At 63.1% G+C, this 113,068-nt stretch carries 105 protein-coding genes, 2 tRNA genes and 5 pseudogenes (2 of these 112 running past the window's edge); 44 read left to right on the top strand and 68 right to left on the bottom strand.

What is annotated here, in order from left to right; all coding sequences use genetic code 11:
- Window positions 1-513, bottom strand: partial view of an exopolysaccharide transport family protein gene (locus IVB41_RS22980; protein ID WP_247435232.1) — the 5' end (the start) only. It extends 1,752 nt beyond the left edge of the window; 513 of the gene's 2,265 nt are visible here — the first part of the coding sequence; it begins with the start codon at window positions 511-513; its stop codon lies beyond the left edge, outside the window.
- A 203-nt stretch (window positions 514-716) separates the two neighbouring features.
- On the opposite strand from IVB41_RS22980, the gene IVB41_RS22975 reads away from it, so the two are divergent.
- The 3 genes from IVB41_RS22975 (at window position 717) to IVB41_RS22965 (ending at window position 4,863) form a co-directional block, all read left to right on the top strand.
- Window positions 717-1,850 (top strand): glycosyltransferase family 4 protein, encoded by a 1,134-nt coding sequence (locus IVB41_RS22975; RefSeq protein WP_247289422.1) that lies wholly within the window; start codon window positions 717-719, stop codon window positions 1,848-1,850.
- Between the two features lie 120 nt (window positions 1,851-1,970).
- Window positions 1,971-3,521 (top strand): undecaprenyl-phosphate glucose phosphotransferase, encoded by a 1,551-nt coding sequence (locus IVB41_RS22970; RefSeq protein WP_247435228.1) that lies wholly within the window; start codon window positions 1,971-1,973, stop codon window positions 3,519-3,521.
- Window positions 3,522-3,606: 85 nt separating this feature from the next.
- On the top strand, window positions 3,607-4,863 hold the full coding sequence (locus IVB41_RS22965) for an O-antigen ligase (RefSeq protein WP_247435225.1): 1,257 nt from the start codon (window positions 3,607-3,609) through the stop codon (window positions 4,861-4,863).
- Here IVB41_RS22965 and IVB41_RS22960 read toward each other — a convergent pair.
- Window positions 4,832-5,308, bottom strand: a complete 477-nt coding sequence (locus tag IVB41_RS22960) for a MarR family transcriptional regulator (protein ID WP_051448502.1) — start codon at window positions 5,306-5,308, stop codon at window positions 4,832-4,834. The two genes, IVB41_RS22965 and IVB41_RS22960, sit on opposite strands and share 32 nt — an antisense overlap.
- A gap of 146 nt (window positions 5,309-5,454) precedes the next feature.
- Between IVB41_RS22960 and IVB41_RS22955 the strand changes: the two genes are divergently transcribed.
- A complete protein-coding gene (locus IVB41_RS22955; protein WP_247435220.1) occupies window positions 5,455-6,651 on the top strand; it encodes an FAD-dependent monooxygenase in 1,197 nt (398 codons plus the stop codon).
- Between the two features lie 159 nt (window positions 6,652-6,810).
- Here the strand turns inward: IVB41_RS22955 and IVB41_RS22950 are convergent, their stop codons facing one another.
- Genes IVB41_RS22950 through IVB41_RS22940 form a run of 3 tightly spaced genes read right to left on the bottom strand, consistent with a single transcriptional unit; the run spans window position 6,811 to window position 9,593 of the window.
- Complete coding sequence (locus tag IVB41_RS22950; protein ID WP_247435217.1) at window positions 6,811-7,989, bottom strand: trans-acting enoyl reductase family protein; 1,179 nt, start codon at window positions 7,987-7,989, stop codon at window positions 6,811-6,813.
- Window positions 7,990-8,003: 14 nt separating this feature from the next.
- Entirely contained in the window at window positions 8,004-8,786 is a 783-nt protein-coding gene (locus IVB41_RS22945; protein WP_027567242.1) for a DUF169 domain-containing protein, read from the bottom strand.
- A gap of 57 nt (window positions 8,787-8,843) precedes the next feature.
- A complete protein-coding gene (locus IVB41_RS22940; protein WP_247435214.1) occupies window positions 8,844-9,593 on the bottom strand; it encodes a YdcF family protein in 750 nt (249 codons plus the stop codon).
- Window positions 9,594-9,776: 183 nt separating this feature from the next.
- Here IVB41_RS22940 and IVB41_RS22935 point away from each other — a divergent pair, with 183 nt between their 5' ends.
- From IVB41_RS22935 to IVB41_RS22925, 3 genes are all read left to right on the top strand, one after another.
- Window positions 9,777-10,718 carry an acetamidase/formamidase family protein gene (locus IVB41_RS22935; RefSeq protein ID WP_247435209.1) on the top strand — a complete coding sequence of 314 codons (942 nt, stop codon included), beginning with the start codon at window positions 9,777-9,779 and terminating at the stop codon, window positions 10,716-10,718.
- 200 nt (window positions 10,719-10,918) lie between these two features.
- Complete coding sequence (locus tag IVB41_RS22930) at window positions 10,919-11,116, top strand: hypothetical protein (protein ID WP_007603456.1); 198 nt, start codon at window positions 10,919-10,921, stop codon at window positions 11,114-11,116.
- A 72-nt stretch (window positions 11,117-11,188) separates the two neighbouring features.
- Window positions 11,189-11,668, top strand: a complete 480-nt coding sequence (locus tag IVB41_RS22925; protein WP_027567245.1) for a GcrA family cell cycle regulator — start codon at window positions 11,189-11,191, stop codon at window positions 11,666-11,668.
- Window positions 11,669-12,011: 343 nt separating this feature from the next.
- Here IVB41_RS22925 and IVB41_RS22920 read toward each other — a convergent pair whose 3' ends face one another.
- Window positions 12,012-13,568 (bottom strand): porin, encoded by a 1,557-nt coding sequence (locus IVB41_RS22920; protein ID WP_247289410.1) that lies wholly within the window; start codon window positions 13,566-13,568, stop codon window positions 12,012-12,014.
- Window positions 13,569-13,969: 401 nt separating this feature from the next.
- Between IVB41_RS22920 and IVB41_RS22915 the strand changes: the two genes are divergently transcribed.
- Window positions 13,970-14,476, top strand: coding sequence for a MarR family winged helix-turn-helix transcriptional regulator (locus IVB41_RS22915; protein WP_027567247.1), 507 nt, complete (start codon window positions 13,970-13,972; stop codon window positions 14,474-14,476).
- A 10-nt stretch (window positions 14,477-14,486) separates the two neighbouring features.
- Here the strand turns inward: IVB41_RS22915 and IVB41_RS22910 are convergent, their stop codons facing one another.
- The 3 genes from IVB41_RS22910 to IVB41_RS22900 form a co-directional block, all read right to left on the bottom strand.
- Window positions 14,487-15,599 carry a S9 family peptidase gene (locus IVB41_RS22910; protein WP_247435206.1) on the bottom strand — a complete coding sequence of 371 codons (1,113 nt, stop codon included), beginning with the start codon at window positions 15,597-15,599 and terminating at the stop codon, window positions 14,487-14,489.
- Window positions 15,600-15,863: 264 nt separating this feature from the next.
- Entirely contained in the window at window positions 15,864-16,835 is a 972-nt protein-coding gene (locus IVB41_RS22905; protein WP_247435202.1) for an SDR family oxidoreductase, read from the bottom strand.
- 143 nt (window positions 16,836-16,978) lie between these two features.
- Window positions 16,979-17,887 (bottom strand): dihydrodipicolinate synthase family protein, encoded by a 909-nt coding sequence (locus tag IVB41_RS22900; protein ID WP_247435199.1) that lies wholly within the window; start codon window positions 17,885-17,887, stop codon window positions 16,979-16,981.
- Between the two features lie 331 nt (window positions 17,888-18,218).
- Between IVB41_RS22900 and IVB41_RS22895 the strand changes: the two genes are divergently transcribed.
- Both IVB41_RS22895 and IVB41_RS22890 read left to right on the top strand, forming a co-directional pair.
- A complete protein-coding gene (locus IVB41_RS22895; protein WP_007611067.1) occupies window positions 18,219-18,458 on the top strand; it encodes a hypothetical protein in 240 nt (79 codons plus the stop codon).
- Between the two features lie 330 nt (window positions 18,459-18,788).
- A complete protein-coding gene (locus IVB41_RS22890; RefSeq protein ID WP_249802757.1) occupies window positions 18,789-19,589 on the top strand; it encodes a tetratricopeptide repeat protein in 801 nt (266 codons plus the stop codon).
- 6 nt (window positions 19,590-19,595) lie between these two features.
- On the opposite strand, the gene IVB41_RS22885 is transcribed toward IVB41_RS22890, so the two are convergent.
- On the bottom strand, window positions 19,596-20,288 hold the full coding sequence (locus tag IVB41_RS22885) for a hypothetical protein (protein ID WP_027567252.1): 693 nt from the start codon (window positions 20,286-20,288) through the stop codon (window positions 19,596-19,598).
- Between the two features lie 122 nt (window positions 20,289-20,410).
- A tRNA-Leu gene (locus IVB41_RS22880) sits at window positions 20,411-20,514 on the bottom strand.
- 1,721 nt (window positions 20,515-22,235) lie between these two features.
- Here IVB41_RS22880 and IVB41_RS35815 point away from each other — a divergent pair.
- Complete coding sequence (locus tag IVB41_RS35815; RefSeq protein WP_346015281.1) at window positions 22,236-22,367, top strand: hypothetical protein; 132 nt, start codon at window positions 22,236-22,238, stop codon at window positions 22,365-22,367.
- Between the two features lie 948 nt (window positions 22,368-23,315).
- On the opposite strand, the gene IVB41_RS22870 is transcribed toward IVB41_RS35815, so the two are convergent.
- Window positions 23,316-23,486 (bottom strand): SANT/Myb-like DNA-binding domain-containing protein, encoded by a 171-nt coding sequence (locus IVB41_RS22870; protein ID WP_247435193.1) that lies wholly within the window; start codon window positions 23,484-23,486, stop codon window positions 23,316-23,318.
- A gap of 125 nt (window positions 23,487-23,611) precedes the next feature.
- Between IVB41_RS22870 and IVB41_RS22865 the strand changes: the two genes are divergently transcribed.
- Entirely contained in the window at window positions 23,612-23,863 is a 252-nt protein-coding gene (locus tag IVB41_RS22865) for a hypothetical protein (RefSeq protein WP_247397300.1), read from the top strand.
- A 354-nt stretch (window positions 23,864-24,217) separates the two neighbouring features.
- On the opposite strand, the pseudogene IVB41_RS22860 reads toward IVB41_RS22865, so the two are convergent.
- The 6 genes and pseudogenes from IVB41_RS22860 to IVB41_RS22835 all read right to left on the bottom strand — a co-directional run.
- A pseudogene (locus IVB41_RS22860) lies at window positions 24,218-25,465 on the bottom strand (caspase family protein); the annotation flags it as partial.
- A 501-nt stretch (window positions 25,466-25,966) separates the two neighbouring features.
- The gene (locus IVB41_RS22855) at window positions 25,967-29,110 is read right to left on the bottom strand and encodes an efflux RND transporter permease subunit (protein WP_247435189.1); all 3,144 of its coding nucleotides are present in this window, start codon (window positions 29,108-29,110) and stop codon (window positions 25,967-25,969) included.
- 1 nt (window position 29,111) lies between these two features.
- Window positions 29,112-30,434, bottom strand: a complete 1,323-nt coding sequence (locus tag IVB41_RS22850; protein ID WP_407062498.1) for an efflux RND transporter periplasmic adaptor subunit — start codon at window positions 30,432-30,434, stop codon at window positions 29,112-29,114.
- A 756-nt stretch (window positions 30,435-31,190) separates the two neighbouring features.
- On the bottom strand, window positions 31,191-31,556 hold the full coding sequence (locus tag IVB41_RS22845; protein WP_247356218.1) for a hypothetical protein: 366 nt from the start codon (window positions 31,554-31,556) through the stop codon (window positions 31,191-31,193).
- Between the two features lie 219 nt (window positions 31,557-31,775).
- Window positions 31,776-32,015 carry a hypothetical protein gene (locus tag IVB41_RS22840; RefSeq protein WP_247398136.1) on the bottom strand — a complete coding sequence of 80 codons (240 nt, stop codon included), beginning with the start codon at window positions 32,013-32,015 and terminating at the stop codon, window positions 31,776-31,778.
- 618 nt (window positions 32,016-32,633) lie between these two features.
- Window positions 32,634-33,887, bottom strand: coding sequence for a sodium:proton antiporter (locus tag IVB41_RS22835; protein ID WP_247435186.1), 1,254 nt, complete (start codon window positions 33,885-33,887; stop codon window positions 32,634-32,636).
- A 1,218-nt stretch (window positions 33,888-35,105) separates the two neighbouring features.
- Between IVB41_RS22835 and IVB41_RS22830 the strand changes: the two are divergent.
- Window positions 35,106-35,528 (top strand): annotated as a pseudogene (locus IVB41_RS22830) (DNA ligase D); the annotation flags it as partial.
- 136 nt (window positions 35,529-35,664) lie between these two features.
- Here IVB41_RS22830 and IVB41_RS22825 read toward each other — a convergent pair.
- From IVB41_RS22825 to IVB41_RS22780, 10 genes are all read right to left on the bottom strand, one after another.
- A complete protein-coding gene (locus IVB41_RS22825; RefSeq protein WP_247435183.1) occupies window positions 35,665-37,842 on the bottom strand; it encodes an adenylate/guanylate cyclase domain-containing protein in 2,178 nt (725 codons plus the stop codon).
- Between the two features lie 345 nt (window positions 37,843-38,187).
- Window positions 38,188-38,823, bottom strand: coding sequence for a response regulator transcription factor (locus IVB41_RS22820; RefSeq protein WP_247356206.1), 636 nt, complete (start codon window positions 38,821-38,823; stop codon window positions 38,188-38,190).
- Between the two features lie 153 nt (window positions 38,824-38,976).
- Entirely contained in the window at window positions 38,977-39,594 is a 618-nt protein-coding gene (locus tag IVB41_RS22815) for a response regulator transcription factor (protein ID WP_247435179.1), read from the bottom strand.
- 109 nt (window positions 39,595-39,703) lie between these two features.
- A complete protein-coding gene (locus IVB41_RS22810) occupies window positions 39,704-40,849 on the bottom strand; it encodes a sensor histidine kinase (RefSeq protein WP_247435177.1) in 1,146 nt (381 codons plus the stop codon).
- Between the two features lie 661 nt (window positions 40,850-41,510).
- Complete coding sequence (locus IVB41_RS22805; RefSeq protein WP_247435174.1) at window positions 41,511-42,323, bottom strand: outer membrane beta-barrel protein; 813 nt, start codon at window positions 42,321-42,323, stop codon at window positions 41,511-41,513.
- A 212-nt stretch (window positions 42,324-42,535) separates the two neighbouring features.
- Window positions 42,536-43,102, bottom strand: a complete 567-nt coding sequence (locus tag IVB41_RS22800; RefSeq protein ID WP_247435168.1) for a hypothetical protein — start codon at window positions 43,100-43,102, stop codon at window positions 42,536-42,538.
- 95 nt (window positions 43,103-43,197) lie between these two features.
- The gene (gene arcA, locus IVB41_RS22795) at window positions 43,198-44,445 is read right to left on the bottom strand and encodes an arginine deiminase (RefSeq protein ID WP_247435166.1); all 1,248 of its coding nucleotides are present in this window, start codon (window positions 44,443-44,445) and stop codon (window positions 43,198-43,200) included.
- A 23-nt stretch (window positions 44,446-44,468) separates the two neighbouring features.
- Complete coding sequence (locus IVB41_RS22790; RefSeq protein ID WP_247356200.1) at window positions 44,469-45,902, bottom strand: basic amino acid/polyamine antiporter; 1,434 nt, start codon at window positions 45,900-45,902, stop codon at window positions 44,469-44,471.
- A gap of 167 nt (window positions 45,903-46,069) precedes the next feature.
- Entirely contained in the window at window positions 46,070-49,183 is a 3,114-nt protein-coding gene (locus IVB41_RS22785; protein WP_247435163.1) for an efflux RND transporter permease subunit, read from the bottom strand.
- On the bottom strand, window positions 49,180-50,289 hold the full coding sequence (locus tag IVB41_RS22780; RefSeq protein WP_247435160.1) for an efflux RND transporter periplasmic adaptor subunit: 1,110 nt from the start codon (window positions 50,287-50,289) through the stop codon (window positions 49,180-49,182). Before IVB41_RS22780 ends, IVB41_RS22785 begins: the two co-directional genes overlap by 4 nt.
- A 334-nt stretch (window positions 50,290-50,623) precedes the next feature.
- Here IVB41_RS22780 and IVB41_RS22775 point away from each other — a divergent pair, with 334 nt between their 5' ends.
- From IVB41_RS22775 to IVB41_RS22740, 8 genes are all read left to right on the top strand, one after another.
- Window positions 50,624-50,869, top strand: a complete 246-nt coding sequence (locus tag IVB41_RS22775) for a DUF3551 domain-containing protein (RefSeq protein ID WP_346015280.1) — start codon at window positions 50,624-50,626, stop codon at window positions 50,867-50,869.
- 134 nt (window positions 50,870-51,003) lie between these two features.
- On the top strand, window positions 51,004-51,657 hold the full coding sequence (locus IVB41_RS22770; protein ID WP_247435156.1) for a Na+/H+ antiporter subunit E: 654 nt from the start codon (window positions 51,004-51,006) through the stop codon (window positions 51,655-51,657).
- Complete coding sequence (locus IVB41_RS22765; RefSeq protein ID WP_247356195.1) at window positions 51,650-51,940, top strand: monovalent cation/H+ antiporter complex subunit F; 291 nt, start codon at window positions 51,650-51,652, stop codon at window positions 51,938-51,940. Before IVB41_RS22770 ends, IVB41_RS22765 begins: the two co-directional genes overlap by 8 nt.
- On the top strand, window positions 51,937-52,227 hold the full coding sequence (locus IVB41_RS22760; RefSeq protein ID WP_247397259.1) for a monovalent cation/H(+) antiporter subunit G: 291 nt from the start codon (window positions 51,937-51,939) through the stop codon (window positions 52,225-52,227). Before IVB41_RS22765 ends, IVB41_RS22760 begins: the two co-directional genes overlap by 4 nt.
- Window positions 52,224-53,165 carry a hydrogenase subunit MbhD domain-containing protein gene (locus IVB41_RS22755; protein WP_247435152.1) on the top strand — a complete coding sequence of 314 codons (942 nt, stop codon included), beginning with the start codon at window positions 52,224-52,226 and terminating at the stop codon, window positions 53,163-53,165. The genes IVB41_RS22760 and IVB41_RS22755 overlap by 4 nt, the downstream gene beginning before the upstream one ends.
- On the top strand, window positions 53,162-53,506 hold the full coding sequence (locus tag IVB41_RS22750; protein WP_407062497.1) for an NADH-quinone oxidoreductase subunit K: 345 nt from the start codon (window positions 53,162-53,164) through the stop codon (window positions 53,504-53,506). The genes IVB41_RS22755 and IVB41_RS22750 overlap by 4 nt, the downstream gene beginning before the upstream one ends.
- Window positions 53,506-55,278 carry a complex I subunit 5 family protein gene (locus IVB41_RS22745; RefSeq protein ID WP_247435150.1) on the top strand — a complete coding sequence of 591 codons (1,773 nt, stop codon included), beginning with the start codon at window positions 53,506-53,508 and terminating at the stop codon, window positions 55,276-55,278. Before IVB41_RS22750 ends, IVB41_RS22745 begins: the two co-directional genes overlap by 1 nt.
- 193 nt (window positions 55,279-55,471) lie before the next feature.
- Entirely contained in the window at window positions 55,472-55,975 is a 504-nt protein-coding gene (locus tag IVB41_RS22740; RefSeq protein WP_247435147.1) for a DUF1269 domain-containing protein, read from the top strand.
- 5 nt (window positions 55,976-55,980) lie between these two features.
- Here IVB41_RS22740 and IVB41_RS22735 read toward each other — a convergent pair whose 3' ends face one another.
- A complete protein-coding gene (locus IVB41_RS22735) occupies window positions 55,981-56,691 on the bottom strand; it encodes a Bax inhibitor-1/YccA family protein (RefSeq protein WP_247435144.1) in 711 nt (236 codons plus the stop codon).
- Here IVB41_RS22735 and IVB41_RS35945 point away from each other — a divergent pair.
- The 10 genes and pseudogenes from IVB41_RS35945 to IVB41_RS22695 all read left to right on the top strand — a co-directional run bounded on the left by IVB41_RS35945 (window position 56,690) and on the right by IVB41_RS22695 (window position 64,285).
- Entirely contained in the window at window positions 56,690-57,124 is a 435-nt protein-coding gene (locus tag IVB41_RS35945) for a DUF6894 family protein (RefSeq protein ID WP_407062496.1), read from the top strand. The genes IVB41_RS22735 and IVB41_RS35945 overlap by 2 nt on opposite strands.
- Window positions 57,125-57,294: 170 nt before the next feature.
- Window positions 57,295-58,734, top strand: coding sequence for a basic amino acid/polyamine antiporter (locus IVB41_RS22730; RefSeq protein WP_247435140.1), 1,440 nt, complete (start codon window positions 57,295-57,297; stop codon window positions 58,732-58,734).
- A gap of 304 nt (window positions 58,735-59,038) precedes the next feature.
- Window positions 59,039-60,175, top strand: coding sequence for an AI-2E family transporter (locus IVB41_RS22725; protein WP_247435136.1), 1,137 nt, complete (start codon window positions 59,039-59,041; stop codon window positions 60,173-60,175).
- The gene (locus IVB41_RS22720) at window positions 60,162-60,764 is read left to right on the top strand and encodes a hypothetical protein (RefSeq protein WP_247435133.1); all 603 of its coding nucleotides are present in this window, start codon (window positions 60,162-60,164) and stop codon (window positions 60,762-60,764) included. Before IVB41_RS22725 ends, IVB41_RS22720 begins: the two co-directional genes overlap by 14 nt.
- Window positions 60,765-61,250: a DUF992 domain-containing protein gene (locus IVB41_RS22715; protein ID WP_346770865.1), complete on the top strand. Its 486-nt coding sequence runs from the start codon at window positions 60,765-60,767 to the stop codon at window positions 61,248-61,250.
- Window positions 61,251-61,308: 58 nt separating this feature from the next.
- Window positions 61,309-61,800 (top strand): hypothetical protein, encoded by a 492-nt coding sequence (locus IVB41_RS22710; RefSeq protein WP_247435127.1) that lies wholly within the window; start codon window positions 61,309-61,311, stop codon window positions 61,798-61,800.
- Between the two features lie 1,029 nt (window positions 61,801-62,829).
- A complete protein-coding gene (locus IVB41_RS22705; protein WP_256464250.1) occupies window positions 62,830-63,402 on the top strand; it encodes an HdeD family acid-resistance protein in 573 nt (190 codons plus the stop codon).
- Between the two features lie 15 nt (window positions 63,403-63,417).
- Window positions 63,418-63,513, top strand: a pseudogene (locus IVB41_RS35940) (twin-arginine translocation signal domain-containing protein); the annotation flags it as partial.
- Window positions 63,514-63,532: 19 nt separating this feature from the next.
- Window positions 63,533-64,015, top strand: coding sequence for a hypothetical protein (locus IVB41_RS22700; RefSeq protein WP_247435120.1), 483 nt, complete (start codon window positions 63,533-63,535; stop codon window positions 64,013-64,015).
- A 51-nt stretch (window positions 64,016-64,066) separates the two neighbouring features.
- Complete coding sequence (locus IVB41_RS22695; protein WP_247435119.1) at window positions 64,067-64,285, top strand: hypothetical protein; 219 nt, start codon at window positions 64,067-64,069, stop codon at window positions 64,283-64,285.
- On the opposite strand, the gene IVB41_RS22690 is transcribed toward IVB41_RS22695, so the two are convergent.
- Window positions 64,282-64,440, bottom strand: a complete 159-nt coding sequence (locus tag IVB41_RS22690; protein WP_247435116.1) for a hypothetical protein — start codon at window positions 64,438-64,440, stop codon at window positions 64,282-64,284. The genes IVB41_RS22695 and IVB41_RS22690 overlap by 4 nt on opposite strands.
- Here IVB41_RS22690 and IVB41_RS35935 point away from each other — a divergent pair.
- Window positions 64,411-64,515 (top strand): annotated as a pseudogene (locus IVB41_RS35935) (efflux RND transporter permease subunit); the annotation flags it as partial. The gene IVB41_RS22690 and the pseudogene IVB41_RS35935 overlap by 30 nt on opposite strands.
- Window positions 64,516-64,611: 96 nt before the next feature.
- Complete coding sequence (locus IVB41_RS22685) at window positions 64,612-65,976, top strand: amidohydrolase family protein (RefSeq protein WP_247435113.1); 1,365 nt, start codon at window positions 64,612-64,614, stop codon at window positions 65,974-65,976.
- A 328-nt stretch (window positions 65,977-66,304) separates the two neighbouring features.
- On the opposite strand, the pseudogene IVB41_RS35930 reads toward IVB41_RS22685, so the two are convergent.
- The 8 genes and pseudogenes from IVB41_RS35930 to IVB41_RS22645 all read right to left on the bottom strand — a co-directional run.
- A pseudogene (locus IVB41_RS35930) lies at window positions 66,305-66,505 on the bottom strand (DUF6932 family protein); the annotation flags it as partial.
- Between the two features lie 305 nt (window positions 66,506-66,810).
- A tRNA-Pro gene (locus IVB41_RS22675) sits at window positions 66,811-66,888 on the bottom strand.
- Window positions 66,889-67,006: 118 nt separating this feature from the next.
- Window positions 67,007-67,585, bottom strand: a complete 579-nt coding sequence (locus tag IVB41_RS22670; RefSeq protein ID WP_007611070.1) for a MerR family transcriptional regulator — start codon at window positions 67,583-67,585, stop codon at window positions 67,007-67,009.
- 27 nt (window positions 67,586-67,612) lie between these two features.
- Complete coding sequence (locus IVB41_RS22665) at window positions 67,613-67,954, bottom strand: integration host factor subunit alpha (protein WP_018456841.1); 342 nt, start codon at window positions 67,952-67,954, stop codon at window positions 67,613-67,615.
- Between the two features lie 133 nt (window positions 67,955-68,087).
- Window positions 68,088-69,068 (bottom strand): beta-ketoacyl-ACP synthase III, encoded by a 981-nt coding sequence (locus tag IVB41_RS22660; RefSeq protein ID WP_247435110.1) that lies wholly within the window; start codon window positions 69,066-69,068, stop codon window positions 68,088-68,090.
- Window positions 69,065-70,126 carry a phosphate acyltransferase PlsX gene (plsX, locus tag IVB41_RS22655; protein ID WP_247397223.1) on the bottom strand — a complete coding sequence of 354 codons (1,062 nt, stop codon included), beginning with the start codon at window positions 70,124-70,126 and terminating at the stop codon, window positions 69,065-69,067. The genes IVB41_RS22660 and plsX overlap by 4 nt, the downstream gene beginning before the upstream one ends.
- A 298-nt stretch (window positions 70,127-70,424) precedes the next feature.
- Window positions 70,425-70,988 (bottom strand): DUF177 domain-containing protein, encoded by a 564-nt coding sequence (locus tag IVB41_RS22650; protein WP_247435108.1) that lies wholly within the window; start codon window positions 70,986-70,988, stop codon window positions 70,425-70,427.
- Window positions 70,985-71,536 (bottom strand): ubiquinol-cytochrome C chaperone family protein, encoded by a 552-nt coding sequence (locus IVB41_RS22645; RefSeq protein ID WP_247289363.1) that lies wholly within the window; start codon window positions 71,534-71,536, stop codon window positions 70,985-70,987. The genes IVB41_RS22650 and IVB41_RS22645 overlap by 4 nt, the downstream gene beginning before the upstream one ends.
- 98 nt (window positions 71,537-71,634) lie before the next feature.
- On the opposite strand from IVB41_RS22645, the gene IVB41_RS22640 reads away from it, so the two are divergent.
- Together IVB41_RS22640 and IVB41_RS22635 are read left to right on the top strand one after the other, a co-directional pair.
- On the top strand, window positions 71,635-72,120 hold the full coding sequence (locus tag IVB41_RS22640; protein WP_247435105.1) for an outer membrane protein assembly factor BamE: 486 nt from the start codon (window positions 71,635-71,637) through the stop codon (window positions 72,118-72,120).
- Between the two features lie 86 nt (window positions 72,121-72,206).
- Window positions 72,207-73,208, top strand: coding sequence for a tripartite tricarboxylate transporter substrate binding protein (locus tag IVB41_RS22635; RefSeq protein ID WP_027567257.1), 1,002 nt, complete (start codon window positions 72,207-72,209; stop codon window positions 73,206-73,208).
- Between the two features lie 270 nt (window positions 73,209-73,478).
- Here IVB41_RS22635 and IVB41_RS22630 read toward each other — a convergent pair whose 3' ends face one another.
- From IVB41_RS22630 to IVB41_RS22575, 12 genes are all read right to left on the bottom strand, one after another.
- Complete coding sequence (locus IVB41_RS22630) at window positions 73,479-75,599, bottom strand: sodium-translocating pyrophosphatase (protein ID WP_027567258.1); 2,121 nt, start codon at window positions 75,597-75,599, stop codon at window positions 73,479-73,481.
- Window positions 75,600-75,834: 235 nt separating this feature from the next.
- The gene (gene thiL / locus IVB41_RS22625; protein ID WP_247435101.1) at window positions 75,835-76,833 is read right to left on the bottom strand and encodes a thiamine-phosphate kinase; all 999 of its coding nucleotides are present in this window, start codon (window positions 76,831-76,833) and stop codon (window positions 75,835-75,837) included.
- A gap of 117 nt (window positions 76,834-76,950) precedes the next feature.
- The gene (gene nusB / locus IVB41_RS22620; RefSeq protein ID WP_247435098.1) at window positions 76,951-77,448 is read right to left on the bottom strand and encodes a transcription antitermination factor NusB; all 498 of its coding nucleotides are present in this window, start codon (window positions 77,446-77,448) and stop codon (window positions 76,951-76,953) included.
- Between the two features lie 2 nt (window positions 77,449-77,450).
- Window positions 77,451-77,942, bottom strand: coding sequence for a 6,7-dimethyl-8-ribityllumazine synthase (gene ribH / locus IVB41_RS22615; protein WP_007611095.1), 492 nt, complete (start codon window positions 77,940-77,942; stop codon window positions 77,451-77,453).
- A gap of 72 nt (window positions 77,943-78,014) precedes the next feature.
- Entirely contained in the window at window positions 78,015-78,638 is a 624-nt protein-coding gene (locus IVB41_RS22610) for a riboflavin synthase (protein ID WP_247435095.1), read from the bottom strand.
- Complete coding sequence (gene ribD, locus IVB41_RS22605; protein WP_247435092.1) at window positions 78,638-79,786, bottom strand: bifunctional diaminohydroxyphosphoribosylaminopyrimidine deaminase/5-amino-6-(5-phosphoribosylamino)uracil reductase RibD; 1,149 nt, start codon at window positions 79,784-79,786, stop codon at window positions 78,638-78,640. Before ribD ends, IVB41_RS22610 begins: the two co-directional genes overlap by 1 nt.
- Window positions 79,783-80,265, bottom strand: coding sequence for a transcriptional regulator NrdR (gene nrdR, locus IVB41_RS22600; RefSeq protein WP_007603426.1), 483 nt, complete (start codon window positions 80,263-80,265; stop codon window positions 79,783-79,785). The genes ribD and nrdR overlap by 4 nt, the downstream gene beginning before the upstream one ends.
- A gap of 29 nt (window positions 80,266-80,294) precedes the next feature.
- Entirely contained in the window at window positions 80,295-81,593 is a 1,299-nt protein-coding gene (glyA, locus tag IVB41_RS22595) for a serine hydroxymethyltransferase (RefSeq protein WP_247289354.1), read from the bottom strand.
- Between the two features lie 243 nt (window positions 81,594-81,836).
- Entirely contained in the window at window positions 81,837-82,058 is a 222-nt protein-coding gene (locus IVB41_RS22590) for a hypothetical protein (RefSeq protein ID WP_007603423.1), read from the bottom strand.
- Window positions 82,059-82,095: 37 nt separating this feature from the next.
- Window positions 82,096-82,332, bottom strand: a complete 237-nt coding sequence (locus IVB41_RS22585; RefSeq protein WP_247435088.1) for a hypothetical protein — start codon at window positions 82,330-82,332, stop codon at window positions 82,096-82,098.
- Window positions 82,333-82,533: 201 nt separating this feature from the next.
- On the bottom strand, window positions 82,534-83,052 hold the full coding sequence (gene ldtR / locus IVB41_RS22580; RefSeq protein WP_007603420.1) for a transcriptional regulator LdtR: 519 nt from the start codon (window positions 83,050-83,052) through the stop codon (window positions 82,534-82,536).
- A gap of 406 nt (window positions 83,053-83,458) precedes the next feature.
- Window positions 83,459-83,956: a DUF6163 family protein gene (locus IVB41_RS22575; protein WP_247435085.1), complete on the bottom strand. Its 498-nt coding sequence runs from the start codon at window positions 83,954-83,956 to the stop codon at window positions 83,459-83,461.
- Between the two features lie 122 nt (window positions 83,957-84,078).
- On the opposite strand from IVB41_RS22575, the gene hemB reads away from it, so the two are divergent.
- The 3 genes from hemB (at window position 84,079) to IVB41_RS22560 (ending at window position 86,941) form a co-directional block, all read left to right on the top strand.
- Complete coding sequence (gene hemB / locus IVB41_RS22570) at window positions 84,079-85,140, top strand: porphobilinogen synthase (protein ID WP_247289350.1); 1,062 nt, start codon at window positions 84,079-84,081, stop codon at window positions 85,138-85,140.
- Between the two features lie 321 nt (window positions 85,141-85,461).
- Window positions 85,462-86,001, top strand: a complete 540-nt coding sequence (locus IVB41_RS22565) for an RDD family protein (protein WP_247435082.1) — start codon at window positions 85,462-85,464, stop codon at window positions 85,999-86,001.
- A 163-nt stretch (window positions 86,002-86,164) separates the two neighbouring features.
- Window positions 86,165-86,941 (top strand): arginyltransferase, encoded by a 777-nt coding sequence (locus tag IVB41_RS22560; protein WP_018458387.1) that lies wholly within the window; start codon window positions 86,165-86,167, stop codon window positions 86,939-86,941.
- 419 nt (window positions 86,942-87,360) lie between these two features.
- Here the strand turns inward: IVB41_RS22560 and IVB41_RS22555 are convergent, their stop codons facing one another.
- Window positions 87,361-88,713 carry an Nramp family divalent metal transporter gene (locus tag IVB41_RS22555; RefSeq protein ID WP_247435079.1) on the bottom strand — a complete coding sequence of 451 codons (1,353 nt, stop codon included), beginning with the start codon at window positions 88,711-88,713 and terminating at the stop codon, window positions 87,361-87,363.
- A gap of 165 nt (window positions 88,714-88,878) precedes the next feature.
- On the opposite strand from IVB41_RS22555, the gene IVB41_RS22550 reads away from it, so the two are divergent.
- Window positions 88,879-90,123, top strand: coding sequence for an MFS transporter (locus IVB41_RS22550; RefSeq protein WP_247435076.1), 1,245 nt, complete (start codon window positions 88,879-88,881; stop codon window positions 90,121-90,123).
- A 114-nt stretch (window positions 90,124-90,237) separates the two neighbouring features.
- On the opposite strand, the gene IVB41_RS22545 is transcribed toward IVB41_RS22550, so the two are convergent.
- Window positions 90,238-91,497 (bottom strand): adenylate/guanylate cyclase domain-containing protein, encoded by a 1,260-nt coding sequence (locus IVB41_RS22545; protein ID WP_027567270.1) that lies wholly within the window; start codon window positions 91,495-91,497, stop codon window positions 90,238-90,240.
- Between the two features lie 184 nt (window positions 91,498-91,681).
- On the opposite strand from IVB41_RS22545, the gene IVB41_RS22540 reads away from it, so the two are divergent.
- Together IVB41_RS22540 and IVB41_RS22535 are read left to right on the top strand one after the other, a co-directional pair.
- Window positions 91,682-92,839 (top strand): MFS transporter, encoded by a 1,158-nt coding sequence (locus IVB41_RS22540; protein ID WP_027567271.1) that lies wholly within the window; start codon window positions 91,682-91,684, stop codon window positions 92,837-92,839.
- 31 nt (window positions 92,840-92,870) lie between these two features.
- Window positions 92,871-93,062: a hypothetical protein gene (locus tag IVB41_RS22535; protein WP_027567272.1), complete on the top strand. Its 192-nt coding sequence runs from the start codon at window positions 92,871-92,873 to the stop codon at window positions 93,060-93,062.
- On the opposite strand, the gene IVB41_RS22530 is transcribed toward IVB41_RS22535, so the two are convergent.
- The 3 genes from IVB41_RS22530 to dmeF all read right to left on the bottom strand — a co-directional run bounded on the left by IVB41_RS22530 (window position 93,059) and on the right by dmeF (window position 95,880).
- Complete coding sequence (locus tag IVB41_RS22530; RefSeq protein WP_247435073.1) at window positions 93,059-93,937, bottom strand: DMT family transporter; 879 nt, start codon at window positions 93,935-93,937, stop codon at window positions 93,059-93,061. The genes IVB41_RS22535 and IVB41_RS22530 overlap by 4 nt on opposite strands.
- A gap of 83 nt (window positions 93,938-94,020) precedes the next feature.
- Window positions 94,021-94,851: an N-acyl homoserine lactonase family protein gene (locus IVB41_RS22525; protein ID WP_247361559.1), complete on the bottom strand. Its 831-nt coding sequence runs from the start codon at window positions 94,849-94,851 to the stop codon at window positions 94,021-94,023.
- A 78-nt stretch (window positions 94,852-94,929) separates the two neighbouring features.
- Window positions 94,930-95,880, bottom strand: coding sequence for a CDF family Co(II)/Ni(II) efflux transporter DmeF (dmeF, locus tag IVB41_RS22520; protein ID WP_247361561.1), 951 nt, complete (start codon window positions 95,878-95,880; stop codon window positions 94,930-94,932).
- A gap of 195 nt (window positions 95,881-96,075) precedes the next feature.
- On the opposite strand from dmeF, the gene IVB41_RS22515 reads away from it, so the two are divergent.
- Both IVB41_RS22515 and chrA read left to right on the top strand, forming a co-directional pair.
- Window positions 96,076-96,894 (top strand): chromate resistance protein ChrB domain-containing protein, encoded by an 819-nt coding sequence (locus IVB41_RS22515; protein WP_027567276.1) that lies wholly within the window; start codon window positions 96,076-96,078, stop codon window positions 96,892-96,894.
- Window positions 96,894-98,279, top strand: coding sequence for a chromate efflux transporter (chrA, locus tag IVB41_RS22510; protein WP_247361563.1), 1,386 nt, complete (start codon window positions 96,894-96,896; stop codon window positions 98,277-98,279). The genes IVB41_RS22515 and chrA overlap by 1 nt, the downstream gene beginning before the upstream one ends.
- 194 nt (window positions 98,280-98,473) lie before the next feature.
- Here the strand turns inward: chrA and IVB41_RS22505 are convergent, their stop codons facing one another.
- Window positions 98,474-98,662, bottom strand: a complete 189-nt coding sequence (locus IVB41_RS22505; RefSeq protein WP_081747822.1) for a hypothetical protein — start codon at window positions 98,660-98,662, stop codon at window positions 98,474-98,476.
- Between the two features lie 817 nt (window positions 98,663-99,479).
- On the opposite strand from IVB41_RS22505, the gene IVB41_RS22500 reads away from it, so the two are divergent.
- Entirely contained in the window at window positions 99,480-100,694 is a 1,215-nt protein-coding gene (locus IVB41_RS22500) for a YeeE/YedE family protein (protein ID WP_247435069.1), read from the top strand.
- Between the two features lie 35 nt (window positions 100,695-100,729).
- On the opposite strand, the gene IVB41_RS22495 is transcribed toward IVB41_RS22500, so the two are convergent.
- The 12 genes from IVB41_RS22495 to IVB41_RS22440 all read right to left on the bottom strand — a co-directional run.
- Complete coding sequence (locus IVB41_RS22495) at window positions 100,730-102,274, bottom strand: GMC family oxidoreductase (protein ID WP_247435066.1); 1,545 nt, start codon at window positions 102,272-102,274, stop codon at window positions 100,730-100,732.
- Window positions 102,275-102,278: 4 nt separating this feature from the next.
- Window positions 102,279-103,829 carry an ABC transporter substrate-binding protein gene (locus IVB41_RS22490; RefSeq protein ID WP_247435063.1) on the bottom strand — a complete coding sequence of 517 codons (1,551 nt, stop codon included), beginning with the start codon at window positions 103,827-103,829 and terminating at the stop codon, window positions 102,279-102,281.
- 256 nt (window positions 103,830-104,085) lie between these two features.
- Window positions 104,086-106,344 (bottom strand): DNA topoisomerase IV subunit A, encoded by a 2,259-nt coding sequence (gene parC / locus IVB41_RS22485; protein WP_247289325.1) that lies wholly within the window; start codon window positions 106,342-106,344, stop codon window positions 104,086-104,088.
- Window positions 106,345-106,405: 61 nt separating this feature from the next.
- Window positions 106,406-106,690, bottom strand: coding sequence for a hypothetical protein (locus tag IVB41_RS22480; RefSeq protein WP_247435060.1), 285 nt, complete (start codon window positions 106,688-106,690; stop codon window positions 106,406-106,408).
- A 100-nt stretch (window positions 106,691-106,790) separates the two neighbouring features.
- Complete coding sequence (gene recO / locus IVB41_RS22475) at window positions 106,791-107,543, bottom strand: DNA repair protein RecO (protein WP_247289321.1); 753 nt, start codon at window positions 107,541-107,543, stop codon at window positions 106,791-106,793.
- A gap of 78 nt (window positions 107,544-107,621) precedes the next feature.
- Window positions 107,622-108,002: a hypothetical protein gene (locus IVB41_RS22470; RefSeq protein WP_027567284.1), complete on the bottom strand. Its 381-nt coding sequence runs from the start codon at window positions 108,000-108,002 to the stop codon at window positions 107,622-107,624.
- A gap of 22 nt (window positions 108,003-108,024) precedes the next feature.
- On the bottom strand, window positions 108,025-108,951 hold the full coding sequence (gene era, locus IVB41_RS22465; RefSeq protein ID WP_007611165.1) for a GTPase Era: 927 nt from the start codon (window positions 108,949-108,951) through the stop codon (window positions 108,025-108,027).
- Window positions 108,941-109,807, bottom strand: coding sequence for a ribonuclease III (rnc, locus tag IVB41_RS22460; RefSeq protein WP_247289319.1), 867 nt, complete (start codon window positions 109,805-109,807; stop codon window positions 108,941-108,943). Before rnc ends, era begins: the two co-directional genes overlap by 11 nt.
- Window positions 109,804-110,568, bottom strand: coding sequence for a signal peptidase I (gene lepB, locus IVB41_RS22455; RefSeq protein ID WP_007603395.1), 765 nt, complete (start codon window positions 110,566-110,568; stop codon window positions 109,804-109,806). Before lepB ends, rnc begins: the two co-directional genes overlap by 4 nt.
- 246 nt (window positions 110,569-110,814) lie before the next feature.
- Window positions 110,815-111,234, bottom strand: coding sequence for a holo-ACP synthase (gene acpS, locus IVB41_RS22450; RefSeq protein WP_007611179.1), 420 nt, complete (start codon window positions 111,232-111,234; stop codon window positions 110,815-110,817).
- Window positions 111,231-111,983 (bottom strand): pyridoxine 5'-phosphate synthase, encoded by a 753-nt coding sequence (locus tag IVB41_RS22445; protein WP_247289317.1) that lies wholly within the window; start codon window positions 111,981-111,983, stop codon window positions 111,231-111,233. Before IVB41_RS22445 ends, acpS begins: the two co-directional genes overlap by 4 nt.
- Window positions 111,984-112,028: 45 nt before the next feature.
- Window positions 112,029-113,068, bottom strand: partial view of a bifunctional (p)ppGpp synthetase/guanosine-3',5'-bis(diphosphate) 3'-pyrophosphohydrolase gene (locus IVB41_RS22440; RefSeq protein ID WP_027567287.1) — the 3' portion only. 1,246 nt of this gene lie beyond the right edge of the window; only the last 1,040 of its 2,286 coding nucleotides appear in the window; its start codon lies off the right edge, out of view — the gene reads right to left on this strand; the stop codon is at window positions 112,029-112,031.

The raw sequence follows: 113,068 nt of genomic DNA, 5'->3' as shown, positions 1-113,068 counted from the left end.
GATGCCGATCAGCGCCGCAAGCGACTTCAGCGGTGAAATGCCTTGCAGCACCGGATCGAACTCGGGCCGTTCCGCAAGCTTGTTCTTCTTGATGATCTCGCGCGCGAGATCGCGCGACAGCACGAGCTGCACCTGGCTGGTGACGGCCTCGGCGTCGAGCGCCTGCCGTTCCTCGGCGCGATCACTGTTGGGGCGCAGAAACACGTTCTCGCGGCCGTCGATCAGGATGCGGGATTCGGACTTGTAGCGCGGCGTGATGAGATTGACGATCGCGACTGATGCGACCAGCGCCAGCACCGTCGGCACGATGATCCAGCCGCGCTTGCGCGCCAATGCCGCACCGAGCGCGTGCAGGTCGATGTCGCCGGATTCGACTGGCGCCGGCCGCGGAGCAACGGACGCAGGCTTCGCTTCAATGCTGGGCTCGAGTTCGGCCCGCTTGGCTGCGACCTTCGAGACAGCCCGCTCGACCACCGCCTTGTCCTTGCCGGCACGCCAGAACGCTAAACGCATCGAACACTCCCGCAGGCGCAACGCCACGAACCTACCTCAACCGGGGCGATTACACTCCATTAAGGTTGCCGCTGGGTTAATCGTGGCGTGCGGCAGCTCGCGCGTGCACGTCCGTCACCGTTTGTTAACCACGGGGCCTCTTAATCCGTCTCGATATTTCGTGAGATTGTTCGAGCATTCGCCGTCGAGCGCTGGTTTTGATCATGCCCCCCTCTCCCGACCAGCCGCTTCGCATCCTGCACGCCGTGCGCGCTCCGGTCGGCGGCATCTTCCGCCACATCCTCGACGTCGCCAACGGCCAGGTCGATCGTGGCCATCATGTCGGCATCCTCGCCGACAGCCTCACCGGCGGTGAGCGCGCCGACAAGGCCCTTGCCGAGCTAGCGCCGCGGCTGAAGCTTGGCGTGCACCGGATGGCGATCCGCCGCGAACCCTCGCCCGACGATGTCCTGGTCTGGTTCCGCTTGCGGCGCCTGATCGCCACGCTCAAGCCCGACGTGATGCACGGCCACGGCGCCAAGGCCGGCGCTTTCATCCGCATGCGGCGGCGATCCGACGACACCATCCGCATCTACACCCCGCATGGCGGCTCGTTGCATTATCCCCTCAACACCCTCAAGGGCGAATTTTACGCGCGGCTCGAGCGTGCGCTGATGGACGCGACCGACCTGTTCCTGTTCGAAAGCGCGTTTGCCCGCGACACCTATCAGCGCATCGTCGGCAAGCCGAAGGGCGTGGTGCATTGCGTCTTCAACGGCGTGACGCCGGAGGAATTCGAACCTGTCGTCATGGCCGACGACGCCACCGACCTCGCTTATGTTGGTGAGTTCAGGCACATCAAGGGCGCCGATCTGCTGGTCGACGCGGTGGCGCGCCTGCACGAGGGCGGCAAGAAGGTCACACTGACGCTCGGCGGCGACGGCGAGGAGACCGCCGCGCTGAAGGCGCAAGTCGAGAGGCTTGGCCTCTCCGGTGCCATCCGCTTCATCGGTCACGTCAAGGCACGCTACGGCTTCTCCAAGGGGCGGCTGCTGGTCGTCCCGTCGCGTGGCGATTCCATGCCCTATGTCGTGATCGAGGCCGGCGCCGCCGGCATTCCGATGATCGCGTCCAAGATCGGCGGCATCCCCGAGATTTTCGGCGCGGAGAACCCGGCGCTGTTTGCGCCGAGCAACGCGGAGGCCATGGCGGAAGCGATTGCGGCCGCGCTCGACAATCCGCAGGGAACAGCGCAGCGCGCCTCGTCTCTTCGCGAGCGCATCTCCGCGCATTTCTCCCAGCAGGCGATGGTCGACGGCGTGCTCGCGGGCTATCGCAACGCATTTGCCAATCATTAACCATCCTTAAGACCGCTTTAGAGAATCTTCCGATTTGTCCGATAATCCAAGCGCCAGGGGATGCTCGCCCGGGGCGCAAGGACGCGGCCCCGCGGGTTTTTGGAATGGACGTGGACGCCCGTGGAACCGCTCAACGCACGCTCGATGCTCGATGCCGCGACCAGCGCCGCGGCGAAGCCGGCTGACCGGCCCTTTGTGGAGCGGCGTCAACGGCTCTCGCCCGCCGCGCTCGACGTCGTCAACCAGAAAGTCGCCCGCGCCTATTCACCGATCGTGATCACCGGCTTCGTACGCCTCGTCGATTTCGCGCTGCTGAGCCTCGTCGGCATCGTCCTCTATCTCGGCTATGTCATGCCGCACGCCGGCTCCTTCAGCTGGATCTATCCCGCGCAGGTCATCGCCGTCGCGGTTTCAGCCGTGGTCTGCTTCCAGGCCGCCGACATCTATCAGGTGCAGCTGTTCCGCGGTCAGCTCCGGCAGATGACGCGGATGATCTCGTCCTGGTCGTTCGTCTTCCTGCTGTTCATCGGCATCTCCTTCTTCGCCAAGTTCGGCAGCGAAATATCGCGGTTGTGGCTTGCCGCCTTTTACGTCCTCGGGCTCGCCGCGCTCCTCTGCGAGCGTCTGGTGCTGCGCTCGCTGGTGCGCGCTTGGGGGCGCGAGGGCCGGCTCGACCGCCGCACCATCATCGTCGGCTCCGACCGCAACGGCGAACAATTGGTCGAGGCGCTGAAAGCGCAGGAGGATTCCGACATCCACGTGCTCGGCGTGTTCGACGACCGCAACGACAGCCGCGCGCTCGAAACCTGTGCCGGCGCGCGCAAGCTCGGCAAGGTCGACGACATCGTCGAGTTCGCCCGCCGCACCCGCGTCGATCTCGTGCTGTTTGCTCTGCCGATCTCCGCCGAGACGCGCATCCTGGAGATGCTGAAGAAGCTTTGGGTGCTGCCGGTGGACATCCGCCTCTCCGCGCACACCAACAAGCTGCGCTTCCGTCCGCGCTCCTATTCCTATATCGGCGAGGTGCCGACGCTGGACGTGTTCGAGGCGCCGATCACCGACTGGGATCTGGTGATGAAATGGCTGTTCGACCGCGTCGTCGGCACCCTCGCGCTGCTCGTGGCCTTGCCGGTGATGGGATTGGTGGCGCTGGCAGTTAAGCTCGACAGCCCCGGCCCCGTGCTATTCCGCCAAAAGCGCTTCGGCTTCAACAACGAGCGCATCGACGTCTACAAGTTCCGCTCGATGTACCATCATCAGGCGGATCCGACGGCCTCGAAGGTCGTGACCAAGAACGACTCGCGCGTCACCCGGGTCGGCCGCTTCATCCGCAAGACCAGCCTCGACGAGCTGCCGCAGCTCTTCAACGTGGTCTTCTCCGGCGATCTCTCTTTGGTCGGCCCGCGTCCGCATGCGGTGCAGGGCAAGCTGCAGAGCCGCCTGTTCGACGAAGCCGTCGACGGCTATTTCGCCCGCCACCGGGTCAAGCCCGGCATCACCGGCTGGGCCCAGATCAACGGCTGGCGCGGCGAGATCGACAACGAAGAGAAGATCCAGAAACGCGTCGAGTTTGACCTCTATTACATCGAGAACTGGTCGGTGCTGTTCGATCTCGTGATTCTGCTGAAGACGCCGATCTCGCTGCTGACCAAGAACGAGAATGCGTATTGAGTTGTGGTCTTCCGTCGTGCACCGCGAAGGCGGGCACCTAGCGGTGTTTGTCGGCGTATGAGTTGCGTAAACGTATGAGCGTGTGATGGCGTATGCGGCAACAGCCGGGGAGATGAATGCAGCGGTTCGCGCTGCGCCCGGCGTGCTGGCTCTTCAGCGGGCGCTGATATGGCTGGTCGGCGCCTCCGGCGCGATCGTCTTCATCGAGCCGAGCCCCTACGAGATCGTGACGCTGCTGGCCACCGTCACTTTCTTCGCCACCGGCCTGCGTCTGCGGCTCGCTTTGATGCCGCTGGTGCTGATGCTGGTCCTGCTCAATATCGGCTACACGATCAGCGCGATCCCGCTGTTCGAGCAGTCCGAGGTGGTCAGCTGGATTGCGACCTCCTGGTACATGGCGGTGACAGTCGTGTTCTTCGCCATGGTCACGTCGGAGGACACCGCGGCCCGGCTCGACATGCTCCGCCGCGGGCTCGTGGTCGGCGCGATGGTCGCCTCGCTATTGGCGGTCGCCGGCTACTTCCACCTGGTTCCCGGCGGCGACGACCTCCTCACACTGTACGGACGCGCGCGCGGCACCTTCAAGGACCCGAACGTGCTCGGCGCCTTCCTGATCCTGCCGGCACTGTTCTCCCTGCAGAGCGTCGTCTCCGACAAGTTCGGCAAGGCGTTTCGCAACGTCATCGCCTTCGGCATCATGTCGCTGGCGATCCTGCTGGCGTTCTCCCGCGCCGCCTGGGGCGGGCTGGTGCTGACATCCGCCTTCATGCTGGCGCTGATGGTGCTGACCAGCCGCACCAACGCGCAACGCTCGCGTATCATCGTCATGGCGATCCTGGCCGCGGTGCTGGGCCTTGCGCTGATCGCGGTGTTGATGTCGTTCGATTCCACCGCCGAGATGTTCAAGCAGCGCGCGAGCTTCGACCAGAGCTATGACGAAGGCAGGTTCGGCCGGTTCGGCCGGCACATCTTGGGAGCGGAGATGGCGCTCGACCTGCCGTTCGGCATCGGCCCTCTACAATTCCACCGCTTCTTCCCCGAGGACACCCACAACTCCTATCTCAACGCCTTCATGTCCGGCGGCTGGCTGTCCGGCATCTGCTATCCCGCGCTGGTCTTCACGACCGTCATCATGGGTATCAGGCACATCTTCGTGCCCGTGCCCTGGCAGCGCGCTTATCTGGCGGTGTTCTCCGCCTTCGTCGGCACCGTCGGCGAAAGCTTCGTGATCGACACCGACCACTGGCGGCACTTCTGGATGATGCTGGGCGCGATGTGGGGCATGATCGCGGCTGCGCAGATCTACAAGGCTAGGGCTGGCGACGAAGCTTCTTCAGCTTGAGATCGGGGCGTTTCTCCGGCGGCGTGTCGAGCAGGCCCTTCAGCGCCGCGGTCGCCGCGAGCACGCCCTTGTAGCCCTCATTGGCGAAGCGCAGCAGCAGGCGCAATTCCTGGTCGGAATAGCTGCCAAAAACCTTCTCCATCGCCTGCTGCATCGGCACGTAGAACTGGCCTAGCCGTTCTATCGCCTCCGGCACGACGGCAATGAAGACCTTGCGACGATCGGCATCGTCGCGCTCACGACGCACCAGGCCCGCCTTTTCGAGCCGGTCGACCACGCCCGTGATGGCGCCGGTCGTGAGCCCCGTGACTTCGGCGAGCCGGCCGGCGGTGACACGGCCTTCGAGATACAGGATGTCCATGCATTCGAGGTCGGAATTGGCAATTCCGGCAACGTTCGCAACGGTCTGGCCATAAAGCACGCCCTGCGCGGACGACCTGCGCATCGCCTCCTCGAGTTCCTGCAGCAGCGCGGCGCGCGCCTTCGTCCTTGACAAGGCAGACCTCGTATCTTAGTTGGTATATATCTTACTGACTAAGAGATTTAGCAACCGTAATTCTCTTAGCACCACCGAAACGTCGGGAGCAAGCCATGTCCTATCGTCCTCGAAAGGCCCTCATCATCGGCGCCGGCATCGCCGGCCCCGTGACGGCGATCCTGCTGCGCCGCGCCGGCATCGAGTCCGCGATCTACGAGGCCTGGCCCTATTCGAAAGGCATCGGCGGCGGCCTTCAGATCGCACCGAACGGCATGCAGGTCATGGACGAGATCGGCCTTTCGAACGAGCTGATCAGCCGCGGCTCGGTCGCGGAATCGTTCGACTTCTATTCGCAAGGCGGGAAGAGGCTCGGCTCGATCAATCGCGACATGGCGCGGCGCTTCGGCCAGCCAGCGGTCAATGTCTGCCGCGCCACGCTGAACGAGGTGCTGATCGACAAGGCCTGGTGCGCGTGCGTTTCACTCTTTTTCGAGAAGCGCCTGATCAAGATCGAGGATCGCGGCGACCAGCCGATCATCGCCTACTTCGCCGACGGCACCACGGCCGAAGGCGATTTCCTGATTGGCGCCGACGGCGTGCACTCGGTGACGCGGCGCCAGGTGGTGCCGGACGGGCCGCAACCGTTCGACACCGGACTGATCGGCTTCGGCGGCTTCGTGCCGCACGCCGTCCTCGACGGCCGGCCGAACGGCCGCCACGTCGAGACCACGTTCGGGCAAAGCGGCTTCTTCGGCTACGGCTATTGCAGTCCCGATCCGAACGACGGCGTGATGTGGTGGAGCACGCAGCCGGCGCACGGCATGGACGCGGCGATGTTTCGCGCGCTCGACCGTGCAACGCTGAAGCAGCACCTGCGCGGCTTCCACCGCGGCTGGCACGATCCGATCTCTGGCATCATCGAGGCAGCCGAGAACATCGTGGTCACCGACACGCTCGACGTCGCCACCCTGCCGACCTGGTCGCGCAAGCGCTCGCTGCTGATCGGCGATGCCGCCCATGCGACCAGCCCCCATGCCGGCCAGGGCGCCTCGCTCGCGCTGGAGGATGCGATGCGCCTCGCCCGGTTGATGCAGCAAGGCCAGGAGCTCGGCGCCACCTTCCAGGCCTTCGAGGCCGAACGGCGCCCGCGCACGGAAAAGATCGTCGCCATGGCCCGCCGCAACGGCAACAGCAAGCGCGAGTTCAGCGCCACCGGCGCGTGGATACGCAATCAGATGATGAAATGGCTGTTGCCGCTGGGCGCAAAGGGCATGGATTTCATGTACGCTTATGATGCGCGGGCGGTGTAACGGCACGAAGGCTGTCATGCCCCGCCTTGTGCGCACTTGCGCACTGGGGCGGGCATTCAGTACGCCGCGGCCTCTCGAGTCAATCAGTGCCGTCTCTGGAATACTGGATCGTCCGGTCAAGCAGGACGATGACACCGTGATTGTAGCAAGTGACCGCTTCTACTTCTCCACCTCGAACGTCAGCCCAGCGTTCTCGACCAGCCGCTTGATCAGCTTGTGCTGCATCGCCGCGCCCGGGGTCCAGAAGCCGGCTGCGACGTCGGTCGTGTCGCGCAGCATGCAGATCGCGCATTCGGAGATCATCTTCGAGGTCGAGCCGTAGCCGGGATCGCGGTCGCCGGTGACGCCGGCGCGGACCATGCGGCCATCAGGTGCGATCGCGACATAGAGCAGATCGAACAGGCCGTTTTCGCGCTCTTCCTTCGACGGCCCCTCGCCCGGCTTCGGTGCGTCGGGGCCGGTCTTGCCCGCATTGGCAGCCATCACGAGCTTGGCGTTGGCTTCGCCCTTCTCGCCGGGACCGGTCAGGACCATCTCGTCATAGACGAAGTCCTGGCCGTAGGGGAATCCCATCAGCATGTTGGAGCGGTGAACGTTGCGCGTGTTGATCAGCGCCATCATGAACGGCGCCGCCCAGGATTGCAGGTCCTCCTCGAAGGCGGCCCTGTTGCCTTTCGGCTGCTTCGGGCCCGTGAAGCCGGGCGTCAGCGCAAAGTGATCGTTGAGAATGGCGACAAGGCTGAGATCCTTGGCCACCGCATCGAAGGTCGCCTTCGCGCTCGCGGCGGTGCCGCCCGAGAGCGTGCCCCGCATGTCGCGCACACGCCCTTTCACCCGCGGGGCCGGCGCGCCGAAGACACGTTTGGCCTCTTCCTGGACGAAGAGCGTACCGAGCTCGAACGGCACGGAATCGTAGCCGCACGAAAACACGATCCGCGCGCCGCTCTCTTTCGCAGCCGCCTCGTACTTGTCGATCATCTGGCGCATCCAGATCGGCTCGCCGCAGAGATCGAAATAATCCGTGCCGGTGGCGACGCAGGCGGCGAGCAGTTCCTCACCATAGAGCTGATACGGGCCGACGGTGGTGATCACCGACATCGTCCGTTCCGCCATCGCCTTCAGCGAGGCCGGGTCCGACGCATCCGCGACAATAAGCTCCGTATTCCCGGGTGCGCCGATCGCATCGCGCACCGATTTCAGCTTGCCGAGGCTGCGGCCCGCCATCGCCCATTTGAGCGAATGGTCGCTCTTGTAATGCTGGGTCAGATATTCGGCGACGAGCTGGCCGGTAAAGCCGGTCGCGCCATAGACGACGATGTCGAATTTCGCAGAGCTCATGGTCGGCCTTTACTTTACTTCTTCGCGTAGCTCACGCCCATGCCGGCACGGACATCGCTTTGAATACCATAGGGCGGGATCGGATAACGCAGGCCGTTCTTCGCCAGCGCCTTCATGCCCACAACCGCCTTGGCGAGATGTTCCGGCTTCAGGGCCATCAGCATCTCCTCGTCCGGTACGCCGCCATAGCGCCGTTCGGCATAGCATGGCAAGGACAGGCTGGGCTCACCGCTCTTGAGCGCCCTGCCCCAGGAATCGGCGCAAGCGGTCTCGCCGACCACGCCCCATTCGAACTTCTTGTAGCCGGTATATTGCAGCCCGTTGATCAGGATGATCATCTGCCCCGGCGTCGCATAGACGAGACAGATGTCCGGCGGATCGAGCCGGCCGCTCGACAGCGGGCTGACTGCGAGCGCCTGATATTGCCCGAACGGAACCACATCCAGCGCCTCCTGGCGCTTGCGTGCGTCCTCGGCCGTGCCGTGCCAGACCCCGACATAGTTTTCGCCGGCGAGCCATTTCTCGTCCTGCGGTGCAAGGCCGATCACCGCGCGGCACTGTGCGCCGACGAGATCGTCGGCGGTGATGCCGACGGTCCAGCCCAGACGCGCCGCCATGCTGACGATCTGGTCGGTGGTGTGGACCGCGTTCGGCCGCCGGATTTTCGGGATTGCCTCCATGTCCGCGGTCCGCGCGAACAATTTCATGCCGATCACCGTGGTCTTCAGCCGCAGCAGACTGTTGAGATCGGCGACGAGGCCGGCAAGATCGATGCTGTCTGCACTCTGCTGTTGCATGGCGTCCTCCCGGCCGGGCGTTCGCACACCGGCGCTGTTATTGCTTCTTGAACGGTTCTAGTCCTTCGCCGGTCCCGGGAGCAACTCGCCAGTCCGGCCCATCAGGCGGTAGGCGACGAGCCCGATCCATTCGCGCACGGCGACCTCGGTTCGGCCGAGCCCGTCCGTGCCGACATTGGTGAAAGAGAAGAGATCGTCACGGCCGCCCATTCGCCAGTCCACGGGATAGGCTTCGACGTCAAATCCCGCCTTGCGAAAGATCCCCATCGAACGCGGCATGTGAAAGGCCGACGTGACCAGGAGCCAGCGCTCGCCCGGCTTGGGCGCCACCAATTGTTTGGTGAAGATGGCATTCTCGTAGGTGTTGCGAGAGTCCCGCTCCAGGATCAGGCGCTGCTTCGCGATGCCCAGATTCTCCAGGATCGGCGCGAAGTAGTCGGCCTCCCGGGCGTCCGTCGAAACCAGGTTCGCGGTGCCCCCGGTGAAAATAACGCGCGTGTTCGGATAGCGGCGCGCGAGCTCGGCCGGCGCAAACAGGCGATCGGCCGCGTGCGCGACGACCGGCGTGCGGTGCGCCGCCGACAGTCCGGTGTCGACCGAGCCGCCGAGCACGATGATGCCGTCGGGCGCGCCGCGCGACGGATCCCACGGCGGGAAACGCGACTCCAGCGGATAGAGCAAAAGGTTGCCGAGCGGCGAAAACGCGGCGAGCGCCAGCAGGATCAGCGTGGCCGCGGCGAGCTTGCGGCCGAATGCGGCAAAGCGCGTCGCCATTAGCACGACCGAGACGATCCCAAGCTCGATCATGAAGTTGATCGGCAGCACCGCGGCGCCGAGGGTCTTGGACAGGACAAAAAGCAGGGGGAGCCTCGCTGGAATGATCGTGCCTGGTGCTCGCGGGCTTGACCCGCCCGTTGATCTTCAGAAAGCTTCTTGGAAGAGGATCGATTGCCTGGTCAAGCCCGGGCCTGTGAAATGGACGGATACCACATGACGCATCACCACCTGCATTCCAGCCCCGAGACCTGTCATTGGGGCTTCTTCGAAGCCACGCTCAAGCCCGTCCTCACCATCGCGAGCGGCGACGAGGTCACGGTCGACACCATCAGCGGCGGTCCGGACATGCTGCCCGACCCCAGCAAGTTTCACATTCCGCCCGAGATGCACAAGGTTCACGCCGAAAACGAGCGCATGCTGCCTGGCCACATCCTCACCGGCCCGATCGCGGTCGAGGGGGCCGAGCCCGGCGACGTGCTCGCGGTCGAGATCCTCGACGTCCAGCTCCGGCAGGATTGGGGCTGGAACATGATCAAGCCGCTGTCCGGCACCCTGCCCGACGATTTCCACGAGACGCGCATCCTGAACATCCCGCTCGACCGGTCGCGGATGGTCGCCCGCATGCCGTGGGGGCTCGACCTGCCGCTCAAGCCGTTCTTCGGCGTGATGGGCGTTTCGCCGCCTCCGGCCTGGGGCCGCATCTCCTCGCTCGTTCCTCGCGCCATGGGCGGCAATCTCGACAACAAGGAGCTTGGCGCCGGTGCGACGCTGTACCTGCCCGTGTTCGTCCCGGGCGCGCTGTTCTCCTGCGGTGACGGCCACGGCGTGCAGGGCGACGGCGAGGTCTGCGTCACCGCGATCGAGACCGCACTCCAGGGCCGCTTCCGTCTGACGCTGCGCAAGGATCTCAGGCTCGACTATCCCCGCGGCGAGACGGAGACGCATTACATGACCATGGCGATGGACCCCGACCTCGACCAGTGCGTGGTGCGGGCGCTGCGCGACATGATCGTACTGCTGGGCGAGAGGCGCAATTTGTCGCGCGAGGACGCCTATACGCTGTGCAGCTTAGCGGCGGATCTGCGGGTGACCCAGACCGTGAACGGCTCAAAAGGCATCCATTGCATGATCGAAAAGGCGATCGTGCACGGCTGAGCCGACCCGCCCTCTCCTGACCTCTCGAGGCCACGCCGCCGCCTGCCTTCTCGCGCGGCGTGTCCTGCCATGCCTGATTTCCCTCGCGATTCCAACGAGCTAACCGAGCGTCGCAGCCTGCATTTGACTTCCGCTGCCAAACCTAAATAGAGTCTTAATCGTAACTTTTATGTACCCGCGTATGAGGCTAGCGTTTAGGCATGGCCACCGAAAAAGCCGAGACTGACCGCATTCCCGTAACCTTGGCGCTCTCGACCATCACCTATCTGGAGAAGCTGGTGAGACAGGGCACCCACGGCACCAGCGTTCCCGGCGTCGCACGTACCTTGATCGAGGAAGGCATCCGTCTCGCCATCAAGGACGGGCTTTTGTCGATTCGCGACAATGGCAGAACGTGAGCGCGCGCCGAACGTGAGGCGGACGGATCTCGAGAGGCGGATGGCCGACATCTGCAACCTGGGACCGCACCAATGCCTGTTCTCTCACCCACCTGGACCGACGAACGAATTGAACTTTTGAAGCAGCATTTCGAGGCTGGCCTCTCCTGCCGCGAGATCGCCGCCGACATCGGCGTCAGTCGCAATGCCGTGATCGGCAAGCTGTCCCGCCTCAATCTGACGCGCGGCCGGACCGTCGACGATCGCAAGGTTCACGACAGGGGCCTGGCACCGGCGCGCGCGCCGCGGACCGTCCCGCGGCTGCAATACGAGATGCTCGCCACGATCTATGGGGAAACCGGTGTGCCGATGGTCGCCGGTCCGATCGACGACGCCAATCGCTGCTCGCTGCTGGAGCTTGCCGAGAACCGCTGCCGCTGGCCGATCTCGACGCCCGGCGCCGACGATTTCTGCTTCTGCGGCAACTCCGCACCCGACGGCCAGTCCTATTGCGCCGGCCACAGCCGCCTCGCCTACCGGCCGAATTCCCGCGCGCGCGTCATGCGCGGCTAGAGCCGAATTTTAGAGCCAAGTCCTGGAGCCAAGTCCTGGAGCCATGGACCAAAACGAAAAACCTCCGGCAGGGCATTGCCGGAGGTTTCTGGAGGTTTAGCATCAAGTCAGAGCCGCAACTTTCGTCATCGGCTGAGAACTATATAGCTTAGTAACTCAGGTAAGTAAATAAATTTGTGCCGACCGAGTCGCATGGCTCGTCTTCGTCGCCCGCACGGGCCGCCGGATTTTCCGAAAGCCCATCTCGCAAAAGGCCGCGCTCGTAAAAAGCCCCGGCGGTGTCCCGCCGGGGCTGCGTCATATCCGAAGACCCAGTCCGAAGACCAAGTCCGAAGATCAAGGCTTACCAGTTGCGCTGGGCGCGAACGAGCAGGCTGTAGGTGTCCTGGTCCTTCAGCTCATAGGTTGCGGCAGGCTTGGCAACGCTCGTGAGCGCCGGCGTCGTGATCACGCCCGAGTACTTCTGGTCAAGGTGGCTGTAGGTGAAGTCAGCCGAGAAGGTCAGGTTCTTGACCGGGGTCCAGCGGGTGATGACACCGATCTGGCCGATGTTGAAGTCCGGGTTGCAGGTGCCGGTCAGGGTCGCGAACGCGGCGCTGCCGCAGATCATGCCCTTGGCCGTGCCGCTGTAATTAACGGCAGCCCACGCACCATAGAGCGCCGAGTTCCAGTACGGGCTCCAGTTGTGGGTGTAGGCACCACGGAAGCCGTAGGTCTTGGTCAGCTCGAGGCCGCTGCCGGGTGCGAACACCGCGTCAGACACGCCGGCGAAGCCGATGCTCTGATACGCGCCGCCCGACCCGCCGAACATTGAGTAGTTCGTCGCCGCCAGCTCCTGGAAGTTGTACCGGCTTGCGCCGTCGGTGTAGACGCCCGAGATGTTGATCAGGTCGCCGGCACCGGTCGGGATGTTCTTGATTGACAGAGCCAGCTGGACCGCCCAGCCCCACTTGTCTTCAGGATGACCGGTAGTTTCGCTGGCGCCGTAATAGCCGACGTGGTTGTCGTGCGCGGCGACCGAGGCCTGGAACAGGCCCCAGGCCTGGTCAACGCGGAGCGTGCCGACGAGATCGGGGGCGCGGGTGCCGCCGAGATCGTTGGAGCCGTAGGCACCGCCGAGGACGCCGGTGGTGGACATGCCGGCCGTATTCCAGAGCGCGGTCTGGAACACCTGCGTCTGGTCCTGGGCCGAGACGATCGCCGTCACGCCTTGGCCGAGATCGGCGGTGTATGTGAACTGGGCAACACCGTTGGTGGTGCCGCTGCCGCCCACGAGCTGGTCGAAGTTGTTGCCGGGATAATTGATCCAGGGCGCGTCGAACTGCGACACGGCCTTACCCATGGTGAAGCCAGCGAACTGGATGAATGCGTAGTAGACGCCGAGCGCGCCGCCCGAAATGCCGCCGTCGGTGCCGTTGATGGCGCCGCCGCTGGACCCGATCAGGCCAGTGCCCGCGGCATTGAGGCCGAGCGTGCTGCTGTACTGGGTGGCACCCGTTCCTGAGCCGGCACCGACATAATTGCCGGTCGTCCAGGTGAAGACCGCATCGAAATAGGTGCGGACAACGCCGTACTCGGTCGCGGTGCGCGTGTCGATGTTGAGATCTTCACGAGCGCGCATCGAATAATAGTTCGTCAGGCGGTTGTTGGCCGCGAAAACGTTGTTGTACTGCGCGCTGTAATTGCCGCCGGCATTGAGCGCCACTTCGGCACGCAGATAGCCGCCCAGCTTGATGCAGGTGTCGCTGCCCGGGATGTAGTAGAAACCCGCGCCGTAGAGCGAGCAGACCTTCACGTACTCGACCGCCTTGGCCTTGACCGGAAGATCAGCCGCCTGAGCTCCACCGACGGCGATCAGACCCGCCGCAGTGCCGAGCAAAAGGCTCTTCACCACTTTCATATTAAAACCTCCAAGTTGCTCATGTTACGAAGACCGGACCGTGAGGCCCCCCAGATCCCCGTCTTTCAAATCCGCTCGGCCGCTTTGCGCTTTCGGACACACCCTCCACGCGAGGGCCGTGAGCAAACCACCTGCAACGGGACGATCGAGTACCCCCCACCGTCACGGCGCAATATGCCTGCGCCGTTCACTAATCAAAATACCTTATTTGATAAGCTTTGTGCTTTCGCTAAACCTGTACCTTGTGCGCAACACCCCGGCGAAGCGATTCCGTGAGCTGATCATCTTTGTAGTTTTAGTGACAAAATAACCCTGCTCTGCACTTGCGTCAGAGCAGGCTTGCGTGGACTATGGCTTGCACGACACCGGCCGCATACAAATCAGATCACGGGAGTGACGCTGTGTCAGCGACGAGGAAAGAAGGGGCGCGCCTCCGCTCCATCGGCAATCTGGATATCATCAGGCGCTTCACCTGGGAGATATCGTCGATCAACATGTATCTGGAGGAGCTGCGTCAGTTCTGGGCGAGAACGCTCGGCATCAGCGGCCCGCAATGGCTGATCCTGATGGCGATCTCCGACCTCGACAAGGACGACGGCATTCCGGTCAACGTCGTCTCGAAACTCCTCCACGTCGATCCGTCGTTCGTCACCACCCAGTCCAAGCTGCTCGAGAAGAAGGCCCTGTTGCGCCGTCGCCCGTCGCCGACCGACGCAAGGGTGGTCCGGCTGTCCCTGACCGAGAAGACGCAGAAGCACCTGGCGAGCCTCAACGAGCAGTACAAGACGATCAAGGAATTCGTATTCCAGGAGTTCGACGAGAAAGAGCTGACGGAATTCACCACCAAGCTCGCGATGCTGAAGACCCGTCTCGAAAAGGCCTGCGTCCGCCTGACCCTCGACTTCTGAGGCGACCTCCTTAAATGCGCCCCGCGGCGCCGAGCCGGGATTCGAGCCAGTCGAAGATGTATTCATTGGCAAGGCTCGGATTGTCCGCATGGGCCTGCGCCGCGCCGGTTTCGGCCGCGGTGAATACCTTCAACATGACATCCGAACTGCCGAGCCGGGACGTCTGGACGATCTGACGCGCCCGATCGGCCTTGAGCCAGCCGTCCTCGCCGAGCGTGATCAGCACCGGACAGTCGGCGCTGGAGGCCATCAGCGGCGCATGCGGCACCGGAACGATGCTGACGTCGCTCATCGCGAATCGGCTGGCAAAGAAGGCCCGCTCGTGCAGGTCCCACAGGCCGCCATCGCAGACGGCGGCGGCAAGCCGCGGCTCCTGCAGCACCGCGCGCGCCACAAAGGAAGAGCCCCAGCCATCGGCGACGATCGCGACACGTGCGAAATCGACCTCGCTGCACGTCTCCAGATAGTCCATCACGCACGGAATCGCGCTCTCGAGATCGCGGCGCCGCAACAGCGCGTCGAGATGATCGTCGCGCTGGTCGCCGAACAGGTCCAGCGCCAGCAGCGAGAAGCGGCGCTCGCGCGCATGGGGCGCGAGCTTGAACAGAAATTCCTCCTTGCGGTGGCCGGGCTCGCCGATGCAGATCACGGTCGGAGCTCGCACGCGCCCCGACGGCGCCGGCAGGAAATAGCCCTGCAACGAATGTCCGTCGAGCCAGGGTATCGTCATGACTTCCCCGGCCGGATCGCGCGCGGCGAGGAAGCGGCGGGCGCAATCCTGCATCGCGAGGACCGCGACCCAGCGGCGCTCGTCCGCCTGATCGAGCGGCATCGCGGCCGCGCTGTAGTAATTCATGGCGCGGAGCCAGTTGCGCTGCGCGGTCGCCCTGTGACCTTCCGCGAACGCGGCCTCGGCACGAAACCGATTGGCCTGCGCCAGATTCTTCCACTCGCGATGCCAGGACTGGTCTTCGCCCCGCTTCAGCTGCCGCGCGATCATCAGGCATTCGGCGATCGTGGCGCCGCCCTCCTGGGCCGCGGTGAGGAGCCGCGTGAACTCAGCGGAGATGTCCTCTCGCTCCGGGCAAAGGGTCCAGTCGTCGGAGAGGCATGCGGGTATCATCGGGAGCTACGCTCTGGTCATCGCCTTACACATGACTGACTAAACTATTTTGGTTCCCTGACCAAGCTGCCGTGCGCCGAATGAGAGCCGTTGGAGATCACCATCGCTTGAACGCAGGGACGTGTCGCATGCGTGACATTCCTGTTCGTCATGAGTGACCGAACACCCTCAAGAAGACTGGCAAGAGGTGGCACGCGAAATTGCCTGCGCGCCTCTTGCCATGATGAGCATCATACCTATATTCGCGCGCGCTCGGCGCCCGCTTCAGCCGAGCCGCCAACCGACCTCCTGCGTAAAACTTTCGTAGAAGGCGCGGTCGTAGGCCTGCTCCGGTGTGGCGCGCACGCGCTCGTCAAGGCGCCTTGCATCCTCGCCCACGAGAATGCGCCATTGCTCCGCCTTGACCCCGTCGAGGATGATCCTGGCGGCCTGCGCCGCCGTCGTCGGCGCATCCTCGAGGAAGCTGCGGGCGCGCTCGGTGAACACCGCCTGGATGTCCTCATCCGACATCTTGTCGGCATCCGGCACACCGGCCGCGACCATGCGCTTGCGGGTCAGCGCGACCTCGTCTGCATTGAGCCGCTCCGAACCGTCGGCGCTCTGCACCTTGCGTGAATTGGAGACGATCGATGTGCCGATATGGCCGGGCATCACCACCGAGCATTTGACATGCGGCGCGTGCAGGCGGAGGTCGTTGATCAGCGCTTCGGTAAACCCCTTCACGGCGAACTTCGCCGAGCTGTAGGCGGTGTGCGACTGGTTCATGCCGATCGAGGCCCAGAAGCCGTTGACGCTCGCGGTGTTGACGATGTGGGCCTCGTCCGCTGCGACCAGCATCGGCAGGAAGGTGCGGACGCCGAGATAGACCCCGCCCCAGCAGATGTTGAAGGTGCGCTCCCACTGCTGGCGGGTGTTGGTGAACAGGCTGCCGCCGCCACCGATGCCGGCGTTGTTGAACAGAAGATGGATCCGGTCGGTCTTCTGCTGCTCGGCGAGCTCGTCGCGGAATCGCTTGAGATGATCCTCGATCGAGACGTCGGCGACATGGGTCGTGACGCGCAGGCCCTGCGGCAGCTTCTCGATTTCGCACAGCCGCTTGGTCTCGGCCATCGCGGCTTCCGAGACGTCGCACATCGCGACATTGCAGCCCTCGGCGACGAGCTGCCGCGCGAGCTCGCGTCCCATTCCCGTGCCGCCGCCGGTGATGACGGCGATCTTTCCTGCAAAATCCTTCATGGGACTTTCGGCCCCTCCCCTTGTCGGTATGTTTCTTCATGGCTACACGGCGCATCGGAGCGCGCACGAAATGTAGCAGCGCCGCATCCGCAGGTAAAAGCGGATCGGCGCTGCCATGTTCATCAGGAATTTCGGCGCGCGGACTATTCGGCCGCCTCGACGCGCCGCCCGTTCAACGCGCCGAGCCCGTCCAGCGCCTTGCGGATCGCCGCCTGCTGCACGGGCGATGCCTCCGGCATCGGCGCGCGCGGATGAGTCCTGGGCAGGCCCTGCAGCGTCTGCGCATAGCGCGTGCAGGCCGGCAGATTGTCGGCGATCACAGCGTTCCACAGCGTCAGCAGCTTCTTGTGCAGGTCGAGCGCGCGCGGATGGTCACCCGCCTTCACCGCATCCCACAGCGCGACGGAGGCATGCGGCGCCGCGGTCAGGATCGCGGCGATCGAACCATGCGCCCCCAATATGTAGGATGGATACATCAGCGCATCGACCGCGCTGTAGATCAGCTTGTCCGGTGCCATCATCATGAGGTCCGCGAACAGCTTCAGGTCGCCCGCGCTCTGCTTGACGCCGACCACCAGCGGCACCTCGGTCATGATCCGCGTCAGCAGCGCCGGCGACAGATACGACCACGGCACCACGTTGTAAATGATGATGGGCATGCCGGTCTCATCAGCCATGGCGCGGAAATGCGCCACCATCGCCTCGTCGTCCGGCTTGAACAGGTAATGCACCGGCGTGACCTGGAGCGCGGCGACATTCATGTCACGCACCAGCTTGCCGCGGCGGATCGCATCGCGCGTGGAATCGACGATGATGCCGGCGATCACGGGAATGCGTCCCTTCACCGCAGCGACCGTCGCTTCCATCAGGTCGCGATATTCCTCGTGATCGAGCGTGTGCCCCTCGCCGGTCGAGCCGCCGGCTGCGACGCCGTGCGCGCCGGCGCCGATCATCCAGTCGACCTGGGGCGCCACAAGAGTGTAGTCGATCTCGCCATCCTTCCGGAACGGCGTCGTCATCGGCGGAATCACGCCGGTCGGTCGTGCCTTCATGGTCTGCCCTCGCGTTTCCATATCCCTTGTGGCGGCCCCGCTCTTTTGGCGGGTGGCCACGGTCCCTCCGAGCCTACCGGCTGCGCGCGGCCTGTGAAGCGCCACCGGCGCGGCGCTGCCCCCACAATCGATCATCCCTGCGACTCAGCCCTGCCGGTTCCCCGTATTTGCCCGGCTTCGGTTTAGGGGCAATTTTTTTACAATCCGAATCGCTAAATGGAGTCCGGACGCTGGGTCGGGTCGGCCAGGCCAGCGTGTTGTTTGCGTCACAGGCTCTGGCACTCCGCTTGCATCCTCTTCGTGGTCAGAAACTACCGATGAGGTGACTGGAATGTTCGTGACCGTCGTTGCCGTGCTCTGCCGGCTGAGTGCAGCCAGCTCAGGCAGTTGCATCGAGGAAATCGTGACCGACAGCAACATGACGCCCGAGATGTCGATGATGCAGTGTGCGATCGGCGCACAGGCCCCCCTGGCGAAATGGATGGGCGAGCATCCGATCTACCACGCCAACTGGCGGCTCGATCGCTACAAATGCGTGCCGGGTCACTACGAGATCAAGGGCCACGCCTAAGGTCCCGCAAAACTACTGATACCAAGACGACGGACCAAGACTAAAACGAGGAAACGCCCCGGAGGCCGACTGGTCTTTCCGTGCGGGAATCGGCAGCGCCAGACCCCATTGCGGCGGCGCGCTTTGTGACAATCACATCTTCCCTTAAGCCACTGCTCGCAAGATGATCACACGCGCACGCCGCCCATCCGGCGTCAGCGCGCGAACGCGAATCGCGGTTGCCCGACGTTGGAGCCGAGGCCATACTTGGCGCCTCGATAGTCGTCGATTGCGAGCCCGGTGTCGAAGCGCCCTGTTCTTCCCCCCAGCCGCGGACCTCAACAGGCCGAATTGCGGGAGCGCGCCACGCTCGCGCTGCGGATGCAGAATTTCGCCGAGGCTGAGCGGCTTGCAGCCGAAGTCTTGAAGACGAGCCGGAACGATATCGTCGCGACATGGGTTCTCGGCCGCGCCTTGCTCGCTCAGAACCGCGCAGCGGAAGCCATCCTGCCCTTGGACAAGGCGGCGCGCCGCACGAGCGATCCGGGCATTGAAACTCTGCTTGGCGCGGCCTTGGGCGAATCCGGACGTCGCACGGAAGCCGTCGAACAATTGCGCCGGACCGCGGCGCGTCGCCCGCCTTTCCTGCCGGCGTTCCAGGAACTCGCCGGCCAGCTTGCCAAGGATCGGCGCCTCGATGAGTCTATCGCGGTGATCGGCAACGCTCTCGCGCTCGCGCCGGAAAGCATCGACCTGCAACTGGATCTTGCGCGCCTGTATCTCGAGCGCAATACGCGCGGTGAGGCGCGCGCGATTCTCGTCAAGGCTCACGGGGCCGCGCCTGGGCGTCCTGATATCTCGACCCTACTTGCACGCGTGCTGCGCCAGGACGGTGATTATGCCGCAGCCGCAGAGATGTACCGGCTCGCGCTGGCGCTGCGCCCTGACGATGCCATGGCACGGGCCAACCTCGCGGCTTGCCTGTTCGAGTTGGGTGAGCGCGAAGCGGGCGAGGCGAGCCTTCGTTCGGCCTTACAAGGCCGCCCTCGAATGCTGGCACAAGCCGCCTACACGCTTGCCCATTCATCGCACGGCCGCTTCTTCTTCCGCCCGAGCTCGCTCAAGAAGTTTCTGCAAGGCGAGGTGCCGTAATACGGCTCACGCACGGAACTGCCGTCGATAGGCGCCAGGCTCCTGCGCGACCGACTTCGTCACCTCGAACACCCGCCGCATCTCCTCTGCGGTCAGTGGTGCGGTCTGAGCGACCCAGGTTTCCCGCTTCACCGCCATGCATTGCGCGATCGGCGTCCCTTTCTGCAGCACGCCGTTGAAATTCACGTCGTGCCAGTGCACCGGGAAATGGATCCAACTGTCACGATATCGATCGCAATCGACGAGGCCGGTGAGCGTCGTGAAGGGCAGATCGAACCGATTGATCGGATGCATGAACAGAACCGAATAGCCTTCCGGCGCTTCGATCAGCCATGGGTTACGAAACTTGATGAGAAGCCGGTCCGGCTCGAACAACGGCGATCCCGTGACCTGACTCGAGTCGTGAAATCCCACGGGAGAGCGCGGGAAATCGAGCTCACCACCGGCTGGCAGGTCATTGTCCCAGGAAATTTCCCCGTTCTCAAACCTGACATCGCACATCAATGGGATCAGGAAGCCGCTCGTCATGGCATCGACGACCGGAGGACACCGCTTGACCGTATCCTCCTCGCGCTGATTGATCGCGTTGAAGGCCTGCGTCGGCATCGCCTTCAGCCAGGCAGGCAGGCCTAAACTCGCAGGGACCGGTGGCGGCAATTTGTCTTCAAGACCCGGCGGACAGCGGAACTTGAGGGTCATCGGCTCGTCGGGCACTTCTGTGCTCCCATTGTCGCCGGGCGAGCCCTAGGCCAGATGGCCAACAGACAATGCATCCGTTGCGATGCTTTTCGCGCGTGTGCTCAGCCAAGCCTACGAACAATTGGTCGGAGCGAGAGGATTTGAACCTCCGACCCCTAATCTCCGAGACTAAGGTAGAAAATTGATTTCACAAGCTATTTTTGCAAACGGCCTGATTTACCCCCCGTTGAGATCGCAGTGTTTTTCATATCCTTTGGCAACTGCTGTTCCGCAATCCGGCCGACCGGTACTTGTGGAAATGTGCATGCGGCCCGGTGCTGCCCCTCACACCTGCCTTAGGCTCCAATCGCGGCCACCCGAACAACTCGGACGTCTACCGGGGTCTCTGAAGCAGTTGAGATGTCGCCGGGTTCGAGCCCGTCACTGCCCTCCACGCCGGCCTCTCGCAACCCTTCGTGCCCAAGTGGGGTTCTGTTCTCATAAGTCGGGGGCTGGCCTGTTTCCATCCTCGGTGGCTTAGTTTGATTTTGGGAGTGACCTAGTTTGTTTTGTATCCCGAGGCCCGCCAGCGCCGGGGGGTGAGTTTGGCAGCTTAACGCACGATGTCGTGGATGCTCTGCCGTCCGGAGACCGAACCACGCGGATAACGAAACCCGGACCGCACGCTGGTTGGGCAAAGCTGCCTTCTGACGGAAGAATTGCTCCCAAGAGGCAGACGACCAATTTGATCGAAGCTTTTTTCAATGCTGGCGCTCCCGTGTAACGCCGCCTCAGTCGGCGGCCTCTCTCAGTTCACCAACCGGCGTCAAATTCCGATAGTTCTCGGTAGTCCGCCGGAGATGCGCCCCGGAACCGCCAAAGCTATGTCGCTGCGATCCAACCGGCTTGGGAATGAGACGCGGACCCGACAAGGACAGCCACCCCATCTTGATCTGCATGAAGTGCAGACGGCCGATGGATTACCTTGCCTTGCTGCCAGAGATCGTGAACCTACCCGCCGTCTATGCCTACAGGTGTTTCGATGTTGTCGCTCTCGATTGAGACCGCCTCCGTTCACGGCCCTTATCCACACCCACCACACGCAGTAGCTCGACACCGTTCCGACCTCCTACCAATCGGTCATTTGCCAGCGGTGCCTGGCGGCGCTTTGATGCCGGCATGGTCTCGGTCCGCATCCGCAAACACGAAGCTGTGCCCCAAACCGGCAGCTACGAAGTCTATTTCGACGAGGGCCGGCCGAGCGTGTATTTTTACTGGGACGACGTCGCCGGACGGCGGCTCGGGCCTGACCGGCTGACCTGCGCTGAAGCACTTGAGCAGGCCCGCGCGTTCGCAAGAGCGGAGCTCGCCCGTTATCGAGAGACAGCGGCCAGACGTCCTGGGGCTAAGTTCTTGGGAAACTAAACGGCCCCTGTCGGTTCAGACAGGGGCCGCGCGGATGGATGGCATGAGGCTAAGGAGGAGGCTCTTAGGTGTCACGCCAAGGACCCGCCAGAACTGAAACGACCAATCAGATCTTCAGGATCACTGGGACTGCGACTAAAGTTTGCGCCCTCTTGGACCAGCGGAGCCTCTACGCCGCCGCTTGGTAACGGGCCGGTGAACGAAACCATCAGTTGATTGCGCGAAGCACGCCAGAAACAGACCGAGCGTACATTGCCTCGTGTTTGAAGATGTGGATTTCAAAATGATCATAATTAAATTGGTTGCAGTCGCTCTCGGTGCAGGATTTCTGTTCTCAATGTATTCTGGCGACCTCGGCGCGGATGTCGTGCTGGCTATTGTTTCCTGCCTTGCATAAAGCGCTCAAAAATAGGCCCGCCGTCCTGGGAGCCGGCGGGAGTTCGTAACTGATGTTATTGGCGGTCGGCGGGCACCGATCACCCAAGTTACTTATCCGAGTCGCGGTCGTGTGCGGCCCTTCTCGTCAGATGCCGGTACCGCAACTTGCCTGACGGCCGCCCCGTCAAGATCACGCTGGGCGAGATGCGCGCGGCCGGCGTTCGTGGTCTCATCGTCTTCTGCCTGCACAACGACAGCCACAACGTGATCCTCGGCCGCGAGGTCGTCGACCAGTGAGCAGATGAGGTCAGGTTCTCCGATCTTGAACCCCGCTTCGTCTGCAAGGCGTGTGGAAAGCGTGGTGCCGACGTCAGGCCAGGCAGCGAGCCCACCATAGCCGCTGTCGTCCTGCCGCATGAAGATGCGGGGTGCCGTTCTCGCGCATCGCAGGATTGTTCCCTACGCCGGAACCGAAATGAACCTGTGTCACTTGATGGTGCAGCAGGAGGGGCAGCCATGTGCGACAAGTGCATTGAGCTGGACGGCAAGATCGAACACCTCCAGGCGCTCTCGAATGGGTCACCGACCAGGCGACCATGGAGGCGATCACCCAATTGGTGCAGGAGCACCAAGCGCAGAAGCTCGAACTGCACCCGGAGGATCAATAGTAAGGCCAGCTCAATTGGTGCTGGTTGCATCTGAGATATTTATTTCGTCTGGAGTCTCAAATGAGATTGCGGGGTCGGAAACGGTAAGGTGATAAGCGACCCCGAGTGACACGTCGGATACGGGGGCTATGGCTGAATATCGCCTTTATCGGGTGGACAAAGGCTGGACACGTTCTGGGACCGCCCGAGGTAATCTTGGGCGACGATGACCAAGCCGCCATTGCCGAGGCGCAACGATACGTGGACGGCGTGGCGGTTGAATTGTGGGATCGCGCCCGCCGTGTAGCGTTTCTCCCTCCCGTGGAGTGAGGCCGTTGCAGGGAGCCGCCTCCACCTCGCGGAGCGTACGGTCGGCCCATTAGGCCTCTAGATCGATTGTCTGCGGAGCGAGTCGTGCTTGGGATGATCCTCATGGCGGCCATCGGCCTGACGATGTTCGGATCGATTATCGCCCTGTTCGAGACCACGCGGCACTGGATCGCAGGCGGTCGTAGAGGCGAGCGCAAGAGTAAGCCCAGCCTGACTGCTGCGCCAGGACACGCCGACTGCTCGCCTTAGCTGCGCCGCTTCTGAGTCACTAGCCGCAGTGGAATGTTAGCAGATGTGCGCGGACTCGTACGGCCGGTTCTGTCCTGCCCAGCGCGCGGGCGATTTCGTCCGGTCGGCTCCCCGCTGCCGCCAGTTCCAGGAGGCGTGCGTGCTCTTGCGGCGTCCACCGTCTCACAAGCGGGTAACGCGACTGATCCATTGCCCCAGCGGCCTCCAACCGGTTGCCAGCCTGTTACACTCCGTCGAGTCGCACATTCACATATGAGGTCCGACGATCCTTGATCGCGTCCTGGACTGGTTGGTAGCCAAGAACTCGGAACGATAATGCGTGCCGCCGCTTGGGGCAAAGCGATGTCGGACAGCTCCATCATTCTCTTTCCTGGCATGATCAAGCCGCTGCGTTTAGCGCGGGTCTACGGCTATCTGATCCAGCGCAGCGACGGCCTGTATCACCCAGGCGGCAGTCAGCCGGTATGCACAATGTCGCTGGCGCGGAAGATGGTCGAAGGCGGCTGGCTCGAACAGCATGGCCAGCGCTACGAGCCCACTCAGCAAGGTCTGCGGGTGGCCGAATGAAGCACCAGTTCAGACGAGAACGCCGCCTCTATCAGCCAGCGGCGGGGTGCTCTCCTGAAAAGAAACGGCCCCAGCACTTGGAGGCCTTGGGGGGCAATCTCTGCTGGGGCCGCTTCACCGCGCCGGGTCCGGAGCGGAGTTCCAGACTGACGCTCTTCCTGGCTCGCCGCGTTTGCATAAGTTTTCGGGCCGTTGGGGCTAACGGCTCTCCAACGCTGCCGCAGCGTCTCGATCGCGAGGCCCGCACAAGCCGGCGCCTAAGCACTCCACTCGCCACCGCATCGCGGACCTGAGCCAGGGGGCCCACATCATCTCCGAGAAGAGCCGGCGGGCAGCATCTCACTAGCTGAGTTCTCAATTGCAGATTTCTGCGTTGCCGCCACCTGTTCCTCCACCGGCCCAGCCTGAACGAATTTCAAGCCTGCACCCCTTTCTAACCGCTCGGCAGTTGCCTTGGTCGCCGCAAATGATTTGGCCTGTAGCTTGCGGCTTTGGCGGCGTGGTGTCGCTCTTGGCACGCTCTGTTCGATCCCGCTCTTGTTCCTGGCGTTTCGCGACCGGCTTCTTGTCTTGTACCTTCTCGCATTCGTTGTCGTCGTTGACGCGAAAGCCGGCCCGACAGGCAATTTTTGCGCAGGTGTCGCCGTCAGCCTTGAAACCGTGGTCGCAGACTAGCGGGCAGACTCGACCGGCCTTGGCCTTGATGGCTCCGAGGGCGTCGAAGCTCGCGAGCTTGGCGTCGAACTTCGTGCCAGCGTACTTGTTGAACGTCGAGAGCGACCGCTGCGACGATGCATTCCAGTCGCCATCCGCAGCGGCGGAGAGGCAACCGACGCGACGTAGCTCCGATTGCACCAGCTTTACTGTCTCCTGAGGGGAGAAACTCGGCTCTGGGGAGGTCGGCGCGATTGCCGCGACCTTCTGCTCGCTCTCGACCTGCGCCTTCTTATCGGCCTTCTGCTTCGCGGCCAGTTCGGCCGCGGTCTTGTTGCTGGCGACTTTGTCGGCAAGGGCTTTCTCGGCGGCTTGCTTGTCGGCGACCGCCTTGGCGACGGCGGCCTCCGCATCCTTTCTCCGCTGCTCGGAGGCGGCTGCTTTCGCCTCCTCGATCTGCTTGGCCTTCTCGGCGGCCAGACGAGTATCCTCCGCGACCTTGGCGGCGGCTGCCGCTTTGTCCTGCTCGGTCTTTTTCGCTCGGTCGGCCGCGAGCCTGGCCTTCTCGTCCTCGGCCTGGCGAGCTTTGTCCGTTGCTGCCGCACGCGCCTCCTCCGCCGCAATCCGGTTGAGCTGGGCCTTTGCCAGATCGGTGTAAAACCCGCTCGGGTAACGATTGAGAAAGGCCGTCCAGACATCCCGGGTGCCAAGCTGAAGCGCCAGCTCGTAGTCGCGCCGGATTTCACTATCCGGGCTCGCCTGCGGTCCAGTGGCGGCAGGCTTCGCCGGCACAAGCGGGACATCGTCGCCGCCGAGAGAGCCATAGACGTAAGGCTCCTGCTTGTAGCCGGTGTTCTTCAAGACGTCGTCCCGGACGAAGCCGAACGCTTTGCGCAGATCGAGTCCCGGCGTCGGCAGTCGCTCGACCAGTGCCGTCGAGAACGGACTGGTCAGGACGTGGACATTGCCCTGCTCCGCCTGAACTACCGCTGGGGCGGCCCGGTCATCGCGAAGTACTGATCGAGGATCAATCGCAGGGGTCAAAGCCCTGGGATGGACCGGGGCGTTTCTACGTCGAGCGTGCGGTGCATCGGTCCATTTCCCGATAGCGAGCGAACGCGAGAACGCGTCTTAAGCACCTGGCGCTCTCCTGAAGCAGGCGGTCCCAGGCCGGGCGAAGCTACTTAGGCTGGGCCGCTTGGGGACTGAGGGGTGGACTGCGCCCCGTGCCCTGAAACGCATGCACAGCCAATTTGGAGAGTGCATGCTTGCTATCCGAGCAGGACCTACCAGCGCGACATGGCGCACGAGGGCTCGCAATGTTTGATCATGAAATCGCTGCGCTGCTCCGCACCACCGCCCGAGACCGAGATTGGCTTGCACTCTCGCTGTTGCACCTGGTGCATGATGAAACTGCGCGACCAACAAGGTGGTCACGCGGATCTCCGCCTATTCGGCTGCCTGCGGCCTACTCCGGTTCCCGCTCAGCCGGGCCTTTGCCCACTCCCGCATGTGCTGAAAGGACACGTAAAGCATTGGGATCAGGAAGATGCCGATCGAACTCGCGGCCAGCATCCCACCGAACACCGCCGTTCCCACGGCGCGGCGACTCAGCTCGGCAGCCCCCGTCGCAAAGACAAGTGGAACCAGCCCGAGAATGAAGGCGATCGAAGTCATCATGACTGCGCGGAAGCGCATGCGCGCGCCGAGAACAGCCGCGTCCACGACCGATACGCCAGCCTCGCGTTGCTCCTTGGCGAATTCGACAATCAGGATGCCGTTCTTGGCTGCCAGGGCAATCAGGACCACAAGGCCGATTTGGGCATAAAGGTCGACATTGAGCCGTGCCACGATGAGGGCCACATAGGATCCGAGCACGCCCACCACGACCGACAGCAGCACTGGCACCGGGATCGTCCAACTTTCGTAAAGCGCCACCAGGAAGAGATAAGCGAACAGGACGGCCAAGCTCAGGACAACGCCGGTCTGCCCAGACGCCTGCTGCTCCTGGAACGCCGTGCCGGTCCATTCGTAAGAATAGCCCGCGGGCAAGGTCCTGCTCGATATATCCTGCATCGCCGTAATCGCTGTGCCGGTCGAGACGCCTCCCGCGGGAGAACCGTTGATCGTGATCGAACGATAGTTGTTGTAGCGGCTGATAACCTGCGGCCCCTGTACGATCTTGGCACTCGCGATCGAGCGCAGCGGGACCATCTCGTTGCGTGCATTGCGGATGTAGATCTGCCAGAGCGCGGAAATGTCGGCCCGGTCCTTCGCCTCGCCTTGCACGTTCACCTGCCAAGTCCGGCCGAACAGGTTGAAGTTATTCACATAGACCCCTCCGAGCGTCGCCTGCAGAGCGGTAAATATGTCGCTCATGCTAAGCCCGAGGACCTCGGCCTTGGCGCGGTCGATCTCGAGATAGATCGAGGGATTATTCGCCGAAAAGGTCGAGAACACATGGGTCAGGCGCGGGTCCTGGTTCGCTGCGGCAATCAGACCGTTCATGACGCCGTTCATGGCCGTGGGATCCTGGCCCTCCAGCGCTTGCAGCTGGTATTCGAAGCCGCCACTGGTCGATAGTCCGATGATCGGCGGCAGATTGAAGGCGAGCACGTTGGCCTGCCGTATCTGGCTGCCTGCCGCAAAGGTCTTCGCGATCAGCGCTTGTGCAGATTGGGCGACGCCTTCCCTCTCCGCAAACGGCTTCAGGCGCACCACGAGCAGCGCAGCGTTCGGCTCCGCGCCGCCATCAAGCAGGGAGAAGCCGATGATCGACAGGACATGATCGACTCCTTCGAGCTGGCGCAGCTTGTTCTCGACTTCGCCCGTGACCTCGCTGGTCCGGGGCACTGAGGCGCCATCCGGCAGCTGCACCATCACGAAGAACGCTCCCTGGTCCTCCTCGGGCAGAAAGCCTGTCGGCGTGACCAGCGAGAGACCGAATACGCCCGCGCCGCCGAATGCGACAAGGAGGACAGAGACAATGGCCATACGCAGGAGCCACCGCACTCCACCCGCGTAGCGGTCCCTCACCCAATCAATTCTGCTGAGCACGCGCCCCATAATCCCGCGGCGTGGCCCGGTATGGCGCAGAAACAGCGCGCAGAGTGCCGGAGACAACGTCAGGGCATTGATGGCGGAGATGGTCATCGCAGCGCTGATCGTCACCGCGAATTGGCGGAATAGCGTCCCTGAAATACCGGGAATGAATGCGATAGGCACGAAGACCGAAAGGAGTACCAGACTGATCGCGATGATGGGCGCGGTGATCTGGTCCATAGCTTTCTTCGTTGCCTCGGCCGGGGAAAGCTCCGGCTCGTCCGCCATCACGCGCTCGACGTTTTCGACGACGACGATCGCATCATCGACGACGATCCCGATCGCTAGCACAAGTGCAAGCAGCGACACTGTGTTTGCCGAGTAACCGAGAACGAGAAGAACGGCAAAAGCACCGATCAGACTGACGGGTACCGCAACGGCCGGAATGATGGTCGCTCGCAGATTGCCGAGAAACAGGAAGACAACGATGACGACCAGAACGAAAGCCTCGGCCAACGTCCGCAGCACTTCACCAATCGTGTCGCGAACGAAGGTCGTCGAATCGTGCACCACCTGATATCTCAGCCCTTCAGGGAACCGGGCTGACAGCCGGTCCAGGGTAGCCTGCACCGCATTCGCAGTCGTAACAGCGTTGGCTCCAGGCGCCAGATAAATCCCGATCGGCACACCGGGCTTGCCATCGATCCTGGCCTCGCTGTCGAGATTCTGCGCACCTATCTCGACGCGCGCGACGTCCCGTATCCGCAGCACCGAACCGTCTGGATTGGCCCGCAGCACGATATCGCCGAATTGCTCGGCGGAAGCGAGACGTCCCTGCGTTTGAACGTTGAACTGGAATTGCTGCTGGTCGCTGATGGGACGTGCGCCGATACGCCCCACCGGCGCTTGCACGCTTTGTGCGCGTATCGCACTGATCACATCGCTCGGCGCGAGGTTCAGGCTGGTCAGCCGTTGGGTGTCGAACCAGATCCGCATCGAATAATTCATGCGAGCGAACAGATTGGCCTGGCCGACGCCCGGCGTTCTTGAAATGGCATCGAGCAGGTTGATGATCGCGTAATTGGTGATGAACAGCGGGTCCTGCTGGCCGTTCTCGCTGTAAAGGACCATGAACTGCAGAACCGCGGATGAGCGCTTCTGAACCGTCAATCCCTGCGCCTGCACCTCGGAGGGCAGCTGGGACAGCGCCGTCTGCACGCGATTGTTGACATTTACGGTGTCGATGTTCGGGTCGGTTCCCAGTGCGAACGATACCGTAAGGCTGTAGCTGCCGTCGCTGCCGCTGGTCGACCTCATATAGAGCATCTGGTCGACCCCGACGATCTGGGCTTCGAGCGGCTGAGCAACGCTCGACTCGACTACCGCGGCGGAAGCACCGGGAAAGACGCCGGATACGGTCACCTGCGGCGGCACGATGTCGGGGAATTGTGCAACCGGGATGCGCGAGAGGGCCAACGCCCCGGCAATCGTGATGACGAACGCAATCACGATGGCAAGTCGTGGGCGGTCGATGAAGACGGCGGAGATCATGTCAGCGTCCGCCATCCGGATTGCGCGATGGACTGGCGCTGTCCTTTTGCGCCGGGTTGGCCGCAGTGCCGACCGTCGTCGAACTTCCTACAGCAGGTCCGGCTCCCGGCGAGTTCCCGCTAGCTGCGCTACTGCCCTCGACTGCCGCCGGTTCAGTTCCTTTCATCAGAGCCTGAAGCTGCGCGCTGGGCGCTCCTGGCGCCACTTTCGCTCCCGCCCGAACGCGCTGCAAGCCTTCGACGATGACGCTGTCGCCTTGCTGCAGACCGGTGATGACGCCGGCCAGCGTCGGGGTGGACTGGCCGAGCTGGATTCGGCGCTGCTCTGCCGTGTCGTCTTTGCCGACAACAAAAACGTAGCTGCCTTGTTGGTCGGATAGCACAGCTGCGCGCGGCACCGCGAGCACCTCGATCGGCTGCACGCCTTCGAGCAGAACCGTGACGAACTCGCCATCGAACAGCTCGCGGATGGGCGTTCCGCTGCCCTTGACCTCCTGGTTCGGCGGATTGGCGATCTCACCCCGCAGGACAATCGTGTCGGTATTGGCTGTGACCGTGTTGTTGGCGAAATTGAGCTGGCCGGTGGTGCCGTACATCCGCCCGTTCGGCAATTGCAAGCGAATGACGACGGCATTGAAGCCGCCTCGCGGCGCATAGCGGTCTCGGAGGATCAGCGCTTCCCGCACCGACACCGGAAAGGTGACGTACATGGGGTCTTGGCTGACGATGGTCGTGAGCACGCCGGACGAAGGGCTCACCACATTTCCTTCGGTCACCGCGCTGCGCCCGATCTTTCCCTCGATCGGCGAGCTGATATCCGTATAGCCGAGATTGATCTGGGACGCCTCCACTTGTGCCTGTGCCGCTTGCACCTGGGCTTCCAGGCTGCGCTGGTTTGCAATCGCTGCGTCATAGTTGGACTGCAAGCCAGCGGGGCCGCTGAGCAAGGTGCGGGCCCGTTCGGTGGTGAGCTTCGCATTCTCCAATGTCGCTTGCAGCTGCGCGACTGCCGCTTGCTTCGAAGCAAGGTCTGCCTGAAACAGCCCTTTCTCCAGTTCATACAGCTTGTCACCGCTCTTGACCTCGTCGCCCTCCGTAAACAGCCGCTTTTGGAGGAAGGCTGTTACGCGGGCGACGACGTCAACGTGGCGAACCGCTTCGACCCTGCCCAGAAATTGTTCAGTCTCCGTCATCGGGCGCCGCGTGGCTTGGACGACGCCGACCGCAACGGGACCGGGCGCCGGGCTCTGTGCACATGCAGGCGGAGCAAGAACAGCGATTGCGAAGCCGAGGGCCCACGCTCTGAACTCGGGTTGAACCAACATGTGGTCCTCAACGGTTGGCAGCTGTCAGACTTGATCAGCCGGGGCGAACCAATCCGCGATCGCCCTGCAGATGTTCTCGTGAGCTTCTTCTAAGGAGCGCGGTTCCCGTGCCAACGCGAATTAGTCACGAAGGTTCAATTCGCCAACACGTCCGGACCGACAGAAGCTCCGACCGCTAACCGCTCCAAAGCAAAACCCTAACTTAAGTTGAAGACCGCTGTCAGCGTGCCATGCACGTGATGTCCGAAAGGAACGACCATGCGCCGCGAAGATTTTTGTTAATCGCGCCGGTCGCGTGCGCAAGGGCACTGGCGAGCACACCCACTCAATGGATTCCAACGGAGCCGCAGCATGAAAAACACGGGAACCGAGCCTACAGGCTCGTCGGGCATTAGCTCGTGCTGCAGCCGGGAGGTACGGCGCCCGCCAATCGGACCCGGTGTCACCCAAGGCGCTATCGGAACGGGAGGCGGAAGCACAAACGATCGCGCAACCGGGAATGCCAGAGCAGATGAACCGAAGCCCTCCAATCTGGAGCAGAATAGCAAGCCCTAGCGGCCGTTACTTACGGTGCGCCTAACCGGCCGCTCGCCGACGACAATCACTCCTGGCACCCAAAACAACAGCTTGGACGGCGCGGATGTTATTGGCGGCTTCGCTGAGCAGGTCGGGTTCGGCAGGTCTTTTAGCGGCTGGATATTGCCGAGGCAAAGATCCGGGAGCCTTCTCGGGCGGGATGCCCTACGTCCTCCTGCATCAGGTCAAGTTTGTCGGGGCTCGTTCGCCTCCATTTCTTCTGGTCGAGACGACGACCAGGAAGGAGAGCACACCGAGGCCGCCGACCACAAGCCGACTATTCTGCGGAAAAGGGATGAGCACGCTGCCAACAAGCATGAGGGCCGCGAACAGCTTGTCGAGAGCGAGGTGGATTCGAAACGGAATGACAGGCAGGAGGCCGAGCTCGTACTCGGTCAGCAGACTGTAAAACAGCGCCGCCGCCCCAAGTACCAGAAGGAACGCCTTGGACGTGCCATGCATGCCATAGATGTATGGCAACCCGAGCACGACGAGCGCGACCACGTAGTCGGCAACACCGTGCATTACCGTCGGAAGGAAGCGCATTGCGTATACTCCGGCTTGCGTTGTCGAGATCATCTTGCCGGGCTGCACCCCAGACGTTTTCCCGATCGTATGATCGAACACACCGGATCGGAAAACGCTGTCGCGACTTGCCGGAGCGATACAGGAACGTGGCGCTGGCGCTCAGTCGGAGCCGCTTCCTGCGACGCTAGGCCAAGCCGACTGCGGCTCGACCTGCACCGCCTTGATTGCCCACGCTTGCTACTTCTGGCCCGACGGGGCTTGAGCGTTCGAGTTGTTGGGATTCGTGTTGTTGGAGTTCTGTTTGTTCGCTTCATGGTGTCCGATCGCGCATCCCGCGGCGGCGCCGAGTTTGCCGTGCCCCGCCATATGGCCCGCAACACCGCCCGCGATGGCGCCCTTGATGCATCCCTTGGCATTGGCCGGCGGGACCTGGACAAACGCGAACAACAGAAAAGCGATGGCTAACTTGGCTTTCATGACGTCCTCCGAGCTGGAAATGAACGGGAATAACGCACTTCATCGTTAGCGCCTGCCCTGGTCTCGTCGAAGCTAGGGCACTTAACGCGCTCACCAATGGTGATGCCAATGTCGGTGACCCCACGGCCGGCCGTAGTAGGCATAGCCGGGACGGAACGCACGACGGTATCCATAGTAGGCAGGTCCGTAGCCGTAGCCGACGGTCGTGTATCCATAGCCAGGGGCAAAGCCGTCATCGTAGCCCCAGCCGCCATACGCCGGCGCGTAGCCGACCGCGGCGTACGGGCCATAATCGCCGTAGTAGCCATAAGGACTTGCGCATATGCGGCGGTTGCAAGTCCCCCGATGACTGCACCGGCTGCAAAACCTCCGATCGCCGGACCGAAGCCGCCCCGCGCCTCTGCCGGACTTGGCGCCGCCAGTGATCCCAGACCCAGAGCGCCAATCGCGGCCAAAGCAAAAGCCGTCTTCCTCATTCAAACCTCCTTGGTGGTGTGTGCCAACCCAACGACGCTCCGAAAACAAGGTTGCTATTTGCGCGACGCGCAGGGGCGGCGGCGTCCCTGCAATGGCTCGGCTCGGCGGGAGCTCGACCCAATCGCCATCGAACGGGAAGCTTCACCGAACCTGATCCTTGAAATGCGTCAGCCCGACCACCCGTTGCAACGTCAGGCCCTGTACAACAATCGAGAACACGACAACCGCGTAGCAGATCGCCAGAAGCTCGCTCTTCCATTCGCTCGAGCCAGTACTCAGGGCCAACGCCACCGACACGCCTCCCCGCAGCCCGCCCCAGGTCAGGATGGCAATTGCGGGCCAGCGGTTCGGATTCCTGGCATGAAGCCAAAGCGCAGTGCCCACGATGCTGGCAGCGCGAACGGCAAGGCTGAGGGGAATAGCGAATGCCATGACCAACAAGGTCGAGCTTCCAAGACGGGCCAGCCCGAGCATTTCAAAACCGATCAGCAGGAACAACAGAGAATTCAGGATCTCGTCGACAACCGACCAGAACAGGGCAAGGTTGCGGCGCGTTTGTTCACTCATCGCTTTGCGCCGTCCGCGACTGCCGATCAGAAGACCGGCAAGGACCACGGCGATCGGACCCGAGGCGCCGAGCGCATTGGCGAGCGCATAAGAACCACTCGCCAGAGCCAGGGAGATCGTGATTTCTAGGGGGTATTCATCGATCCGCTTCATTGCCAGATAAGCGATCCAGCCGCTCGCGGCGCCGACGATGACGCCGCCGCCCATCTCACGCAGGAAATCGAGGCCAATAGAACCGAATGTGGGTTGCTTCCCAGTCGCGTAGGCCAGTGCGGCCTGAAACAGGACCACCGCCACACCGTCGTTGAAGAGGCTCTCTCCTGCCATGATGGCCTGCAACTGCTTGGACAATCCGACGCGTGCGAGGATAGCACTGACGGCAACAGGATCGGTTGGCGCAAGGATGGCCCCGAGCACCAGTGCCCAGGAGAATGGCATCCCCACCCCCGCCAGGGCGAAAGCGGCGTAGATTCCTGATCCGAACAGCACCGTCGCAATCACTACGGCGGCGGTCGCTAGAAGGAACACGGTGATCTTGCGGGACCACAGCGCGGAAACGTCGACCTGCAAAGTGCCCGCAAAAAGCAGGAAGCACAGCACGCCGTTCAAAAGCGTGTCCGGTAGCTCTCGAATCCCCAGAATGTCCTGCAGGGCGAGGCGTAGGTTCAACCAAGGAAATAGATCACCTAAGCCCATCGCGAAAAGCGAGGCAACAAGCGCAACGACCGTCAATCCGATCGTGCCGGGCAAGCGTAGAAAACGCCGGTTCAGAAGCCCGAACACTGACGCGAGGCACAACAGCACGGCTAAGAAAGAGAGTGGCGACATGCCCGCGCCCGTTCATCCGCTCGTGCTGGGCTTTGCCCGCCTCATGACTCCGCAGTTCCGACGGCGCCAAACCTTCTGCGGCGCGTTGCGACTGCCCGGTGGCTTCGAAGTCTGGGCCGTCCGCAAACAGAAAAGCAGTACGCCGACCGATCGTTCCTGGCCGTGCCGGGTTGCCGATGTGAACCTTCGAGACCGTCGTTGCCCTACCCTCCGTTTCTTTCCAGCCGGACGAGCGCTCTTGCCGGCAAAGGTCTTCAGGCCTGACCGTCTCGAGTAGCAGGTGCACGCATGTCAAACGATTCGCGCGAGGGGAATGAACCAGCCCCTGTTCTTCTCATCGCTGTCGCAGTGGTTCCGGTGATCGCTGTCGCAGCTTGGTTCCTCTTTGGCTGATCTCGCGGCTGTCTTCACGACCCGGTTAGCGAACTGCAGCAGGGTTTCTTGACGGCCCGCTTCGCGATTTCGCCGCGCCTGTGCGCAAGGGTATCGATGTCTAGGACCCGCTTGCTCTTCGACCCGGGCGCTGAGATTATTTGTCTGGATCGGCCATTTCGCCCGGTGCGCGCTGTTCGCCCTTGTCCGTGAGCGTCGGAACCCACGTGCCGCGCGAAACCTAGCCCTCCTCTCTCGAACTTTCTCAAACCTTGCTGTAGCGAAACCGAACACTGCCGGAGTCAGCTGCGACTATCTGATGTACGTTAGACGATTAGGTTCCACTCAAACTCGGGGCGCAGGTAGAAATTAGGTTCCAGCTTCGCCAGCATGATCGACCGCCTTGTCCCAGAGAACTAGCGCTCGAGTCATCGAGATCTTTGAATGATATACTGGAGCGTCATTTCGTTCGGCGTCCCCTCCCCCTAGGATCATGATAAAGCGGGTAGCCCAGCCCGCTTGCATCGTGTGGAGCTCTAGGAAGCGCACGGAAGGCGGGGGGTTCAAGGACCCGTGCTCCAAAGCATTCGTTCAATCCAGCACAGGAGCGCCCGTTACTGCGTCCTCGACGGAACGCTTCAACGGCTTCGCGGTGAATCGGCATGTGTGCGGTGGCGTTGCGTCAGTCTCGTTTTGACGTATCGCGCGTCGTCGGCGCCCGCAGAGCTGCGCTTCCAGGTTACATCGAACCCTGTGACCCCACGCTACGCAACAGTCCGCCCCGAGGCGACGGTTGGGTATACGAGATCAAGGCGGACAGCTACCGCGCGCAGCTGCACCTGGAAGATGGCGAGGTCACAGTCTATTCTCGCGCACGCGTTCGATCTCCTTTACCTCGATGGCTACGATTTGCGCGGCGCTGCCTATGAAGATCGCAAGCAGTTGCTGCACCGGCTCCTGAAGAACGCTCCTGAGACATTCACGTATGTCGAAGCCCTTGCGGCCAATGGCAACGTGATCTTCGACAAGAGGTGCAAACTGGGCCTCGCAGGTCTAGTCGCCAAACGGCTGGGCGAACGGTACCGCTCGGGTCGGCAGGAGAGCTGGATCAAGCTCAAGTGCAAGAAGAGCGAGACCTTCTCAATCGTCGCCTTCGTGGAGAAGCTTGGGGCGCGCCCGCGCAAGGTCGCCTCCCTCTGCGTCGGCCGGCGCCAGAACGGCAAGCTGCTCTACGCCGGCAAGGTGCGTACCGGTTACACCGAGACGACGGCGCGCGAATTGCGCGAGCGGCTCGATCCATTGATCCGCAAGACTTCTCCGCTAGATGGGACACGAGCGCACATCATCGGCTTGATACGCGGTCTGCTCGGCATCGTAGAGCGTGCAGTTATCACAGCGTGGATGTTCATTCGTGTCTCTCAGTCTCTCGACAATCATTTTGCCAACCATTCAGCTGGAATGATGTCGAGCGGGGCGTTGTCGACTGAGCCATCGAGAAGGCTTCCATCCACTCTTTATCCTTTCGCTTCCTTGTACCAGCCGATGACGCGTATGCGCGCTCCCAATCCGCGACCAACGCCAGTTGCCGGTCCGTCACGTCCGTTCTTGCACATAAGAGCTCGTACACCTGAAAATTCGCGGAAAATCCCTTGGGGCTGATCCGATCGATGCTGCGGAAGAGAAACTCTTCCTCTACCCGCGCTTTGATGGTCTCGCTAACCAGTATCGTGGTCCCGTAGTCCCTGTTCAACCCTTCCAGGCGCGCAGCGAGGTTCACGGAAGCACCTACAGCTGTGTAGTTCATGCGGTCGCGCGAGCCGATGTTGCCGACTACAACGTCGCCGACGTGCAGACCGAACCGGGTCCGAAACGGAGGCAGACCTTCGGCCGCGAATTCGGCATTCAGCCGGCCGTTAGCTTTGACGCAGGCAAGCGCCGCGTGACATGCGTTGGAGACGTGCCGCTCGTCGTCAGTCGGCGCGTTCCAGAAGGCCATGACGGCATCGCCGATGAACTTGTCGACGGTGCCTTGTCTTGCCATGATTTCCTCGGAGAGCACGGAGAAGTAGCGCGAGGTCGTCCGCATCACGCTGGTGGGCTCGGCCGTTTCCGTGAGACCCGTGAAGTTCTCGACGTCCGTGAACATTACGGTCAGTTCCCGGCGTTCGCCGCCGAGCTCGATGGGAACTTCGCTTTCGACCAGTTGGCGGACCAGGCGCTTCGGAATGAAACTCGAGAACGTGCGGACCAAATTCTTCATGGCGGCAACAGAGTGGCCGAGATCGTCGATCTCGCGCACCACCGATCGGATGCGCGGACTCTCTGCGACGTCAAAGTGCCGAATGCGATCGGTTTCGATGGCAAGCGCCCTCATCCGCTTCGACATCATCGCGCCCATCCAGAGCACCATCGGCAGAACCGCCAAGACGAAGCCGAGCGCCGCCACGAACAGGCGCCGCCGTTCGCCTTCGATCTCCGAGTAGAATTCGTCGATCGGCGCGGACACCGCAAGTCGAAGATTGGCCGCCCCGGCCGAAGCGATGGTGCGGAATGCGGCGGCATGAGCCCGCCCACCTGAATCCTGGAATATCTGCTGGGTGATGCCCGTCGTCCTCCAAGCATCTACCGCTTTCGCGATCCCGATCCGATCGATGTCCGCGAGATGCGGCAGCAAGAGCGCACCGGCCGTCCCGCCAGTACGCCCTATGAGTTCCGAGATCTGCGGGTGGGCCAGCACGCGGTTCTCGTCATCGAACAGGATGACCGTGCCGGATTGCCCCAGTTGCTGTCTCCGGAGCAGCGCTTCGGCCTCGCCTGTCAGGACGTCGCCGGCGACTACGCCGCGCGGCGAGCCCGCAATCGGCATCCGAAGCGTGTAGCCAGGCTGGCCGATAGCGAAAAAGATGTAGGGCTCCGTCAGCGGCCGCAGGTCCTTCTCGAACGCTCCGGCGTACCAGGGCCGCCGGCGGGGATCGTAGTCGGTAGGACCTGGCCGCTGTGACATCGTCGTCAAATCCTCCCGCAGGAAATCGATGGTCGAGTCTGCGCCGTCCGGACCCGAGATCACGACCAGGCGGAATTTTGCCCCTTCTGGCGCCTCGCTCCGCAGGCGCGCGGCCTCTCCTCCCCGCCCGAGGTAGTCCATCTGCACAAATCTGCCGTCGTCGTAGCCGGCGTACAGACTGTAAAGGTGAAGGTTATTCCGGAGCATCGAAGCGAGCAGCGCGTAGAGCCTGGGGTTGTCACGGACAGCGGCCGATCGGACCGAAGGCAGATCATGCAGGATGTCCAGGCCGTTGCGGACCGCCATGAACTGAGCATCGATCCTGTCGGCCGATAACTGCGCGACGGTGTCCAAGAAGGATGCGGCAGCCGCCCGGGTGACGGCATCGATCCGCTCGAAACTGAGGTAGACCAATGACAGTCCGACGAACAGTACGGTTCCAACGAAGATCGCGCTGATCGACGTTCTGAATCCGATTCTGAGGTTGCGATCAAACAAACTTTGCCCCCGATGGTGTCTGCCGCCGAGGATGAACCGTTCCGACGAGATGGTCTCGCGGCTCGGCGCCTGCGCGGTCAATCAGGCCTGGATAACCTCGTACGTCAGATCGAAATGCTGGCCGTGCTCACTTCTCCGGTGGGCGCAGCGGCCCGTCCGCCCAGTTGCGCGCCGTAGGGTCGCGCAACGGGTCGTCGTCGCATTTGGCGCAGGTGTAGCGCAGCGGCCCCCTCGCCGGTTCGTCGGGCAAAACCCTCATCGGCCTGCCGCACTCGGGGCACGCCTGTCGTATCGAATACAGCCCTGCCAATTTATCTCCCCGCGTCAGGCCCTGCTTCACTGTTCGGACGTCGCGCCTGAAAGCTAGTTTCAAACGACGAGATGCGCGTCGGTTGTCGATGACGAACAAGGCGACTCCCTCGACACTCATGGCTCGACTAGTTTCTTGCGGATCGCGTAGCGAACAAGTTCCGCCGTAGAGGACATCCCAAGCTTGCGCATCGCCGCAGCACGGTGCGTCTCGACGGTCTTTACGCTCAGCTTCAAGATGCAACCGATCGATTTGTTCGTATGTCCCTCCGCGATGAGCTGGACCACACTCTGTTCCCGCGATGTGAGCAGTACGCTCGATCTATTTTGCTTGTTGATCTGATAGTTGCGTAGAAGTTTCTCAAGCAACACGCCCGTGAAGTAAGGCCTGCGTTCGAGCAAAGCGTCGATGGCGGACAACAGGTGCTCCTTCGCGTCGGATTTGAACAGAAAACCACGCACGCCAGCCAGAATAGCCTCCGTCAACAGCTCCTCGCTCTCATGCATCGTCAGAATTAACACTTCGACGCGCATGTGCATTGCACCCAGGCGGCGGCTGACTTCTAGCCCATTCATGACGGGCATAGAGTAGTCGGCGATCAGGATGTCCGGACGCGTCTCAACCGCCATAGCTAGTGCCTGCTCCCCGTCACACGCCTCGCCGCAAACGATCCAATCAGAGCGCAGTTGGACGATCGCGCGCAGGCCCGACCGTACAACCTCATGATCATCCGCAATTACGATGCGCTTCACGGCGGCGCTCCCGCATGTTGACCCAGATCCTATCGGGCAATCAACGGAGATGACCGGCAGCCAAGTCGGCCGACTGTATCGGCCATCTTTTGGAAAGTTATCCGACAAAACCCTGAAACTGGGTCGCGGATGTTTCTACCGCCTGATGGTCGATCAGTCGGCAACCAGCTTGGCGCGAACCGCGTAGCGAACAAGGCCGGCGGTCGAATTCACGCCGAGCTTACGCATCGCGGCGGCGCGGTGAGCCTCTGTTGTCTTCACGCTGAGGTTCAGGATAGCGCTGATGCCCTTGTTGCTATAACCATCCGCAACCAGCTTGACGACCAGCCGCTCGCGGGGGGTCAGCCTAGTTCCGCCAACTGGTACGCTATCGAGAACGTCCAACCCGCTCCCGATACCGAATGATTTGTGGACCAGGAGAGAATCGACAGCAGCAACCAGCAGCTTGCTCGCATCCGACTTCGACAGGAACGCGCGGGCGCCGGCCAGATAGGCCTGCTGCGCCAACAGGCCAGAGTTGTGAACGGTAAATATCAGAACCTCGATGGGAAGCGAGAATTCCCTGATCCGCCGGGTTACCTCCACTCCGGTCATGCGCGGCATGGAGAAATCGAGGATAGCGACGTGCGGCTTGCTCTCGATCGCGGCAGCAATCGCCTTTTTGCCGTCGCTCGCCTCCGCCACAACCTCCCAATCAGCACGTTGCGCAAGCACCGCGCGGATACCGGAACGGACGGCCTCATGATCATCCGCGATCAAGATTCGCTTCATAGCACGCGCTCCTGCTTCGAACGCCGCCGTATCGAGTGCCAGACCCGAAGGTCGCATCTGAGGGCGACGATCGTCCATAAACCTGTTCAAGCGCTTGCCTTGGTTTATATCATTGCAAGGGCAAGCGCCGCCTGCGCCGCTTTGCCTCACTCGGCAGCGGGAATACCGCGTACAACATCGTCCCGGAGCTTTCAGGATTGGATCGGATCTCGAGACTGCCGCCAAGATGCGCAAGCCTTGATCTCATGGCGGGAATGCCGACACCCATCATGGTCGTTCCGAACCGATTGGCACGGTGAGCCGGAAAGCCGCTTCCATTGTCGCTTATTGTCAGCTGAAACTGCTCGCCTGTCACTTTGGCGAGCAGTTTGACCTCTGTCGCCTTTGCGTGCCTGAATATGTTCGAGAGCCCTTCCTGAATGACCCGCAGCAACGACCTTTGTATCTCGTATGACAACCGATCCACGCCGGCGTCGACGTCAGTCTGGACACGCAACGCCGTCCGCGCCGCAAAGCCGCAGGCGTAGCACTCGATGGTCGCCTTCAATCCCTCTGCCACCACGTCCTGGGGATGCATCAAATACGTCAGGGAGCGGATCTCTCTCAGAGCACGGTCAATCGATGCATCGACAAGCTCGCAAAGTCTGTCCACACCATTTGCCGGGCCGACGCAGGTGCGAATACGCACCAGCCCAAGACTCGCGGCGACAAGATGCTGGCATGTCGAATCGTGAAGCTCGGAGGCTATCCGCTGCTGTATATCCTCCCGCATCGAAGCCAAATCGTCAGCTAATCCGGCCGGTTCATCTGACTCGTCTTGATCAAATTCCTCAGGAAGAATGCGATGTCGACCAACGAGCAGAGCGATCACGCCCTTCTCGGGTTCGGTAACGGGGAACACGATCGTTTCGACCTCGCGTCGCAGCCCGCCAAGCGTCAAGCTGTGATGAATTCGAACTTCAACCTTGTCTTCCACGCACGTCCGCAACACCTCGCAAATGCTTTCCGAATCTTCGCTCGACCAGCATTGAAAGATACCGAGCCCAGACACATTGCCCGACGGCAGTCGCAGAAGCGCCGCGCAGGCACTATCCATCCCATCGTATGCGAATTTACCCCCCCGCAGGGGGCGCACTACAAAAAGAAGATCTTCCCAAGGGCCCCGATCAGGGCGATTGCGGGCTTCCCCAAAAGGCAGGCGCTGCGGAGCGCCATGTGAATTCAACAAGCTCGCACGCGGGCTGTACGGCTTCATTCCAGGCACCCTTTTTGGCCTGCCTTGAAAGCCAGCTTTGGGCGAGTGATGATCGACCTAGCTAATCACCAGCTCAGCGCTCCCAAGACGACGCGACCTACACAACATCCCTAAGGGATGATCTGCATCATGCTCCTCGTTTTTCATACAACCAAGGGGTTAATTCCGAATACTTCGAAACCTGCGCATGACTGGCATGAGCTAACGGCGTACCAGTATGTCCCGCTTGTTTTCGAGTTATTGTTAAAAGGAGAGACAATGATGACGAGATCATTCGTCGTTCGGACATGCAAACAACGTCGCATACTGGCTCAACCTGCAAATGACGGGACGAGAGATGAGGAAAGGTAGCCGGCATCAGGTCGCACAGCTGCCGACCTGCAGCGCAACAAGGATTATCCACGACTACCGGCGGCAGGACCGGACTTCTTCTTCGGCCGAGAGATCGGAGGATTCTGTGGCGGCGGCGCAATCACCAGGGGATGCGCTGGCACCCGAAGTCGGTTTTCCCCAAGGTCATCCCTCAGTGCGTCGGTGTCCATACGCTGGCTTCGGTCGACGGAGTCACGAGGATCCGCCGCTGCGGCGCTCGCCGCCATGATCCCGAAACTCATTCCCAGCAGGACGGACAGGCGTCTCGCAAGCATTCTCAGATACCCTCTCAAAAGGCAAAATCGAGCCGCGGCCCGACCCGCAGATCTCTGTAGTTCCGCAGCGGAACGTTGGACGTCCGCGCTTCGTAGAGCACGGTGGTGGTGAGCGACAGATTGCTGGCAAAATTATACTTCAACCCTATGTCGGCCGAATAGAGCTGGTCCCGCCGCCCGGAATTCAATCCATCGGTGAACCAGTAGGCTTCGAACAAAGGCGCGCTCACAATCGACCATTTCGGATCGAGTTTGACCTCAATGCCAAGAACGGCATCAAAGCGCCAGCGGCGGGCCTCGGCCAAATCAGAAAAGCGGTAAGTCAGCAGCCACAATGGCGACAGCGTTACATTCGCAACCTGGAAGTCACGAGCCACGGAACCCATCACGTCATGCGAGGTGAACGCGAGGTCGCGATAGACGCCGTCGAAGTCGTAGCGGTTCTCGTAGATCGCGGAGAATCTCCAGCCGTTCCAATTTTCGGTCAACCGCCCACCCAAGCGCGCGATCCCAAAATTGCTGTCCTTCTCCGTCGCGTAAGCTTCGTATTGCGCACGCGCATAGAGTCTATACGACAGGTCTGCTGTCAAATAGCCGTCCAGCCTGGCGCTGATATCGGGCTCATAATAGGCATCTGATCTGCGATTGTTGCGGCTGAACAGGGCGTTGTCAGTAAAGGTTGGCGAGACCGAGCCAACGATACTCCAAGAAGGCGGAGCGAGCGGCGGCGGATCCGCCTTGAAGTCCCTCAGATCCACGTCAGCTGCAAGCGCGGCAGTCGAACCCAAGAGTCCAATCATCTGCAAAAGAAATCCAGATACACGCATCCGAATCCTCGAGATTGTCGGCCCTGCCCCAACAAGCGAGCACGATAGGCTTGGCCTATCGATTGTCAATCCGCACAAACAATGCTCGCAGAGATTGCGGCCGCCTGTGACAGAGAGAGCACGCGAATGGGTGCGCAATTGCTCAAGGGCACGCAGAAAAGATCGACAGGCAGTCCTCATAGCGGTGCTTCCTTGATCGGCGTGCCGCGTCACTAAGCGGGCTCCGAAACGGCAGCCACGACAACTACGGCAGCCGAGAGCCGTTCGAAAAGCCGCCGCTGCTCCACGATCGCGGGCCAACCGTAGAGAAAAATTTCTGACGGCTTCCAGATCGCCACCCAGCCCAGAATCAAGAAGCTTTCCCTCAGAATGTCCGGGAGAGGTCCATCTCCAAGGACCAGGCCCGCCAGCCATCCAACCGCAAGACAGCTGGAGAGGATCGCAATGCCTACGATCAGCGAGCGGCGCCCTGACTTGAATAGAACTTGCAGCTCTCTCGATTTTTCGTGAGCGCGCAGCAGGAAATGCTGCGCCACGGCCGGAGCCAAATCCGGCACGATCGCATCCAAGGAGCCCGCCCAGGCTAGATGAATCACGATTTGGATGGGAGCGGCTTTCGCGATATCTTCAGCCTGGTCGGCGATGTATCGCTCTGCCTCGGTTGCGAGCTCCTTCTCGCGAAATGGCGCCGGATCAAGTGTGTTGAACAGTTGCAGCGGATTGGAAAGTTTGATGACGATCCTGCCGAGACCTGCGTTGCTCAAAGCGTGCACTTGCATGTGTGTCACTTCCGGCAGTCGCCGAGGAGGCGGCTGCCCCGGAGTTCCAGGTCCGCGAAGCTTGTCGTCGCACCAGAGTCCCTACCCCTGCCTTGCTAGTAGTCCACGGCGTCGCGGATTATCGGGCAGGTCATGCAGTGACCACCGCCTCGACCCCGGCCCAGCTCCGCCCCCACGATGGTGATAACTTCGATACCTTCCTTGCGCAGCAGGGTGTTTGTGTAGGTGTTGCGGTCGTAGGCATACACCACGCCCGGCGACGCACAGACAAGGTTGGCGCCGCTGTCCCATTGTGTGCGCTCGCGCTGATAGTCGCTTCCACCAGCCTCGACTACGCGAAGTTTCTTGAGGCCGAGCGCTTCCTCGACGACGCTGACAAATGGCTTGTTCTCGGGGTGCAACTCAAGCCCGCTCGGGTGATCGCTCGGGCGATAGGAATAGGTGCGCGTCTGGTTGATGAAGTCGGGCGCGGTCAGGACGCAATCGCGGTCCGCGAACGTGAATACGGTGTCGAGATGCATGGCGGCGCGGATCTTGGGCATCGCCGCGACGATCACGCGTTCCGCCGCCTTCTTCTGAAACAGCGTCGCCGCGAGTTGGCTGATCGCCTGGCGAGACGTGCGTTCGCTCATCCCGATCAGCACAACTCCTTTGCCGATCGGCATCACGTCACCACCCTCCAGCGTAGCTAGCCCATGGTCGTGCGTGGGGTCGCCCCACCACACATTGACCTTGCCAGCAAAGTCGGGGTGGAACTTGTAGATCGCCGTCGCGAGGATCGTTTCCTCGTGCCTTGCCGGCCAAAAAAGCGAATTGAGCGTCACGCCGCCGTAGATCCAGCAGGTGGTGTCGCGCGTGTAGAGCGTGTTCGGCAGTGGCGGCAGCAGGTACTCGGTGGCGCCAGCCGCCTCCTTGACTATCTTGATCGCCTGGCCGCCATGCTCCTCGGGAAAGTCATGGATGGACAAGCCACCGATCAACGTTTCCGCCAGCTTGCGATTGTCCAAGCCTGCAAGATAGCTTCTCAGTTCGTCGATGAAGCCGAGCCCGACCTGATCCGGCACAACCTGGTTGTCGAGAATCCACTTCTTGCCTTCGGGTACCGACATCGTTTCGGCCAGCAAGTTGTGCATTTCAACCACATCGACGCCTCGGTCGCGCATCTTGGTGACGAAGTCGAAATGGTCACGCTTGGCGTTCTCCACCCAGAGAACATCGTCGAACAGCAGCTGATCGCAGTTCGACGGTGTGAGCCGCTGATGCGCGCGACCGGGCGCGCAGACCATCACCTTGCGGAGCTGACCGACTTCCGAATGAACGCCGAAAGCTGGGGAATTCGCCATTGCTGGATCCTTTCGTACCGGGGCTAGATGCTGATGTAGCCGGTGGCGAGGCCATGGATACCGACGACGCATCCGATCACCGCTACCGCGAACAAGACCCACTCGGCCGGCGTGAACAGTTGTTTGCCCTGCTCATTCCGCGTGATGTAGTACAGGATGGTGCCGGGTGCGTAGATGATGAAGCCGAGCAGCAGGAATTTGGTCCCGCCGGCGAACAACAGGAATATCGTGTAGATCGTCGCCAAAACCGCGATGATGGTATCTTTGCGGAGGTCGCGTGAATCCTTCTCGTAGGTTTCCCTGCGATAGACCAGCATCAACGCGAACGCAGCGGACAAGAAATAGGGAATCAACGAAAGATGACTACATAGCGACAGCGCGAACGTGAAGGCGTCGTCGGAGAACAGCGTCGCGACGAGCACCGCCTGAATCAGCAGCGTGGTCATCAGCAGCGCCGCCGATGGCACTTGATTGACGTTCTCTCGCGCCAGGAAGGTGGGCATATCCCGCTTCTTCGCTGCAACGGAAAGCACCTCGGCAGCCATCATCGTCCACGCCAGATAGGCTCCAAGAACCGAGACAATTACGCCGGCACCAATGAAAACCGCACCCCATTGCCCGACCGCAGCCTCGAGCACGCCACCGACGGAGGGCTGGCGAAGCTGCGCGATCTCCGCGCGTGGCAGGACGCCGTAAGCGAGTATCGACACCGATGCGAACAGCGCCAGCACTCCAAGGAATCCCGTGACGGTGGCGACACCCACGTCTTCGCGCTTCTCCGCGAACCGCGAATAGTTGCTGGCCCCCTCGATCCCTAAGAATACGAAGACGGTCACCAGCATCGTCGCCTTGACCTGCTCGAACAGGTTGCCGTAGTCACCCGCGGTGCCGCCCCACAGGTTGTCTGCGAACACCGATGGCTTGAGGAAGAAGATTGATAACACCACGAACAACAACAGCGGGATGATCTTGGCCACCGTGACGATCGCGTTGATTCCGGCTGCTTCCTTCACGCCGCGCAGCACCAGAAAATGGAACGCCCATATACCGACCGAGGAGATGAGCACTGCGGGCAACGTATTGCCCTGCCCCAGAACCGGAAAGAACGCGCCGAGCGTCGACTTGATCAGGATCCAGTACGAGACGTTGCCGACGCAGGCGCTGGCCCAATAGCCGAACGCGGAAAAGAAGCCGACGTAGGGCCCAAACCCCGCCCGCGCGTATGCGTAGACACCGGCATCCAGATCGGGCTTGCGGTTGGCCAAGGTCTGGAAGACGAAACACAGCATGAGCATCCCCGCTCCGGCGATGGCCCAAGCGATGAGCGCCCCGTAGATGCCGGTCGCCTGCGCGAAGTTGCGCGGTATCGAGAACACGCCGGCGCCGACCATGCCGCCCACCACCATGGCGGTCAGGGTCCGCAGCGGCAGCCTCTGGACGTCCGTTTTTGTGCTCATGGAGGCGTCCCAATCCTATGCATTTATCCACGACGAACGACGCGCGACGCCCGACGGGACACGATTTCTGCGTCGCACATGGCAACCACCAGGCGGTCGGTGCGAACGGCGACTGGAATAGCTTCTCCGATCATCACAGACGCACGACGGCCGGCACATCAGGTTGACTACCTAGCCGAAGGTGAGGATTCCCCTATCCGGCTTTGCTTTCCCGATTCCGGAGTCTTGCTCAGCGCCGGGTCGATTGCCGAGTCGGTCGCGCCGAACCAGGCAACATAAATCGTCGGCAAGAAGACGAGGGTGAGAACCGTCGCAACCAGCAAGCCACCCATGATGGCGAATGCCATCGGTCCCCAAAACACTGTCGGCGCAATCGGAATCATCCCAAGGACAGTCGATATCGCTGTCAACATGATCGGCCGGAACCGGGAGCTGCTAGCGTCTACCGCGGCTTCCCAAGGCGACTTGCCGATCGCGCGCTCCGCGTCGATCTGACCGATCAGAATGACCGCGTTCTTGCTGATCATACCCAAGAGCGCAAGGACACCCAGGATGGCAACGAAGCCGAGCGGCCTCCCGGAAAGCATCAACGCGGCGACGACCCCGATCAGTCCGAGCGGCGCCACGCTGAGGACCATGAACAGCCTCGGGAAGCTCTGGAGCTGGACCATGAGGACCGTAAACATGACGAACAGCATCACTGGAACGACCGCCAGCACGGATGCCTGCGACTTTTGGCTCTCCTCTACCGTGCCGCCGACGACCACTCTGTACGATGGCGGAAGGGTCTTCTGGAACTTCTCGATGGCCGGCAACAGCGAGGCGACAACGCCTTCCGGCAATTTGTCACCGTCGATGGCAGCCTGGACCGTCAAAGTCGGAACGCGGTCCCGACGCCAGACGAGCGGGAATTCCTGGTCATATTCGAAGGAAGCAAATTGACTGAGAGGAACGGTCTGTCCGCCGCCCAGCGCTACTTGCAGGTTGCGCAGACTGTCCAGCGAGACCCTCTGCTCGTCAGTCGCGCGCGCCACCACGTTGACGAGATAGATATCATCGCGGACCTGAGTGACAGGCGTGCCCGTGATGACGGCGTTCAAAACGGTCGCAATCGCCTGTGAGCTCAGACCGAGTTGCCGCGCCTCGTTCTGATCCACGCGAATACGGACCTGCCGGTCGGGCTCCATCCAATCGAAATTCGTTTGCTTAGTGTCCGGACTGGACGCGACGATCTGCCCGACCTGAAGCGCGATCTCGCGCACCCGTTCGACGTCTGGCCCGCTGACCCGGTACTGAATCGGCCAACCGACCGGCGGCCCGAGCTCGAGCGGCGAGACGAACGCGATCGCCTTGGGGAATTCTTCGGCCAGCGTTTTTTCTAGCTTCACATGCAGGCGATCCCGAGCGGCGACGTCCTTCGCGATCACCACGATCTGCGTGAAGAAATCGTTCGGGAGCTGGACGTTGAGGGGCAAGTAGAAGCGGATGGCGCCCCGTCCGACATAAGTGCTCCACCGAGCCACGTCGGGGTCGGTCGCAAGCGCCGCATCCAGGCGCTTCGCCGCTGCTTCGCTCGCGTAGATCGAAGCGTTCTGCGGCAGGCTGATATCGACCAGCAGCTCCGGACGATCCGATGACGGAAAAAACTGCCGCGGGATCAGCGGCATTGCAAGGACCGACGCGACGAAGAGCGCCAGGGAAATTGCGATCGTGAGCCATTTCGCGCGCATCGCCAAGGTCAGAAAATGACGGTATATCCGGAAAATCCTGCCCGGGTCCGCCGACTTGCCCCGCTCGGGCGGGACAAGGATGGCGGCGCCCAATAGCGGCGTGAAAATGACCGCGACCATCCAGGACACCAGCAGCGCGATGGTGACGACCGCGAAGAGCGAGAAAGTGTATTCTCCAGCGGAGCTCGCCGCAAAGCCGACAGGAATGAAGCCCGCGATGGTCACCAGCGTGCCAGCGAGCATCGCCATCGCATGGGTCCGGTAGGCGAAAGTAGCCGCCTCGATCTTGCTCGCACCTTCCGCCAATTTGGTCAGGGTCGCGTCCGTCGTGGTCATGGCATCGTCGACCAGCAGCGCGAGCGCTATGATCAGCGCACCGAGCGATATACGCTGCATATCGATGCTGAGCAGTCCCATGATCGGCATAACGATAGCCAGCGTCAACGGTATCGCCAGCGCGATGATCAGGCCCGGACGCACGCCCAGGCTGATGAAACTGACGACCATGATGATGGCGACGGCCTGCAGCAGCGAAACCATGAATTCTCGAATTGCGTGGTTGACCACGACGGGCTGGTCCGCGACCAGGCTGGGCTCGATGCCTATCGGGAGTCCCGCGGTAATCTGCGCCATCGCCTTGGTGATGTTCGCACCCAGCGCAAGAATATCCCCGCCATCTCTCATGGCGATTGCGAGTCCTATGGCCGGCTTTCCATTGACTCGAAACATCGGGTGGGGCGGGTCTGTGTAACCGCGACGCACCCGCGCGATGTCGCTCAGGCGGAGCATGCGCCCGCCCGCGGAAAAATTGATGCCGGCGATGTCCTGCTCGGACTGAAAGCCGCCGGACACTCGTAGCGAGATACTCTCGGCGCTCGTCTGTACCGTTCCGGCCGGGCGGACGATGTTTTGCGACTGAAGGGCCGCAATAAGGGCGGACCGATCGACTCCGATTGCCGCGAGCTCCTTAGTGGAGAACTCGACGAAGATCGCTTCGTCCTGCTCGCCAAGGAGCTCGATTTTCGACACGTCGGGAATCATCAGCAACTTTGAGCGGATCTCCTCGACTTGGTCACGCAGCTCGCGCTGGGTAAAACCGTCGCTCGTGAAGCCGTAGATGATCCCGAAAGTATCGCCGAATTCGTCGTTGAACCCCGGACCGATGACTCCGGCGGGCAGCGTATGGCGCATGTCACCGATCGACTTGCGCACGTGGTACCAAGTGTCCGTGACCTCTCTCGCGCTGGCACTACCTTTTAGATTTACGAATACGGTCGAGACACCGGCCCTCGTGAAGCTGCGAAGGAAGTCGAGATGCGGTGTTTCCTGCAGGCGACGTTCGAGGCGCTCCGTCACCTGCTTCATCGTCTCCTCTACGGAGGCCCCCGGCCAAGCGGCTTGAACGACCATCGTCTTGATGATGAAGGCCGGATCTTCGTTCCGACCCAGGCGGAAATAGAACAGACCGCCCGCGACCACCGCAATGATCATCATGTAGACGACGAGCGAGCGGTGTTTCAGCGCCCAATCGGAAAGATTGACCCCACTCATTGCTCTGATCCGAGAACCCGGACCTTCTGGCCAGGATGAAGTGCCTGCACCCCCGCGGTGACAATGACCTCGCCGGTATCCAGTCCTTGCGCAATCACCGCTTGGGCTTCATCGAACCGCAGAACGTCCACATTGCGCACCGAGACCGTACCGAGGGTGGGGTCGACGATCCACACCGCGGGACGTTGGTTCATCCTCGTCAGGGCGGAGGCCGGTATATCGATCATCGGACCTGCGCTCGTGCTCACCCGCCCCACGACCGTCGCCCCAAGGCGCATCGCCGCCGGAGGATCGGTCAGGCCGACCCTGACCTCGAAGGTCCGAGTCACGGCACTGGCTTGCGCCGCAACCTCGCGCACGCGCCCCTTGGCGTTAATCGCCGGATCATCCGCAAGGCTGACATCGACCTCCGGCTCGGCTGAAGCTGACCGGACCAACTGGGAAGGCACGTCGAAGACAGCATCGCGACCATCTTGGCGCGCGATTCTCGCGATCATCTGTCCCGCCTGCACCACTTCGCCAGCTCCCGGGCCGGTCGCAGTAATCACCCCGGGCGCGTCGGCCTTCAGTTCCGTGAACCCGACCAAGTCATGCGCGGAACTGAGTGCCGCTTCGGCGGCATCGACCTGTGATCGGGCCGTTTGCTGCGCTTGGGTCGCGGCATCGTAATTGACACGTGTGGTCCAACCCTGCGCCAGCAACGTCTCCTGACGATCAAAGTGATTGCGCGCCTGCGTCATTTGTCCCTGGGCCGCGGCGAGAGCCGCCTGCGCCTGGCGCAGCGCATTCAGCTCGTTCTGGGACTCCAATCGCGCTAGAACCTGGCCGGCCTTGACCCGGTCGCCGACCTTGCTGTCATTGCTCAAAAGCCGCCCGGATATCCGGAACGCAACATTCACTTCATCTTCTGCTTCGATCCGCCCGGAGAACGTCAGGGGTGTGGTGATCTTGCGCTTTTCAACGGTCGCTGTGCGCACAATTCGTGGCGCCGGCGGGTCATCCGCTGCGGTCTCTCTTCCGCAGCCTGCCAGCACAGGCGAGAGCGCCGCCACGAACGCAAAAGTAATGACGTGTCGAGGTGTGGAATGGCTGCCACGCGTGGACATGAGCTCTTCGTTCCGGAAGTGAGTGTCGCCAAGCAGATCGGCCTTCCCGAGGTCGCGGTATCCCCGGTCTCGCCGCCGGCATTTTCGGCTAAGGGGTCCGCCGCAAACATCGGGAAATCTACCTGTTCATCCGGATGTAATCATGTGCGCGAGCATTCGTGCCTTGGGAGATTCCCGACAACCCGGTCAGGCAATCACCCGATATCGCCTGTTCGACTGGCGACACATGATAGGATTGTCAGGTGAAGCAGTAGCACCCTGCAATAGAGCCGTCCGCTACTCGTACTTCGCATGACCGGCAAGTAGCCGGGCTGACGCGAAACCGACTTGAACGATGACGCTTGAACGTGCCTCAAACCGCCGGATCAGGAGAATTCAAATGCGAATGTTTATCCTAGCCACAGCCGCAATTCTGGGAACGTTGGCGATTCTGCCAACGGCTACTCCGGCCAACGCGGCTGGATCATGGTGTTCGAAGAAACAGGGCATGACGCACTGTGGTTACTCAACTGAGGAGCAATGCCGGGCATCCAGGAGCGGACGAGGCGGAAGCTGCTTCCGGCGCCAGGCGTCACGCTAGTCTTGCGCGGGCTGAGCGGCACGATTGCGAAATCTCATCCAAGAAGGTGGCGCCGGACGAACGACTCGGCGGCACCTTCTGAACCATTCTGGATGACGATGTACCGCTACTCGCGGTCACGCCGAAGGCCGAAGATGGATCTCAAACTGCAGATCCCCAATGCGACGCTGCCGTCTGGGTCCGTCCTCATCAAACAGGCCGAGCCGGTCCCTCCGGACGCCCCGAAGCTCGGCAATGCCATGCGACGCCGATCGAGGGCTTCGAGCATGAGCGAATACTCGGGAAGACCAGACGAGCCGGCGCGAAACGCCTCCAGGGGCCGATGGTCGAGCGCGGCTTTGCGAGCGGCCGGGTTCGGCTGCCTCTGGCTGGTGCTCGCGGGCGCTCAGGTCGGAGACATTCCCGCGGCAGCAGCCGCAGTTGTCGCAGCGACCTGGACAAGCCTTTACTTTCTGGAGCCGAGCAGCGCGCGGCGTTCTCTTCCCGCCGTTGCCCGCCTGGTTCTGCTTTTCCTGTATCACTCGGTCGTAGCCGGGTTGGACGTTGCTGGCCGCGCGTTGAATCCGCGTTTGCCGCTTCATCCGGGCTTTCTAGCCTATCCGACCCAGCTATCCCGTGGCGTACGGCAGAACGTGTTCACGACGCTCACCAGCCTGTTGCCCGGGACGGTGCCAGCCGGAGAGGAGAGCGGCCATATCATCTATCATTGTCTCGACATCACTCAGCCGGTCCTCGCCGATCTCGCCGCCGAGGAAGCGGCGCTGGTCCGGGCGCTCTACAATGACTGAGTTCCTGACCGCAGCGGTCGGCCTGATCCTGGCACTGCTGGCGCTCGGCCTGGTATCGATCTTGCGCGGCCCCACCGACGCGGAGCGCATGATGGCCGCGCAATTGATCGGCACCGGGGGCATTGCCGTGCTGCTGCTGCTCGGCACTGTGACAGGCGTTCCCGCGTCGGTCGACGTGGCATTGATTCTGGCGCTGCTCGCCACTTTCGCGTCCATCGCATTCGTCAAGAAGGGGCTGTCCCGCCTCAACAGCGACGGGGCCGTTTCAACGGAGGACAAGTGAACCTCGTACGAGACATCGTGACGATTGCGTGCGTGTCGGCGGGCGCGTTCTTCTTCTTGGCTGGCACGGTCGGCCTCCTTCGGTTTCCCGACACTCTGACCCGGCTGCACGCCCTGACCAAGGCCGACAATCTCGGCCTGGGCTTCGTCGTGCTCGGGCTGCTTCCCCAAGCAGGAAACCTGCGGGAAGGGTTGAAGTTGATCAGCATCTGGGTGTTCGCGCTTCTTGCTGGCGCCACGGTGTCGCAATTGATCGCACGTACGGTACGTCGGAGCGGTGCCAGATGAGCATCGCAACGGCCTTCGAGATCGTCCTCGTCGCCGTGGTGCTGGGTCTCGCCACATGGACCATCGCTGTCCGCGAGACCTATCCTGCAACGGTGGGATTTGTCGCCTACGGACTCCTGGTTGCGCTGATCTGGGTTCGCCTCGACGCGGTCGATGTCGCACTGACCGAGGCCGCGATCGGCGGAGGTCTGGGCGGAGTCGTTCTGTTGGGGGCGGCTGCCCGATTGCGCGATGCCGAGGCGGTTACGTCTGAACGACCCGGCCAGGTCGTTCGCCTGAGCGCGGCCATATTGTGTTCCTTGACAGCGGCGGCGCTGGGCATCGCAATCCTGCTTCTGCCTGATCCGGCCCCCTCCCTTGCGCTGGCCGTCGTCTCGAATGCCGGCGCAACCGGACTGGCTAACCCTGTCACCAACGTGCTCATGGCGTTCCGCGGGATGGACACCATGCTCGAGAAGGTCGTGCTCCTGCTGGCCATCGTTGGCGTCTGGTCTCTTGCGTCGGACGGGGCTTGGGGTGGCCGTCCGGGACCCCGGCACGAAGCCGATCCAGATGGCGTGCTCGCCTTCCTCGCCCGACTGCTGCCCCCCGCGGGCATTGTCGTTGGCGTCTACATGTTGTGGACAGGGGCCGATCACCCCGGCGGAGCATTCCAAGGCGGCGCTGTTCTCGCGTCGATGTGGCTGCTGGCGATCATGGCCGGATTGACGGACACTCCACCAGTGAGCAGCCGAGGGCTGCGGGTTGTCCTGACGGCCGGGCCCGGCCTGTTTCTTCTCGTCGGCCTTGGAGGATTGTTTTTCGCGTCGGCGTTCCTGGCCTTTCCGGATGAGTTCGCAAAGCCCCTGATACTCGGCATCGAGATCGCGATGATTTCGACAATCGCGGCGACTCTCGCCCTGTTGCTCGCAGGCCCACCGGAAAGGAGTCCACGATGATGAGCAGCGCAACAGTGTTTGGAATGTGTGCCGCCGCGTTGGTTGGGCTTGGGCTGTACGGCCTGATTACGAACCCGCAACCGCTCCGCAAGATCCTCGCATTCAACCTGATCGGCAGCGGCGTGTTTCTTCTGTTCGGCATGGTCGGACGCAGGGGCGCTGGGGCGAGCGTTGGCAACGACCCGGTGCCACAGGCACTGGTGATCACGGGCATCGTGGTCGCCTTTTCCGCAACTGCCCTGGCGATCGCCTTGTTGCTCCGGTTGTTCGACACCGCGGGCTCCACCACGCTCGGCAATCCCGCACCGACGAGCCTGCACTCCGATTCACCCGGTGACTGATGCTGCCCGCTGCCCCCGCACCGGCAACGACCGCGTCTGGCTTCTTGCTGGTGCTGTCAATCGTCGTACCCGTCGCGGGCGTGCTGCTTGCGTTCGCTCTCGGCGACCGCCGCGTCCGGCAGGTCGCCTTTGCCGTCGTACCGGTCGGGTCGGCAATCGCCGTAGCAGTCGGCCTGGCCTTGCCGGCAGGCGACGGCCTCCTCGTCTATCTGCTCGGCGCATGGGCACCCCCCCTGGGCGTGGCGCTGCGCGCGGACGGTTTCTCGGTCGTGATGCTCGCCACGACGGCAATCGTGATCTGCGCAGTTGCCCTCTTTGCTGCGACAGAGTTTCGTCCTTCGGCAGCGGACGCGCGCGCGCCCTTCGCATTCTGGGTTCTGTTGCTGGCGATCTGGGCGGCGCTGAATACGATCTTCGTGGGCGGTGATCTCTTTACGCTCTATGTGGCGCTGGAATTGCTAACATTCGCCGCCGTACCGCTGGTCTCCCTCAGGGGCGGGGCAGAAACGCTTCAGGCTGCGTTGCGCTATCTTCTCTTCGCATTGCTCGGTTCGATCCTCTACCTGATGGGTACGGCCCTGCTCTATGGCGTGTACGGCACGCTGGATATCGAACTGCTGTCTCGGCGCCTTTCTGGAGGGGTCGTCACGCTCCTCGCGGCGGCATTGATGACGACCGGCCTTCTCGCCAAGACCGCGCTCTTTCCGCTGCATCTCTGGTTGCCACCCGCTCACGCTGGCGCGCCGGCCGCAGCGAGCGCGATCCTGTCCGGCCTGGTCGTGAAGGGTTCGTTCTTCATCCTCCTCCGGCTTTGGTTCAACGTTCTGCCGGGCCTGCCCGGGTATGCCGCCGCACAATTTCTCGCAGCGTTGGGAGCCGGCGCGATTCTGGTCGGAAGCATCGTGGCCTTGCGGCAGGAGCGCCTCAAGCTCCTCGTGGCATATTCGACACTGGCTCAAATCGGATATCTCTTCCTGATGTTTCCGCTCGCCCTCGACAGCTCGGGCCGGCTCGAGAGCGGACAGGCCCTAGCAGGCGGGGTGCTTCAGGCGGCCTCCCACGCCACAGCCAAGGCGGCCATGTTCCTGGCAGTCGGTTCGATCTATGTCGGGCTGGGTCATGACCGCATCACCGGGATACGGGGCGTCGCCCGAGCCCTGCCCTTGAGCGTCATGGCCTTCGGATTAGGCGGCATCGCACTGATGGGCATTCAGCCGAGCGGAGCGTCGCTTGCGAAGGAGCTCTTGCTTGAGGAAACGGCGAGGACGGGACAGTGGTGGTGGGCCGTCGTGCTCCACACTGGCGGAATGTTTACGACCGCGTATGTTCTGGTCGTCCTCTCGCATGCGCTTGCGCGTCCAGATCAATCCATCGTCCTTGTCCGCACTCCACACCGCAGCAGCGGTCTGGCGGCGCTTGCTTTGGCGCTCTGTTCGCTTCTGCTTGGACTCGTACCTTGGGATACCTTTCTGCCGATCCCACCTGGTGCGGCATCGAAACTGTCCGGATTCGGCGGGCTCGTCAAACTGGGCGTAACGATGCTTGGAGGTGGGACGCTCGTCATCCTGCTCAGTCCATGGCCCCGTCCCGGCGGCATTTCGGCGGGCTGGAAGACGCTGATGAGCATCATCGGTCCGTTCCGGCGCGTCTGTCTTGGATTTGGCAGCCTCGTTGAATGGGGCGACGACGTTCTCCGTCAATGGTCGAGCGCCGGCATATCCCTCCTGCTTTGCACATTGCTGCTCGCCGCGTTGATGTTCGGCGCTAATTAGACCAGGGCCGGGTCAGCCGGCGCGATCAAAGGAACTCGCTGCGAGGCAAGGTCCGGGACATTCTCCCCGCGCCTGAGGGTTTTCTCGGATGCCGCGGCGGCAGCTCGCCGCTTATTCTCGACCCCCGCACCGTGCGGTGGGCATCGGCCTTCCCGCCGGAGGCTGCCCCGGTTGAAACTCTCAGGAGGTCTCCATGTCTGATCTGGTCGCCATCGTGTACCCGAACGAAGCAAAGGCTGAAGACGTCCGGCAACGGCTACTCAAATTGCAAAAAGAGTATCTGATCAGCATCAGCGACGCCGTCATTGCCGTGAAGACCGATACCGGGAGCGTCAAGCTCAACCAGCTCGTCAACACAACGGCGACTGGCGCGATCTCCGGAAGTTTTTGGGGGCTCCTGATCGGAGTACTTTTTCTCAATCCGATCATCGGCGTGGCACTGGGTGCAGCCTCAGGCGCGCTGGGAGGTGCTTTGTCGGATTTCGGCATCAACGACTCGTTCGTGAAGGAGCTCTCGGCTTCGCTCTCTCCCGGCAACGCCGCCCTCTTCGTTCTGATCAAGAACATGACAGCCGACAAGGTGCTCAACGAGATCAAGGACGCTGGCGGGATCGTGCTGAAAACGTCTCTGGACGAGACCAAGGAGAAGATCCTGCGCGACGCGCTCGCCAGCACAGCGGAGCGACCGGCGGCGTGAGCCGCCTAGCGTCGCCCGCCCATCAGCCGCAAGAGCATCATGAATAGATTAATGAAGTTGAGATAGAGCGACAGCGCCGCGACCACCGACTTGCGGCCTGTCGCTGTCTCGTCGTCCCTATTGTCGTACATCGCCTTGATCCGTTGAGTATCGTAGGCCGTGAGTCCCGCAAACACTCCGACGCCGACGATCGAAATCAACCATTCGAGTCCTGTCGATCTCATGAAGAGGTTGACCACGCTGGCGATGATGACGCCGATCAGGCCCATGAACAGGAAGCTGCCCATCCCGGACAGATCGCGCCTGGTGGTATAGCCGAAGACGCTAAGTGCGGCAAACATTGCGGCTGCGATGAAGAAGACGCGCGTGATCGAAGCGCTGGTGTAAACGTGCAGGAGCGTAGAGAGCGAGACGCCAACCAAAGCGGCATACACGAAGAACAGCAGCCGTGCCGTTCCCGCCGACAGTGTATTGATGCGTGCTCCGATGAAAAACACCAACCCGAGCGGCGCCAGGATGAAAACCCACATCAGCGGGCTCTGAAGCAATGCAGGGCTCGTGAGCTGATAGGTCAACCATGCCGCGAGGGCCGTGAGGCCTACACCTGCGGCCATATAGTTGTAGATGCGCAGCATGTACGTGCGCAATCCAGCGTCCATCGCGAGCGAGCCGCCCATGGCTTCCGATACGGTCGCATTAGGATCATAGTTTGACATGGCTCCCTCATCGCGTCTGATCGCAGAAACAAGCCAAGCTACTGGTCCGGCGCTGGCGGGAACATCGGATGATCACCCTACTGCCGGGGGATACATTACCTATCTCGCGGGCCGCCGGTCCGCAGCTTTGTCGAAACGGGAAGCGCCCATCCGGCGTTCCTCATCCCTTTTGTCTAGATTCTTACACGTTTGTCACTGGAAGCAGGCGCTGCGCCAGCCTACTCGGTCTGGAATGCGCTACTTCTTTCACATCGTCGACAAATACGGCCTCTCTCCGGACGGGACAGGACATGAGCACTCGGACCAGGACGCAGCCGTCCTGCATGCCAGGTGTATTGCGGCAGAACTCGCAAAGGCTGGCGAGTTTTTCCGTGAAGGCCTGATACTGGTCGCTGCCGCCCCGGGGGCAGCGGACGCGGTAATTCCAAAGTGACCTCAACGCGGCGGTACGCTCGTCCGCAGATTCCATGCTTTCTCTTCTACAGAGAATCCCGGATGTCCGGAGGCGAGCGTCGGCTCTAAGGTCGGGACCAAGGGTGGCCGCCTATCCCGCTCGAGTCCGACGGCGCGCCACTCCATCTCCGGCGGAAAGCCATTCTCGTCATGGCTCCTTCATCGAAACAAGTCGACACCAAGCTTTCGCGAAGTGCGCTCGTCGCACTTGTGGTCGGATCGATGGTTGGCTCCGGGATATTCGCGCTGCCCGCATCATTCGGACATGCCACGGGCGTCCTCGGAACGTTAATCGCCTGGGGCATCGCGGGCACTGGCATGCTGATGCTCGCTTTTGTTTTTCAGGCGCTGTCTCGCCGAAGGCCGGACCTGGACGCAGGCATCTATGCATACGCCAAGGCGGGATTCGGAGAGTATATTGGCTTCGCTTCGGCGGCCGGCTACTGGATCGGATGCTGCATCGCGGACGTCGCCTGTCTCATTCTGATCAAGGCGACAATCGGACAATTCTTCCCGATCTTCGGCGACGGAACGACGCCGGTGGCCATCGCATCAGCATCCCTCCTGCTGTGGTGCGTCCATTTCCTGGTGCTGCGAGGCATCAGGGAAGCGGCCACCCTGAACACGGTTGCGACCTATGCCAAGATCATCCCGATCCTGCTTTTCATCGGCGTGGCGTTCATTGTTCTCGATCCCGATCTGATTTCTAGGAATTTTTGGGGGACCGAACAGCCGGGCGTGGCCGCGATTTCCTCACAGGTTCGAAGCACGATGCTGCTCACTGTGTTCGCCTTCGTGGGAATTGAGGGCGCCAGCGTGTATTCGCGCTACGCCCGTGATCGCTCCGATATCGGGTTTGCGACGGTCACTGGCTTTCTTTCCGTTCTCTGCCTTCTCGTACTCGTGACGCTGCTGTCCTACGGGGTGCTTCCGCGGCAGGAGCTCGCGGGCCTGTCGACACCCTCGATGGCCGGCGTGATGGAAGCGATGGTCGGGCACTGGGGTGCGATCTTCATCAGCGTGGCCCTGCTCATCTCGATCCTTGGCAACTATTTATCCTGGTCGCTGCTCGCGGCGGAGGTGCTGCATTCCGCGGCCATCAATCGTACGATGCCCTTGTTTTTGGCGCGCGTGAACGAGCACGAGGTTCCGGCCGGCGCGCTCTGGCTCACCAATTGCGTCATCCAGGCCTTCGTTCTGGTCACCTGGTTCGCCGAATATGCATTCACCCTCGCCTTGAAGATGACCAGCGCGATGACGCTGATCCCTTATTTCTTGGTCGCGGCATACGGCCTCAAGCTATCGTATCTTGGCGAGTCCTACCATGCAGGGGAGCGCGCCCGTGCCGTCGACGGGATCCGCTCGGCCGTCGCAACGGTCTACGCCATGGGCATGATATACGCGGGCGGCGCCACGTTCCTCCTGCTGTCGTCGATATTGTACGTCCCGGGAACGCTTTTGTTTCTTCTGGCCAGGCGCGAACGCAAGGAGGCCGTCTTCAAGCCTTTCGAGGCGATCATCTTTACTGCGCTCGCGCTCGCCGCTTGTACCGGCGTCTATGCACTGGCGACCGGAGCCATCTCGATCTGAAGTCTTGGTCAAGTGGAGGCGAACATGAATATCCGAGCCGTCTACGGCGCTTTGGCCCTGGCCGCGTCGGTTGCTACCGCGCAGCTGACCCTCGCCCGGGCAGAAACGACCGCCCCCGCCATATCCGCGCCCAAGCCTGCCGCTGCGACACCTGGGCCCGGCGCGGCGACCCCAAACACCAACACCAACCCGACAAAGCATCGCTACTGGCGGCATCGCGGCGGCTCTCATCCCCATTATGGCAGTCGCCGTATCCGTACTTAGGCTTGGTACACCGACCGCTTCGCGACCCGCGAGTTACCCCATGAGCGAGCTGAGGATTGGACCGGACCAACTACGCGACAACGCGCCGCACGAGGCTGCAGTCGTGGCACACGGGCAGCGCAGTCTTCTCGCTACCGGCCTGGCCCTGCTCGGGACCTGCGTGGCTCTCTTCCTGACCTGGAAAACCGTCTCCAGCCTCCTCATCATTTTCGCAGGCGTCCTCTTCGCGGCTCTCCTGGATGCGGCCGCCAGGGCAACGGCTCCTGTCGTTCGACTCAATCGCATTTGGCGGCTGACCGTCGTGCTGCTGCTGCTCACGGCAGCGGTCGGACTCGCGCTGGTCTGGGGGGCAGGAAAACTTCCGGAACAAACGCGCATTCTGCTGAAGGTCATGGACACCCAGTTAGACGTGCTGCAGCAGCATCTCTTGACCTACGGCGTCGATCTGCTCGGTCCGGAGTGGGGCCGCGATTTTGCGCAATGGTTGGTCTCTGATCAAGGCCGCTTCTTCAGCCACGCCCAGCGCGTCCTTGGCGGAGCATCCAGCTTTCTGGCTGGCGCGCTGGTTATCCTGTTCCTCGGCATTCTCTTTGCTTTCGATCCTACCAGCCACCGCGAGAGCATCGTTGTGCTCGCGAAGCCATCGTGTCGCGCTCGGACGCGCGAAGTGATGGATCAGATGGGTAGTGTCCTGCGACTGTGGTTCGTGGGGCAACTGATCCGCGTTGTCCTAATGACCCTGTGCGTCTGGGCAGCGCTCTATTTAATCGGCCTGCCCGGCCCTTTCGTGCTTGGCTTGCAGGCGGGCTTCTCGAACTTCGTCCCGTATCTCGGACCAATCCTTGCCGCAATTCCGATCGCGCTCGTCGCGATGCCGCTCGGCGCATCGCTGCTGATCTGGGCCGTCGCCGTCTATACCATCATCCAGTCAATCGAGGGCTACGTAGTCGGCCCGCTGATCCAGCGCCAGGCCGTCGAAATCCCTCCCGCTTGGACATTGGTGGCAATCGTGCTGCTGGGTGCCATGTTTGGCGTAATGGGCATCGCGCTCGCCATGCCGCTAGTCGCTGTCGGCCGGGTGGCGATCATCAGGTTCTACGTCGAGGATTACCTCGGGGACGCCCCCCCGCGGATGGTCGACCAGCGCAATCTCGAGGTGCCGCATGATCAAGCTTGAGGCTGAACGTATCGCCGGAACGATCACGCCGTCAACACCGTCGGGGATGACGCGCTTTTTCTGGCAGCAGCTTCCTTACGTCGTCGCACTAGTTCTGGCTGTCGCGGGTGTCGCCTACACCAATGCGTCGCACCAGCCCCTGGTCGGCTATTGGGAGTTCCTCGCGCTTGCGATCGGCGTGGTGTGCGTCATCGACAAATGGCCCGACCTCGGTGGCAGGGAGGAGCGCTGGCGGCTAATCTGGACTCAGGCCCTGCACTGGATCGCCGTTCTTGTCGCGATGAACATCATGCTAGTGTCCGGTGTTCAGCAATTGCTGCCAACGCCCGCGACAAGCCTCGTTCTCCTCACATTGCTTGCCCTCGGGACATTCCTCGCCGGCGTCAGTCTGATGTCGATGCAGATAGCCTTTCTCGGCGTCGCCATGGGCATCACGGTCCCAGCAATCTCCTGGCTTCAGCAATCCGTGATCTTCTTCCTGCTGGGCGCCGTTTTGCTAATCGGCCTCGGCATCACCTTTTGGCTTCGCCGCCAGGATCAAGACACAAGCGGGTCCCCCGTCAACACGAACACAGCAACGGAGGGTTGAATGCGAATTAGCTCGCTTGCCGCGGCCATCTGCGGATCCGCTGTCATGTACGTGCTTGCCACGCCGGCCGTAGCTGAGCCGTTCAGGGTGGGCAGACTCATTTGCGTCAGTTCACCGCGTGTGGGACTCGTCCTGGGCTCGACGCAGGAGCTTCGTTGCGTGTTCACCGCGACGCGGCCACGCCAGCAGTACATCTATGAGGGCCGGATCAGGCGCGTCGGTCTCGACCTAGGCGTTACCAGCGCAGGATCTCTGTCCTGGACCGTCCTAGCACGAAATTCGCGGGTCGGACCGGGCACCTTGCGGGGAAATTATGTCGGCGCGAGCGGCAACGTCGCGATGGGTCCCGGCCTCGGAGCAAATGTGCTCATCGGAGGCTCTCGCCGCTCAATCATGCTGCAGCCCCTGTCCATCGAGCGGTCGATCGGATTGAACCTTGCAGCGGGGATCACCAATCTGACACTCGGCCCGCGCGGGCGCCGATAGATCGCAGCCGACGAAGGAGACCTCTATGGCTATATCATGCAAATTCGAGCGAAGTTTGGTGAGCCACGAAGAGTACGGTGCGATCCGGGCTTCCCATCATCCGGATATCTACGCTCTCGATCCGCCAGGTCTGGAGAAGCTCCGTATCCGCGTGCGGCAGATGCGCGACAAGGAGCAGACTCTGGTGAGACAGAAGCAACGTGAACGGAGAGGCAAAGCCGAACCACGCGGCTCAAGCTTTCCGGCAACCACCGAACTCCCACTGCAGCGGATGCAGGTCTTCGCGGGCGCGCTTAAACGCCTGAACAAGGAGATAAGTCGCATCCGGAAACTGGAAGCGCGTTTGGCGAATATTGATGCCGCTCGTCGCGCCCTCGCGATGCGGCGCAACGCCAACTTCACATCTTACCCGGCGGCAGGCGACGCAGCGAAAAATGGGATGAATCCTCAGCCCAGCCGACGCCGCATGACTAGGATATCCGGAAAGCGAATTGGCAGTATCTCACAGGCAACGAAAGCCTCTCAGGCCAAGCGCGATTCAAGACGTTGATCCCTGCGAGCGCCTGGCTGTGCCTTGGCTTTCCAACCATGGCCATACGGAAAGGTCAGCGGCCAAGCTCTCTAGGCTTGCTTCCTTGCGCGTAGCAAGTTCCACCACCCCTTTCCCTCACGCTCGCACGACATTCCGCCCGCGTCGTGAATAGGCGGCAAGACGCTCCGGCCCGCCGATATAGTGAGCACAATAGGTTTTGGCGTTCGCAGAGCCGACGCTACACAAAATGAAGGTGAAGGCCAGAACGGGCGCCATTTTCGAAATGATCATGGTTATCCTCCCTGTTGTTCGAGCGGCTCGACGGGCCGAAAGCATAATGCGGAGCCGCTTCACTTAGCGGCAGTATCGACTCGACACGCGATGCGACCTTCCACTATGCGAGCGATACCAGCAGCTGCCGTTTCGCCAATAATAGCGATGCCAATGTTGATGTCGCCGGTGGGCACCGGCTATCGCTCCGGCCGTAGCTCCTATGGCAGCGCCGCGACGACCGCCGACGGCACCGCCAATGACGGCACCCCGAATTGCGCTCTGGCCAAAGGATTCACTCGAAGGGAGCATTCCTGCAAGTGAAAGGAGAATCACCAATAGCGAAAGCTTCCGCATCTCGCAGGCCCTTTCGTTGATCAAGCACCGGTGCAAGTGTGTGCTTTATTTGCTGATCGCAGCGCATGGCATATCACCGAGCGGTCAACGGATAAATCCGCACATTGCCATTCAAATCTGAGGGTTTTTGTGGATTACCTTCGTGGTCATTCATGCAACGGGCTCTCTCTACTCAGAGCCGAGCGACGCAGCGCTTGCTCGCAGAGTCGCCCATCCGACCTCCGCCTCGAGCGCTCCCTTCCCACACGATCTGTTCCGGCGCGAACCACCTGAACCCGCATCTGCGGCGCCAGGGAAGCACTTCTGGCAGGCTTCGGGACACCGCGAATATTCCTCCTGACACATTCAGGGTTTCATCGGATGTCAGCATTGCGCGGCCGCGACTAGCGTTCCGTGGCGCTAACTGGATTAGTCGCCGGAATGCGGGAGGATGGCGTGGCCACATACGACAGCAGCCCCCACGTTAGAACCTTTGGTTCTCGCTCCCGGTGGACATGCGCGCTCCTTGGTGTCGTGATGATCGCGGCCGGCGTCTTGGCGATGGGCGACATCGTGTTCGCGACGATCATCAGCGTCAAGCTGATCGGGCTTGCCGCAATTCTTGTCGGCGCGTTCGAGATCATCCACGCGTTTTGGACAAAGGGATGGGGCGGATTCCTTTGGCAGATCCTGCTCGGCATACTTTATCTTGCGTTCGGGTTACTGCTGCTTATGCAGCCGGCGGCCGGTGCCCTCATCCTGACCTCGCTGCTTGGGGCGGTTCTGCTGGCATCGGGGATCATCCGGTGCGTGCTCAGCTTTGCACATTGGCAACAGGGTGGCTGGCTGATGCTGGTTTCCGGCGTCATCGGGCTGGTCGCCGGCTTCCTAATCGTGTTCGGCTTCCCGGCCATCAGCGTCTGGGCGCTCGGATTCCTGCTGGGAGTCGATTTGATTTCGCACGGAGTGGCTTGGCTGCTCTACGCCCTTCAGACAGCGCGGCGAACCGCCTGACAAAGGAGACGAAAGATGATGGACACACCGAGCCGTCGGGCTTTTCTTGGCTTTGCCCAGAATGCCGTTGCTGCGGTGGCGATCGGCGCCATCGGGGTTCGTTTCATTGGGGCCGCGGAAGCGATGCCGATTGCTCACGATCTCGGCCGGCCGAGCGAGCAACCAGACCTCCCGACGCAAGCACAATGGGGACCGCCGTCTCGTCGTCGGGGATGGGGCCGGCCGCGCCGGCGCCGCTGGGTTTGCTGGTGGCATCGCGGTCGTCGCCGCTGCGGATGGCGATGGCACTAGGATCGCAACGCGCGCAATCCGCCGACAGCAGATTTGTCACGAAGCCCGCGCCAGTCCTAATCAGACGAAGGAGGCAGCTTTGCGCATCACGAATCGATGGGTCGTCGGGACCCTTCTGGCAGCTCTTCTCGTCGCGGCAATCTGGTACTACGTGGCCGTATGGCAGGCAACGCCATCCATGCCGCTTTACCGCAACGTCATCCTGGGAGGCGCTGCAATCCTGATGCTGGTGACCGGCTGCGGCCTGATCGCGCTCATGTTCTACAGCCGCCGCAAAGGCTATGACGAACCCGCACGCAGCAATCGCATGCGGCGGGAGTAGCGAGGCACCGGGGAAACACTGACCCGGCCCCACGTCCGGTGCAAGGAGCGGATGATGATCCTTGCTGGCGTCTCGATCAGGCTCTTGGGGGCAACTCTCCTGATGGTCGTCGCCGGCGGAGCGGCCCAAGCCGAATCGACTCCGGCCACGCCACCCGCGGTCGGCATCGTGGAGGCGGCCAAGCGGCCGATCACCGAGAGCAGTGAATTTCTCGGGCGGATCGAGGCGATCAATCGGGTCAACCTTGTTGCTCGCGTCATGCATTACTAGAACGGCGCCTGATCGAGGAAGGCGCCGAAATCAGCAAAGGCGATGAGCTCTATCGGCTTGAGCGTGGTCCCTTCGAAGCGGATCTCGCGTCGAAACAGGCATAGGTGGCCCAGCTTGAGGCCACACTCGAGCAGGCGGCCATCCAGGGCGCACATTTGCGTTTCCGCGCGGTGATGATGACCTCGGTTGCCTTCATCCTAGGCCACGTGCCGCTTGTAATCGCGACTGGCGGATAGCTCGCTCCCAGCCGCTGTCCGTTGAGCGATCAATAAGGCTGAATTCGAGGCCAGAGTGACCGTTAGGCCCACAAAGCAGGAGGTAACGACATGCTCTCCGAAGTCGTTGTGCGGATGCAAAAAGCCGCGTGCGCGGCGACCATTCTTTGGTCATGCGCCGCTCTCAGTCCTGGGCTGGCGCAGGAGCGCTCTGCCCTGACAGTTTTCGAGAATGTGCGCATTTTCGATGGGAAGAGTCAGGCGCTCTCCGCTCCATCGAATGTCCTCATCCGGGGCAACACCATCGAGCGTATTGCGATCGCTTCCAATCCGGTCGATCGATTCCCGGACACTCGCACTATAGCAAGCGGTGGACGCGTGCTGATGCCCGGGCTCAGCGACATGCATTGGCATGCGACGATGGTTCGTCCGACCCCTGCTCAAATGCTTTCGAGCGACTTGGGTTACACGATGCTGCTCGCGGGCGCGGAAGCCACTGCTACGCTGATGCGCGGGTTCACCACCGTAAGGGACATGGGCGGCCCTGCCTTCGCGCTGAAGCGCGCCATCGATGAGGGGATCGTGGTAGGCCCTCGCATCTATCCGTCGGGTGCCGTCATCACAGTCACGGGAGGGCATGGCGACTTCCGTGAGCTCTGGGAGCTGCCGCAAAGTCTTGGCGGAACGAGCCGCGTCGAGCAGCTCGGTGGAAGCATGATCGCCGACAGCCCCGACGAGGTTCGCAAGCGAACGCGCGAACAGCTCATGCAGGGCGCATCGCAAATCAAGCTGACCGCAGGCGGCGGCGTCGCTTCGCCTTTCAGCCCACTGGATGTGACTACCTTCAGTGAGGCTGAATTGCGGGCGGCGGTCGAAGCAGCTACCGATTGGGGAACCTATGTGGCGACCCACGCCTATACGCCAAACGCCATCCGACGCTCTGTTGCTGCAGGCGTCAAGGTGATCGAGCATGGTCATTTGATGGATGAGACGACCGCACGTCTCCTCGCGGAGGAGGAGATCTGGTTGAGCACACAGCCATTCGTAGACCTTGGCGGCGCAGCCATGCTTCCTCCCGTGCAACAAGCGCAGATGCGCCAAGTGGTTGCTGGCACCGACACCACGTACGGGTTTGTCAAAAAATACAAGATCAAGACGGCCTTCGGGACTGATATTCTCTTCTCCACGGCGTTGGCTGAGCATCAGGGTCAGGGCATCGTGGATCTCACACGTTGGTTCACCCCGGCGGAAGCATTGGCAATGGCGACTTCAGCAAACGGAGAGTTGCTTGCCCTCTCCGGTGCGCGCAATCCCTATCCCGGCAAGCTCGGAGTGGTCGAAGAAGGCGCGTTGGCGGATCTCCTGCTCGTCGACGGCAATCCCTTGGAGGACATTCGCCTCATCGCCGATCCGGAGAACAAAATCGTCGTGATCATGAAGGACGGCATCATCTACAAGGACATTCGTCCGAAATGATCCCTGGGCGGGATGCTTCGCGCGCTGCCGGTCTTGCTCGCACGCAATTCACGTCTGCGCAGGTTCATTGCCGCCGTGGGCTTCCCGATCACAAGCCAGCATCGGAGAGAGTGGCGGAATGAACATCGTCAAGAGTCTCGCGCAGATCGTCTGGCGGTACGTGGTATCTCTATCAGGCGTCGGATTGGCGTTGGGAGCATTGTTCTTCGCGGCGGCACTTACGCCGACGCTCGTCCCAAGAAGCTATTTGATCCAGGGAGTCCTTGCCGGCACCTGTTTTGCGATCGTCTACGAATGCAATATGGTGTTCTAAATTCAAAGCATCGATAAGTATTCTTTCCTCTGGGAGCAAGTTCTGCATCACATCGTCGTCAATATTTACAAGAACATCCACGTCTCCGGGATCTGGTTTTTCTGAAAGAAAATTGCCGTCAACGAACGCTATGCAGGAAAGCTTTACGCGAAGCAGCTCCTGGGCAAGCTCTTCCAAGGCATAGAAGAGCTTTTCTCTTCTCTGCCGTGCTTGGCTATGAAATCGATGAACGCAAGGGACTCGATTTCACGGAGCGTCATAAAGTGACGCCCCGGCGCCAGTAGCGGCGGGTGATCGAACTTGTGCGCTGCCATTGCAGCCGTAGCCCCCAGCGCTTCCACCATCAGTAATTGCGGTGTGGCGCTGACTCGCCTTAACAGATCGTGGCTGGGTACGGTAGGTGCAATATTCCCTGCCGAGTGCCCAGAACGCTTGCTGAACGGAATTTGTAAACCGGCTGTAAACAGGCGATGCGCCGTATGTCGACGGCGCCGAACTGACCTTGATGCAATTTAGAAAAATGGTCGGAGCGAGAGGATTTGAACCTCCGACCCCTAGTCTCCCAGACTAGTGCGCTAACCGGGCTGCGCCACGCTCCGAACGTCGTTCCATTAGCTAGGATCGCCGGTTTGCGCAAGGCGAGGTCACACCATTTTGGATTTTGGTGCCTCTGCCGAAAAGCACCGGAACTGCCCCCAAAGCCAAGGAGATCCGGCGTCAGGCGTCCTTGAGCGCCTGATCCAGCATTTCGCGGCAGGCGATGAGTTCGGCGAGCACCCGTCCGAGGCGCTCGCGGTCGATGGCACTGGGGCCGGCGGGCGCGGCGGGGGTGCCGCCCTTGCGGAAGGTGGTGAGGATTTCCTCGTCGTCGGTCTCGGAGAAGCGGAAGTCGATGCCCTCCTCCTCCTCGCCCTGGTAATCGTCGTCGTCACTATCGCGGGCGCCGCGGACGCCGGTCTCCTCCTCGGGCTCCATCAGGCTGGCGCCGACGGCGTCCTCGATAGCCCCGAACGAGACCGCGGCCGCGCTGTCGGCGAGGCCCTGCACCGATTTGACGCCGTGCTCCTTGAGGATCCGCTGCACGCCGCGGATGGTGTAGCCCTCGCCGTAGAGGAGACGGCGGATACCCTTGAGCAGATCGACGTCGTCGGGGCGGTAATAGCGGCGGCCGCCGCTGCGCTTCATCGGCTTGATCTGGGAGAAACGCGTCTCCCAGAACCGCAGCACGTGCTGCGGAATGTCGAGTTCCTGCGCTACTTCGCTGATGGTTCGGAACGCATCCGGCGCCTTGTCCAAATGCCAAATCCTTATCCGGAAGGCGGATTACGCCTCGGGTTGCGCCTTGCTGGCGTCGCCATTGGTGCGGTGCTGGGCGTTGATCCGCTGCTTCAGGATTGCGGACGGCTTGAACACCATGACCCGGCGCGGCGAGATCGGCACCTCGGTGCCGGTCTTCGGGTTGCGACCGATGCGCTGACCCTTCTTGCGGACCATGAAGGAGCCGAACGAGGACAGCTTCACCGTCTCGCCTTTCTCAAGGCAATCGGTGATCTCCTTCAGCACGAGTTCCACGAAGGCAGACGATTCCGTGCGCGACAGCCCCACCTTCTGGTAGACGGCTTCGCACAGATCGACACGCGTTACGGTTTTACTTTGATCGGTCATCGCCCTGCCCCACATCACGGCGAACAATTGTTGTCTGAAATTATGAGCTTACGATACGGCGGTCAACAGCGCTCATCAATGCAGGCGCATCGATAATCCGATCTGATTCGGGCAAAATTTTATCGACTGTGGCTTACCAGCGCACCAGCGCGGAGCCCCAGGTGAAGCCGCCGCCCATGGCTTCGAGCAGAACCAGGTCGCCGCGCTTGATGCGGCCGTCCTTGCGCGCCACCGACAGCGCCAGCGGGATCGAGGCAGCCGAGGTGTTGCCGTGAAGGTCCACCGTCAGCACCACCTTCTCCGGCGCGATGTGGAGCTTGTGCGCGGACGCGTCGATGATTCGCTTGTTGGCCTGGTGCGGCACGAACCAGTCGATGCTGTCGGCATTGAGCCCGGTCGCCTTGAAGGCGTCGACGATCACGTCGGTGATCATGCCGACCGCGTGCTTGAAGACCTCGCGGCCCTCCATGCGCAGATGGCCGACGGTCTGGGTCGAGGACGGGCCGCCGTCGACGAACAGCTTCGCCTTGTGGCGGCCGTCGGAGCGCAAATGCGTGGTCACGATCCCCCGGTCGGTCGCGGCATTGCCCGGCTGCTCCTGCGCCTCCAGCACCACCGCGCCGGCGCCGTCGCCGAACAGCACGCAGGTGCCGCGATCGGTCCAGTCGAGGATGCGCGAGAAGGTTTCCGCGCCGATCACCAGCGCGCGCTTGAAGGCGCCCGTGCGCAGGAAATTATCGGCGGTGGCGAGCCCGAACACGAAGCCCGAGCACACCGCCTGAAGGTCGAAGGCCGCGCCATGGTTGATGCCGAGCCCATGCTGCACGGCGACCGCGCTTGCGGGGAAAGTGTTGTCAGGGGTCGAGGTCGCGAGCACGATCAGGTCGATCGACTGCGCGTCCACGCCGGCATCGGCGAGCGCCGCCTGCGCTGCCTTGAGCGCCAGATGGGAGGTGAACTCGCGCTCGGCCGCGATGTGCCGCTCGCGAATGCCGGTGCGCTGCACGATCCACTCGTCGGACGTGTCAATGCGCGCCGCCAATTGGGCGTTGGTCACCACCTGCTCCGGCAAATAAGAGCCGCAGCCCAGCACGACCGAACGAATTTGAGTCACGAAACAGCCTCCTGCGCGGCTTGCACGGAATTGAGTGCACCACCTTCGCGGTTGAGCATCTGATTGATCTTGTTGAGGAGATCGAATTTGACCATCTCATAGCCAACATCAATCGCATAGGCAAAGCCTTCGGCAGCGATTCCGCCATGGCTCTTGACCACGATCCCGTTCAACCCCAGCAACACGCCGCCGTTGGATTTGTTCGGGTCCATCTTGTTCCGCAGGGCCTGGAAGGCGTTGCGCGCAAAGAGATAGCCGAGCTTTGACAGCCAGCCCCGTTTCATCTCGTCCCGGAGCAATTCCGCCATCTGCCGTGCGGTTCCCTCCGCGGCCTTCAGCGCGATGTTGCCGCTGTAGCCTTCGGTGACGATGACGTCCGCCACTCCCTTGCCGATGCCGTCGCCCTCGACGAAGCCGAGATAGTCGAGTTCGGGGAGGTTCCTGGCGCGCAGGATTTCGCCGGCCTCGCGAATCTCCTCGTGCCCCTTGATCTCCTCGACCCCGATATTGAGCAGGCCGACCGTGGGACGCTTCTTGTTGAACAACACGCTGGCCATCGCCGCGCCCATGATGGCGAGCGACACCAGATGGTGGGTATCGCCGCCGATGCTGGCGCCGAGGTCGAGGACCACGGAATCGCCGCGCCTGGTCGGCCACATGCCGGCGATGGCCGGACGATCGACGCCCGGCAGCGTGCGCAGGTGGAAGCGCGACATCGCCATCAGCGCGCCGGTATTCCCGGCGGAGACCGCGACATCCGCCTCGCCCTTTTTCACAGCATCGATGGCAAGCCACATCGAGGAGGTCCTGCGGCCGCGCCGGAGCGCCTGGCTCGGCTTTTCCTCGCCGCTGACCGCGACATCGGTATGGATGATCTTCGAGGCGGCCTTCAGCGCGGGGTGGCGATCGAGCTCGGGCTCGATCTTGGCGCGGTCCCCGATCAGCAGGAATTCGATCTCGCGATGCCTGTGAAGCGAGATGGCGGCGCCTGGGATGACCACCGCGGCGCCGGCGTCGCCCCCCATGGCGTCAAGCGCGATGCGAACCTTGCTTGGCATAAAAGTCCTGGAAACCTGGTCTGGTGCGGTCTTGAACGAGCGGGGCCGCAAATGGGTTCGCCACGAACATGGCGGTCGGTCAAGCGCCACGCTGCACCCGGACCGGGGCGCGACAATAGCGTTTTGTTATCCCGAAACAACCTCTTGCCCCCAGCCTTTTGCATTCGGGACGATCCGGCCGCAGACGGCCGAATTCACAAGAAGTACATCAAAATCAAACAGATAATTCGACCTTTCAAACCACGATCGCAAACACCTCGCGCCCCGTAGCAAAGCGGTCCTCTGGGAAAGACGGCGCCTATTGGTCTTTCTTCTTGTCCTGGAGCGCCTTCAGCACCGCAAAGGGATGATCCTCCGGATCGGGGGCGGTGACCTCGGGCTCAAACACCACCCCCGGCTTCCGCGGATAGGGATCCACCGCCAGGAATAGGGCGTCGGTGGCGAGCCGGCCGAGGTCGATGATGCCATTGACGATCGCCTCCGGGGGGTCGGCGACCTGCTCCCGATCGTCGTGCACCTCCTCCATCAGCTCGGCCAGGCGGCGGACTTCGGCCTCGGGGGCAAATATCAGGTCCACCTCCTCGTCGATCTCGCTCTCCATCGGGTCAAGCGTGACCACACAGGTCTGGCCGATCCGGGCGCGGACGTGCCCCGTGACCTGGATCTGGTTGCCGCTTTTCGGCACGACATCGAAATCCGCCCGGACCGAAACAACCTCGCGCAAGCCTGCCGTCTCAGCCATGGCCTGCCGCTCGGCGGCCGAGGCCTCGAGCTTGCGATGCAGGCCGGTGTCCGGGATCTGTGCAACGATGACGGGCACCTGCCAGGGATCGGGCCCGGATGCGGTAATCGGTCGGCTCATGGCGTGACATCCTCAGGGAGCGCTGGGGGAAACTTGAAAGACGCGGCCAACAATGCGGCCTCGCCGGTCCGGCCGAGGTCGGCCTCGGCAGCCCTGGCATAGGCCGCGAGCCGCTGCGCCTGGTCCATGCCGGCCCCATTCAAGATATTCTTGCAGATCGCCGATGCCAGCGCCTCGCCTCCGCTTTCCATGGCCTGATCGTAGGCCTGGACCCGGCCGTAAAATGCCTCGCCGAAGGCCCGCATCCGCTTCGGCACGGTCTGGTCGCCTATCCCCATCTCGCGCAGATTGTCGTCCATATCCTCGCAGAAGCGGTCGAACAGCGCCTGCGACAGCTCGGTGGCGCCCTGAACCGTGCGCAGACGGCGCAGCAGCAGCCAGAGGTGCAGCAGCAACAGATCGAAACGCCCGTTAACGCTATCCGGCACGCCCAAGTCTCGGTAAAATATGGGTTCTCGCGCCTGCGTCACGATCATGCCATAGATGGCTTCAATGGTGCCCGGCGAGGCTAGGCGGGGTTTCCTGAAGTGATTGAACGGCCAAAGCATTGTGGTTTCCGCAAGCGGGCGCGCGCGTGTTGCATTCAGAGCCTCCGCCCGGTACTTCAGCGCCTCGCGCGACGCAAGGGGACGGAATCAGTTCCGCTATGACGATAACGAACCAGACCAGCCTGCGTGCAGACAAGCGGCGCGGCCTTCAAGCACGTTGGCGCGGCTTGCGCCTGTTCGCGGCCGCGGCCCTGGTTGGGGCTGCGCTTGCGGGCTGCACCGGCGAGCAGTTCCAGAAGGGTTACATCCTGCCGCCCAACGCGCTGGAGCAGATCCCGATTGGCGCGAGCCAGGACCAGGTGCTGATCGTGATGGGCACCCCCTCCACCGTCGCAACCCTCGACGGCGAGGTGTTCTATTACATCTCGCAGCGCTCGGAGCGCATGGTCGCCTTCATGAATCAGAGGGTGGTCGATCAGCGCGTCATCGCGGTCTATTTCGACAAGAACCGGCGCGTGCGCCGGCTTGCGAATTACGGCCTGCAGGACGGCAAGATCTTCGACTTCATCAGCCGCACCACGCCGACGTCGGGCCAGGAGATGAGCTACCTCACGCCGATCTTCAAGCTGCTCAGCTTTAACTGAGCCTTCAGCCTGCGGCTTCGTGCGGCTTGCTGTTGCGCGTCCTGTTCCATACGCTCCCTGCAAAACAAGATGCAGGGAGTGGATTCGTGCCCAAACAATTGCTGTCCCGCCGTCGCGTGCTCACCGGTGCTGCCGCCCTCTCGGCCGCAGCGATCCTGCCGCGATCGAGTCTGGCGGACTGGAAGCCCACCGAAAACGTCCGCCTCGTCGTGCCGGCTGCCGCCGGCGGCTCGACCGACGTGATGGGTCGGCTCCTTGCCGCGCATCTGCAGACGGCTTGGGGCCAATCGGCCGTGGTGGAAAACCGTTCCGGCGGCGGCGGCACGATCGGCACGGCCGAGGTGGTCCGCGCCAAGCCGGACGGCCACACCATCCTGATCGGCAATCCCGGTCCGAACGCGATCGCCTACAGCATCTTCAAGAACCTCACCTACAAGCCGGACCAGCTCCAGCCTGTCTCCAACATGATCCGGATCCCGAACATCGTCTCGGCTCATCCCAAGACCGGCATCAAGTCGATCGCCGAGCTGGTCGCCTATCTCAAGGCCAATCCGGACAAGCTCAGCTACGCCTCCTCCGGCGTCGGCCAGAGCCCTCACCTCACAGGCGCCTGGTTCCTGCAGCTCACCGGCCTGAAGATGACGCATATCCCGTTCCGCGGCGCCGGTCCCGCGCTCCAGGCGGCGCTCGCCGGCGACATCCAGATCCTGTTCGACAATCTCTATCCGAGCCTGCCGCAGGTGCAGAACGGCACCCTCACCGGCCTCTGCGTCACCACGACCGAGCGTAGCGACCTTGCGCCGAACCTGCCGACCATGCGCGAGAGCGCGCCGGAGCTTGCGGCTTTCGACGTCTCGTCGTGGTTCTCGGTGTTCCTGCCGAAGGGTGTGCAGCCCGCCGTTGTCGAAGCGCTCAACCTTCAAGTGAAGGCGATGCTCGAGCGCGACGACATCAAGAAGAACATCGTGGCCATGGGCGCCCGCGCCGACTACGGCACGCCCGACCAGTTTGCCGCCTTCGTGGACGCCGAGACGAAGAAGTTCGCCGGCATCATCCAGAAGGAAGGGCTGCAGATGGACGTGCAGTAGGCCCCGCTTGTGGCGCTGGGGATTTGAACCAGTTGAAGGCTAAGAGGACGGCCGCCGCCAGCGCGACTGCCAACATTGTGCGAGGCCCGGATTGCCGGGAGCCCCTTTGCGTCTTGCCGCAAGTTGGACAAACACTGTCGGCCGCCAACATGTCGCAGCCGCACCGGATACATCTGGTCGTCTCGAACTTCATGGCGACGCTCCCGCAAAGCGGATAACAAAAACCCGCGGTTTGCACCGCGGGTTTGTCGCAGGAAAGCTGCCTCTGGTTCAGTGCGCGAGGATCGCCAGCAGCAGCAGCGCCACGATGTTCGTGATCTTGATCATCGGGTTCACCGCGGGACCTGCCGTGTCCTTGTAGGGATCGCCGACGGTGTCACCGGTCACGGCCGCCTTGTGGGCATCACTGCCCTTGCCGCCGTAATGGCCGTCCTCGATGTACTTCTTGGCGTTGTCCCAGGCACCGCCGCCCGAGGTCATGGAGATTGCGACGAACAGGCCCGTCACAATCACGCCGAGCAGCATGGCGCCGACGGCGGAGAACGCGGCCGACTTGCCGACGGCACCGCCACCTGCGATCGCGTAGATCACGAAATAGACGAAGATCGGCGACAGCACCGGCAGCAGCGACGGAATGATCATTTCTTTGATCGCCGCCTTGGTCAGCAGGTCGACGGCCCTGCCGTAGTCCGGCTTGTCCGTGCCCTGCATGATGCCGGGCTTCTCGCGGAACTGGCGCCGCACTTCCTCGACGATCGCGCTGGCCGCACGGCCCACGGCGGTCATGCCCATCGCGCCGAACAGATACGGCAGCAGGCCGCCGAACAAGAGGCCGACGACGACGTAAGGATTGTTGAGCGAGAAGTCGGGCAGTACGCCCTGGAAGTACGGATATTTCGCGGCGTTGGCGATGAAGAATTTGAGGTCTTCATTGTAAGCCGCGAACAGCACCAGCGCGCCGAGACCGGCGGAGCCGATCGCATAGCCCTTGGTGACCGCCTTGGTGGTGTTGCCGACCGCGTCGAGCGCGTCGGTCGACTTGCGGACTTCCTTCGGAAGACCGGCCATTTCGGCTATGCCGCCGGCATTGTCGGTGACGGGGCCGAAAGCGTCGAGCGCCACGACCATGCCAGCCAGCGCCAGCATGGTGGCGGTCGCAATCGCAATGCCGAACAAGCCGGCAAGGCTGTAAGTGACGAGAATGCCGGCGATGATCACCAGCGCCGGACCAGCGGTGGATTCCATCGAGATCGCCAGGCCCTGGATCACGTTGGTGCCGTGACCGGTAACCGACGACGCCGCGATCGACTTGACCGGGCGATAATCGGTGCCGGTATAGTATTCGGTGATCACGATGATCAGCCCGGTAACGACGAGGCCGACGACGCCGCACTCGAACAGCGCCATGCCGGTATACTTCACGCCTTCCAGCGGGCCGAAACCGATCAGCCAGTAGATGACGCCGGCAACGCCCACGATCGACAGCACGCCGGTCGCGATCAGGCCCTTGTAGAGCGCACCCATGATCGACTGGCTGGCGCCGAGCTTGACGAAGAAGGTGCCGATGATCGAGGTGATGATGCAGACGCCGCCAATGGCGAGCGGCAGGGTCATCATGTTCACCAGCAGCGGCGAGGTCGCGAAGAAGATCGCGGCGAGCACCATGGTGGCGACCGCAGTCACCGCATAGGTCTCAAACAGGTCGGCCGCCATGCCGGCGCAGTCACCGACATTGTCACCGACGTTGTCGGCGATGGTCGCCGGGTTGCGCGGATCGTCCTCAGGAATGCCGGCCTCGACCTTTCCGACGAGATCGCCGCCGACGTCAGCACCCTTGGTGAAGATGCCGCCGCCGAGACGGGCGAAGATCGAGATCAGCGAGGCGCCGAAGCCGAGCGCCACCAGCGCATCGACGACGACACGGTCGTTGGCCTTCAGCCCCATGCCGTGCGTGAGATAGGCGAAATAGATGGTAACGCCGAGCAGTGCGAGACCCGCGACTAGCATGCCGGTGATGGCGCCCGCCTTGAAGGCGAGCTCGAGGCCGCCGGCAAGCGACGTCGTCGCCGCCTGCGCGGTGCGCACATTGGCGCGAACCGAGACGTTCATACCGATGAAGCCCGCCGCGCCCGACAACACCGCACCGATCAGGAAGCCGATCGCAACCAGCATGCCGAGGAAGTAGGCCAGCAGGGCGAAAATCACGACGCCGACCATGCCGATCGTCATGTACTGTCGCTTGAGATAGGCCTGCGCGCCCTCGGCCACCGCCGCCGCGATTTCCTGCATGCGCGGAGACCCCGCATCCGCGCTCAACACCGAAGACGTCGCCCAGATCGCGTAGACGACGGAAAGCACTCCGCAGAGCACAATCAACCATAATGCTGTCATGTGATTTTTTGCCTCAGATCCTTGATGAACGTACCCCCGGCGCCTTTTGTTTTTCCGTCGTGCGGTGCGGCGCCTTGATTTGAAAAGGGCCGCCCCTTGCCCGAAGGCGCGGCCCTAGTCGGTCACGACCTTGCCAAAATCAAATTGAGGGTGCAACGCCAGATAAGCCCGAAAAGCCGATCTCGGCAGGTATTTAGCCAGTCTTGGCAGCCCGGACGCCGGTTTGGAGCAATTCCTAGAAGTGGCTGTAGGACAGTCGCTTCAAGACCAGCTGCTGGCCCTGCCCGTCCAGGAAGCGCGGCCGCTCATGGCCCGCGACGATCGTGCCGATGGCCGTGACGGCAAGGCCGGCCGCCCGCCCCAAGGCAATCAGTGCGTCGCCTTGCGCCGGCGGAACGGTGCACAGCACCTCGTAATCGTCCCCCCCGGCCAGCAGCGTCTCAACGGAAACGACGTTGCCCGCGATCAGGCCGGCGGCAGCGACCGAGAGCGGCACGCTGGTCACCTCGATCGTGGCCGAGACGCCTGACGCCGCACAGAGCTTGGTCAGGTCTCCTGCAAGCCCGTCGGAGACATCCATGGCAGCCGTTGCATGGTCACGCACGCCGTGCGCGAGAGCATTGCGCGGCTGCGGCACGCGATAGCGCGAGATCAGCGTCTCGCGCGCGTGCGGATCGGAGGCCAGCGCATTCGCCACCGCGCCGCCCTTGAGCACATCGAGGCCAAGCGCGGCGTCGCCGATCGTCCCCGTCACCAGAATACGGTCGCCCGGCTGGGCGCCGGCGCGGCCGACCATCCGCCCCTGCGGCACGCGGCCAAAGGCGGTGATCGAGATCATCTGCGGCCCCGGCGTCGACACCGTATCGCCGCCGAGCAGTGGACAAGCGAAGGTTTTCGCATCCTCGCCGAGCGCGTCCGCAAACGGCCTGAGCCAGGCGTCTTCCCTGCTGCGCAGCGCCAGTGTCAGCACGAAGCCGGCCGGCACGGCGCCCTTGGCAGCGAGATCGGACAGGTTCACCCGCAGCGCCTTGCGCGCGATTGTATCGGGCGGATCGCTGGCAAGATAATGCACACCCTCCACCACCGCGTCGGTGGTGACGACGATGTCGCTGCCGAGCGCCTGCAGGATGGCGGCATCGTCGACCAGCCCCAACGCGCCGGGATCAGTCGCCAGCGGCTTGAAATAGTGCGCGATGAGGGAGTCTTCGGCGGAGGGGTTGTGCGGGCTGGTCATTAGCTCGATCCGTAATCTCCCCGCCGATTGCGAGCGAAGCGAAGCAATCCAGACTGCCTCCGGAGATACAGTCTGGACTGCTTCGTCGCTACGCTCCTCGCAATGACGATCCCATGGCTATCCCCGTCCGAACTCGTCACCGCGAAACTGGCGGCCGATCTGGTCGAGCACCGCGTTGACCATGCCGGTCTCCTCGCGGTCGACGAAGGCATTGGCGACGTCGACATATTCGGACACGACGACGCGGCCCGGCACGTCCTTGCGGTGTTCCAATTCGTAGGCCCCTGCCCGCAGCACCGCGCGCAGGATCGCTTCGATGCGCTTCAACGGCCAGCCCTTCGACAGCGCCTCGTCGATCAGCGGATCGAGCTTCTTCTGGTCGCGCACGACGCCGGAGACGACGTCGCGGAAGAACGCCGCTTCCGCCGGGAGATAAGTGTCGCCCTCGACCTCGTTGCCGAGCCAGTGGCTCTCGAACTCCGCAAAAATGTCGTTGATGCCGGCACCGCCGATATCCATCTGGTACAGCGCCTGCACGGCTGCGAGCCGCGCCGCACCGCGCCGGTTCGCCTTCTTCTCCGTGCCAGACGGCGGCTTCTTGCTGTTATCGGCCATGATTAAGCCCGCGCCAGCCGGCGCTTTATGCGCAGCATAGCAATCGCGGCCCGCGCGGCATCGCCGCCCTTGTTCAACTCGCTGGCACGCGCCCGCGCCCAGGCCTGCGCCTCGGTGTTGACGGTGAGGATGCCGTTGCCGAGCGGCAGCTTGCGCGCCACCGCCAAGTCCATCAGCGCGCGGGAGGATTCCTGTGAAACGATCTCGAAATGGATGGTGTCGCCACGGATCACGCAGCCGAGCGCGATCGCGGCGTCGTAGGGCTTGCCATTGGCGGCCGCGGCATCAACCGCGATGGCGATCGCCGCAGGAATCTCCAGTGCGCCGGGAACCGTGATGACGTCGTGGGTCAGACCGGCCGCCTTCAGCTCGGCCACCGCGCCTTCGAGCATCGCGTCCTGGAGATCATCATAGAACCGTGCCTCGACAATCAGCGCGCGTGCGCCGGAGATGTCGGTCTGGTCCTTCAGGGGTGCGCGCCGCGCGTCTGCCATCGTCAAATCCGTTCCACAGGGGTTCGCGCTATGTAGTCGCCACCAGCGGGTAAGCCAAGTTCAAAGACGCCGTCACTTCATTTCCGTCAGCCGCGCCGCGTAGCGGGCCATCAGATCGACCTCGATATTGACCTCATCTCCCGCCTTCCAGCCGCCGATCGCCGTGACCGTCAGGGTGTGCGGGATGATCAGCACGGAAAAGGTCACGTCCTTCACCGTATTAACCGTCAGCGAGACGCCGTCGAGCGTGATCGAGCCCTTGGTCGCGATGAACCGCGCCAGCTCCCGCGTCGTGGAAAGCTCGAACCGCGCCATCTCGGGCAGGTCCTCGCGGCCGACGAGGGTCGCGATGCCATCGGCATGGCCGGCGACGATATGCCCGCCAAGCTCGTCGCCGATCTTGAGCGCACGCTCGAGATTGAGCCTGGTGCCGACCCTCCAGTGCTTGGCGGTCGTCAGCGCCAGCGTCTCGGCCGCGGCATCGACGTCGAACCAGGTCCTCTGAGCAGAGTCCTTGCCGCCTTCGACACCAGAAGCAACCACCGTCAGGCAGACGCCATTGCAGGCGATCGAGGCGCCGTCCGCAATGGTGGTCTGGTCGTAGCGGCAGGCGATGCGCAGCCGGTGCAACTGGCCCCGCGCTGTCGGCGTGAAGCCGACGATCTCGCCGATATCAGTGACAATGCCGGTGAACATTACGCGCGCTCGTAGATGGTGAGAGTATCCTTGTCGAAGGTCTCGCTAGCATGAACCTTATAGGCCTGCGACTGCGTGATTTTCGACAGGGGCAATGCAGCGAGCGCATCCACCCCGTCAGCGCCCACCGCATCCGCGCCGCGGAACAGCCATATTTCGTCAACGAGGTCAGCGGCGATGAAGGACGCCGCAACGCGGCTGCCGCCCTCGACCATCAGCCGCGTGATGCCCTTCCCGGCCAATGCATGCAGCACTGCCGCAAGATCGAGTCCCGAGGCGTTGCCGGGCGGCACGCGGATCACCTGCGCGCCGGCAGCACCGAGCCGAGTGGCGGCCGCGGCCTCCGCGAGTTCAGAACCCATCACCCACAGCGGAATCTCGCGCGCGGAGCCCACGAGCTTGCTCGCGCCGGGAATGCGCAGGCTCTGATCGAGCACCACGCGCACCGGTGAGCGCGCTGCCATGCCCGGCAGGCGGCAGTCGAGCTGCGGATCGTCCGCCAGCACCGTGCCGATGCCGACCAGGACGGCGTCGCTTTGCGCGCGCAGGAGATGCACCCGGTTGCGCGCTGCCGCGCCGGTGATCGCGACCGGCTTGCCCCCAGCCGCGCCGATCTTGCCGTCAGGCGAGACCGCAAGCTTCAGGATCACATGTGGGCGCTGATCCCTGATGCGACGGAAATGCCCGGCATGATCGAAGGCGGCTTCGCGCGCGCACAGACCCACATCCACCATGATGCCGGCGGCGCGCAGGCGCGCATGACCTTTACCGGCGACTTCCGGATTGGGATCCTCGATCGCGGCCACCACACGCTTGATGCCGGCGGCGATCACGGCGTCGGCGCACGGTGGCGATTTGCCGAAATGCGAGCATGGCTCCAGCGTGACATAGAGCGTGGCGCCGCGCGCGGCCTCGCCGGCACGCCGCAGCGCTTCCGGCTCGCCATGCGGCCGCCCGCTTGGTTGGGTCCAGCCGCGGCCGACGATCACGCCGTCCTTGACGATGACGGCACCGACGGCGGGATTGGGCCAGGTACGTCCCTGCCCGCGCCTGCCGAGCGCCAGCGCAAGCTCCATGAAGCGCCGGTCGGCATCCCTGGACTCGCGCGCCTTCTGCGCGAATTGATCCTCCAGGATGCGGAAGATCATTTGCGGATCGCGGCGAGCCGCGCTTCCTCCTCACCGGAGAGCTCGCCAAGTACATCGGCGAAATCCTTGGCCTCGCGGAAATTGCGGTAGACCGAGGCAAAGCGGACATAGGCGACATCGTCGAGCGTGCGCAGATGCTCCATCACGGTCTCGCCGATCACTTCGGAGGAGATTTCAGCCTCGCCCCCGGTCTCGAGCTCGCGCACGATGGTGGAGACCATCTTCTCCACCCGCTCCGGCTCGACCTGCCGCTTGCGCAAGCTGATCGACACCGAGCGCATCAGCTTGTCGCGGTCGAACGGCACGCGGCGGCCGTTGCGCTTGATCACCGTGAGCTCGCGCAGCTGCACGCGCTCGAAGGTGGTGAAGCGGAAATTGCAGGCGACGCACACGCGTCGCCTGCGGATCACGGAAGAGTCCTCGGTCGGACGCGAGTCCTTCACCTGCGTATCGAGACTGTTGCAGTTCGGGCAGCGCATCCGTTGACCTTGACCGGTTTTCTTGGACCTTACTGATAGATCGGGAAACGGTCGGTGAGCGCCTTGACCCGTTCCTTGATCGCGGCTTCCACCAGCGGCGCCTTGCCGTCGGAGGACTGCGCGATCGCGTTGAGGACCTCGGCGATCATACCGGCGACCTGCTGGAATTCAGCGACTCCGAAGCCGCGGGTGGTTGCCGCAGGCGTGCCCAGCCGAATACCGGAGGTGACAAACGGCGACTCGGGGTCGAAAGGAATACCGTTCTTGTTGCAGGTGATGGCAGCGCGAACCAGCGCCTTCTCCGAGGCGTTGCCCTTCAGGCCCTTCGGCCGGAGGTCAACCAGCATCAGATGGTTATCGGTGCCACCGGAGACAATATCGAACCCGTGGCCCTTCATCGCCTCGGCCAGCGCCTTGGCGTTCTCGACGACGTTCTTGGCATAGACCTTGAAGTCCGGCCGCAGTGCCTCGGCAAATGCGACTGCCTTCGCCGCGATCACATGCATCAGGGGGCCGCCCTGCAGGCCCGGGAAGATCGCCGAGTTGAATTTCTTGGTCAGCGCCTCGTCATTCCACAGCATCAGGCCGCCGCGCGGACCGCGCAGCGATTTGTGGGTCGTGGTGGTGGTGATGTGAGCATGCGGTACCGGCGAGGCATGCACGCCGCCGGCGACGAGACCGGCGAAGTGCGCCATGTCGACCAGGAGATACGCGCCGACGCTGTCCGCGATCTCGCGGAAGCGCTTGAAGTCCCAGGCGCGCGAATAGGCCGAGCCGCCGGCCACGATCAGCTTCGGCTTGACCTCCTCGGCCTGCTTGGCGACGGCGTCCATGTCGATGATCTGGTCCTCGCGGCGCACGGTGTAGTGCGCGGCCTTGAACCACTTGCCGCTCATGTTGACGGGGGAGCCGTGGGTGAGATGGCCGCCGGCCGCGAGATCGAGGCCCATGAAGGTGTCGCCGGGCTGAAGCAGCGCCAGAAACACCGCCTGGTTCATCTGGCTGCCGGAGTTCGGCTGCACGTTGGCGAAGTTGGCGCCGAACAGCTTCTTGGCGCGATCGATCGCGAGGTTCTCGGCGACGTCGACCCACTCACAACCGCCGTAGTAGCGCGCGCCCGGATAGCCTTCCGCATATTTGTTGGTCATCACCGAACCCTGCGCTTCCAGCACGGCACGGCTGACGATGTTCTCGGAGGCGATCAGCTCGACCTCGTGACGCTGGCGGCCGAGCTCGCCCTTGATGGCGGCTGCGATTTCCGGGTCGGCCTGCTCGAGCGAGGCGGTGAAAAACGAATCGGGCGCGGAGGCGGTTTTGGCGAAGGTCATCTTGCGAATATCTCCACCGCCGCAGCCTTTTGGCGGGCTACGGGCGGGTCTGGTGTGGCGATCGGAAGCGGCGAGCGCGATCTACCACATCGCCCGCAACAGGCCAAGTAGTTGCGGGTCGGACCGGTGATTTATGCAAGATATGGTGGGATTGGAGGATTTGGACGACGGGGCGGTATCCGGTCGTCCGTGTCCTGAAAGGCTGCTTTGGGCTTGAAAGGCCGCGCGGGTGCGAGCCAGCCTCTACAGCCCGGTATACCCCGCCTTCACGGGATCCACGCTGCCGTCGAGCTGCCGCAGATAGGTGAGGCCGCAAACCGTCAACCTGTGGGTGTCCTTCTCGCCGGCTTCCATCAACGTGTTGAGGTAGTTAGTCACCTTTTCCCGCGCCTCCGCGCTCGCCGCAGACGTGCGGTTGGCGAGCAAATCGTAGGTATGCATGATCCGGTCGATGGCAGCTTCCATGGCACCCTCTGGTTCTTGCCGCGTTTGGGAGTTGAGATCAGGCAACTGCTTTGGCCTCGGACTGCGCCTCGAACCTGACGATGGCCTTGTTGGCCAGCCTGATCTTGTTGAATTCGCCGTGCTGGAGCAGCTTGATGAGGATCTCCAGCAGGCGTTCGTCAGTGACGAGGGTGTCCCGGATCGCGCCGGAGCGGCGAAGATAGTTCGCGGCGATGGCATAGGCCTCGCTCACGAGTTCCACGTTCATCACCCCCACGCCACGCTCGACTAGCATCGTCAGCCTCCGATCCGGAGGAGTTAAGTGCCGAACCGGGAACTCGTTCCCTGGAATCGGGGATTTTTTTCGCAACCGCGAAATGGAAAAACGCACCGGTCCGGACACAGCCGGGCCGGCGCGCTTGGGGAAGCTCAGGCACGTTGGGAGGCTTGCCGGTCTTGTTGTGGGCCGGCTTGGCCTTGTCCCGTCGAAAAGAACTCAGAGACGATACAGGATCTGGTCGGTCCAGAACCGTTCGAGGCGGTGCAGCGACTTGTTGAGGGTCGAGAACTCCTCGCCCGAGATGCCACCGACCTGCTCCACCGTCTTGACGTGCTTCTGGTAGAGCGAGTCGACGATGCGGCGGACTTCCTGGCCCTGCGGCGTCAGGCGGATGCGCACCGAGCGGCGATCGACGCGCGAGCGCTGATGATCGAGGAAGCCGAGCTCGACGAGCTTCTTCAGATTGTAGGAGACGTTGGAGCCGAGATAATAACCGCGCGTGCGCAGTTCGCCCGCGGTCAGTTCCTTGTCGCCGATGTTGTAGAGCAGCAGCGCCTGCACCGAGTTGATGTCCGCACGGCCGCGGCGATCAAACTCGTCCTTGATCACGTCGAGCAGCCGGCGATGCAGCCGCTCCACCAGGGTCAAAGCTTCCAGATAGAGCGTCTGCACCGAACCCTGCTGGCCGGAGACGCGCTCTGCGGTATCTGCCGCAGTTGCGACGGCTTTCATCATGACACTTCCCCTGTTGTCGTTTTTATCGACACTCATTCGACGAAACTTGTGTCCCGTCTGATAGGTGCAACTTAAGGGGCTCGTTTGAAGATCGGCTTAAATAAGAGAATAAAGAGATCATGAATCTAAGACAGTGAATTGCGGATTAAGCCTGTGCCACAAGCACTTTTCGCAACTCTCTGTTGACTCTCGCAAGGTCCTGTTCACCCTCCGTCCGCCCCGATTGTCGCATTCCAGAACAGCCCCGCCCCGTTTCGAAACGGCCGCGTAAGAGCTGTGGCGGAACACGCTGGTTAGCGAAAACTTACGTCGAATTTTACGCAACCAACCGTCAACCAAGCGCGACAATCTCCTGTCCCGGACCAGCACAGTGAAGCGGAGCGCAGAGCCGGGACACGAGAGTTTGCTATGGCGGCCGTTCGCGTGCGGCCATCCAGGCGAGTGCGAGATAGGCCGCCAGCATGAAGGCTTCGACCCCGACCACAATCAGGCTGCCGCCGTAGATGCCCGGGAACATCAGTTCGATCACCGCCATCGACACCACGGTCGTCAGCCACACCACGGCGCCCCAGGGCGTCGCCAGCCACAGCCCGACCGCGGCAACGAGTTCGATCACGGCGAAGTAGATGGTCGAGGCCTGCCAGGCCATCGACTGGTTCTCGAACGCCTCGTCCTCACCGCCGACGAAGCCCGTCACCTGCGCCCAATGGTAGAGGCCCTTGAGGATCGAGAGCAGCGCCATCACCCGCAGGAACAGCACGAGCCGGCGCGTCCAGACATTGTCGTCGGACTCAGCTCGCTCCGACGAGATCGCCGCCACCGACATTGCGCTGTCTCTGGCATTGTCTCGGACGGCGTCCCTGGCACTGTCGCGGGCCACATCGCGGGTGGAGATCTCGGACATGCCCCCTTCTGGCTGCTTTGCCCCGCAAAATCAATCGGCTGCCATCTTTTGCGACAGGTCAACCCGCGGTGACGGGAACCATGCGAGCTGGTATAAGAATAATTCCAGCCGGAGGAAGAGTGATGGCGATCAAATACGGGCGTCCGATCGAATTGCGCGAAGTCTCGCGCCGGGATGGCACTGGGGCCTCCCCTGCCCTCGATCTGACCGTGCGCCCGCGCCGCAACCGCAAGGCCGAATGGGCACGGCGCATGGTGCGCGAGAACGTGCTCACGACGGACGATCTGATCTGGCCGCTGTTTCTGATCGACGGCAACAACAAGCGCGAGCAGATCGCCTCGATGCCGGGCGTCGAGCGTCTCAGCGTCGACCAGGCCGTGCGCGACGCCGAACGCGCGATGAAGCTCACCATTCCCTGTCTCGCGCTGTTTCCCTACACCGACCCGTCCCTGCGCGACGAGGAGGGCTCGGAAGCCACCAACCCGAACAATCTGGTCTGCCAGGCGGTGCGCGCGATCAAGAAGGAGTTTCCGGAGATTGGCATTCTCTGCGACGTCGCGCTCGATCCCTTCACCAGTCACGGCCATGACGGCCTGATCTCCGACGGCAAGATCCTGAACGACGAGACAGTCGCCGTGCTGGTGCGTCAGGCGCTGGTGCAGGCCGAAGCCGGCTGCGACATCATCGCGCCCTCCGACATGATGGACGGCCGCGTCGCCGCGATCCGCGAGGGTCTGGATCGCACCGGCCTGCTTGACGTGCAGATCATGGCCTATGCCGCAAAATACGCCTCCGCCTTCTACGGCCCGTTCCGCGACGCGATCGGCTCGGCCAAGACGCTCACCGGAGACAAGCGCACCTATCAGATGGACAGCGCCAACACCGACGAGGCGTTGCGCGAGGTCGAGCTCGACATCGCCGAGGGCGCCGACATGGTGATGGTCAAGCCCGGCATGCCCTATCTCGACGTCGTCCGCCGCGTGAAGGACACGTTCGCAATGCCGACCTTCGCCTACCAGGTGTCCGGCGAATACGCGATGATCGCGGCCGCCGCCAACAACGGCTGGCTCGACGGCGACCGCGCCATGATGGAGAGCCTGCTCGCCTTCAAGCGCGCCGGCGCCGACGGTGTGCTGAGTTATTTCGCACCGAAGGCGGCGGAGAAGCTGCGGGCACAGGGGTAGACCCCAAGGTCGTCCCGGCGAAGGCCGGCACATGTGTCTCTTCATCGTCGTCCTGGCGAAAGCCAGGACCCATACCGCGTGATCTCTCGATTCCGATCGGTCGCAGTACCGACGATCAATCTTCGCGAAACTTCTCCTTGGGGTAATGGGTCCTGGCTTTCGCCAGGACGACACCGAGGGTGTGCCACCACCACCTCCGCCGCCCCCGAATCGCCGGAATATTTCGGCTTGTTAATCCCGGCGCCCTTGGCACGCGGACGGCCTGTTCCCATGTCCTGCCACGGGAGTCCTGCCACGGGAGTTTCCCTCGGGAGAATGGTCATGTCGTATTCGGACTCGGGCAATGCCTGGCGCAATGACGGTGGGGCGCAGCCGCACGCCTACGATCTCTATCTGCACCCGGAACTGTTCCGCGGCGTTGCGACGCGGCGGGTGTTCGCCTTCTTGATCGACATGGTCGTGATCTCGGTGCCGGTGATCCTCGGCTACCTCTTCATCGCGGTGTTCGGCGTGGTCACGCTCGGCATCGGCTGGGCGCTGTTCTGGCTGGCTTGGCCGGCCTCCGTGATCTGGGCCATCGTCTATTACGGCGCCTGCATCGGCGGTCCGTCGTCCGCGACCATCGGCATGCGCGTGATGGATCTTGAATTGCGCACCTGGTACGGCGCGCCCGGCTATTTCGTGCTCGGGGCCACCCACGCCGTGCTGTTCTGGGTGACCGTCTCGTTCCTGTCGCCTTTCGTCGTCCTGGTCGGCCTCTTCAACGGCCGCAGGCGCTTGCTGCAGGATTTCGTGTTGGGAACGATCGTGATCAACAATTCCGTTCGTGCGCCGGTGCCTCAAGGCGCCAGGACCTACTGATCAGCGACCTTTCGATCAAGGACCTACTGATCAACCAACCTGGATCAAGAACCTATCAACCTGGACCCGCTATGCTGTCCGATCTGACCTGCCGAGTAGACCGATTGACCGGGGGCTTTCGTAGCGCGATGCTGATGCACATTTTGGAGGCCCACGACGTCCCTTGACCCAGCACTCGCGCGACACCCCACAATTTTACCTCACGGCGCCCTCCCCCTGCCCCTATCTGCCGGGCCGGCACGAGCGCAAGGTGTTTACGCACCTCGTAGGTGAGCGCGCCGGTGACCTCAACGACCTCCTGACCCACGGCGGCTTCCGCCGCAGCCAGTCGATCGCCTACCGTCCCGCCTGCGACCAGTGTCGCGCCTGCGTCTCGGTCCGAGTGATCGCCAACGAGTTCCGCCCCTCCCGCAACTTCCGCAAAGTGATCGCGCGCAACGCCGACATCATCGGCGAGCAGCGCAGCGCGGTGCCGACCTCCGAGCAATATTCGGTGTTCCGCGCCTATCTCGATTCCCGTCACCGCCATGGCGGCATGGCCGACATGACCGTGCTCGACTACGCCATGATGGTCGAGGACAGCCACGTCGAGACCCGTATCATCGAGTACCGCAAGCGCGGTCCCGACAGCGGCATCACCGGCCGGGGCGAAGAGCTGATTGCGGTCGCGCTGACCGACGTGCTCAGCGACGGCCTGTCGATGGTCTATTCGTTCTTCGAGCCCGGCGAAGTCAGCCGCTCGATGGGCACCTTCATGATCCTCGACCACATCGCCCGCGCCCGCCGGCAGGGATTGCCTTACGTCTATCTCGGCTACTGGATCGAGGGCTCCAAGAAGATGGACTACAAGGCCCGCTTCCTGCCCCAGCAGCGCCTCGCGCCGTCAGGCTGGCTGCGCATTGACGCGCAAGGCGATGCGACGTCCGAGCCGCAGGATTGATCGGCATAGCCGTTCGCCTGCGGGCGACCAATATGCAAGGGCCGTAAGCAGAAGAGACTACGGAGGCATCCTTGTCCCGGACTTACGATTTAATCGCACAGGCCATTATCGAACGACTTCAGGTGCACTGCTCGTATCAGGGTCACCCGCGCGCCATTTGTCCCGCGTTGCTTGGCCATACGAACGGCGAGGAATACACACTTGCCTTCCAATTCTCTGGCGGCTCCAGCAAAGGACTTCCTCGCGCAGGCGACTGGAAGTGCCTAAAGATCGCCGAGATGAGGAAGGTCGAGCTTCGTTCAGGCAAGTGGCACGCCGGCTCGAGTCATCGCGAAAGTCAGCAATGCGTGAAAGAGGTCGACCTCGACGTCAATCCGCTCAGCCCATACAAGCCGAAACGCCGTCACGGCCCTGATTCATCACCCGAACAGCGTATCCGCGAGCAGCTTCAGGTTCAAAACCACGATGATGCCGGCAACGATCCAAGCGATCGCCGCGACCCACGCCGGGATTACGAACTTGCCCATCTTGCGGCGGTCCGAGACGAACCGCACCAGCGGGATCACGGCGAAAGGCAGCTGCATCGACAACACGACCTGGCTGAATACCAGCAGATCAGCCGTGCCGCGTTCGCCATAGATCGCGGTGACGACGATCACGGGAATGATCGCGATGCCGCGCGTCAGCAACCGGCGCGCCCAGCTCGGCAGGCGCAAATCGAGAAAGCCTTCCATCACGATCTGGCCGGCAAGCGTCGCCGTCACCGTTGAATTCAGGCCCGAGGCAAGCAGCGCCACTGCGAACAGTGTCGAGGCGATGCCGAGCCCGAGCAGCGGAGACAGCAGCTCGAAGGCCTGGCCGATCTCGGCAACGTCAGAATGGCCGCTCTTGTGGAAGGTTGCGGCAGCCACGACCAGGATCGCGGCGTTGATGAACAGCGCCAGCATCAGGGCGATGGTCGAATCCGTCGTCGCCCATTTGATCGCCTCGCGCCGGCCTTCGTCGTTGCGCTCATAGGCGCGCGTCTGCACGATCGAGGAGTGCAGATAGAGATTATGCGGCATGACGGTCGCACCGATGATGCCGATCGCGATGTAGAGCATCTCGGGGTTGGTGAAGATCTCGGTCTTCGGCACAAATCCCCTCAGCATCTCGGCCACCGGCGGTGCTGCCGCGGCAAGCTGGACGGTGAAACAGACTGCGATCACGACGAGCAGCGCGATGACGAAGGCTTCGAGGAAACGGAAGCCACGATTCATCAAGATGAGCAGCAAAAAGGCATCCAGCGCGGCGATCAGCGCGCCGCCAATCAGGGGAATGCCGAACAGCAGCTTGAGCGCGATCGCGGTGCCGATGACCTCGGCGAGATCGCAGGCGATGATCGCCGCCTCGCAGGCAAGCCAGAGCAGAAAGTTCACGGCCGGCGAATAGGTCCCGCGGCAGGCCTGCGCGAGGTCGCGGTCGGTGACGATGCCGAGCCGTGCCGCCAGTGATTGCAGCAGGATCGCCATCAAATTCGAGAGCAGGATGACCGAAAGCAGCGTGTAGCCGAACTTGGACCCGCCGGCGAGGTCGGTCGCCCAATTGCCGGGGTCCATGTAGCCGACCGAGACCAGATAGCCCGGGCCGACGAAGGCGAGCAGGCGCCGCCACCACACCCCCGCGATGGGGAGGGCGACCGAGGCATTCACCTCGGCAAGGCTCTTGGTCATCGGCGCGTCATTGCGCCAGCCGGCGGCATCTCGGGTCAGATCGGGAGAGCGAGCATCCATGGAGCGAGAATACCGAAGTCGAGCCTTATTGCAACTCATTTGCAACTGCATCTAGCCGCATCGGTCTCTGGGCGGTCGCTATTTCGTCGCCCCAGTCGGGAAGCGGGTGGGTTTGGACGTCCTCCGAGGCGGATAGTGGCGCCTCGACTTTGCAGGAAATGAGCCATGTCAAATCCCCCGCGCCTCCCCGAGACATTCAACCGCCTCGCCTGGTCGAACCTGGCGGCACAGTCGGCCGAACAGATCGCGCTGGCTGCGGCCCCCATCGTCGCGGTGCTGACGCTCGGCGTCGCCGAGGGCCAGACGGGGCTGCTCCAGACCGCGCTGACGCTGCCCTTCGTCCTCTTCGCGATACCGGCCGGCCTGCTGGCCGACCGCATCTCCCGCCGTTCGCTGATGGCGGGCGCCGAGGCGCTGCGGGCCGCGGCCCTTGCAGCGATCGTGCTGCTGCTCGCGCTCGGCGCGCTCAATCTGCCGCTGCTGGCGCTGCTCGGCTTTGCCGCCGTGTGCGGCACCGTCGTCTACAGCGTGGCCGCGCCGGCGCTGGTGCCCTCCCTGGTGAGTTCGGACCTGTTGCCGGCAGCCAATGCGCGGATCGAGCTCGCACGCACCATCGCCTTCGCCAGCGGCCCTGCGCTCGGCGGCGTGCTGGTCGGGTGGTGGGGCGCGAGCCCAGCCTTCGGCTTCGCGGCCGCGCTGTCCGCGATCGCCGTCGTGCTGCTCTCCGGCATCTACGAGCCCGACCGCACGCCGGCCCCACGGCGGCATCCGTTCCAGGACATCCGCGAGGGCGCGGCCTTCGTGTTTCATCATCCGCTGCTCCGGCCGGTGTTCATCACCCAGTTCATCTTCAACACCGGATGGTTTCTGCAGATCGCGGTGTTCGTGCCCTACGCCGTACGTCACCTCGGCCTGACCGCTGCTGGCATCGGCACCGTGCTGACGATGTACGGTGTCGGCATGGTGATCGGCGCGCTGTTGGCCACGCGTGTGATGAAGCGCATCGCGTTCGGCACGGTCGTCGGCCTCGGCCCCGTCACCGGCTTCGTCGCGGCGGTGGTGATGGCGCTGACGGTGCTGGTCCCCTCGCCCTGGCTTGCGGCCTTGAGCTTCTTCCTGCTCGGCGTCGGGCCGATCCTGTGGGTGATCTCGACCACGACGTTGCGTCAATCGGTAACGCCGCCGCGCCTGCTCGGCCGCGTCTCCGCCATCAACATCATGAGCTACGGCGCCCGCCCGGTCGGCTCGGCGCTGGGTGCGGTCGTCGGCGGCCTCTGGAGCGCGGAAGCGTGCCTCTATCTCGCCGCCGCCGTATTCGGCGTGCAGGCGCTGGTGATCTGGCTCTCGCCCGCCGTGGCGCTGGACCGGCAGCCGGACATGGTGGGCGATGAGGTGGCGGCGCGGTGTTAGCTGCACCGTCATTGCGAGCGAAGCGAAGCAATCCAGAATCCGTCCGCGGAGACAGTCTGGATTGCTTCGTTGCAAGAGCTCCTCGCAATGACGGAGTATGTTGAAGCAGCCAGCCTAGCCCGCCAGATACCGCTCGTAGCTCCCCGTCACCGGCTCGCTCGCGTCCACCTCCGGATCGAGCGTGTAGAGATCCTGCGCGCGGCCAATGCCACGCAGCGCATAGCGGCCGGTGGAGACGAGGTAGCGGCGGCCGGTGGCGTCGAGGCCCTTGTAGAATTCCGCCGAGGCCAGCAGCTCGCGATCGACCGAACGGCTCATCGAGGCGATGCGACTGACCTCGTTCACGGTCGGACCGACCACGGTGAAGTCGAGCCGGTCCTCGCTGCCGATATTGCCGTAGAAGACCTCGCCGACATGCAGGCCGATATAGGCGGACGTGGTGGGACGGCCCTCGGCGCCCCGCCTCAGGTTCAGCGCCGCGACGTTCTTGCGGAACAAATGCTCGGCGCGAAGTGCGGCGCGCCGGGCATGCGCCATGTCTTCACCGGTGAACATCGCGAGCACACCGTCGCCGATCAGCTTCAAGACGTCGCCACCGGCGTCGTGGATCGCATCGATCACGGCCTGCGCATAGTCGTTGAGGAACGGGATGATCTCGTCGGGGCCGATGCTCTCGCTGATTCCGGTCGAGCCGCGCAGATCCGAATACCACAGCACGGCGTTGATGCGCTCGGTGACGCCGCGCGAGATACGTCCGCTCAAGACCTGCTCTGACGCATCGCGTCCGAGATAGACGCGGCCGAGCGTGCGCGCGATGTCGACCTGCTGCGCCGACTTGATCGCGAGCCCCAGCACCGGCACGAGATCGCGCAGCGCCGCGAGCTCGCCTTCGGCGAAGCCGCTGTCGCGTCGCGTTGTCCAGGAGGAGTAGAGGCAGTCCATCTGCCCGAGCGCTCCAGTCTCCCCGAAGCGGTGCACAAAGGCCAGGAAATGGCGGTGACCCGTTTCAGCGAGCTCGCCGATTTGCGAGAAATCGAGCGTGGGCGCGTCGGCGAGATCGATCACCATCTCGTCGTGACCATGCTCGAGCAAATGATAGAACACCGACCGGCGCCAATTGTTGGCCGCGTCGCCCTCGGCCGTCGAGCCGTATTCGACGACGTCGCTCTCGTTGGTCGGCGTATCGCTCCAGCGGAAGGCGCGCCCCTCGTAGATCGGGTGCAGCGTATCGATCACGACAAGCCCACGCGAGAGTTCCAGCCCCTCGGCGCGGCAGCGCTCGCAGAAGCCGCGCAGCAGTTCGGGTTCGGGCAGGCCGGTGAGCCCCTGGCCGGCCAACCAGTTCATCAGCGCAACGCGCGAGGTCAATTGCATGCGCCATTATGCCGTGCATTCGTGACGAGCGAAAGGCGGCGCGCGGACCTTGCGTCGCCAAGGCTCCCGCTCACGGCCAGGCTCCCGCCCGCGGCAGGTCGCATATGTCGCGGACGCTGTTGACGCGCTGCCGCCTCGGGCCGCAAATGCGAATGATGACGCCGCCGATCAGAAATACGGGGATATGAGCCAGCGCCAGCTTCCGATCATTCTGGCGCTCGGTACCACGCAGACCCTGGCCTGGGCCTCGAGCTACTATCTGCCGGCGCTGCTGGCCGATCCCATGGCGCGCGATCTCGGCATCTCCTCCAACTGGGTGTTTGGCGCGTTCTCGGCCTCGCTGGTGATCTCGGCGCTGCTCGGGCCGCGCATCGGGCGACAGATCGATCTGGTCGGCGGCCGGCAGGTCCTCTCGGTGTCGAACCTGACGATCGCCGCCGGCCTCGTTCTGCTCGGCCTCTCGCAATCGGTGGCGGTGATGGCAATCGCCTGGCTCGTGCTCGGCGTCGGCATGGCGATGGGGCTTTACGACGCCGCCTTCGCCGCGCTCGGCCGCATCTACGGCACCGAGGCCCGCAAGCCGATCACCGGCATCACGCTGATGGCGGGCTTTGCATCAACCGTCGGCTGGCCGCTCACCGCCTGGGGCCTCGCCCATATCGGCTGGCGCGACACCTGCTTTGCCTGGGCCGCTGCCAATATCCTGATCGGCCTGCCGCTCAACTTCTTCTTGCTGCCGACGATCAAGGGCGCCAGGCAGGCTGCGGCGACAGCGGTGAAGCCGCATCTGCCGGTCGACCGCACCATGGTGCTGCTCGCCTTCATCTTTGCGGCAGTCTGGACCGTCACCGGCGCGATGGCCGCGCATTTCCCGCGCATCCTGGAGACCACAGGCGCGACGCCGGTCGAGGCGATCGCGGCCGGTGCGCTGATCGGCCCCGCACAAGTCGCCGCGCGGGTTCTGGAGGCAGGCTTCCTCAGCCGCTTTCATCCGCTGTGGTCGACGCGGCTCGCCTGCCTCACCCACCCGATCGGCGCCGTGGTCGTTGCGATCTTCGGCGGCGCCGCGGCCAGTGCGTTTGCGCTGTTCCACGGCTCCGGCAACGGCATCCTGACCATCGCGCGCGGCACGCTGCCGCTGTCGATCTTCGGCCCCAAGGATTTCGGCTATCGCCTCGGCATCATCGGCGCGCCGGCACGGATGGCGCAAGCCGTGGCGCCGCTGGCCTTTGGCCTGCTCATCGACGTCATGGGCGCCAAGGTGCTGATCGTCTCATCCGCGCTCAGCCTCTCGGCGCTGGCCGCGCTGTTCATGATCCGCGCGCAACCACGGCCGGATTGACCGGGCCGGAGCTTTCGCGCACAAGCGAAGCATGACCGAAGACACGCGCCCGCCCCGCACATTCAAAGGCCTCCTGCGCTGGGCGACCACGCCGCCACAGGCCTGGGGTGTCTATCTCCTCGCCATCATCCTGGTCTGGCTGATCTCCTTCTACGCCGGCTCGCTGAAGCCGAAGAAGGCGCCGGAAGCGAGCCCGCCCGCCGTGACCGCACCGCGCAACTAGGCCGGCTTCGTTTCGCCGGTCGCGATCCAGATGCCGGCGAACACGGCGACCAGCCCGATCAGAAGGTTGGGCGTGATCGGCTCGCCGATCAGCAGCGCGGCCAGCAAGGTGGCGGCGATCGGGTTGACCGTCATCGTATTGGCGACCCGGGTCGGCGTTGCCCGCGCCAGCGCCATGACCCAGAGGATGAAGGCGAGCGCACCGCCGCCGATGCCGAGATAGACGCCGGCAATCCACTGCCCCATCGTGAAATGATCAAGCGCTGCAAAGCTGCCCTTCACGAAACCCGCGAGCACCAGCACGGCGGCGCCCGCACCCATGCCGACCGTGAGAAAACCGAGCGGGCTGGAGCGCTGCATCAGCGGCCGCGACAGCACGTTGTAGAACGCCATGCAGAACACGGCACCGCTCATGATCAGCTCGCCGCGCCAGGCGCCCGGCGGGCTTTGCGCCAGGCCCGCCGCCAGCGCCGCCGCCACGCCGAGCACGGCGATGCCGACACCAATGATCTTGCGCGCCGTCAGCCGCTCGACGCCGAGCATGGCGCCGACCACCATGGTGTGGAGCGGCAGCGTCGCAAGCGCGAGACTGGCGCGCGCGGCGGTCGTGTAGGAGACCGCGATGTTGTAGAGGATGAAGAAAAGGCCGAAAAAGCAGATGCCGAGCAGCGCCACGGCCGGCCAATCGGACCGCTGCGGCCAGCGCACGCCGAACAGAACCGCGCACGGCAGGAGGCAGAGAAAGCCGATCCCCCAGCGCAGGATCGCGAGCAGGATCGGATCGGCGCCGCCGACCAGATAGCGGGTGATCGCCGCGGCAGTGCCGCCAAGGCTGCTCGACGCCAGCGCGATCGCAACCGCGGCCCACTCACCCACAATCGTCTCCCGTTGCGGAGCTTGTTGAGGGCGCTAGCACGCCCCTGCTGCCACCGTAGTGGCAACAGGGGCGTCGCGGGAAGCTAGTCGTAAAACTCAGGCGCCATCTTCTGGCTGTCGCGCTGGACCTTGTCGTGGTTGATCCAGAGCTGCGCCTTCTCCTTACTGAGCGTGTCGGCGATCTTCTGCATCGAGGCCGCGCTCTGGTCCTTGTTGGCGTTCATGCTGGGCACGCGGCGGTTGTCCCAATTGTCCTTGAAATGCACGGCGTCGCCCGACAGTACGACGGCGCCGGTCTTCGGCAGCTTCACCACCAGCGATTGATGTCCCGGCGTATGGCCGGGCGTCGACAGGATGGTCACGCTGCCGTCGCCGAACACATCCTTGTCGCCCGCAAGCAGCTCGACCGGGTGCGAGGGCTTGAATCGCGGCTCGTTGTTGGCGCCGGGCCAGTCATACTCGGCCTTCTGCACGTAGAGCGTGGCCTGCGGGAATAGCTCGACATTGCCGGTGTGGTCGGGATGCGTGTGCGAGACGGCCATCATCTTGACGTCACCGGGCTTGAGGCCGAGCTGTTCGAGCTGGGCGGCAAGCGTCTTCGGCCGGCGCCAGGTCACGGCCTTGGGATCGGCGGGCGTAAGGCCGTTCGGCATCGCGGCAACTGCGTCGGCGATGCCGGTGTCCCACAGGAACCAGCCCTTGGCGTGCTTGATGAGATAGCAGCTGTCGACGAAGTCCATCGTCTTGCCTTCGTTGAGGCCGGGCGTCCAGCGCGAGATGTCGCCGGCGGTGCCCTCGCCGCAATTGAGGACGTAGAGCTTTTCGACACCGGTCTTTTCCGATTGCGCCAGCGCCGCATGGCCGCACAGAGCAAGCGCAGCGACGGCGAGAGCGAGCGTGATCCTTGACGTCATTCGTTCCTCCCTTGCAGCCATTGTCGGCTGTGACCGAGGGTCAACCCCGGCCAATTCGCAGAATTCCCGCAGACCACTTTAATGCGGGCAAGTCTCGACCTCGACGGTGACGTGGCTCAGCCCCTTCAACCCGGCGAGCCGCTTTTTGTAGACCGCCGGCTGCTTCGGCTTGTCCGACACCACCGAGACCAGCACGGCGCAATGGCCGGGGCCGACCTGCCACAGATGCAGATCGGTGACGCGGTCATCGCCGATCTCCATGCGCGCCCGGATCACGCGCTCCAGCTTCTCGTCGGCGCGGACGTCGAGCAGCACCGCGCCTGATGTCTTTATCAGGCCGAACGCCCAGCTTGCGATCACGGCACTGCCGATCAGGCCGACCGCCGGATCGGCCCAGGCCCATCCCGAATACATGGCGACCACGAGCGCGGCGATCGCCAGCACCGAGGTCGCCGCGTCCGCCATGACGTGGACATAGGCCGCGCGGAGATTGTTGTCGTGATGATGGTGGTGGTGATCATGGTCATGATCGTCGTGATCATCATGCGCATGGCCGTGATGGTGATGACCATGGTTATCGCGGAGCAGCCAGGCACTGGCGAGATTGACGCACAGGCCGAGAGCAGCGACTACGATGGCCTCGCCATAGACGATCGGCACCGGATTGATCAGCCGCAGCACGCTCTCATAGGCGATCTCGACCGCGATCAGGCCGAGGATGATCGCGCTGGCGAAGGCGGCAAGATCGCCGAACTTGCCGGTCCCGAAGCTGAAATGCGAGCTCCCCAGATGTCGTCGCGCAAAGCGATACGCGAACGCGGCAATCCCCAGCGCCGCCGCATGCGTTCCCATGTGCCAGCCGTCGGCGAGCAGCGCCATCGAGCCGAACAGCGTGCCCGCGACGATCTCGCCGACCATCATGACCAGCGTCAGGATGACGACGAGCCAGGTGCGCCGCTCGTTCTCGTCGTGCTTGTCGCCCAGAAAGGCGTGGTCATGGGTCCATTGTTCGATGGAATGGGAATGCATCGCGAACTCTCCGAAAGGCCCGGGCCGTTAACCCCTAATATAGACCTGCGAGTCTTCTGGGCAAAATCCCCGGAATGAGCCGATTGACAGGTAGGTGCCGTTTCGGTGTAATGAAGGTCATGGGGATTTGAGCGATCTCCCCACGAGGCGACATGCCCAAGTATCGCGTCCCGTTGTTTTTCACGAGGGCGCATCATGTCTTCCTACACGACGATATCATCTGACAAACTGGCACGGTTGATCGGCACGGCAAACGCCCCTGCCCTGATCGACGTGCGCACCGACGAGGATTTTGCCGCCGACCGGCGGCTGATCCCAGGTTCGATCAAGCTCAGCCACGACAATGTTCCGGAATGGGGTGCCGAATTCGCCGGCCGCACCGCCATCGTCTCCTGCCTGCGCGGCGCAAAGCTGGCGCAGGGCACGGCGGCCTGGCTCAGGCAGCTTGGGGTCCAGGCCGAGACGCTGGAAGGCGGATTCGAGGGCTGGAAGGACGCAAAGCTGCCGCTGCTCGATACCCGCAAGCTGCCGCCGCGCGACGCCAAGGGACGCACCGTCTGGGTGACGCGGGCGCGGCCCAAGGTCGACCGCATTGCCTGCCCCTGGCTGATCCGCCGCTTCGTCGATCCCAATGCGGTGTTCCTGTTCGTGGCGCCTTCGGAAGTGGTGGCGGTCGGGCAACGCTTCAACGCAGCCCCCTTCGACATCGAGAACGTGTTCTGGAGCCACCGTGGTGAGCTCTGCACCTTCGACGTGATGATCGAGGAGTTCGGGATTGCCGCGCCAGCGCTGCTCCGGCTCGCAACGCTGGTGCGCGGCGCCGACACCGGGCGGCCCGACCTCGCGCCGGAGGCGCCCGGCCTGCTCGCAGCTTCGCTCGGGCTGTCGCGGATGTATGATGACGACCTCGAACAGCTCGAGGCCGGCATGCTGCTCTACGACGCCTTCTATCGCTGGTGCCGTGACGCCACGTCCGAGACCCACAACTGGCCGACCAACAAGGCGAAGGCTTGATGGATACCCGTACGATCGAAGCAGGAGCTGATGCCGGTCACGGCGTCAGCTTCAGCGAAGCCTTTCGCGTCTGGCTCCGCGTCGCCTGCCTGAGTTTTGGCGGGCCCGCGGGCCAGATCGCGGTCATGCACCGCATCCTGGTCGAGGAGAAGAACTGGATCTCGGAAGCCCGTTTCCTCCACGCGCTCAATTACTGCATGCTGCTGCCGGGCCCGGAGGCGCAGCAGCTCGCGACTTATGTCGGCTGGCTGATGCATCGCACCGCCGGCGGGCTGATGGCGGGCGGGCTGTTCATTCTGCCCGGCATCATTGCCATCATGGGCCTGAGTTACGTCTACGCCGCCTACGGCAATGTCAGCTTCGTCGAGGCTCTGTTCTTCGGCTTGAAGGCCGCCGTGCTCGCCATCGTCGTCGAGGCCGTGGTGCGCGTCGGCAAGCGCGCATTGAAGAACCGCATCATGATCGCGCTTGCCGCGATCGCCTTCGTCGCGATTTTCTTCTTCGCGATCCCCTTCCCGGTCATCATCATCGCCGCCGGAATCATCGGATATATCGGCGCCAAACAGGGCCGTCCGGAATTCGCGCCGGCCGGTCACGGCCCTGCCGGCAGCAGCGCCGTGATCGACAGCATGCTCGGCGACGCCGTGCCCGAGCATGTCCGCCCCAACACCGTCCGCACGATTCGCGTGGGCGTGTTGTGGCTTGCGCTGTGGCTGGTGCCGGTGATCGCGCTGTTGCTCGCTGTTGGACAAGACAATGTCTTCAGTCACATCGCGCTGTTCTTCTCGAAAATGGCGATGGTCACCTTCGGCGGCGCCTATGCGGTGCTGGCCTATGTCGCCCAGCAGGCGGTCGAGCACTATCACTGGCTCAAGCCGCACGAGATGCTCGACGGTCTCGGTATGGCCGAGACCACGCCCGGCCCTTTGATCATGGTGCTCCAGTTCGTGGGCTTCATGGCCGCCTACCGCGACGCCAGCGGGCTGTCGCCGATGCTCGCGGCCACGCTCGGCGGGCTGCTCGCGACCTGGGTCACCTTCACGCCCTGCTTCCTCTGGATTTTCGTCGGTGCCCCCTACGTCGAACGGCTGCGCGGCAACAAGGGTCTCGGCGGTGCGCTCAGTGCGATCACGGCTGCCGTCGTCGGCGTGATCCTCAACCTCTCGATCTGGTTCGCGCTGCACACGCTGTTCCGCGACACCGTGCCGGTGCACGCGTTTCCGCTGAACTTCGACATGCCGGTCCTGACGAGCGTCGATATCCCCGCGCTCATGCTGTCGATCGCGGCAGCAACCGCGATCTTCCGGTTCAAGCTCGGCATGCTCACGGTGCTCGCGGGCAGTTGCGCGGCGGGCGTGGCGCTAAGGTTGGCGGGGGTGATTTAGAACATGGACTAATTGGTTCGTCACGTCCGGTTTGCCAATGGAAGGCGTCACTAAGCCGTCAGGGTTGCATGGCGAACCTCAGACATCCTCGCCCGAGCCAGTGGGCCAGTTGGTCATCTCAGCTAGCTATGGGGTCCCGGTTCGCCCGCTTGAGGTCATCCACGGAAACGCAGCGCCGGATCTGCCGCATACATTCACCCTTTTTGCTTCTCTTTTGCGCTTCTTCCATCGGAGCTTTCAGAACGTTCTTCGAAGCGATCAGCGCCCTTAGCTAAATCGTGTCCCGTCTTGCTCTCGTTTTTCGCTTCTTCCTTAGCAGTCGCCTCGCGCAAGCCTTCAGCGGCCCGTTCCCCAGCTTTTGATGATTTTCGTTTGTCATCCATGTGAAGCACCTTCCCTGATAAACAACACGCTTCTCCAGGAATACTCCGTGTCTATCCCAGCTAAGCCGTAACAAACTTCAATCAGATCGCTTCGAGATTGTTCCAGTTCGGTTGAAGCTAGTGCGTCAACTGGCGTAAGCCGACGTCAGACGAGCCGCGCGATCCATGCCGAGTGGATCAGGAGCTTCTTTTCGCTTTCGGTCATAACTTTGTCCTATCAGGTGCCGGGTCGCCGAAGTTGCGCTGAAAAGCCTACGCCACACCGCCTCTCAAGCCCTCGCAAAACATTCTGCTTTACCGAAATTCGGATTCGACGTACCAACGACACACCCCGGCCCGAGACAAGGGGCGGATCGCGATCGTCACGACCGCGGGCTGGGCAGCGATGGACGCGACGGCGTCGGGCATGACAGGCATTGCCCGTGTGCATTTCTATCGCCCACGGATCTGCGGGTGCCAGCCGGCGCCCGGCCTTCGCTGCGCCCTTGTCTCTACGAGGACCATGCGACGAATCAAAACTCGGGCCGAACGCGCCGCGAGATCGCGAACTCTCGTCCGTTGTTTGAACCGTGCATCGGCGCGACGACTAATCCTGCCCACTCTCGATGTCCTCGCCCGGCTTGACCGGGCGACCCAGTACTCCGAGACGATCGTGACTGAGAAGAGAAGCCGCGGCTTACTGGATGCCCCGGTCGAGCCGGGGCATGACAGCCGTTTCCTAGCGCTATCGCATCAGTTCCAAGGTGGAAAGATTGGAACGGGGAGAATTCGCCCCGGTTAGCTCTCACTGCCGAACACTCCGCTTTTTGGATGAGCCATGACCGATCTATCCATTGATGCGCGACTGCTTGCCCCTGACAATGACCGGCACGGCGCCAATCTCACGGTCGTCGCTGTCGCGGCGGCAATTCTTCTGGCGGGCGCAGCGGCCTTGTCGGGCACGATCTCCTGGCAGCAGGGATTGTTGTTTCTTCTCGGAGGTGCACTTGGCCTGACGCTTTACCATGCGCTGTTCGGGTTCACCTCGGCCTGGCGCGTCTTCATTGTCGCGCGACGAGGCGCCGGCCTCCGTGCGCAAATGGTCATGCTGGCGCTGGCAACCGCCCTCTTCTTTCCGGCCTTGGCGCAAGGCACGCTGTTCGGCGTTGCCGTGCATGGCGAGCTCGGCGCGGTGGGCGTGGGCATGCTGACCGGGGCGTTTCTGTTCGGCCTTGGAATGCAGCTTGGCGGCGGCTGCGCGTCGGGAACGCTTTATACCGCCGGCGGCGGCAACACCCGCATGCTGGTGACACTGGCGGCCTTCATCGCCGGATCGACGCTCGGTGCATTGCACCTGCCGTGGTGGAGCGCGCTGCCGAACATCGGCGCGGTCTCGTTGATCGAACGGCTCGGCTGGCTGCCGGCGCTCGTGCTCTGCTGGGCCGTCATGGCTGCGATCTACCTCATCACCGTCAGGGCCGAGATCGGCCGGCACGGCCAACTTGAGCCGGGAGCGCGCACGAAGCTGCGCGGCGCGCGCCGCTTCATGCAGGGGCCGTGGCCGCTCCTGTGGGGCGCGGTCCTGCTCGCGATCGGAAATTTCGCCACGCTGTATCTCGCGGGACGTCCCTGGGGCATCACCTCCGCTTTCGCGCTCTGGGGATCGAAGATCCTGATGAGCCTCGGCGTCGACGTCGCGTCTTGGCCCTATTGGCAGGGTGCTCGCGCCGCCTCGCTGCACCAAAGCATCTTCGCCGACATCACCTCCGTCATGGATTTCGGCATCATCCTGGGAGCCTTGCTGGCCGCAGGCCTCGCCGGCAAATTCCATCCGACATGGCGCATCTCCGCATCCTCGCTGGTCGCGGCCATCATCGGCGGCCTGCTTCTCGGCTATGGCGCCCGGCTCGCCTATGGCTGCAATATCGGCGCTTATTTCAGCGGGATCGCATCGGGCAGCCTGCATGGCTGGTGCTGGCTGGTCGCGGCTTTCGTTGGCAACATTCTGGGAACACAGCTCCGACCGCTGTTCGGCCTGGCCGTCGAGCGGTAGGTCTTCGTCCGCACGCCGGCGCTCGATGCTGCCCTCTAACGCATCATCAACCGCGCGATCGCCTCGCCGATCACCACCGTCGTAAAGTGGGTGTTGGCACGGCAATCCGACGGCATGATCGAGGCGTCGGCGACGCGCAGGCCCGCGATACCCTTCACTATGCCGTCAGGGTTGACCACACCGTCGGCGTCGTTGACACCAGTCATCCGGCAACTGCCGGCGGCGTGCTGGATATCGCCGGTCTCACGGCGCAGCAGCGCGTCGAGCTCGTGATCGGGCAAGGCCGCAGCCTGCGGCAGCGTCAGATCCGTATCGGCGAGCCGGATCCAGTCCGTGATGCCCGATAGCGCCGGCTGGGCGGTGATCACGGCCAGCCGCCTCACCGCATCCATCATGCGTAGCATGTCGCGGGGATCGGCCAGCATGTTCTCCTCGACAACAGGATCGATCGCGGGGTCGGTCGAGGCCAGCTTGAGCGTGCCACGCGAATACGCGTTGAACAGCCCGGCGCCGATCGCGCCCGGCACGCCGATGCCGCGGTGGTTGAAGGCGATCAGGATCATGTCGCGCTTGCCGCCGTCGGCGAGGCCTGACGAATAGGTCACGCAGCAATTGGTGTGGCGGGTGTCGGGATCTGTGGGCCGCAGATTTTCCTGGAGCTGGATCGTGGCGCGAAACAGCGGGTGGTCGAAGAAGTGCTCGCCGACCGGCAGGTCGCGCTCGACCGCGATCCCCATCGCCTTCAGCTCATCCGCAGGTCCAATGCCCGAGCGCAGCAGGATTGCCGGACTGTGGATGGCGCCGGCACACAGCACGATCTGGCGCGCGCTGATCTCGCTGGTGCCCTGCCCCTCGATGTGAACGCGAAGGCCGGTCGCCCGTCCATTACTGATCAGCACGCGGTCGACCAGCGCATGCCCGCGAATTTCCAGATTGGCGCGGCCCCGCGCGGGCTCCAGATAACCCTCGTTGGTGGTGATGCGGCGGCTGTTGCGGCTGTTGATGGGATAGCAGGCGACCCCCTCGCCGTCCGGGCCGTTGACGTCGGCGCACCAGGGATAGCCGCTCGCCAGCGCCGCATCGCGCAAGCCGCGATCGATCGGTCCCCATTTGTCCGGCGGCGCGCGATAGACCGGCAGCGGTCCGCCGCGTCCGTGGCAGGCCTCGTCGCCGAATTCCAGATCGTCCTCGATCACAGAGAACAGCGGCATCACGTCCTTGGCCGACCAGCCGGTGCAGCCATTGGCGGCCCATTCGTCGAACGCGTCCGCAACGCCCCGGATCGCGATCTGACCGTTCATCATCGAGGAGCCGCCGAGCCCCTTGCCGCGCCAGTAGAAGCGCGGCTCCTGGCCGGCCACACGGCGCGTCAGAAGATCCGGCCATTGCCATTTCTCCTGGTACTCGCGCTTGTGGATGATCGGGATGGGATTTGGCGTCATCACTTCCCAAGGCGCCTCGTCGGCGCGCCAATCGAGGCCCGCCTCGAGCAGCAGGACGCGCCGCGCGGGATCTTCCGAGAGCCGTGCCGCAACAGCGGCGCCGGCTGAGCCGCCGCCGACAACAATGACATCGTACATCGCGCTACTTCTCGACGTTCCAGAAAACCGGGATGGCGGACGGTATCAGACCGCGCAAGGTGGCGCGAGAGGCGGCGGGCTGGGCGAACTGGCCCCACGGTATCGCGGGTGCCTGATCGTACATGACGGTCTGGATCTCGCCTGCGATCTTCTTGCGATCCTCCTCGGCGGGCGCCTTGGCAAAGGCCTCCATCAGCGGTGTGATGCGCGCATCGCATTGCCAGCCGGTGAAATCGGCGCAGTTGAAGGCGACCATGACGTTGGTCAAGGGCGAGCCGAGGTCAAAACCGCCGGCGTGGACGCCATAGACGCTCCAGCCCTCCTTCTTGGCGCGACGCGCCAGCACGCTCGCCCAGTCCATCACCTGGAGGTCGACGTTGAAGCCGGCCTGCTTCAGCCGCTCGGCCAGCACCTGCGCCGAGACGCGCGGGGCTTCGAGGTCATTGGCCTCCATGACGACGACCGGCTCGCCGGCATATTTCGTCGCCTTCAGTGCGGCCTTCACCGCTTCGATCGACGGCTTGGCGGCGGCTTCGGTCCCAGCCTTGCTGTCATAGGTGGTGCCGCAAGTGAAGTATGTCGCGCAAGGAGCGGCGTATTTGGCGTCCAGGCCGAGTGCGTCCAGTACCTCGCGCTGATCGACCAGCTTCCACAGCACGCGCCTGATGGCGGGATCGTCGAACGGCTTTGATGCGGCGTTGAGGCGATAGGCGCCCGCGAACATGTTGCCGCCGGTGAAATTGACGAGTTTGACCCGTGAGTTCTTTTCCATGGTCGGCAGCAGATCGAACGGCGCGTATTGCATGAAATCGACCTCGCCGGCCTGCAGCGCGGAGGCTGCGGTCGCGCCATCCGGGATGACACGGACCTCGAGCGTGTCGATGTTGACGCGCTTGCCGCCGGCGAGGAAATCGGCGGGCTCGGGACGCGGCACATAGTCGGCGAACTTCTTCAGGATCATGCGATCGCCGGTGCGGTGATCGGCCTTGCTGTAGACGAACGGGCCGGAGCCGACGATCTCGGTGATGCGCTGGTCGCCGGGCGTTTTGGCAATGCGCTCGGGCATCATGAAAGCGACCGGACTGACGGGATTGCCGAGCGCGTCGATGACGAGACCAGACGGCTCCTTCAGCGTCAGCACGAAGGTTTTTACGTCGGTCGGTTCGAGCGAGGCCGTGATCGCGAAGATGCGGCGGCCGAGCGCACTGCGGGTGCCCCAGCGGCGCAGCGAGGCGACGCAATCGGCGGCCGTGACCGGCTGGCCGTCATGCCATCTCAGGCCCTCGCGCAGCGTGAAACTGTAGATCAGGCCATCGGCCGAGACCTTCCAGTCCTGCACCATCTGCGGCTTGATCTCGCCTTTGGAATCCTTCGCAAACAGCGTGTCGAACACCATGTAGCCGAACGTGCGCGTAATATAGGCTGTGGAGAAATGCGGATCGAGCGTGACGATCTCGGCCTCGAGCACCGCGACGAGGTTGCCTGCGGCATGCGCGGGCGGCGCGGTCAGCGCCAAGGCGAACAGCGCCGGAATGAAAGCCTTCAGTTTGGACATGGAATGGATTTGCCTTTTAACGGAGACGTTAAAGTCGCCAGACAAAAAGCAATGTTCATGCCCGGAGGGCCGAAGCACTCATGCGCTCACGGCTATCTGCCGCGCGTTTGCGCGCCACACCCTCGCTGTCGTCGCCCGGCTTGACCGGGCGATCCAGTATTCCAGAGAAAGCTATGATTGAGCCGAGAGGTCGCGGCGTACTGGATGCCCCGCCTACGCGGGGCATGACACCGTCGATATGGCGACGGCCCGCGGACTACCCGATCACCCTGCCGAACTTGTTCGACTTCGGGAATCCCTTCGGCGGGAGACGACCGGCGTCGGCGCGGGAGCCTTTCCACTCGGCGAGCTCCTTCATGGTCGCGGAGAATTCGCGGCCCGCGGAGTCTTTCCAGGTCAGGCCAGCCTTGGCGTCGAACACGGCAATGTCGGAGAGGCCGCCGTCCTTGTACTTCTGCAGACGCACACCGCGGCCGCGGGCCATCTCCGGCACCTGGTCGAGCGGGAAGATCAGCATCTTGCGGTTCTCGCCGATGACCGCGACGGTGTCGCCGAGCACCTCGGTGACCGTGCGCGCCTCGTTCGGCATATCGACGTTGAGGACCTGCTTGCCCTTCTTGGTGGTGCCGACGCAATCGTCCTCGTTGACGACGAAGCCCTGGCCCTCGTGGCTCGCGACCAGGAATTTGCGTCCGCCCTTGTTGACGAACAGCGTGACCGGCGCGGCCTCCGGCTCGAGATCGATGAATTGGCGGATCGGCTCGCCATGACCGCGGCCGCCCGGAAGTTTTGCGACATCGAGCGAGTAGAATTTTCCGTTGGTGGCGAACAGCAGCAGCTTCGAGGTCGTTTCCGCGAAGAACGCGAACCCGAGCTTGTCGTCCTGCTTGAAAGCCAGCCCCGAGAGATCCTCGACATGGCCCTTGAGGGTGCGGATCCAGCCCTTGTCGGAGACGACAACCGTCACCGGCTCGCGCTCGACCAGGGCTTCCTCGATCGCGGCCAGATCGTGCTCGGGCGCGTCCGCAAAGGTGGTGCGGCGCTTGCCGAGCGGGGTCTTGGGTCCGAACATGTCGCGGACCTTGCCGACCTGCTCGGCGACCTTCTTCCACTGCTCGGGTTCTGACGCCAGCAGCCCCTCGATGCCCTTCAGCTCCTTGCGAAGATCCTTGTCCTCGCTGCGGATCTCCATCTCCTCGAGCTTGCGCAGGCTTCGCAGCCGCATGTTGAGGATGGCTTCGGCCTGCACCTCGGTGAGCTTGAACGCCTTGATCAGCGCCGGCTTCGGCTCGTCCTCATTACGGATGATCCTGATCACCTCGTCGATGTTCAGATAGGCAATCAGCAAGCCGCCGAGAATCTCCAGCCGGCGCTCGATCTCGGCCTTGCGATGGTTGGTGCGACGGATCAGCACGTCACGCAGATGGTCGAGCCATTCGCGCAAGCATTCCGCGAGCCCCACGACTTTGGGGACGCGGCCCTTGATCAGCACGTTGAGGTTCAGCGGAATCTTGTTTTCGAGCTCGGTCAGCCGGAACAGCGATTCCATCATCAGCGCGGGATCGACGTTCTTCGACTTCGGCTCGATCACGATGCGAACGTCTTCGGCCGATTCGTCCCTGATATCGCCGACCAGCGGCAGCTTCTTCTGGTCCAGCAGCTCGGCGATCTTCTCGATCAGCCGCGACTTCTGCACCAGAAAGGGAATCTCGGTGACGACGACGACCCAGGTGCCGCGCGCGCCCTCTTCCTGCTCCCATCGGGAGCGGACGCGAAACGAACCGCGGCCGGTGGTGTAGGCTTCAGCGATCGCCTGCTTGGAATCGACGCAGATGCCGCCGGTGGGGAAATCCGGACCCTTGACCCATTTCAGCAGCGCCCTGGATTTCGCGTCGGGCTTCTCGATCAGATGCAGCGCGGCGTCGCAGAGCTCGGCGGCGTTGTGCGGCGGGATCGAGGTCGCCATGCCGACCGCGATACCCTGCGCACCGTTGGCGAGCAGGTTCGGGAAGCCGCCGGGCAGCACGATCGGCTCTTTCGACTGGCCATCGTAATTGGGGCGGAATTCGACCCCGTCCTCGTCGATGCCGTCGAGCAGAAGCCGCGCGACGTCGGTCATGCGCGCTTCGGTGTAGCGATAGGCGGCCGGATTATCGCCGTCGATATTGCCGAAATTGCCCTGGCCGTCGACCAGCGGGTAGCGCGAGGAGAAATCCTGCGCCAGACGCACCATGGCGTCGTAGATCGCCTGGTCGCCATGCGGATGGAACGAGCCCATCACGTCGCCGACGATTTTGGCGGACTTCTTGAAAGCCGTGCCCGGATCAAGCCGTAGCAGGCGCATGCCATAGAGGATGCGCCGGTGTACCGGCTTCAGGCCGTCGCGGGCATCCGGCAGCGCGCGGTGCATGATGGTGGAGAGCGCGTACGCGAGATAGCGCTCTTCCAGCGCCTCACGCAGCGGCACCTCGTGAATTTCGGCCGGTTCCTCCGGCGGAATCAATCGTTTTCCCATGCCGCCCGGTTAAACCGTGGAAGCGAATCGGGCAAGGATCGATTGGTTCCCTGTGGGCGGCCTACTGGCCGGCCCAGCCTGCGGTGAAGGTCTGGGTGGGTTGGGTGTTTTTGGCCTGCGTGGTGGCCGGGGCATTGGGCAGGCACCGCCGCGCCGTCTCGATCTCGGCCTCCGTCGCGCCCTTGGACCTCGCCCATGCCTCTGCGGCCGCAGCGGAATATTTGGCCACATAGAATCTGACGACGGTACAGGAGGCACGGCGAAACACGTCCGGCTGCTCACCCGCGTGGGCGTCCGGCGCCAGCGCGATCAGCGCTGCCGATATCACAAGTCCCTTGATCAGCATGAGGCTATCCCCGGTTGGAACCCAAAACGGCAAGTCCGGGGAACCCCGTTTTGTTCCAGCAAGGGTTGTCCCACCAGGGCAATGCAGAGCCGCGCCAGGTTCATGGCGCGGGAATCGCGCCCTTTGCCTGCTGTCGCGCCAGCGCGTTGATGAAGCCTGCCCGCGCGTCGGAATGGCCCTGCCCGCGCGGCTCCAGCACGTGCCGCAACAGGAAAAGGCCGGTCAGTCGAAAGCCATCCTGGAGATCCTCGTCGGTGAGGTCGCCCTGCACCTCGCCTTGGCGCAGGAACGGCGGCAGTCGCAACAGGCGGTCGCGCCACGGTTCGCCCGCCCCGCGTGACACTGCGCCGCCGGATTTGGGCGAGACATAGATCAGGTCGTTGGTTTCTCCGGTCACCGCGCAGTTTTCCAGCGCCAGCCCGAAGCCGAGCTCGGTGAGCATCGCCAGCTCGAAATGGATCACGTGGACGGCGGCGCTGCCGATGTCGTCGAAATCGTCCAGCGCATGTTCGAGCAGCGCCAGGAGGTTTTCGTGCGGATCGCGTTCCGGCAGCAACCGCGCGATCGAGGCGAGATGGGTGATGCCGTAGACGCCGTGGGATGATCCCAGCAGCGTCGCCGCCCGCAGCTTGAGGCCCTCGATGGCATAGGTGCCGAGATGCTCGTCGAGCCGCGCCCGCCATACCACGCTGAGGCTGTTGCCGGGCTGCAGCAAGGGCCGCATCCGCGAGCCGGCGCCGCCGCGGACGAGACCGAGATGGCGGCCGTGCGCACGGGTCAGCAGCTCGACGATGGCGCTGCTCTCGCCATGCCGCCGCACCCCCAGCACGATGCCTTCGTCGGTCCATTCCATGGGTGAAGTCTAGCGGATTCCGGTCTTCAATCGTAGGGCGGATTGGCGGGATTGCGCGCCGCCAATCCACCTGACGCCTTACGCGTTGAACCAGCCCTGCGCGTCGCCGCGGAACGAGAAATACAATCCCATTGCCGTCAGCACGCAGGAGACGATCTCGATGGCGCTGTCGAGTTCCATGCCTTTCTCGCCGATGATCTGGCCGAGCGAGATCACCGACAGTACGAGCGCCGCCGCCAGCACCCAGCGCGGCCAGTTCTTGCGCCCGTGCGCGGCCAGCCTGACGAAATACACCAGCAGCAGGATCATGCCGCCGGCAAGCAGCGTCGACGTCGTGATCATCTGCTCGGTCATCTCGGCATTGGGCGTGCGGTCCTGCACCGCCACCGACAAGGCATCCAGCATCAACGATGCATAGAGCAACGCTTCGAAGCGCCGTACGTTGCTGGGTACGCTCATCGCTGACCGATCTTTTTCTTGGTTATTCTTTGGGAAATTCCAGGCCCATCTCGCGGTAGCGATCGGGATCGTCGCTCCAGTTCTCGCGCACCTTGACGAACAGGAACAGGTGCACCGGCACGCCCAGGATCTCGCCGATCTCCTTGCGCGAGTCCGCGCCGATCGACTTGATGGTGGCGCCGCCCGCGCCGAGCACGATCTTGCGCTGGCTTTCGCGCTCGACGAAAATCGTCTGCTCAATGCGCACCGATTTGTCCTTGCGCTCCTCCCACTTGTCGGTCTCGACCGTGGACTGGTAGGGCAATTCCTGGTGCAGCTTGCGAAAGATCTTCTCGCGCGTGATCTCGGCCGCAAGCTGCCGCATCGGCGCGTCCGACATCTGGTCTTCGGGATAGAGGAACGGCCCCGGCGGCACGATCTCGGCCAGTGTATGCCTGAGGTCGTCGACGCCGTCGCCGGAGATCGCCGCGATCATGAAGGTCTTTGCGAAGGCCATGCGCTCGTTGGCGGCCTGCGCCAGCGCCAGCAGCTTCTCGCGCTGGACCAGGTCGACCTTGTTGATGACCAAAATCTTCTCGTGCTTGACGCTGGCGACCTTGGTGAGGATCGCCTCGGCTTCCTCGTCGATGCCGGCCTTGGCATCCAGCAGCACGCAGACGAGGTCGGCGTCATGCGCGCCGCTCCAGGCGGTCGAGACCATGGCGCGGTCGAGCCGGCGCTTGGGCAGGAAGATGCCCGGCGTATCGACCAGGATGATCTGCGCGTTGTTCTCGATCACGATGCCGCGGATCAGCGCGCGCGTGGTCTGCACCTTGCGCGAGACGATCGTGACCTTGGCCCCGACCAGCGCATTGACCAGCGTGGATTTGCCGACGTTCGGCGCGCCGATCAGCGCGACGAAGCCGCAGCGCGTGGCAGTGGGCGCCTCGCCGCTTGCTTCAACCGTCATTGCCGCCGCCAACGCCTTCACGTTCGATCATCACTGAAGCTGCTACCTTCTCTGCCGCGCGCTTGCTGCCGCCGATGCCTTCCGCCGGAGCTAGTCCCGGAAGATCGACCGCGACGCGGAATTGCGGATCATGATGCGGGCCGGTGCGCTCGACCTCGCGATAAACGGGCGTCGGCAATCCCTTGCCCTGCGCCCATTCCTGAAGAACTGTCTTGGGATCGCGCAACGGACGCCGCGGCTTGTGCATGCGCTCGGTCCAGTTGCGCTTGACGAAGTCGGCCGCCGCCGCGTAGCCGCCGTCGAGGAAGACGGCGCCGATCACGGCCTCGCAGATGTCGCCGAGCACGCTCTTGCGCAGGCGCGCGTCGGCGCTGGGGCCGACCGAGCCGAGCTTGATGTCGTCGAGCAGACCGAGCGACTTGGCGACATCGGCGCAGCTCTCCTTGCGCACCAGTTCGGCAAGTCGCTTGGACATCTCGCCTTCATCGGCGTTCGGGAAGGCATGATAGAGCATATCGGAGACGACGAGCCCGAGCACGTGGTCGCCGAGGAATTCCAGCCGCTGATAGCTGTCGCCGCGCTTGCGCCCGGACTTCAGCGCGGAGACATGCGTGATGCCTTGCATCAAGAGATTCGGATCGGCAAAGCTGTAGCCGATGCGTGCCTCGAGCCCCGCATTCGCATCCGAGCTCCTGGCCTTGCTGCTCCGCACCCGCTTCTTCTTTGCAGGCGCCTTGATCTCGAGCGCCTTGCTCTCAAGAGTCTTGCTCTCAAGAGTCTTGGTCGCAGCTTCGCCGTCGGGGCCCGCTTGCGCCTCGGTCGGTAGGGTCGCGATGTCCTTGGCTTCGTCTTTCATCGGACGATTTTGAAGAAGCGATTCCAGCGCACCGCCCACGGCCAGCGCCAGAACATCCAGGCATGCTCGCCCTCGGCGATCGAGAAGAAGATCATCTGGGCGCGCCCGATCAAATTCTCCTGTGGGACGTAGCCGACCTGGCCGAGGAAGCGGCTGTCGGTGGAATTGTCGCGGTTGTCGCCCATCATGAAGAAGTGGCCGGTCGGCACGGTGTAGACATTGGTGTTGTCGACGTAGCCGTTGTCGGCGCAGTCCAGCGTCTCGTAGGACACCCCATTCGGCAGCGTTTCCTTCCAGCGCTTCACCCGGGAGACGCCGCTGCCTTCAGCGCCGCAGGGGTCCTCGCCGACAAATTCGCTCATGCGCTGCCGCTCGACCGGCGTGTCGTTGATGTAGAGCAGCCCGTCCCGCATCTGGATGCGGTCGCCGGGCAGGCCGATCACGCGCTTGATGTAGTCGGTGGAATCGTCCTTCGGCAGGCGGAATACGACGATGTCGCCTCGGTTCGGGTCCGAGCCCCAGATCCGCCCCGAGAACAGCGGCGGCGAGAACGGGATCGAATAGTGGCTGTAGCCGTAGGAATATTTCGAGACGAACAGATAGTCGCCGACCAGCAGTGTCGCCTTCATCGAGCCGGATGGGATGTTGAACGGCTGGAACAGGAAGGTGCGGATCACCAGCGCGATCAGGAGAGCGTGGATCACGACCCGGATCGTTTCGCCGACGCCGCTCTCAGTTTTCGTTCCTGAAGTCACGCTCATTGCTCTCTCAATTCGGCCGGCGGTCACAGAGCGCCCTCCTCGCGCGAGCAGCCCATCGCTCGCGGCCAAGGAGATTGTCCTGATTCTGATAATGAGGGCCAATTCCGGCGTAAAGCCGAATTCGCCCAGCCTGATTTGCGTCCGCGGACTTTTAGACGGTTGTCGGAGGCCACGCAATCAAGGATCGCATCAAAACTGCATAAGCATTTGATTTTGAATGTGAATTATAAAATGATCGGAGTACCGTCAGGGTTTGGCCAGCGGCACGGCGGAAATGATGACGAAGGCCTGTGCCAACGGCCAGTCATCGGTGATCGACAGGTCGATCTGCGCCGCGAACCCCTCGGGCGTCAGGGCCTGGAGCCGGGCCAGCGCCCCGCCCGTCAATTGCATGGTTGGCCGCCCTCCCGGCAGGTTGACCACACCCATGTCGCGCCACCACACGCCGCGCCTGATGCCGGTGCCGAGCGCCTTGGAGCAGGCCTCTTTAGCGGCGAAGCGCTTGGCGTAGGTCGCGACCACCATCTTCTCGTTCTTGGCGCGCCGCTCCGCCTTGGCCCGCTCGGCCGCGGTGAAGATGCGATCGAGGAAGCGCTCGCCATGGCGGTCGATCACCTTGCCGACACGGGTGATATCGATCAGATCGGAGCCGATGCCGATGATCATGCCCGGCTCCGGCCGCGGTCCATCGCTGCGCGCATGCTGCGAACCGTCTCGGCGAGACCCACGAACAGGGCTTCGCCGATCATGTAATAGCCGATGTTGAGCTCCATGATGTCCGGCAAGCCTGCGATCGTCTCCGCCGTCGCATAGTCCAGCCCGTGTCCGGCGTGAACCTCCAGCCCCGCTTCCTTCGCGAGCTTCGCCCCCGCCACGATCCGCCGCCATTCGGCCTCGGCCTTATCAGTGTGACCGTCGACGACGGCGTCGCACCAGGCGCCGGTGTGGATCTCGATCACGGGGGCGCGCAGCCGCGCCGCCATCTCGATCTGGGCGGGATCTGCCGCGATGAACAGCGACACCCGGATGCCGGCATCGTTCAGCCGCGCGATATAGGGCGCCAGCGCATTGTGCTGGCCGACGACGTCGAGCCCGCCTTCGGTCGTCACCTCCTGGCGCCGCTCCGGCACGAGGCACACCGCGTGCGGCCTGGTGGCGAGCGAAATGCGCATCATGTCGTCGGTCGCCGCCATCTCGAAATTGAGCGGCTTGGAGATCTCGGCTTTCAGCCGCGCCATGTCCTCGTCGCGGATGTGCCGGCGATCCTCGCGCAAATGGGCGGTGATGCCGTCGGCACCGGCCTCGATCGCCAGCAGCGCCGCGCGCACCGGATCGGGATTGCGGCCGCCGCGCGCGTTACGCAGGGTCGCGACATGGTCAACATTAACGCCGAGGCGGAGCGGAGGTGCAGGCATTTCGGGACTCACGGAATCATAGGGATAGACCAGGACGGAAGGGGTCTATCCATTAACACGTTCGGCGCGGGCGACGACCGCCTTCGCGCGCAGCTGGGCCAGGATCGCGCTCAAATGCTTGAGATCGTAGACTTCGAGATCGATCGTCGTCTCCGTGAAATCCGGTGAGCGGCGCTGCATGCTGATGTTGTCGATGTTGCCGTCGTGCTCGGCGATCACGGTCGCGATCTGCGCCAGCGCGCCAGGCTCGTTGACATTCTCGACCTTGATGCGGGCCGGGAAGCGCTGTGGCGTGGAGTCCTCGATGTCCCAGCGCACATCGAGCCAGCGCTCCGGCTCCTCCTCGAAATCCTTCAGGGCCGGGGCCTGGATCGGGTAGATGGTGATGCCCTCGCCCGGCGTGACAATGCCGATGATGCGGTCACCAGGCACTGCGCCGCCGTTCGGCGCGAACTTCACTGGCAGGTCGGAATTGATGCCGCGGATCGGGATCGCGACCGGGCTGCGCGGCGGTTCGGACGACTTCTCCTTGAGCTTGCCGGCAAGCCCCTTCTTGACGCCGTAGCGCGCGATGCGCTCCTCCTTGTAGTCGGGATACATCGCACGCGCGACGTGGGAGGCCTTGATCTCGCCGCGTCCCACAGCCGCCATGACGTCCTCGATCGAGGTCCGCGCCAGTCGCGGCAGCGCGCCCTTGAGCTTGTCGTCGGCGTATTCGATCTTGGCGCGCTCGAACAGGCGCTCGACGATGCGCCGGCCGAGACCGACATATTGATCTCGCACCGCGGTCCTGGTGGCGCGACGGATCGCGGCGCGCGCCTTGCCGGTGACCGCGAGCGTTTCCCAGGCCGACGGCGGCGCCGCTTGCGCTTCCGAGGTCAACACTTCGACCTCGTCGCCGTTCTGAAGCTCCGAAGACAGCGGCGCGAACTGGCCGTTGATCTTGCAGCCTACCGCGCTGTTGCCGACGTCGGTGTGTACGGCATAGGCGAAGTCGATCACGTTGGCATGGCGCGGCAGCGCGATCAGCTTGCCTTTCGGAGTGAAGCAGAACACCTGGTCGTGGAACAGCTCGAGCTTGGTGT

Source organism: Bradyrhizobium sp. 44 (assembly GCF_023073095.1).
Lineage (GTDB): Bacteria > Pseudomonadota > Alphaproteobacteria > Rhizobiales > Xanthobacteraceae > Bradyrhizobium.
The sequence above is the reverse complement of the archived record's forward strand: the minus strand, read 5'-3'. Positions and strand labels throughout refer to the sequence as shown.

What these genes read in the sequence shown, in the direction of transcription:
- ribD (WP_247435092.1), bottom strand. Translation starts at nt 79,786, where the DNA reads ATGATCTTCCGCATCCTGGAGGATCAATTCGCGCAGAAGGCGCGCGAG.
- parC (WP_247289325.1), bottom strand. Translation starts at nt 106,344, where the DNA reads ATGGGAAAACGATTGATTCCGCCGGAGGAACCGGCCGAAATTCACGAG.
- IVB41_RS22745 (WP_247435150.1), top strand. Translation starts at nt 53,506, where the DNA reads ATGCTGCCCGCTGCCCCCGCACCGGCAACGACCGCGTCTGGCTTCTTG.
- IVB41_RS22525 (WP_247361559.1), bottom strand. Translation starts at nt 94,851, where the DNA reads ATGACGTCAAGGATCACGCTCGCTCTCGCCGTCGCTGCGCTTGCTCTG.
- IVB41_RS22955 (WP_247435220.1), top strand. Translation starts at nt 5,455, where the DNA reads ATGTCCTATCGTCCTCGAAAGGCCCTCATCATCGGCGCCGGCATCGCC.
- hemB (WP_247289350.1), top strand. Translation starts at nt 84,079, where the DNA reads ATGGCGATCAAATACGGGCGTCCGATCGAATTGCGCGAAGTCTCGCGC.
- glyA (WP_247289354.1), bottom strand. Translation starts at nt 81,593, where the DNA reads ATGACCTTCGCCAAAACCGCCTCCGCGCCCGATTCGTTTTTCACCGCC.
- IVB41_RS22870 (WP_247435193.1), bottom strand. Translation starts at nt 23,486, where the DNA reads ATGGATCAGTCGCGTTACCCGCTTGTGAGACGGTGGACGCCGCAAGAG.
- arcA (WP_247435166.1), bottom strand. Translation starts at nt 44,445, where the DNA reads ATGGCGAATTCCCCAGCTTTCGGCGTTCATTCGGAAGTCGGTCAGCTC.
- IVB41_RS22575 (WP_247435085.1), bottom strand. Translation starts at nt 83,956, where the DNA reads ATGTCCGAGATCTCCACCCGCGATGTGGCCCGCGACAGTGCCAGGGAC.
- IVB41_RS22500 (WP_247435069.1), top strand. Translation starts at nt 99,480, where the DNA reads ATGACCGATCTATCCATTGATGCGCGACTGCTTGCCCCTGACAATGAC.
- IVB41_RS22480 (WP_247435060.1), bottom strand. Translation starts at nt 106,690, where the DNA reads ATGCTGATCAAGGGACTTGTGATATCGGCAGCGCTGATCGCGCTGGCG.
- IVB41_RS22885 (WP_027567252.1), bottom strand. Translation starts at nt 20,288, where the DNA reads ATGACCCTCAAGTTCCGCTGTCCGCCGGGTCTTGAAGACAAATTGCCG.
- acpS (WP_007611179.1), bottom strand. Translation starts at nt 111,234, where the DNA reads ATGATCATCGGCATCGGCTCCGATCTGATCGATATCACCCGTGTCGGC.
- IVB41_RS22565 (WP_247435082.1), top strand. Translation starts at nt 85,462, where the DNA reads ATGTCGTATTCGGACTCGGGCAATGCCTGGCGCAATGACGGTGGGGCG.
- recO (WP_247289321.1), bottom strand. Translation starts at nt 107,543, where the DNA reads ATGGAATGGACCGACGAAGGCATCGTGCTGGGGGTGCGGCGGCATGGC.
- IVB41_RS22720 (WP_247435133.1), top strand. Translation starts at nt 60,162, where the DNA reads ATGATCAAGCTTGAGGCTGAACGTATCGCCGGAACGATCACGCCGTCA.
- IVB41_RS22785 (WP_247435163.1), bottom strand. Translation starts at nt 49,183, where the DNA reads ATGAGTGGGGTCAATCTTTCCGATTGGGCGCTGAAACACCGCTCGCTC.
- IVB41_RS22535 (WP_027567272.1), top strand. Translation starts at nt 92,871, where the DNA reads ATGACCGAAGACACGCGCCCGCCCCGCACATTCAAAGGCCTCCTGCGC.
- IVB41_RS22470 (WP_027567284.1), bottom strand. Translation starts at nt 108,002, where the DNA reads ATGAGCGTACCCAGCAACGTACGGCGCTTCGAAGCGTTGCTCTATGCA.
- IVB41_RS22665 (WP_018456841.1), bottom strand. Translation starts at nt 67,954, where the DNA reads ATGACCGATCAAAGTAAAACCGTAACGCGTGTCGATCTGTGCGAAGCC.
- IVB41_RS22695 (WP_247435119.1), top strand. Translation starts at nt 64,067, where the DNA reads ATGATGATCCTTGCTGGCGTCTCGATCAGGCTCTTGGGGGCAACTCTC.
- IVB41_RS22495 (WP_247435066.1), bottom strand. Translation starts at nt 102,274, where the DNA reads ATGTACGATGTCATTGTTGTCGGCGGCGGCTCAGCCGGCGCCGCTGTT.
- IVB41_RS22950 (WP_247435217.1), bottom strand. Translation starts at nt 7,989, where the DNA reads ATGAGCTCTGCGAAATTCGACATCGTCGTCTATGGCGCGACCGGCTTT.
- IVB41_RS22845 (WP_247356218.1), bottom strand. Translation starts at nt 31,556, where the DNA reads ATGCGCTTCCTTCCGACGGTAATGCACGGTGTTGCCGACTACGTGGTC.
- IVB41_RS22800 (WP_247435168.1), bottom strand. Translation starts at nt 43,102, where the DNA reads ATGCAAGTGCACGCTTTGAGCAACGCAGGTCTCGGCAGGATCGTCATC.
- IVB41_RS22685 (WP_247435113.1), top strand. Translation starts at nt 64,612, where the DNA reads ATGCTCTCCGAAGTCGTTGTGCGGATGCAAAAAGCCGCGTGCGCGGCG.
- IVB41_RS22920 (WP_247289410.1), bottom strand. Translation starts at nt 13,568, where the DNA reads ATGAAAGTGGTGAAGAGCCTTTTGCTCGGCACTGCGGCGGGTCTGATC.
- IVB41_RS22790 (WP_247356200.1), bottom strand. Translation starts at nt 45,902, where the DNA reads ATGAGCACAAAAACGGACGTCCAGAGGCTGCCGCTGCGGACCCTGACC.
- IVB41_RS35945 (WP_407062496.1), top strand. Translation starts at nt 56,690, where the DNA reads ATGGCTCCCTCATCGCGTCTGATCGCAGAAACAAGCCAAGCTACTGGT.
- IVB41_RS22775 (WP_346015280.1), top strand. Translation starts at nt 50,624, where the DNA reads ATGACGCTTGAACGTGCCTCAAACCGCCGGATCAGGAGAATTCAAATG.
- IVB41_RS22765 (WP_247356195.1), top strand. Translation starts at nt 51,650, where the DNA reads ATGACTGAGTTCCTGACCGCAGCGGTCGGCCTGATCCTGGCACTGCTG.
- IVB41_RS22640 (WP_247435105.1), top strand. Translation starts at nt 71,635, where the DNA reads ATGACGATAACGAACCAGACCAGCCTGCGTGCAGACAAGCGGCGCGGC.
- IVB41_RS22650 (WP_247435108.1), bottom strand. Translation starts at nt 70,988, where the DNA reads ATGAGCCGACCGATTACCGCATCCGGGCCCGATCCCTGGCAGGTGCCC.
- IVB41_RS22770 (WP_247435156.1), top strand. Translation starts at nt 51,004, where the DNA reads ATGGATCTCAAACTGCAGATCCCCAATGCGACGCTGCCGTCTGGGTCC.
- IVB41_RS22725 (WP_247435136.1), top strand. Translation starts at nt 59,039, where the DNA reads ATGAGCGAGCTGAGGATTGGACCGGACCAACTACGCGACAACGCGCCG.
- IVB41_RS22905 (WP_247435202.1), bottom strand. Translation starts at nt 16,835, where the DNA reads ATGAAGGATTTTGCAGGAAAGATCGCCGTCATCACCGGCGGCGGCACG.
- IVB41_RS22445 (WP_247289317.1), bottom strand. Translation starts at nt 111,983, where the DNA reads ATGCCTGCACCTCCGCTCCGCCTCGGCGTTAATGTTGACCATGTCGCG.
- IVB41_RS22735 (WP_247435144.1), bottom strand. Translation starts at nt 56,691, where the DNA reads ATGTCAAACTATGATCCTAATGCGACCGTATCGGAAGCCATGGGCGGC.
- IVB41_RS22840 (WP_247398136.1), bottom strand. Translation starts at nt 32,015, where the DNA reads ATGAAAGCCAAGTTAGCCATCGCTTTTCTGTTGTTCGCGTTTGTCCAG.
- IVB41_RS22755 (WP_247435152.1), top strand. Translation starts at nt 52,224, where the DNA reads ATGAGCATCGCAACGGCCTTCGAGATCGTCCTCGTCGCCGTGGTGCTG.
- IVB41_RS22545 (WP_027567270.1), bottom strand. Translation starts at nt 91,497, where the DNA reads ATGCAATTGACCTCGCGCGTTGCGCTGATGAACTGGTTGGCCGGCCAG.
- dmeF (WP_247361561.1), bottom strand. Translation starts at nt 95,880, where the DNA reads ATGCATTCCCATTCCATCGAACAATGGACCCATGACCACGCCTTTCTG.
- IVB41_RS22645 (WP_247289363.1), bottom strand. Translation starts at nt 71,536, where the DNA reads ATGCTTTGGCCGTTCAATCACTTCAGGAAACCCCGCCTAGCCTCGCCG.
- IVB41_RS22865 (WP_247397300.1), top strand. Translation starts at nt 23,612, where the DNA reads ATGCGTGCCGCCGCTTGGGGCAAAGCGATGTCGGACAGCTCCATCATT.
- IVB41_RS22550 (WP_247435076.1), top strand. Translation starts at nt 88,879, where the DNA reads ATGTCAAATCCCCCGCGCCTCCCCGAGACATTCAACCGCCTCGCCTGG.
- IVB41_RS22910 (WP_247435206.1), bottom strand. Translation starts at nt 15,599, where the DNA reads ATGATACCCGCATGCCTCTCCGACGACTGGACCCTTTGCCCGGAGCGA.
- IVB41_RS22630 (WP_027567258.1), bottom strand. Translation starts at nt 75,599, where the DNA reads ATGACAGCATTATGGTTGATTGTGCTCTGCGGAGTGCTTTCCGTCGTC.
- era (WP_007611165.1), bottom strand. Translation starts at nt 108,951, where the DNA reads ATGACGGTTGAAGCAAGCGGCGAGGCGCCCACTGCCACGCGCTGCGGC.
- plsX (WP_247397223.1), bottom strand. Translation starts at nt 70,126, where the DNA reads ATGCCAAGCAAGGTTCGCATCGCGCTTGACGCCATGGGGGGCGACGCC.
- IVB41_RS22610 (WP_247435095.1), bottom strand. Translation starts at nt 78,638, where the DNA reads ATGTTCACCGGCATTGTCACTGATATCGGCGAGATCGTCGGCTTCACG.
- IVB41_RS22855 (WP_247435189.1), bottom strand. Translation starts at nt 29,110, where the DNA reads ATGATCTCCGCCGTCTTCATCGACCGCCCACGACTTGCCATCGTGATT.
- ribH (WP_007611095.1), bottom strand. Translation starts at nt 77,942, where the DNA reads ATGGCAGACGCGCGGCGCGCACCCCTGAAGGACCAGACCGACATCTCC.
- IVB41_RS22690 (WP_247435116.1), bottom strand. Translation starts at nt 64,440, where the DNA reads ATGTGCGCCCTGGATGGCCGCCTGCTCGAGTGTGGCCTCAAGCTGGGC.
- IVB41_RS22750 (WP_407062497.1), top strand. Translation starts at nt 53,162, where the DNA reads ATGATGAGCAGCGCAACAGTGTTTGGAATGTGTGCCGCCGCGTTGGTT.
- IVB41_RS22490 (WP_247435063.1), bottom strand. Translation starts at nt 103,829, where the DNA reads ATGTCCAAACTGAAGGCTTTCATTCCGGCGCTGTTCGCCTTGGCGCTG.
- rnc (WP_247289319.1), bottom strand. Translation starts at nt 109,807, where the DNA reads ATGAAAGACGAAGCCAAGGACATCGCGACCCTACCGACCGAGGCGCAA.
- ldtR (WP_007603420.1), bottom strand. Translation starts at nt 83,052, where the DNA reads ATGATGAAAGCCGTCGCAACTGCGGCAGATACCGCAGAGCGCGTCTCC.
- IVB41_RS22895 (WP_007611067.1), top strand. Translation starts at nt 18,219, where the DNA reads ATGTTCGTGACCGTCGTTGCCGTGCTCTGCCGGCTGAGTGCAGCCAGC.
- IVB41_RS22515 (WP_027567276.1), top strand. Translation starts at nt 96,076, where the DNA reads ATGTCTTCCTACACGACGATATCATCTGACAAACTGGCACGGTTGATC.
- nusB (WP_247435098.1), bottom strand. Translation starts at nt 77,448, where the DNA reads ATGGCCGATAACAGCAAGAAGCCGCCGTCTGGCACGGAGAAGAAGGCG.
- IVB41_RS22930 (WP_007603456.1), top strand. Translation starts at nt 10,919, where the DNA reads ATGGCCACCGAAAAAGCCGAGACTGACCGCATTCCCGTAACCTTGGCG.
- nrdR (WP_007603426.1), bottom strand. Translation starts at nt 80,265, where the DNA reads ATGCGCTGCCCGAACTGCAACAGTCTCGATACGCAGGTGAAGGACTCG.
- IVB41_RS22715 (WP_346770865.1), top strand. Translation starts at nt 60,765, where the DNA reads ATGCGAATTAGCTCGCTTGCCGCGGCCATCTGCGGATCCGCTGTCATG.
- IVB41_RS22815 (WP_247435179.1), bottom strand. Translation starts at nt 39,594, where the DNA reads ATGAAGCGAATCTTGATCGCGGATGATCATGAGGCCGTCCGTTCCGGT.
- IVB41_RS22835 (WP_247435186.1), bottom strand. Translation starts at nt 33,887, where the DNA reads ATGTCGCCACTCTCTTTCTTAGCCGTGCTGTTGTGCCTCGCGTCAGTG.
- IVB41_RS22585 (WP_247435088.1), bottom strand. Translation starts at nt 82,332, where the DNA reads ATGCTAGTCGAGCGTGGCGTGGGGGTGATGAACGTGGAACTCGTGAGC.
- IVB41_RS22850 (WP_407062498.1), bottom strand. Translation starts at nt 30,434, where the DNA reads ATGTTGGTTCAACCCGAGTTCAGAGCGTGGGCCCTCGGCTTCGCAATC.
- IVB41_RS22940 (WP_247435214.1), bottom strand. Translation starts at nt 9,593, where the DNA reads ATGATCGAGCTTGGGATCGTCTCGGTCGTGCTAATGGCGACGCGCTTT.
- IVB41_RS22540 (WP_027567271.1), top strand. Translation starts at nt 91,682, where the DNA reads ATGAGCCAGCGCCAGCTTCCGATCATTCTGGCGCTCGGTACCACGCAG.
- IVB41_RS22805 (WP_247435174.1), bottom strand. Translation starts at nt 42,323, where the DNA reads ATGCGTGTATCTGGATTTCTTTTGCAGATGATTGGACTCTTGGGTTCG.
- IVB41_RS22965 (WP_247435225.1), top strand. Translation starts at nt 3,607, where the DNA reads ATGGCGTATGCGGCAACAGCCGGGGAGATGAATGCAGCGGTTCGCGCT.
- chrA (WP_247361563.1), top strand. Translation starts at nt 96,894, where the DNA reads ATGGATACCCGTACGATCGAAGCAGGAGCTGATGCCGGTCACGGCGTC.
- IVB41_RS22900 (WP_247435199.1), bottom strand. Translation starts at nt 17,887, where the DNA reads ATGAAGGCACGACCGACCGGCGTGATTCCGCCGATGACGACGCCGTTC.
- IVB41_RS22740 (WP_247435147.1), top strand. Translation starts at nt 55,472, where the DNA reads ATGTCTGATCTGGTCGCCATCGTGTACCCGAACGAAGCAAAGGCTGAA.
- IVB41_RS22780 (WP_247435160.1), bottom strand. Translation starts at nt 50,289, where the DNA reads ATGTCCACGCGTGGCAGCCATTCCACACCTCGACACGTCATTACTTTT.
- IVB41_RS22590 (WP_007603423.1), bottom strand. Translation starts at nt 82,058, where the DNA reads ATGGAAGCTGCCATCGACCGGATCATGCATACCTACGATTTGCTCGCC.
- IVB41_RS22505 (WP_081747822.1), bottom strand. Translation starts at nt 98,662, where the DNA reads ATGGATGACAAACGAAAATCATCAAAAGCTGGGGAACGGGCCGCTGAA.
- IVB41_RS22730 (WP_247435140.1), top strand. Translation starts at nt 57,295, where the DNA reads ATGGCTCCTTCATCGAAACAAGTCGACACCAAGCTTTCGCGAAGTGCG.
- IVB41_RS22705 (WP_256464250.1), top strand. Translation starts at nt 62,830, where the DNA reads ATGCGGGAGGATGGCGTGGCCACATACGACAGCAGCCCCCACGTTAGA.
- IVB41_RS22960 (WP_051448502.1), bottom strand. Translation starts at nt 5,308, where the DNA reads ATGCGCAGGTCGTCCGCGCAGGGCGTGCTTTATGGCCAGACCGTTGCG.
- IVB41_RS22810 (WP_247435177.1), bottom strand. Translation starts at nt 40,849, where the DNA reads ATGAAGCCGTACAGCCCGCGTGCGAGCTTGTTGAATTCACATGGCGCT.
- IVB41_RS22945 (WP_027567242.1), bottom strand. Translation starts at nt 8,786, where the DNA reads ATGCAACAGCAGAGTGCAGACAGCATCGATCTTGCCGGCCTCGTCGCC.
- lepB (WP_007603395.1), bottom strand. Translation starts at nt 110,568, where the DNA reads ATGAGCGTGACTTCAGGAACGAAAACTGAGAGCGGCGTCGGCGAAACG.
- IVB41_RS22555 (WP_247435079.1), bottom strand. Translation starts at nt 88,713, where the DNA reads ATGGATGCTCGCTCTCCCGATCTGACCCGAGATGCCGCCGGCTGGCGC.
- IVB41_RS22975 (WP_247289422.1), top strand. Translation starts at nt 717, where the DNA reads ATGCCCCCCTCTCCCGACCAGCCGCTTCGCATCCTGCACGCCGTGCGC.
- IVB41_RS22935 (WP_247435209.1), top strand. Translation starts at nt 9,777, where the DNA reads ATGACGCATCACCACCTGCATTCCAGCCCCGAGACCTGTCATTGGGGC.
- IVB41_RS22925 (WP_027567245.1), top strand. Translation starts at nt 11,189, where the DNA reads ATGCCTGTTCTCTCACCCACCTGGACCGACGAACGAATTGAACTTTTG.
- thiL (WP_247435101.1), bottom strand. Translation starts at nt 76,833, where the DNA reads ATGACCAGCCCGCACAACCCCTCCGCCGAAGACTCCCTCATCGCGCAC.